The organism is Acidovorax sp. sic0104, assembly GCF_019219095.1.
Classification (GTDB): Bacteria; Pseudomonadota; Gammaproteobacteria; order Burkholderiales; family Burkholderiaceae_C; genus Acidovorax.
Genome location: NZ_JAHUWH010000002.1, coordinates 397,670 through 504,012, shown reverse-complemented (window position 1 = coordinate 504,012; position 106,343 = coordinate 397,670). Strand labels below are relative to the sequence as shown.

Sequence of the window (106,343 nt, the reverse complement as noted above, 5' to 3'; positions counted from 1 at the left end):
TGCAGATCTACAACCACGAACGACCCCATCTGTCGCTCAAAATGCAAACGCCCGATGCTGTGCACCGGGCGTCCCTGGCCGGCTGAACGCCGGCTGTTTGAGTGTCAACGTAATTCAGGACGGGTCACTTTCTTTCTGCGAGTCTTTGCGCGCCGCCGTCAGGCAGTCACTTCCCGGCGGTGGGTGCGCCCTTGCGTCCACGGGGTCCCTTGGGGTTCACCCAGGTCCCAGAACAGGCCGGCCATCACAGCCAGCCCTTCGCGCGCCACGGGCGCCAGCAGGTGCTCGTTGGGCGCATGCTGGGCGCAGGCGGGGTATGAGTGGGGTACCCACAGCGTGGGCAGGCCCAGCTGGTCGGCAAAGATGTCGTTGGGCAGCGATCCCGCCAGATTGGGCAGCAGCGTGGCGGGCTGGCCGGCGCTGGCCTGCAGCGAGGCCATTGTCCAATCCACCCAGGGGTTGTGCAGGTCCAGACGCGTGGCGCCGCAGTGCATGCCCATGGCGATCTCGACCTGGCCGAAGCCATGCGCGTCCAGGTGTTCGCGCAGCGTGGCCTGCATGTTCTGCCAATCGGTGCCCACCACAAAACGCAGCTGGCAGTGCGCCACGGCCTGCGAGGGAATGGCGTTGATGGGCCGCTGCGCGTTGCCCGCGCCCAGCGCCAGCACCTCCAGCGTGTTCCAGCCCACCAGCCGCTCCGCGGGGCTGAGCCCGGGCTCGCCCCAGCCGGGCGTGAGCGTGGGGTCATCGGCGCCTGCGCCAATCACCACGTCCTTGAGCGCCGTGCGCAGCTTGTCGGGTACCGCAGGCGGCAGCAGGCCTTTGATGAGGATGCGGCCCTTCGCGTCCACCAGCGTGGCCAGCGCATGGGTGAGCACCGTCGCCGGGTTGGCCAACACGCCGCCCCAGTTGCCCGAGTGGTAGGCCTTGTCGCGGCTGCGCACGGTGAGCGAGAAATTGATCGCGCCGCGCGAGCCCAGAAAGAGGGTGGGGTGGCCCGCATTCACGCGCGGGCCGTCGCTGGCCAGGAAGAGGTCGGCCTTCAGCGCCTCGCGGTGAGCTTCGCAGAATGCAGCCAGGCCGGGGGATCCCGCCTCTTCGCCCATCTCCATGAGCAGCGTCACGTTGTAGCCCAGGCGTCCCGCGCGGGCGTCGATGGCGTGCGCCAGGGCCGCCAGGCTCACTGTGTGCTGGCCCTTGTTGTCGGCGGTGCCACGGCCGAACCAGCGGTCGCCCTCGATGGTCAGCTCCCAGGGCGAAAGGCCCTCGCGCCACTGGCTCTCCTGGCCGTTGACCACGTCGCCATGGCCGTAGGTGAGCACGGTGGGGAGGGCTGGGTCTTCCACGCGCCGGGCGATCAGGAAGGGCCCCCCCTGGGGCGAGGGGTTCTCCAGCACCTGGCATTCGAAGCCCAGGGGGCTGAGCCACGGAACCATCTCGTCGGTGAGGTAGGTGCGCAGCTCGGGCGGCAGCTTGCCGGTGTCGCTCTCGGTGCGCCGGGCCACTCGGCGGCGCAGGTCGCCCTCGAAACGGCCGTCATCGAAGTAACGCTGGACGCTGCCGATCAGTTGTTCACGGGTCATCGTTTTCATCCTTGTGGTGATGTGCTCATGCCAGCCGTCACTCCACGACGATCTTGGCGCGGTGGACCAGTGCGCGGTAGCGGCCGATCTCGTTGTCCATGGCGGCGTGCATGGCCTTGGGGCCGATGAACACGGGCTCCATGCCCTGGGCACGGATCTGCTCCTGCAGGTGGGGGTCGCGCAGGGCGGCCTCCACGTCCTTGAGCAGCTTGTCCACCACGGCCGTCGGGGTGCGCGACGGGGCGGCCACGGCGTACCAGCCGTCGAAGGCGGCGTCAGGCAGCTTGAGCTCCTGCACGGTGGGCACCGTCGGCAGGGCGCGGGCGCGCTCGTTGCCGGCGATGGCCAGGGCGCGCAGCTTGCCCGAGCGCACGTGCGGCGCGGCGCTGGCCACGGTGTCCACGGCCATCTGGATCTCGCCGCCGATGAGGCCCATCATGGCCTGCGCGCTGCCGCGGTAGGGTACGTCCTGCAGCCGCACATCGGCGGCCTGCTCGATCAGTGCGCCCACCAGATGCGGCGCGGAGCCCGAGCCGAAAGTGGCGTAGTTGATCGTCTTGGGTGCGGCCTTGGCGGCGGCCAGCAGGGCGGCCAGGTCCTTGTAGGGCGAGTTGGCGTTGACCACCACGACCAGCGGCGCGCGCGCCACGATGGCCACCGGCGCCAGGTCCTTCAGCGGGTCGTACGGCAGCCTGGGGCGCAGCGCGGCATTGACGGTGTAACTGGTGGAGCCTGATACCAGCAGCGTGTAGCCGTCCGGGTCTGCCTTCACCACGCTGTCGGTGCCGATGATGGTGGAGGCGCCAGGCTTGTTGTCGATGACGACCGGCTGGCCCAGGCGGGTGGCGAGCTTCTGGCCCAGCGCGCGGGCCACGGCGTCGGTGCCGCCGCCGGGCGGAAAGGGCACCACCAGGCGCACGGGGCGCTGGGGCCAGGCCTCAGGCTGCGCGGCCGTTTGGGCCATGGATGGGTTGCCCATGCTGGCAAGCACTGCCAAGGCAGCGGACAACAGCGAGGCTCGTACAAAGCGATTTTTCATGCGGACTCCGGTGGTGAGGCCCGGGCGGCAGGCGCCGCCGCAACAGGACGGCATGGCGGATGCACACGGGCATGGATCAATTGGAGCCTCAAGCCATGCAAGATGGAAGCCGGTTTACCATTGCTTTGAATAGAGATTTAGCAATTGACTATTGCCTTTTTGTGGATGGAGATACCGTGCCTGTTTCATTGCTCAGCCTGCCCTTGCGCTACTTTCTGGAGGTGGCGCGCACCGGCTCCGTCAACCAGGCGGCGCAGCGCCTGCATGTGGCGGCCTCTGCCGTGAGCCGCCAGCTGGGCAAGCTGGAAGACAGCCTGGGCGTGGTGCTCTTCGAGCGCCAGGCACGTGGCATGGCCTTGACCGAGGCCGGCACGCGATTGCTGGCCCATGCCAATGCGCACGATGCGCAGGCCGCCGAGCTGGTGGACCAGCTCCAGGGGTTGTCGGCCCAGGGCGCGCTGCGTGTACGGGTGGCGTGCACCGAAGGATTTGCCGCGACCTTCATGCCGCTGGTGATGTCCGGCTTTCGGCTGGCTCACCCCCAGGTGCAGCTGCAGCTGCAGGTGGCCGTGCCGCAGGAGGTGTCGGCGCTGCTGCTGCGTGGCGAGGTGGATCTGGCGTTGAAGTACAGCGTGGCGCCCGAGAAGGGGCTGCAGGTGCTGCACTCTGCCATCGCCCCGATCTACGCCATCATGCCCGCGCAGCACCCGCTGGCCCGCCAGCGCAGCGTGACGGTGGCCGACGTGGTGCGCTACCCGCTGCTCATGGGCGCAAGCAGCATCACAGGGCGCCAGCTGTTCGACCTGAGCTGCGCGGTGCAGGGGCTGCGCTATGTGCCCGCGGTGGAGAGCAACTTCTCGTCCGCGCTGCTGCCGCTGCTCAGTGGCCAGGACGTGGCGCTGGCCAGCTACCTGACGGCGGCGCGCTGGGTGGAGGCAGGCCTGCTGGCGGCCCGGCCTTTCGACGAAGCGCAACTGCAGCAGCGCCGCCTGCAGGTGCTGGCGGGCGACGGGCGGGTGCCGTCGGCGCTGGTGCAGCAGTTCACCGACGCGCTGGTAGCGGCCATTGAGCAGTACGGCAAACGCAAGGTCGGGAGGCGCAAGGCACGGGTCGCCGCGCAGGCCGCGTGGCCGTGACGGCGCGGGCGGCACTGGCGTCGCACGGCGGGCGGGCGCTGCTGCAAGTGGCTACCATTCGCTTCCTACCCAGACCGCACCATGGCCAAGAAAGAACACGTCTCCGAAACCCAAGCCACCCAGTTGCTCAAGGCGAACAAGGTGGCCTTCACCGAGCATCCGTACGAGTACCTGGAGCACGGCGGCGCGCTGCACAGTGCCGAGGTGCTGGGGCTCGATCCTTTCACCGTCGTCAAGACGCTGGTGATGCAGGACCAGGACGCCAAGCCGCTCCTGGTGCTGATGCACGGCAACCGCAAGGTCTCCACCAAGAACCTGGCACGCCAGATCGGCGCCAAGTCGGTCGAGCCCTGCGCGCCGGAAGTCGCCAACCGGCACAGCGGCTACCTGGTCGGAGGCACTTCGCCCTTCGGCACGCGGCGCGCGATGCCCGTGTACATCGAGGAGACCATTCTTGCGCTTCCCCGCATCGCCATCAACGGCGGGCGGCGGGGCTTTCTGGTGCAGCTGGACCCGCAGGTGTGCGTGCAGTTGCTGGGTGCGAAGCCGGTGCACTGCGCGCTGGCAGAATAGGCCGCCCCGACCACAGCCCGCCAGAAGGCTGATCCACCGACCAACGAGGAATTGCTTTGACCGCCGTCTATCCCCTGCTTGCCACCGTGGCCGCCTACCTGCTGGGCTCGCTGTCGTTCGCCGTCATCGTGACGCGCGTCATGGGTCTGAGCGACCCGCGCACCTACGGCAGCAAGAACCCCGGCGCCACCAATGTGCTGCGCTCGGGCTCCAAGGCCGCGGCCATCATCACGCTGCTGCTCGACGCGCTGAAGGGCTGGCTGCCCGTGGCGCTGGTGATGTGGTTCGGCCACCCCTATGGGCTGGAAGACGGCACCGTGGCCATGGTGGGCCTGGCGGCGTTCCTGGGCCATTTGTGGCCCGTGTTCTTTCGCTTCGAGGGAGGCAAGGGCGTGGCCACGGCCCTGGGCGTGCTGATGGGCATCAGCCCGTGGCTGGGCCTGGCCACGGCGCTCACGTGGATCATCATTGCGTTCTTTTTTCGCTACTCGTCGCTGGCCTCGCTGGTGGCTGCCGCGTTTGCGCCCGTGTACTACCTGCTGGTCGACGGCGTGGTCTGGTATGCCGAAGGCACCATCGCTGCGTCCATCGTGGCGATGGCATTGCTGCTGGCCTGGCGGCACAAGGAGAACATCCAGCGCCTGATCGCGGGCAAGGAATCGCGCCTGGGCAGCAAGAAGGCGCAGGCCGGTGCGCAGGCTGCTGGCAAATCAGCCAAGTAGGGTGTCTTCTGGTCATGGCGGCGTGGTGGTTGTGCTCGCCGCGCGTGGTATCGCTTGGTGCCAGTGTCTGCGGGCCGTGCCGGCGTACCGTCTCTAGAGCGACCCCGGCCCCGTGATCAGGCCCCGGAGCCCGGCACTGTGCTGGGCGGCATACAGGCCGAGCCGCATCATCGTGCGGTGGTTGAGTTCCAGGCTCACTGCAGAGCGCGCCAGGGCTGACTGGATGCGCGGCTTGCCGCTTGCCGTCTGATAGAGGCTGGGCTGGGCATGGTGGTGGCCGCTGCGGTCCAGCAGGCTGGCCACCAGCGGGTGGTTGGCCTTCTCGCTGCGGCGCAGCACGATGGCGGTGTCGCCGTTGTCCAATTTGACGAAGGTGCCCGGCGGGCACAGGCCTATGGAGCGCACCAGCGTGTAGCTCACCTCGTCGCGCTGGTCGATCTCCTGCCCCACGATGGCACGTACCGAGTCGGTCGCACTGCGTCCGGCGCGGGATTTGCGCGGGCTGATCATGGCCGCATAGCGGTCGATGGTGCCCAGGATGCGTGTGAGCCTGTCTTCGGGCGCCTGTTGGGCCAGCGGTACGCGGTCGGCAATGCTGGCGTGGTGCTGCCCGACGACGTCGAGCCAGAGCGCATCGTTGATGAACAGACGCTCCAGCAGCATCATGCTTTCTTCGGGGTGGCCCTTGATGGCCTCCTGCTGCGCCGCGGTGGGGCGCTCGCGCTGCTCGGCCAGTTCGTCCTGCAACGCGGTCATGCCGATGTTCATCGTCAGCGCCGCGCGCACCAGACTGTCGCGCTCGCGCGGGGACAGCTGCAGCTCCAGCGCCATGATGTGGCACAGCGTGCCGCACACCAGCGCGTGCGATGCGCTGTAGCCCACGGTGGAGGTGGAGGCCAGCTGGAACATCAGGTACAGCGCCGCGTCGATGTCGTGCGCCACCAGGTCCTGGAGCCAACCGTCGAACTGGCGCACCTTGGCCGGGAAATCCTGCACGTGCATCGGGCGCGAGAGCATGACCGAGAGCGCCGCCTCCAGGTCGGACCACAGGCTGAGCAGGTCTTCGTACTCGCCTTCCGCGTGCGGGTTGCCGTTGGGGTGGTGAACTGACATGGCCGGTGTGTCTGGAAAGTACGGGCTTGAGCGTGGTCAGTGGCGTTTTTCCAGCACCATCTCGTTGTTCATGCGTGTCATCTGGAACTCGTTGAGGAAGCTGTTGCCCAGCAGCACGTAGGGCATGGGCTGGGGGGTGATCACGGCTTCGACGCCGAAAACCTCCACATCACCGATCCGCACCGAGTCGAGCTTCATGCGCCAGCCCTGCGATACGCCATTGGCCGTGCTCATGCGCACGGGCTGCCCGCCCTGGTAGTTCAGCCCCATGCGCTCTGCATCTGTGCGGCCGATGGCCACGGAAGTCGCGCCCGTGTCCACCATGTACTGCATCACCCGTCCATTGATGGTGCCGCTGTTCACGAAGTGGCCACGGCTGTCGGCCACCAGCACCACGCGCCGGCCGCTGCCGCCCTTTCTGCCCACGCTCACGGGGGCTTCGCCCAGTCGCAGCACGCGCTGCCCGCCCTTGATCTCGACGGTGGCTTCGTCCTTGCCCACGGCAATGACCTTCACCCCCTGAAACTCGTCCCCCGCGCCCAGCGCCCGCGGTGGATGTGCATCCACCACCAGCAGCGCCTTGCTGCCCAGCATGCCCGCAATGCCCACCGACTGGGCGTGTGCCCAGGCAGGCGCCAGGCACAGGGCGGCGAGGGCTGCAGCCACGCGCAACTGAAGGTGCGCAGCGCCCAGCATCGAGCACATTGCTCGTAACTGGCGCGGGCGCAGCCGGCGGACGCCGTGGAACTGGCTTTGCCAGGCCACAGGCGTCGTCCTCCCCGGGGAGGGCGGCGCGAAGCGACTCAGGGGGGGCATTTCTAGTCCCTGAAGTTGTCGAACGACAGCGGCGTGTCCGTCACGTCCTTGCGGATCAGTGCCATGGCGGCCTGCAGGTCGTCGCGCTTGGCGCCCGTCACGCGCACCTTGTCCTCCTGGATGGCGCCTTGCACCTTGAGCTTGCTTTCCTTGAGCAGCTTCTGGATCTTCTTGGCCAGCTCGCTCTCGATGCCGTTCTTCACCTTGATGACCTGCTTGACCTTGTCGCCGCCGATCTTCTGCACGTCGCCCATGTCCAGGAAGCGCACATCCACGTTGCGCTTGGTGAGTTTGTTGCGCAGCACGTCCTCGATCTGGGTGAGCTGGAAGTCGGCATCGCCGACCAGGGTGATGTCCTTGTCCTTGATCTCGATGCTGGCCGACGTGCCCTTGAAGTCGAAACGGGTGGCGATTTCCTTGGCGGTGTTCTCGACCGCGTTCTTCACTTCGACCAGGTTGGCTTCGCAGACGGTGTCAAAAGATGGCATGGTGACTACTCTCAATCAATCTCGGGGAAACAGGGGGTGTGGGCAGGGGGCACGCAAGGCCCGATGCGACAATCGGGCCAATGGTAGTCGAGAAAAACGCCCCTTTGCAGCCCTGCAACACCTTTGGCATCGCCGCGCGCGCACAGACGCTGGTGCGTGTGCACTCCGTGGAAGACGTGCTGGCCGTGCTGGCCGATCCTGCGCTCTCATCGGCCCCCAAGTTCGTGCTGGGTGGCGGCAGCAACATCATTCTGACCGGTGATGTGAAGCCTGTCGTGCTCAAGATGGAGATCAAGGGCCTGCGCCTGGTGCAGGAAACCGCCAAGGCCTGGATCGTGGAAGCCGGCGCCGGCGAGGTGTGGCACGACTGCGTGGCCTGGACATTGGCGCAGGGCTTTGCGGGCCTTGAGAACCTCGCGCTGATTCCCGGCACCGTGGGGGCATCGCCCGTGCAGAACATCGGCGCCTATGGCGTGGAGTTGCAGGACCGCTTCGATTCGCTGGACGCCATCGACCTGTCGACGGGCCGCACGTTCACTCTGGATGCGGCGCAGTGCGGATTTGGCTACCGGGACTCGGTGTTCAAGCACGGCGCGCCCTCGGACGCCGTGGGCGCGGATGGCCTGCCCCGCGGCATGGGCCTGGAGGGGCGGGCCGTCATCACCCATGTGCGGTTTCACCTGCCCAAGCCCTGGAAGCCTGTGCTGGGCTACGTGGATCTGGAGCGGCGCATGGCCGACGAAGGCGTGCAGCAGCCTACCGCACAGCAGATATTCGACTGGATCTGCGAGATCCGCCGCGCCAAGCTGCCCGACCCCGCGGTGGTGGGCAACGCCGGCAGCTTCTTCAAGAACCCCACGGTCTCGCCCGACCAGTGCGCCGACATCATCGCCCGCGAGCCGCGCATCGTGCACTACCCCATGCCGGACGGGAGCATCAAGCTGGCAGCCGGCTGGCTCATCGACGCTTGCGGCTGGAAGGGCAAGTCCATCGGCAAGGCGGGCGTGTACGAGAAGCAGGCCCTGGTCCTGGTGAATCGGGGGCGGGGCGCCGACAGTGTGACGGGCGGCGAGGTGATGACCCTGGCCAAGGCCATCCAGACCAGCGTGTACGAGCGCTTCGGCATCCGGCTGGAGCCTGAGCCGGTGGTGGTGTAGCGCGTTCGGCCTGGCGATGCCCCAGCCGGGTGGGTCGCACAGAGCCCCGCACCATGAAAAAAGCCACCGGATCGATGATCGGTGGCTTAGCTATTTATTTGATAGCTGCTAGCGCTTGTCTATCAAGCGGTAGGGGCTATTTTAATGCCTATTCAACACTGGTACAGCTAGGGAGCCGTGCTCTGTGCCGCCGTTGCAGGCGGGGTGGGGTGGGGCGGGGTGGGGCGGGGTGGGGCGGCCGGGATTGCTCTCCGGTGCCGCACCCACCTGGACCTCACTTGCGGTCGTTTTCCAGCTGGGCCAGGGCCGCGTTGCCGCCCAGCGACAACAGGCCTGACTTGGCGTACACGCCCAGCTTGTTGCGCGTGTCCGAGATGTCCAGGTTGCGCATGGTCAGCTGGCCGATGCGGTCCAGCGGGCTGAACGGCGCGTCTTCCACCTTCTCCATCGACAGGCGCTCGGGCGCGTAGGTCAGATTGGGCGATTCGGTGTTCAGCAGCGAGTAGTCATTGCCGCGGCGCAGTTCCAGCGTGACCGTGCCGGTGACGGCGCGGGCCACCCAGCGCTGGGCGGTTTCGCGCAGCATGATGGCCTGGGGGTCGAACCAGCGGCCCTGGTACAGCAGGCGGCCGAGTTTCAGGCCGTTCATGCGGTACTGCTCGATGGTGTCTTCGTTGTGGATGCCGGTCACCAGGCGTTCGTAGGCGATGTGCAGCAGCGCCAGGCCCGGGGCTTCGTAGATGCCGCGGCTCTTGGCTTCGATGATGCGGTTCTCGATCTGGTCGCTCATGCCCAGGCCGTGGCGGCCGCCGATGCGGTTGGCTTCCAGGATCAGCTCGACCGGGTCGTTGAATTCCTTGCCGTTCAGGGCGACGGGCTGGCCTTCGTGGAAGGTCACCGAGACTTCCTCGGCCTTGACCGCCACATCGTCCTTCCAGAACGCGACGCCCATGATGGGGTTCACGATGCGGATGCCGCTGCTGAGGAACTCCAGGTCCTTGGCCTCGTGCGTGGCGCCCAGCATGTTGCTGTCGGTGCTGTAGGCCTTCTCGGCGCTCATCTTGTAGCCGAAGCCGGCTTGCGTCATGAATGCCGACATCTCGGCACGGCCGCCCAGTTCGTCGATGAACAGCTGGTCCAGCCAGGGCTTGTAGATCTTGAGCGACGGGTTGGTCAGCAGGCCGTAGCGGTAAAAGCGCTCGATGTCGTTGCCCTTGAAGGTCGAGCCGTCGCCCCAGATGTTGACGTCGTCTTCCTTCATGGCCGCCACGAGCATGGTGCCGGTCACGGCGCGGCCCAGGGGCGTGGTGTTGAAGTAGGTCAGGCCGCCGGTGGAGATGTGGAAGGCGCCGGCCTGCAGGGCGGCGATGCCTTCGTGGGCCAGCTGCACGCGGCAGTCGATCAGGCGGGCCTTCTCGGCGCCGTATTCCATCGCCTTGCGCGGGATGGCGTCGTAGTCGGGCTCGTCGGGCTGGCCCAGATTGGCAGTGTAGGCATAGGGAACGGCGCCCTTGAGCTTCATCCAGTGCAAGGCTGCGCTGGTGTCGAGGCCGCCGGAGAAGGCGATGCCGACCTTCTGGCCGGTGGGCAGGTTTTGGAGGATGGTGGCCATTGCGGTGTCCGTGGTCGTCGTCGAAGGGGAGGGCAGGATCAGCCGAAGTGGCAGATGTAGTGATAGGCCTCGGCCACGCGAATGTCGAACTTGGAGTTGCCTGGCACGCTGAACTTCTCGCCCGCCGAGGACTTCACCCAGCTGTCGGTGCCGTCGAGCTTGTACTCGCACGAGCCCGCCACGCATTCCATGATCTCCGGCGCGCCGGTGTTGAACGTCAGCGTTGCGGGCAGCACCACGCCCACCGACTTCTTCGTGCCATCAGGGAAGGTGATGCCGTGGCTCACGCACTTGCCGTCAAAGTACACATTGGCCTGGGTGGTGACGGACACGCCGTCGATTTTTTCGGTGGTCATGGATGCGCTGGTTTGGGTTGGAGGAAACCCGCGATTTTAGGGCAGGGGACGCGGCCCTCCCGCCAACGCATGCTGGAAGAAGGGCCACACCCGTTCAACAGCGCCCGGGCGGCACCCCAATGAAAAGAGCCCCGAAGGGCTCTTTGTCGTCGCGGCTGCACGGGGCCCGGGGGCTCAGCGCCAGTACGGGTTGCGGTGGTGGTGGTAGGGGCGGTCGTAGCCGTATTCGATCACGGTGACGGGAGGCGTCACATACGTGGGCTGCTGGTACACGGGCTGCACCGGGTAGGTCGATGTGACCACGCCGGGCTGGCTGTACACGCCCTGGGACGCATATGGATCCGGCTGCGTGGAGTAGGTCTGGCCGGGCTGCACGCTCACAGGGATCCAGCGGCCCGGATCATGCTGCGTGCGGGTGGTGTACTGGCGGCCTGCGTATTCGTAAACCACGTCATAGCCCACGGTGCGGTTCTGGTAGTACGTCTCGGTCGTGCAGCGCTGCACATTCTGGTACTGCGGCTGGCCGCCTTCGATCTGGTTGCCGATCACGGCCCCACCGATCAGGCCGATGGCCGTGGCTGCGGCGCGGCCGCTGCCCTTGCCGATGGCATTGCCGGCGGCACCGCCAGCAATGGCGCCCACCACGGCGCCGGCACCTGTGGTGCGGTTGCCGCTGTAAACGGTTTCATTGCCGCAGACCTGCTGGGGCGTGGCGATTTGCTGCACGACCGGCGTGGCCGACAGCACGCGGCCCTGTTCCTGTGCGCTGGCCACCGTGGCAACTGCTGCGATGGCGGAAAAAACGATGATCTTTTTCATGGAGAAACTCCTTTCGGGTCGGTACATAACGCACCAGACTGTGGAAAAGTTTAGGCCTGCAAGGTCAATCGCGGGCCGGGGAGCCGTAAATCTGCGTAAAGATTTGTGCAATTTCTCCGCTCTTTACGTGTGGGTTCAAGTGTTTTCTTCCTTGCTGCGCCAGGCGAGCCATTGATCAGGGGTGAAACCCACTGAGACATGGGTCTTGCCGCCCTCGTGCCACTCCACCACCGGACGCTTGACCACGCTCGGCTGCGCCTGCAGCAGAGCCCTGGCGCTGGCTTCATCCTTGACGGCGGACTGGCTGTCAGAGTCCAGCTTGCGCCAGGTGGTTCCCTGGCGGTTGACCAGTTTCTCCCAGCCCACGGCGGCTATCCAGCTGGGCAACCGGTCGGCGGGCACGCCCTGCTTCTTGAAATCGTGGAAGTCAACGTCGATGCCCTGATCCGCAAACCAGACGCGGGACTTCTTGACGGTGTCGCAGTTGGGGATGCCGTAGAGAGTGATGTGTGAGGTTGTCATGCCGCGCATCATCCACCCATTGCGGCCTGGGCGACAATCCCGCCCTGTATGCACACCACCCACCACACCCTGGAAGACTGGCTGCGCCACTGCGAGCAGCTTCACCCCCGCAATATCGACATGGGTCTGGCCCGCGTGCGCGAGGTCGCAAGCCGCATGGCCCTGCGTTTCGACTGCCCCGTGATCACCGTCGCCGGCACCAACGGCAAGGGTTCCACGTGCGCCATGCTGGAGGCCGTGGCGCTGCAGTCGGGCTACCGCACGGGGGTTTACACATCGCCGCATCTCGTGCATTTCGAGGAACGCTGCCGCATCCACGGTGAGATTGTGGTTGCTTCTGATTTGATAGCGCACTTCGACGCAGTGGAGAGCGCCAGAGTCCAAAATGGCGATGAGGTTTCGCTGACGTATTTCGAGTTCACCACGCTGGCGATCCTGCGCCTGATGAGCCAGTCCCGGCTTGACCTGGCGATCCTGGAGGTGGGCCTGGGCGGGCGGCTCGACGCCACCAACGTGATCGACGCCGACTGTGCTGTGATCACCAGCATCGACATCGACCACACCGAGTTCCTGGGCCCTGACCGGGAGAGCATCGGCCGGGAAAAGGCCGGCATCATGCGCACGGGCCGCCCTGTGATCGTCAGCGACCCCATGGCCCCGCAAAGTGTGGTGGACCATGCGCGGGAGATCGGTGCGGACCTGTGGCAGTTCGGCAAGGATTTCAACTTCTCGGGCGACAAGCAGCAGTGGAACTGGGCGGGGCGCGGCCGCCGCTACGCCGGCATGGCCTACCCGTCGCTGCGTGGTGCCAACCAACTCGTCAATGCCTCCGGGGTGCTGGCGGCGCTCGAAGCCTTGCGAGACCGCATTCCTGTCACCGCGCAGGCAGTGCGCAATGGGCTGTCCATGGTGGAGTTGCCCGGCCGCTTCCAGATCGTGCCAGGGCAGCCGACGCTGGTGTTGGACGTGGCGCACAACCCACACTCGGTGGCGGCGCTGACGGCCAATCTGGATGCCATGGGGTTCTTTCCCACCACGCACGCAATCTTTGGCGCCATGGCCGACAAGGACCTGGCACCCATGCTCGCCAAGGTGGGTCCGCTGATCGACCGCTGGTATTTCACCAACCTGCCTACGCCGCGCGCCGAGACGGCGGCGGCGCTGCAGCAGAAGTGGAATGCGGTGCACATGGTGGCCGGGGGGCGTCGCGACGTGGCATCGAGCCTGCATGCCGACCCTTTGGCAGCGCTTGATGCGGCCGTCGCGGCGGCAGACCCCGCTGATAGAATCGTGGTCTTTGGCTCGTTTTTCACGGTAGGTGGGGTGCTGATCCACGGAACGCCCCGCCTGCACGCCAAACATCTGGGCCAATAGGGGCGCATCCGAGGTCCGAACGAGTCGTTACTCCATGGCATTTTTCAAGTTTCGCTGGCCCGGTCAGAGTGAGCAGGCGCCGGCCGAAAAGCCCGCCAAGCGCCCGCGCACCCCGCAGGCCGAAAGCATCGAAGTGATGCGGCGGCGTGCCCGCCACCGGCTGATCGGTGCTGCCGTGCTGGTGCTGGTGGGTGTCATCGGTTTCCCCATGCTGTTCGACACCCAGCCCAGGCCGATCCCCGTCGATATACCCATCGAGATTCCTGACCGCAACAAGGTGGCACCCCTGGTGGTGCCCGGACCGGTGGCCCAGGCGCCAGACACCAAACCCGCCGTGCAGCCCGAGCCGAATGCTGTGGCCGCGCGTCCTGCCCCCGCCACGACACCCGCGCGCAGCGCTGCCGCCAGCAATGGCCTGACAGACGGTGAAGAGCTGGTGCAGAGCCCGCGCGCCGCGGCATCCAAACCCGCAGCCGCCGCGCCTGCCAAGCCTGAAGCCAGGGCCGAAACCCGGCCTGAACCCAAGCCTGAACCCAAGCCCGAGCCCAAGCCTGCACCCGAGCACAAGCCCGCGACCCGCACGGACGATGCGGCGCGTGCCCGCGCGCTGCTGGAAGGCCGGCCGGCGGAGCCAGTGGCCTTGGCGGCCAGCAAGGCCGAAGAAAGCCGCTTCATCGTTCAGGTCGGCGCATTCGCTGATGCGGACAAGGCACGGGAGGCGCGCGCCAAGGTCGAGCGCTCTGGCATGAAGACCTATACCCAGGTGGTGGACACCAAGGACGGCAAGCGCACGCGGGTTCGTGTGGGGCCGTTCTCGGACCGTGCGGAGGCCGACAAGGCGGCGGCCCGCATCAAGGCGCTGGACCTGTCGGCGTCCGTGCTGACGCTGTAGGCCCACGCCCCGGTTGAACTGAGCGTGTCCGTGGCGGCTCTGGACTGGATTTTTGCAGCGGTGCTGCTGGCGTCGATGCTGATCGGCGCCTGGCGTGGACTGGTGTTCGAGGTGCTTTCGCTGCTCGCGTGGGTGGTGTCGTTTTTTGTGGCGCAATGGTTCGCCGAAGACATGGCGGCCCTGCTGCCAATGGGCGAGTCGGCCGGGTCGCTGCGCTATGCCGCAGGATTTGCGGTGGTGTTTGTGGCGTCGGTGTTCGCGTGCGGTTTTCTGACCTGGCTGGCCAAGAAGCTGATCGAAGCCATCGGGTTGCGGCCGGCGGACCGCACCCTGGGCGCGGTATTCGGGGTGTTCCGTGGGCTGGTGCTGCTGCTGGCTGTGGCCGTGGTGGCGGGCCTTACGCCCATGCGCGAAGCGCCCTGGTGGCAGGAGTCCTGGGCTGGGCCGGTACTGGGAGAGGTCCTCAAGGGCTTGAAACCGGCGTTACCGGAAGAATTTGGTAGGCATCTGCCTTCCTGACTGAGACGGATATCGATGTGGCGGCGGCCAGAAGCTGCCGCTGTGTGATTGCCGCGGGGCTTTTCCCGCAAACGGATGGAAACTTACTATGTGTGGAATCGTCGGCGTCGTCAGCACAACGCCCGTCAATCAGCTGATCTATGACGCGCTGCTGCTTTTGCAGCACCGCGGCCAGGACGCAGCGGGCATCGTCACCCAGCAGGGCCGCAAATTCTTCATGCACAAGGCCAAGGGCATGGTGCGCGACGTGTTCCGCACCCGCAACATGCGGGCGTTGCCGGGCAATGTGGGGCTGGGGCAGGTGCGCTATCCCACGGCGGGCAACGCCTACAGCGAAGAAGAAGCGCAGCCTTTCTACGTCAACGCGCCGTTCGGCATCGTGCTGGTGCACAACGGCAACCTCACCAACGCCCGTGAACTGCGCACCGAGCTCTTCCAGACGGACCACCGCCACACCAACACCGAAAGCGACTCCGAAGTCCTGCTGAACGTGTTCGCCCATGAACTGGAGCGCTCCACACGGGGTGTGCCGCTGCAGGTCGAGGACGTCTTCGCGGCCGTGCGTGCCGTGCACAAGCGCGTGAAGGGCTCCTACGCCGTGATCGCGCTGATTGCAGGCCACGGTTTGCTGGCCTTCCGCGACCCCCACGGCATCCGTCCGCTGGCCCTGGGCCGCAGCCAGGACGGCACCGTGATGGTGGGCAGCGAATCGGTGGCGCTGGAGGGCACGTCCCATGTGTTCGAGCGCAATGTGGAGCCGGGCGAAGCCGTCTTCATCACGCTCGACGGTACGGTCCATGCGAGCCAGTGCGCCGAGAAGCCGCAGCTCAACCCCTGCATCTTCGAGTTTGTCTACCTGGCGCGCCCTGACTCGGTGCTGGACGGCATCTCTGTCTACCAGGCGCGACTGAATCTGGGCGAGGCCCTGGCCAAGCGGGTGATCTCCACCGTGCCACCCAACGAGATCGACGTGATCATCCCCATTCCGGAATCCAGCCGCCCCAGCGCCACGCAACTGGCGCACCTGCTGGGCATTCCGTACCGCGAAGGTTTCGTCAAGAACCGCTACGTTGGCCGCACCTTCATCATGCCTGGCCAGGGCGTGCGCAAGAAGTCCGTGCGCCAGAAGCTCAATGTGATCGGCAGCGAATTCAAGGGCCGCAACGTGCTGCTGGTGGACGACTCCATCGTGCGGGGCACCACCAGCCGCGAGATCGTGCAGATGGCGCGCGACGCCGGTGCCCGCAAGGTGTACCTGGCCAGCGCGGCGCCTCCGGTGCGCTATCCGAACGTGTACGGCATCGACATGCCCACCAGCAGCGAGCTCGTCGCGCACAACCGCACGGTCGAAGAGATCCGCCAGGCCATCGGCTGCGACGCGCTGATCTACCAGGACGTGGACGGCATGAAGAAAGCGGTTGGTGCGCTCAACAGCGCGATCGCCGGGTTCGATGCGTCCTGCTTCGATGGCGTGTATGTGACCGGAGACATCACTGCCGAAGGCATCGCCAGCTTGAACGAAGGCCGCGTGGGGACGGAAGAGGGTGAGGAAGATACCTCCCGCCTGGCGCTGCCCAACGCGCAGGAAGCCTGAAGGCCGACTGCGCCCGGCTTTTCTGCTTGGTGCGCGCAGGCTCGAATGCCCGAGCTGCGCGTTGTAACGTGCTCTGATGGGTGGAGCGCCAGGCGCCAGGCGTCTGCCGGTCCAGCTGATTGATTCCGGAAACTGGCCCCGCGAGGGGCCAGAATTTATTGACATGACTGAAACCACTGCTTCCAGCGCGGGCCGCGTGCGCACCCGCTTTGCTCCGTCTCCCACGGGCTTCATTCACCTGGGCAACATCCGCTCGGCCCTGTATCCGTGGGCCTTTGCGCGCGCCATGGGTGGAGACTTCATCCTGCGCATCGAAGACACCGATGTGGAGCGCTCCAGCCAGGTCGCTGTGGACGTCATTCTCGAGAGCATGCAGTGGTTGAGCATGCAGCCCGATGAAGGGCCGTTCTACCAGATGCAGCGCATGGACCGCTACCGCGCGGTGCTCGAAGATCTCAAGGCGACCGGCCTGGTCTACCCCTGCTACATGAGCATCGCCGAGCTTGACGCACTGCGTGAAAAACAGATGGCCGCCAAGGAAAAGCCCCGCTACGACGGCACCTGGCGCCCAGAGCCTGGCAAGACCCTGCCGCCGATTCCTGAAGGCGTGCAACCCGTGTTGCGCTTCAAGAACCCGCAAGGCGGCGTGGTGGCCTGGGACGACAAGGTCAAGGGCCGCATCGAGATCAGCAATGACGAGCTCGACGATCTGGTGATCGCGCGGCCCGACGGCACACCCACCTACAACTTCTGCGTGGTCGTGGACGATATCGACATGGAGATCACCCACGTGATCCGTGGCGACGACCATGTGAACAACACGCCGCGCCAGATCAACATCTTCCGTGCGCTGGGCAAGGAACCGCCGGTGTACGCCCACCTGCCCACCGTGCTGAACGAGCAGGGCGAGAAGATGAGCAAGCGCAACGGCGCCAAGCCCGTCACGCAGTACCGCGACGAAGGCTACCTGCCCGACGCCATGGTCAACTACCTGGCGCGCCTGGGCTGGAGCCACGGTGACGACGAAATCTTCAGCCGCGAGCAATTCTTGGCATGGTTCAACCTGGACCACCTGGGCCGCAGCGCCGCCCAGTTCGACGAAGCCAAGCTGCGCTGGGTGAACGCCCAGCACATCAAGGCGTCTGCCGACGATGCGCTGGCTGCCCTGGTGGCGCCGCAACTGCAGCAACGCGGCATTGCCGCGGATGCCCTGGCCGACGGCCGGCTGGTGCGCATTTGCAGGTTGTTCAAGGACCGCTGCGACACGACGGTGGCACTTGCCAACTGGGCCCAGGTCTTTTACGGCAACGTCACGCCCGTGGACGCCGAGCGTGCGCAGCATGTGACCGACGCCATCGCCCCTGCGCTCGACGCGCTGGCAGACGCGCTGTCCGCCTGCGAATGGGACAAGGCATCAATTGCCGCAGCCTTCAAGCAAGTGCTCGCCAGCCAGGGCCTGAAGATGCCGCAATTGGCCATGCCTGCGCGGGTGCTCACCGTGGGAACGGCCCACACGCCTTCGGTCGATGCGGTGCTGGAATTGGTCGGACGCGAAAAAGTTGTAGCGCGTTTGCGAAACCGCTAAAAATCTGTCTATAATTCAAGGCTCAGATGATGACAACAAACACTAAGTGTTTAGCGTCATTAAGTGGGGGTATAGCTCAGCTGGGAGAGCGCTTGCATGGCATGCAAGAGGTCATCGGTTCGATCCCGTTTACCTCCACCAAAGTTTGATATCGGTTAGTTCCAAGGTTTTGACCCTATCGTCTAGAGGCCTAGGACATCACCCTTTCACGGTGAGTACCGGGGTTCGAATCCCCGTAGGGTCGCCAAGTTGTAGCGCTTGGCTTGTGTTGATAGACGCAAGCGAAAAGCTGCCTGCCAGGAGTGGTAGTTCAGTTGGTTAGAATACCGGCCTGTCACGCCGGGGGTCGCGGGTTCGAGTCCCGTCCACTCCGCCAGTCAAAAGCCCTTGCAGGTCTTTGATATGCAAGGGTTTTTCTTTGGAGTCATCCAGAGATCCGTGGGGGTATAGCTCAGCTGGGAGAGCGCTTGCATGGCATGCAAGAGGTCATCGGTTCGATCCCGTTTACCTCCACCAAAGTTTGATATCGGTTAGTTCCAAGGTTTTGACCCTATCGTCTAGAGGCCTAGGACATCACCCTTTCACGGTGAGTACCGGGGTTCGAATCCCCGTAGGGTCGCCAAGTTTGTAGCACTTGGCTTGTGTTGATAGACGCAAGCGAAAAGCTGCCTGCCAGGAGTGGTAGTTCAGTTGGTTAGAATACCGGCCTGTCACGCCGGGGGTCGCGGGTTCGAGTCCCGTCCACTCCGCCAGATTTTTGTGGCACAGCAAACCCAGGGTTTAGGGTGTCATGAGGAAAACAGTCAACGGACTGCAGTAGCGATTACTGCAGTCCGTTTTTCTTTGTCTGGCTGCTGGACGCAAAGTGTCGGTGTGCGCTGCCTTTCCTGAACTCTGGTGCGGGCAGCGCAGACGGTAGAGGGCTGGCGGGGCTGGTTGGGCCGCAGGGTTTACCATGCCTTCGCCATGCAGATTGCCGCCACGCGGCGCGCATCAGCCATTTCTGGAGGTAGGCAGCTGCTTGTTCCGAAGCCCCGTCACCTGCGAAGCGCCTGCAAGGCCGCCACAGTCTCGCGCAGTCCCCGGTGCAGCCGTTTGTCCTTGCGCAGAACGATCGCGAGCGTGCGGCGCAGGGGTGGCGACAGCGGCCGCACTTCCAGCGTGCTGCCGTGTCCGTCCTGCACCGCCATGCCGGGCAGCACCGCGCAGCCCAGGCCGGCGGCGACCAGTTCCTTGATGGCCTCCACGCTGCCCAGCGACATGGCCGGCTGCAGCGCCACGCCAGCGCGGGCGAACCACGCGTCTGCCAGGCGCCGGGTCTGGCCGCCGGGCTCGTAGAGCAGCACAGGGTGGCGTGCCAACTCCTTGGCGCCCACGCGTTTTGGCAACCCTTTGCCCTCGGGAGCGATGGCCACGAATGCATCGTCCAGCAGTGGCGTGACATGCAGCATGCGCCCGCTGGCGGGTAGCGTGACCAGGCCCAGGTCCAGCGTGTTGTCTTCGACCGACTGCACGATGTCGGCGGTGTTGCCCGTGCTGACCGTGATGTCGAGACCAGCAAACTGCTGCCGCAATGCGCGCAGCACGGGTGGCAGCAGGAAGATGCAGGCTGTGGCGCCCGTCCCCAGCCGCACGCGGCCTGCCGTACCGTCGGCGTGCCGGGCAACCGCTTCCAGCGCGCTGTTGACTGCGGCATTGATGTGGCCGATATGGGCGAGCAGTTCGGCGCCGGCCGCGGTGGGCCGCAGCACCCGTCCTGCGCGCTCTACCAAGGGCGTTCCCAGGCGCTTTTCCAGTTGGCGGACCTGCAGGCTTACGGCGGGCTGGGTCAGGTCCAGGCGCTGTGCTGCAGCCGAAAAACTTCCCAGCTCAAGGGCGGTGGCGAAGCCGTGCAATTGGTCGAGATTGATGCGTTCCATGACAAAGAATTTCTCATGATCTGCATAAAAAGACAAAGCTTCTTTTATGGATGAAGGCTTGCCAAACTGTCGTCCATGAACACTTCTTACCACTCTCCGCACAGCGGCCGCCCCCACCACGCGGCAGCCTCGCCTCCTTTTGCCACCCCCTCTGCCGAGGGACGGGCCACCACTGCAGCCACCGTACGCGCCCTGCGTGAAGAGGACCTGGTCGCCGTTCAGGCGCTGTATGCGCACCACGTGCTCCACGGTCTGGCGTCGTTCGAGGAGGTGCCGCCCGATGTGGGCGAGCTGCGTGTCCGGCACGCTGCCGTACGGGCCTCGGGACTGCCCTATCTGGTGGCGCAGCGGGATGGGCAGGTTGTCGGTTTTGCCTACGCCACGGTGTACAGGGCGCGCTCGGCCTATCGTCACACGGTGGAGGATTCCGTCTACGTTGCGCCCGGGTGGGCTGGCCTCGGCATTGGGGCGGCATTGCTGGGTGAGGTGATCCGGTTGTGCGAGGCGGGGCCTTGGCGCCAGATGCTCGCAGTCATCGGACAGGGCGACGAGAACACCGGCTCGATGGCTTTGCATGCGCGCCTGGGATTCGAGCGCATTGGTGCGCTGCGGTCGGTAGGGTTCAAGAAGGAGCGCTGGCTGGACACAGTCCTGATGCAGCGGTCTCTCGGCGCCGGAAACGAGGCGCAACCCGGCGGCATGCCGGACAGCAGTCCGCCTGCGCGGAGCCGGGCGGGGGCGTAGTGGCTGGTCCTTCAGGGTCAGCAGATCCGGCTGTCGCGGCTTCCTCGCCGCCTGGCCAGTGCATTGCTGGCCACGTGGTGTTTTACCTGGGCGTTGCGCAGTTCGTTGCATGGGGTATCTCGTACTATCTGCTCGGTGCGCTGGGAGACGCCATGTCGGTCGGGCTCGGCTGGAGCCGCACCGTGGTCCATGGCGGGTTTGCGGCGGCGCTGCTCATGATGGGTATCGTTTCCGGTGCGGCAGGGCGATGGGTGGACCGGTGGGGTGGCAGGAATGTGATGGCGGCCGGGTCGCTCTTGCTGACAGCGGGATGCCTCGCGCTGGCCGCTGCCGACGGTATCGTGGCCCACTACGCTGCGTGGTTGGTGATGGGCATCGCCATGCGCCTGACGCTGTACGACGCCGCTTTTGCGGCCCTGGCGCAGTGGCTGGGGCCGCAGGCGCGCCGGCCCATGGCGCAGATCACCTTGCTCGGCGGCTTGGCATCCAGCGCCTTCTGGCCACTGGGGCATGCGCTGGCGGGCGCATGGGGATGGCGCGGTGCCCTGGTCGTGTACGCGGCCCTGGCCTTGTTGACGGCGCCACTGCACCTGGCGCTGCCACGGCGCGATGCGCTGGCGCAAGGGGTGGCACACGGTGTCGGAGGTGTGGAGGCCACGTGGCCGATCGGCGGGGAGCCGCTGGCCGCAGCAGGGTCACCGCGCATCCTGGCTGGCGCGCTGTTTGCGGCCATGACCACGCTCTTGAATTTTCTGAACGCGGGCATGTCGGCGCACACCGTGGGGCTGCTCGCGGGCCTGGGGCTTGCACTGCCGTGGGCTGTGGGCCTGGCCTCGCTGCGGGGCGTGGGCCAGTCGTGTGCGCGGCTGGCCGACGTGCTGTGGGGTGGTCGGTGCCACCCTCTGGCGCTGGGCGCCGGTGCCGCCTTGCTGTTGCCCCTTGCCTGCCTGGCGGGGCTGTGGTCGGGCCAGGCGCTGGCCGCTGCGCTGGTGTTCGTGCTGGCCTACGGCTCCGGCAATGGGCTCTTGACCATCACACGCGGTACCGCGCCGTTGGTGCTCTTCGATCACCGCACCTATGGCGCTCAGCTGGGGAGGATGGTGGCTCCAGGTTTTGTGCTGTCGGCCTGCGCGCCGGTGGCGTACGCGGCCGTCATCGACCATGCAGGAGCGGCCGCTGCCCTGGGGCTGTCGGTGGGGGTGGCGGCGCTGGCGTTTGCTGCGGCGCTGGCGTTGTGGATTGGCTTTGCGCCGGGTGCCTGCCGGGCGAGCACAAAGCAATGAAGCCCGGCGCAACCGGGCTTCATTTCATGGCCCCTGGATGGGCTTGGCGCTTGATTCACGAGCGCTGGTAGCTATCTTTCTAATAGCAAACGCTTTTTTAGCGTGGCGCCAGGCGGATGGCGCCGTCCAGGCGGATGACCTCGCCGTTGAGCATGTCGTTCTCGAAGATGTGCTGCACCAGCTTGGCGTAGTCCTGCGGCGTGCCCAGGCGGCTGGGGAAGGGGACGCCGGCTGCCAGGGCGTCCTGCACCTCCTGCGGCATGCCGAACAGCATGGGCGTGCCGAAGATGCCGGGGGCGATGGTCATGTTGCGGATGCCGTTGCGGGCCAGGTCGCGGGCGATGGGCAGGGTCATGCCGACCACGCCGCCCTTGGATGCGGAGTACGCCGCCTGGCCGATCTGGCCGTCGTACGCTGCCACGCTGGCCGTGGAGATCAGCGCGCCGCGCTCACCGGTGGCTTCGGGCTCGTTCCTGCTCATGGCCTCGGCCGCCAGGCGGATCATGTTGAAGCTGCCGATCAGGTTGACCGTGACGGTCTTGCTGAACAGCGCCAGTGCGTGGGCGCCGTTCTTGCCCACGGTCTTCTCTGCGGGCGCAATGCCGGCGCAGTTGACCAGGCCCATCAGCTTGCCCAGCGAGACGGCCTTGGCCACCACGGTCTGGCCGTCGGCCTCGTTGCTCACGTCGCACTTCACGAAGGCGCCACCAATGTCGCGGGCCACGGCCTCGCCCTTGTCCGCCTGCATGTCGGCGATGACGACCGTGCCGCCCTGTGCGGCCAGCATGCGTGCCGTGCCTTCTCCCAGGCCCGATGCGCCGCCAGTGACGATGAATACCTTGCCCTTGATGTCCATGGGATGTCTCCAGTAAGTGACGTTAACGTAAACGTCAATTATGGCCGATGTGCGTTCGCGGACACAAAAAAACAGCCCGGCGGGACCGGGCTGCTTGAGGCCGTGCGCATGCCGCCGAAGCGGCTGCGGGCAGGGGCAACTTACTGGAAGCCCACGCGGTCCAGCATCTGCTGCACCTTGGTCACGTTGGCGCCCACCGCGCTGATCGGGATGGTTTCGCTCTTGAAGGGCTTGCTGTTGGTCATGGCCTTGAGCGCGGGGTTGTCCAGCGCCACACCCTTGGCTGCGGGCCATTCGTTGTTGCCGTTGGCGAAGTAGTTTTGCGCTTCGGGGCTGGCCAGGTACTCCAGGAACTTGACGGCGTTGGCCTGGTTCTTGGAGTGCTTGGCCACCGCGCCGCCCGCGATGTTCAGGTGGGTGCCCCAGGATTCCTGGTTGGGGAACACCACGCCCACCTTGTTGACCACGGCCACATCCTCGGGCTTGTTGGAGCGCATCATGCGGGCCAGGTAGTAGCTGTTGGTGACGGCGATGTCGCACTCGCCAGCGGCCACGGCCTTGATCTGGTCGGTGTCACCACCTTTGGGAGGACGTGCCAGGTTGGCCACCATGCCCTTGAGCCAGGCCTCGGCCTTCTGCTCGCCCAGGTGCTCGGTCACGGCGCCGAACAGGCTCAGGTTATAGGGGTGCGAGCCGGAGCGGATGCACAGCTTGCCCTTGTTCTTGGGGTCGCCCAGTTCTTCGTAGGTGTCGACGTCGTCCTTGTTCATCTTGATCTTGTTGTAGACGATGACGCGGGCGCGGGTGGACAGGCCGTACCAGGCAATGGAGCCGTCTGCCGTGGGAGCGCTGCGCAGGTTGGCCGGGATGGCGTCGTTCAGGACTTGCGACTTGATCGGCTGGAAGAGGCCGTCGACTTCGCCTTTGTAAAGGCGGGCGGCATCGACCAGCAGGATCACGTCGGCGGGGGAGGCCGTGCCCTCGGCCTTCAGGCGGGCCAGGATGCCCGCGTCGTCCGCATCCACGCGGTTGATCTTGATCCCTGTGGCCTTGGTGAAGCCTGTGTACAGCGCCTCGTCCGTGGAGTAGTGGCGGGCCGAGTAGAGGTTCACGACCTGCTCCTGGGCAGAAACGGAGCCGGCGGCGGCGGCCATCGCGCAGGCGCAGAGCAGGGCTTTCACGGTCTTCGACATGGATGCGTCTTTCGGGGGTTGTAACAGCCGCCAATGATAAAACCAAACGCGAATTATTCTTAATAAACGCATGGGTTTCTGTGGATATCGCTGCGCCGGTTGACCCCGGTCAAGACGGCCAGCGCAAAAAAAAGCCCGGCAGAACCGGGCTTTGAAGGGATCCTTGAAACGGGGGTTTCGAGAGGATCCAAGGAGACAACTCGCGCGCTGCAGGCAAGGCTGCAGCGCATGGGGGGATTATCAGGGTAAGCCCTGAAAACGGCCTAGAGTTTGCACTCCAGACCGCATGGCCAAGGGCTTAGCGCTTGCGGGGAGTCGCCGTCTTGGCGGCGTTGACTGCAGTGCTGGCCACGGCGTTGAAGTTGGCTTCGGCCACATCGGACGCTTGCTTGACGGCCTTTTGGACCGATTCGAAAGCATTGTTGGCGGCAGAGACGGCGCTCTTCATCACGGCAACGGCGGTTTCGGAACCGGCGGGGGCGTTCTTGGCGGCGCTGTCGACCAGGCCGGTGAAGGCGCGTTGTGCGTCAGCGGCTTGGCTTTCAAAGGCCTTGCCGAATTCGGCGCCGGTGCCCGAAGCGATGTCGTACAGGTGGCGGCTGTATGCAGCGGTCTTTTCAGCCAGGGGCTGGAACAGGCCGGCTTGCAGCGCCAGCAGTTCTTGCGCGTCCTTCACGCCCAGCACAGCCTGGCTGTGGTTGGCGGCTTCGGTCAGGGCGGCGCGCGAGGCGGTCACGTTCAACTCGACCAGCTTTTCGACGCCTTCGAAGGCCTTGGTGGTCAGGCCGAACAGGGTTTCGATGTTGGCTTTGTGGGAAGCGAGGATTTGTTCAGCGGTCAGCGACATGTCATATCTCCTGAAAATGCGGCCTGGCAGGCCATGGTGGTTCAAAGACATCTGCGCTGGCCCTGACTCATTAGTCATGTTGCAGTGCAGCATGGGTCGAATTTTAGGGACTTGGCGCTGGTTTGCAAGAGGTATTTGTTGCGCTGCAGCAAATTAGGGCGGATCACCCAGAAATCCGCCTCTTGCCACAATCGCGTCATGCATGCCTATTACGCGGACCAGTTCGTGCTGCCACTGCCTGAAGGGCATCGTTTCCCCATGGCCAAGTACCGCCTGCTGCGCGACAGGATCGCCCGGCATCTGCCCGGCGTGTCGCTGCAGGTGGCCCTGCCTGCGACAGACAGTGAGTTGGCATTGGCGCACGATGCCGGCTACATCGATGCGATTGCGGACGGCACGCTGCCCGCGCCCGCGCAGCGAGAGATCGGCTTTCCGTGGAGCCCCGCGATGGCTGAACGCGCCCGTCGTTCGGTGGGCGCGACGGTGGCTGCCAGCCGCATCGCCATGAAGGACGGCATCGCAGGCAATCTGGCCGGGGGGACGCACCATTCCTACGCCCACAAGGGCAGCGGCTTTTGTGTGTTCAACGATGTGGCGGTGGCCGCACGGCTGATGCAGGTGGAGTGGGCGAGGGCGCGCGGCCGTCCGGTGGCACCGCTCAAGGTTGCGGTGATCGATCTGGACGTTCACCAGGGCAACGGCACGGCGCATATCTTTCGCGAGGACCACAGCGTGTTCACCCTGTCGCTGCACGGCGCACGCAATTTCCCGTTCCGCAAGGAGGCGAGCGATCTCGATGTCGAGTTGCCAGACGGTTGCACCGACGACGCCTACCTTGAGGCGCTTTCGCAAGCGCTGGATGCGCTGGAGCAGCGCTTCACGCCGCAGCTGTTGTTCTACCTGGCGGGCGCCGACCCGCACGAGGGTGACCGCCTGGGCCGCCTGGCCATCACGCACGACGGCCTGGAAGCCCGCGACCGGCGCGTTTTCGACTGGGCTTGGCAGCGGCGCCTGCCGCTCGTGTTCGCGATGGCGGGCGGGTACGGGCGCGACATGGAAGACACGCTCACCGCACAGCTCAACACCTGGCGCGTAGCCCTCGAGTACCACCAGCGCTGGCAGAATGTGCGGCCATGACGACCCCCGCCAGCCCTGCCTCTGACATTCCCGCCGCACCGGCGCGTCCCGCGCCCCAGCCGCGCAGCGCCTACCGCGCGTTTCGCCCCATCACCACGCGCTGGGCCGACAATGATGTATACGGCCACGTGAACAACGTCGTCTATTACAGCTGGTTCGATACCGCCGTGAATGCGCACCTGATCGAGCAGGGCGTTTTAGACATCCACTCCGGCGGCACCATCGGGCTCGTGATCGAGACGCAATGCAATTACTTCGCGCCGCTCGCGTTCCCGCAGACCATCGAGGCGGGTATCCGTGTGGCCCGGCTGGGCGGCTCCAGCGTGCGCTACGAGGTGGGCCTGTTCGCGCAGGGCGAGCCGCTCACTGCGGCCGCCGGGCATTTCATCCACGTGTACGTGGACCGCGAGACTCGCCGTCCCGTAGCAGTGCCAGAGGGACTGCGCAAGGTGCTACAGGACCTGCTGGCAACCACCTGAGCGCCGCTGAGCGCGCCGCTTCATTTTTGATAGCTGGAGGCGCTCGTCGGATAAGCTTTGGCAGTCCGATTGGCTCAATAAATGCCCTGCCGGTGGCCAACCCGTGCTGCCGGCAGGGCGGGGCGCCATGGCCTACACTTTGCGGCTTTGCTGCACGGCCTTCGCGTCCCCGGCCTCCTCTTGCGCCCGCAACGTCCATGATCATCACCAGCCTGCTCGACACCGACCTGTACAAGTTCACCATGATGCAGGTGGTGCTGCACCAGTTTCCGGGTGCGCAGGTCGAGTACAAGTTCAAGTGCCGCAACCCCGGTGTGCAGCTGGCGCCGTTCGCCAACGAGATCCGCGACGAAATCCGGTCGCTGTGCAGTCTGCAATTCCAGGACGCCGAACTGGCCTATCTTCGGTCCATGCGCTTCATCAAGAGCGATTTCGTGGACTTCCTCGGGCTGTTCCAGCTCAACGAAAAGTACATCACCGTCACGCCGTTGCACAACGGCGAGATCGACATCGCCATCCGCGGCCCCTGGCTGCACACCATCCTCTTCGAGATACCGGTGCTGGCCATCATCAACGAGGTGTATTTCCGCAACACCCAGAAGGTGCCCGATTTTCCCGAAGGCCGCCGGCGCCTGGATACCAAGATCGCGCAGCTGCAGGCCGACGGCCTGTCGGAGCTCAAGATCGCCGATTACGGCACGCGCCGGCGCTTTTCCCGTGCATGGCACGAAGAGGTGCTGCGCGTGCTGGTGGCCCGCCTGGGCACCGGCGACCGCCGCCCCGGCGCCCCCGCTGGCCCGGGCCAGTTCGCCGGCACCAGCAACGTGCTCTACGCCATGAAGCTGGGCGTGACGCCGCTCGGCACCATGGCGCACGAATACCTGCAGGCCTGCCAGGCCCTGGGGCCGCGCCTGCGCGACAGCCAGGTCTTCGGTTTCGAGATGTGGGCCAAGGAGTACCGTGGCGACCTGGGCATCGCGCTGTCGGACGTGTACGGCATGAGCGCTTTCCTGCGCGACTTCGACCTGTACTTCTGCAAGCTCTTTGACGGTGCGCGCCACGACAGCGGCGACCCGTTCGCCTGGGGCGAGCGCCTCTTGGAGCACTACCGCAAGAACCGCGTGGACCCGCTGACCAAGACGCTGATCTTCAGCGACGCGCTCACCGTGCCGCGCACCATCGAGCTATACCAGCAGTTCCGCGGGCGCTGCCAGCTGGCTTTCGGTATCGGCACCAACCTGACCAACGACCTGGGCAGCCCGCCCGCGCACGAGCCCTTGCAGGTTGTCATCAAGATGACCCGCTGCAACGACCAGCCCGTCGCCAAGCTGTCGGACACGCCCGGCAAGGGCATGTGCGACGACGAGAAGTACCTGGCCTACCTGCGCCAGGTGTTCGATATTCCCCAGACCGCCTGAGTCCGCCGCGGGCTGGTTCGGCAGGCCTTCGGGCCATCTTCTTTTGGAGCGACATGAAGACGAGAAAAAACCTGCAACTGGCTCGCGTGCTGCCGTTTGCCGCCGCGCTGATGTTCGCGGGTCTGCCCGGTGTATCGGCCGCCGCCGATCTGGACGGCAGCACCCTGTCTGTCCTCTGGGGCGTGCCGTTCGCCGGCATCCTGCTGTCCATCGCGCTGATGCCGTTGCTCGCACCCATCTTCTGGCACCACCACTTCGGCAAGGTGGCTGCGGCCTGGGGGCTTGCCTTCCTGCTCCCGTTTGCCGTGGCCTTTGGCCCGGCAGTGGCCGGCGCGAACCTTGTGCACGCGTTGCTGGCCGAGTACATCCCCTTCGTCATCCTGCTCACCGCGCTGTACACCGTGGCTGGCGGCATCTACATCCGGGGCAACCTGCACGGCAGCCCGGGTCTGAACACGGGGCTGCTGGCACTGGGTGCGGTGCTGGCCAGCTTCATGGGCACCACGGGTGCGTCCATGCTGCTCATCCGCCCGCTCATCCGTGCCAACGACAACCGCAAGCATGTGGTGCACGTGGTGGTGTTCTTCATCTTCATCGTCTCCAACGCTGGCGGTTCGCTCACGCCGCTGGGCGATCCGCCGCTGTTCCTGGGCTTTCTGAAGGGCGTGGACTTCTTCTGGACGGTGGGCCACATCTTTCCGGAGACGCTGTTCCTCGTCGGCACGCTGCTCGTGCTGTTCTTCGCGCTTGACAGCTGGTTCTACCGCCACCGCGAAGAGATGCTGCCGCGCGACCCCACCCCCGACAGCCGGGGTGCACGTGCCTTCGGCTTCGACGGCAAGCTCAACTTCGCGCTCCTCGGCGTCGCCGTGGCGCTGGTGCTTCTCAGCGGCTTCTGGAAGTCGCCGATCGCGTTCGACATCGCAGGCACCGTGGTGGGCCTGCCAGGCATCGTTCGCGACGCCGGGTTGGTGCTGGTCACGCTGGCGTCGCTGTGGCTCACCCCGCGCAAGGTGCATGAAGACAACCAGTTCGGCTGGGCGCCGATGCAGGAGGTGGCCAAGCTGTTCGCGGGCATTTTCCTCACCATCATCCCGGTCATCGCCATGCTGAAGGCGGGCGTGGACGGGCCCTTTGGCGCCGTCGTGCGCGCAGTCACCCGCCCCGACGGATCGCCCGACCCGGCCATGTACTTCTGGGCCACCGGCGTGCTCAGCTCGTTCCTCGACAACGCACCCACCTACCTCGTGTTCTTCAACACCGCAGGCGGCGACCCGGCGGCGCTGATGACCACGATGGCCCCCACGCTCGCAGCCATCTCGGCCGGCGCCGTGTTCATGGGCGCCAACACCTACATCGGCAACGCCCCCAACATGATGGTCAAGGCCATCGCCGAAGACCGGGGCGTGAAGATGCCCAGCTTCTTCGGCTACATGCTGTGGTCGGGAGGCATCCTGGTGCCGCTGTTTTTGGCCATGACATTCATCTGGTTCAGGTGATCTGGAGACCTCTTTCTATGAGCAAGCCCCGCATCCTCGTCGCGCGTGCGATCTTCCCTGACATCGTGGACCGCCTGCGCCAGCATTTCGACGTGCAGGACAACCCCGACGACACCATCTGGGCCCCGGCCGAGCTGGCCGAGCGCCTGGCCGACAAGGACGGCGCCTTCACCACCGGCAGCCAGCGCATCGACGCCGCGCTGCTGGCCGCGGCACCGCGCCTCAAGATCGTGGCCAACATGGCCGTGGGCTACAACAACTTCGATGTGCAGGCCATGACCGCGGCCGGGGTGCAGGGCACCAACACGCCCGACGTGCTGACCGAGACCACGGCCGACTTCGGCTTTGCGCTCTTGATGGCCACTGCCCGCCGCATGGCGGAGTCCGAGCACTACCTGCGCGCAGGCCGGTGGACCAAGTGGAGCTACGACATGTTCGCCGGCAGCGACATCCACGGCAGCACGCTGGGCATCATCGGCATGGGACGCATCGGCCAGGGCATCGCCCGGCGCGGTGCGCATGGTTTCGGCATGAAGGTGATCTACCACAACCGCTCGCGCCTGCCGTCCGGGCTGGAAGCCGAATGCAAGGCCACGTACGTGGGCAAGAATGAGCTGCTCGCCGCGGCCGACCACGTGGTGCTGGTGGTGCCTTACACGGCCGCATCGCACCACACCATCGGCGCTGCCGAACTGGCACATATGAAGCCCACGGCCACGCTGGTCAATATTGCGCGGGGCGGTATCGTGGATGACGCCGCGCTGGCCGCGGCGCTGCGTGAAGGCCGCATTGCGGCGGCGGGCCTGGACGTGTTCGAAGGCGAGCCCAGCGTACACCCCGACCTGCTCACCGTGCCCAACGTAGTGCTCACGCCGCACATCGCCAGCGCCACCGTGCCCACGCGCCGCGCCATGGCCGACCTCGCGGCCGACAACCTGATCGCGTTCTTCGATGGACGCGGAGCGCTCACGCCGGTGAATGCGCCGGTGGCTAGGGCCTGAGCACTCAAAATCAGATGAAAAAGCCTTCTACCGCTTGGTGGATAAGCGGCGAAAGCTATCAAAACAATAGTAGAGAACTTTGACTACCGATACCCTCGTGCTGCTGGCCGCGCTGGCCATCGTGGCGGTGCTTCTTGTCATCGTGTTGCTGCGCCGCCCGCGCGTGGACCTGCCGCCCGAATGGCTGACCCGGCTGCAGGCGCTGGAGAACACGGCCCAGGCCACGCAACTGGCTGTGGCGCGCAACGATGGTGCCATGGAGTCGCTGGCTCAGCAGATCTCAGGCTTCACGCAGGCCACCCAGCGACAGCTCGAGACGCTGCGTGGCGCGGTTGACGAACGGCTGGCCCAGGCCGTGGGCGAATCGCGCACCGGCCGGACCGAATTGCTGGCCGCATTCGGCGCCTTTGAGGCCAAGCTGGAGCAGCGCCTGGCGCAGGGCCAGGCAGAGGCAGCACTGGCGCGCAAGGAGCTGTCCGATACCTTGCTCGCGTTTCGCACGGAACTCACGCAGACCGCGCAGTCGCTGGCGTCCGACAGCGTGCGCTCGCGCGAAGCCATGGCGGAGAGCACCAAGCTTTTCGAGCAGCGCATCCAGGAGCGCTTCGAGGCGCTGACGGCCGCCACGCGCGGCACGCTCGACTCGCTCAAGGGCGACATCCACACGCAGCTGGGCGCGGTGTCCACGGCGCTCAAGGACCAGCTCGAAGCCAACGGGCAGCAGATCCGCAACCAGTTCGCCGTGTTGCAGGACGCTGTCTCGCAGCAACTGTCGGGCATGGCGCAGGGCAGCCAGCACAACGCCGAGGCGCTGCGCGGCGCGCTCAACGAGCGGCTGCAGGCCATCCAGGCGGACAACACCGCCAAACTCGAGGAGATGCGCCGTACGGTGGACGAAAAGCTGCACGCCACTTTGGAGCAGCGCCTGGGCGAGTCTTTCAAGCTGGTGAGCGACCGACTGGAGCAGGTGCACAAAGGCCTGGGCGAGATGCAGACGCTGGCCGGCAGCGTGGGCGACTTGAAGCGCGTGATGACCAATGTGAAGTCGCGCGGCACCTGGGGCGAAATGCAGCTTGGGGCCATCATCGAGAACGTGCTCACGCCCGATCAGTTCGCGCGCAACGTCAAGGCCGTGCCGGGCAGCGACGAGCTGGTGGAGTTCGCCATCCGCCTGCCCGGGCGCGGCGACGACAAGCCCGTGTGGCTGCCCATCGACTCCAAGTATCCGGTGGAGCAGTACCAGCGCCTGCTCGACGCACAGGACGCTGCCGACAAGGCCGCCATCCTGTCGGCGGGCAATGCGTTCGAGACCTCGATCAAGCTTGAAGCGAAGAAGATCTTCAGCAAGTACGTCTCGCCGCCGCACACCACCGACTTTGCGGTGCTGTACCTGCCCACCGAGGGCTTGTTCGCCGAAGTCATCCGCCGCCCCGGTCTGGTCGAGGCGGTGCAGAACGACTGCCGCGTGATGATCACCGGCCCCGCCAACCTGGCCGCCATGCTCAGCAGCCTGCAGATGGGCTTCAAGACGCTGGCCATCGAGAAGCGCTCGTCCGAAGTGTGGGGCGTGCTCGGCTCGGTGAAGACCGAGTTCTCCAAGTTCGGCGAGATCGTCGAGTCGGCCAGGAAGTCCATCGACGCAGCGGCCAAGAAGTTCGACGACGTGGGCGTGCGCACGCGCGCCATCCAGCGCAAGCTGCGCGACGTGCAGGAGCTGCCCGCGCCGGACGCGCCCGTGGCCACGCTGGCGCAAGGCCGGTCCGCCGCGCTGCCCGGGCTGGACCTGGAGGACGATCAGCCATGAACCAAGAGCTGGCGCGCCTGATCGCCGGGCAGGTCTTCATTCATGCCAGCATGTCGGGCATGCGCCTGGCCGCGCCGCTGCTGGCGCTGCGCGAGGGCCATGGCGCCGTGGCGGTGGGTTTGCTGGTGGCGCTGTTCGCGCTCACCCAGGTGTTCCTGGGCCTGCACGTGGGCCGCTTCGTGGACCGGCATGGGCTCAAGCGCCCCATGGGCTTCGCGGTGGCCGTGGCCGCTGTGGGCGCGGGCCTGGCGGTGGTGCTGCCGGTGTTCCCCGTGCTGTGCCTGGCCGCGCTCATGACAGGCGGCGCCTCGGGCGTGGCCGTCATCGCGGTGCAGCGCCACGCAGGCCGCGCGGTGCACGACACCACGCAGCTCAAGCAGGTGTTCAGCTGGCTGGCCATCGGGCCGGCCGTGTCCAACTTCATCGGGCCTTTTCTCGCGGGCCTGCTCATCGACCATGCGGGGGGCGTGGCGGGCAGCACCACCGGCTACCGCGCGGCCTTCGCGCTGCTTGCGCTGATGCCGCTGCTGTCGTGGTTGTGCGTGCGCGCCACTGTGGAGCTGGCCCCGGTGGTGGCCGCAGACGCCGGCACGCCGCGGCGCGCCTGGGACCTGCTGGGCGACCCGCCGTTCCGGCGCCTGCTCACCGTCAACTGGCTGATGTCGTGCTGCTGGGACGTGCACGCCTTCGTGGTCCCGTTGCTGGGGCACGAGCGCGGTTTGTCGGCCTCGGTCATCGGCACCATCCTGGGCTCGTTCGCGATTGCCGCCACGGTCATTCGCGTGCTCATGCCCCTGGTGGCGGCGCGGCTGAGCGAGCGGGTGGTGCTGGCGGGCGCGATGGTGTCCACCACGGCTCTCTTTTGCATCTACCCGCTGTTGAACAGCGCCCTGGGCATGGGCCTGTGCTCGGTGCTGCTGGGTTTTGCGCTGGGCTCGGCCCAGCCCATGGTGATGAGCCTGCTGCACCAGATCACGCCGTCCCACCGCCACGGTGAGGCCCTGGGCCTGCGATTGATGGCCATCAACGCCTCGAGCGTGATCATGCCGCTGCTGTTCGGGTCAGCCGGTGCGCTGATCGGCGTGGGCGGCCTGTTCTGGGGCGTGGGGGCCATCGTGGCGGGCGGCACGCGCCTGGCGTGGCTGCTCACGGTGGCGCCGCCGGGCGCGCCGCCGGACTCCCGCCACGGCCCGTGACGTGCTGCGCACGCACAGCCAGGCCTGTGCGGCCATCAGGGCTTGAGGGGCTGAGCAAGCGCGGCAAAACGTAGTAGATTGCCCTCATTCGACCGAGGGGGCTGACATGAGCGTTCCAAACTGGTTCCGGCGCGCGCGCAGCCTGGCCGTGCTCTCATTCCTGGTGGGGGCTCCCGGGGCATTTCTTCACGCGGACGACCTGCTCGCCCAGGCGCGGGCTTTGTTGCAGCAGGGCGACGCCCGGCGAGCCTTCGACATGCTGGATGCCCAGGAGGCCCAGCGCGCCGGCGACCCTGCCTTCGACACCGCCATGGGCAGTGCCGCCCACGCCGCAGGCCAGTACAGCCGGGCCGTGATGGCCTGGGAGCGCGTGGTGGCCGCCCAGCCGGACAATGTGCAGGCGCAGTGGGAACTGGGCCGCGCGCTGCACGCGGTGGGCGACAAGAAAGGGGCTCAGGCCGTCTCCGAACGCGTGCGCGCAGCGGGCATCCCGGTGGATGCGGCTCTCAGCATCGACCAGTTCCTCGTCTCGTACGACCGCATGGGCCACGAAGGCCGCTCCACCTGGAAGGGCCATGTCGAGCTCACCGTGGGCCGCGACTCCAACGCCAACGCGGGCCCGGGCATCGATGCGCCCGCGCTGTCGCCGCCGGGCACCCCGGCCTGGTCGCTGGCCCCCGGGGCCGAGGCACAGCGTGCCTCGTATGCCGCCGTGCTGGGCAACATTCGCGGGCGGCATGTGCTGGATTCGCGCTGGTCACTGATCGGTGCCGCCACCGCCGAGGCGCGCGGGTACTCCGATGCGGGCAAGCCTTACGACAGCACCCAGCTGGATGCCAGCGCCGGCGTGGCCTATCGCGTGGAGCGCAACGAATGGATGCTGAGCGCGCAGGGCGCCACCTACCGGCTGGACGGCGACACGCTGCGCAATACCAGTGGGGTGCTGGGTGAATGGATCTACCGGCTCGACGGCTTCCGGCAATGGGACACCTTCCTGCAGGTTCAGGACTTGCGCTATCCCACACAGTCGCTGCGCAATGCGCGCCGCACTGTGGGCGGCACGTCGTATGTCCACATCCTGCGCAACGGCAGCCTGTACTACGCCGGGGCCTATGCCGGGCAGGAAGACCCCCGTGCCAGCGACGTCGCCCACCTGGGGCACCACGTGGTGGGGCTGCGGGGCGGCGTGCAGTGGGCCATCAGCGCCGACTGGGCGGCCTTCGCGCACCTGAACCATGAGCGGCGCCGCTACGACGCCGCCGACCCCTTCTTCGGTGTGACTCGGCGTGACCGCCAGAGCTACGCGGTGGTGGGGCTGTCATGGGTGCCCGCCCCCGGCTGGCGCATCACGCCGCAGTGGGCGGTCACGCGCAACGCGTCCACGCTGCCGATCACCGACTACGACCGGCGCGTGTTGTCCGTCACCGTACGGCGCGAGTTCTGAGGGGGTCCCAGATGCAGTCCAAATTTCCTTCTTCCCGGCTGGCGCTGTGGGTGGCCGTTGCGGCCGCATGGCCTCTGCAGGGTTTGGCCGCAGCGGGGCTCGTGCAGTTCGTCACGGGTGAAGTGCAATTGCGCAGGGGCGCTGCCGAGCAGGCGGCCACCAAGGGCGCTGAGGTGGAGAGTGGCGATGTGATCGTCACCGGTCCCGCGGGCCGCGCGCAGATCCGTTTCTCCGATGGCGGGCTGGTGGCGTTGTACCCGGACTCCCAGTTCACGGTCACGCGCTATGCGGATGCAGGCAATGCTGCCGGCGCAGGCACGGCTGCCATCAACGCCAGCACCGCAACTGCCGCAGTTGCAGCCAACGCAGGCGCGGCGCCCGAAGACCACTTCGCGGTGAGCCTGCTGCGCGGTGGCATGCGCGCGGTCACGGGACTCATCGGCAAGCGCGATCCACGCAACTACAAGGTCACCACGCCGACGGCGGTCGTGGGGATCCGCGGCTCTGCATTCCTCATCGCCTTCAATGCGGACGGCGAACTGGTGGTGTCGGGTGAGCAGGACGAGATCGAGGTCTGCACCGACGCTGGCTGCGTGGGCGTCAAGGCGGGTGAATCGGTGCGCGTGGTGTCCGGCAGCCAGTTGCCGCTATACACGCACACCCGAGCGGTGCTGCCCCTGCCGCCGCCGCCCGTGCCGTTTGTCATGGGTGAAACGCTGGGTGACCGGCTGTCGACGGCGCCCGCCGTCCCCGTGCCGCCACCTATCGGCAGCCCGGCGCCGTCGGTGCCGCCACCCGGCCCTGCAGCGCCGCCTCCGCCCGCCACGACCGTACCGGCCCCGGACCCGTCCGTTCCCCCAGTGCCGCCGCCGCCGGTCACGGGCACGCCCGGGCAGCCGCCCTCCACAAGACCCCCCGGAACCACCGCACCGCCAGCAACGCCTCCGACGCGACCTCCCATCGTGGTCCTGCCACCCATCGTGCGGCCCGTCATCGTGCTGCCGCCGATCAGGCTGCCCCCGCCACCGCCTCCCGTCATCCGCTGACGGTGCGGCCCAGGCCGCAGGTCCGCCCGGGGGGACGGGCCAAGGGGCGAAAGGGCGACTGTCCGCCTGGAGTGGTGCTTCAGTGCGGCGTCACCCGTTCAAAGCTGGTAGAACGACTTGATCAGGCCCCAGGCTTCCTGCGGGTCGTCGGTGTAGTGGAACAGGCCCAGGTCCTGCGCCGAGATGGTGCCTTCCTCGACCAGCACCTCGAAGTTGATGAGGCGCTTCCAGTAGTCCGTGCCGAACAGCACAATGGGCACGGGCTTGGCCTTCTTGGTCTGTACGAGCGTAAGCACCTCGAACAGCTCGTCCAGCGTGCCGAAGCCGCCAGGGAAGGCCACCAGCGCCTTCGCCCGCATCATGAAGTGCATCTTGCGCAGCGCGAAGTAATGGAACTTGAAGGAAAGCGTGGGCGAGATGAAGCGGTTGCCGCTTTGCTCGTGGGGCAGGGCGATGTTCAGGCCCACGTTCAGGGCGCCTGCATCGTGCGCGCCGCGGTTGGCCGCCTCCATGATGCCGGGGCCGCCGCCGGTGCAGATGTAGATGCGGTCGGCAGGCTGCTGGCGCTCGCTGTGCTCGGCCACCAGGCGCGCGAACTGGCGTGCGAGGTCGTAGTACCGGGCGTTGCGCACCGCCAGGCGGGCACGTTGCAAGCGCACTTCGTCGCCACTGGCCTCGGCTTCCAGCAACTGGGCGTCGGCTTCATCGGGGGCGATGAAGCGCGCGCTGCCGTAGACGACGATGGTGTTCTCGATGCCTTGCTCCATCTGGCCCAGGTCGGGCTTGAGCATCTCCAGCTGGAACCGGATGCCGCGCGTCTCGCGGCGGAACAGGAATTCGGGGTCGGCAAAGGCCAAGCGGTAGGCATCGGCGTGCAGCGGGTTGCCGTTGGCGGCATGGCTTTGCAGCTCCGCCCAGGCATCGGCCAGGCGGCGTTCGTTGAGTTGGGTGTTGGCGTCCATGGGGCGGTTCCGGAAAACAAACGCGGCGACCCCGTGCGTGGCCTTTGTCGGCCGGGGCAAAGCGGTGATAGGGCCGCCGTAGCGCCGATTATCACGCAGGATCAGGCGCGTGATGCTATCAATAGCGTAGCGGTGTGCATGCCCAGTACGGTGAGTGTCAGCGATCCGAACAGATGCACCGCCGTGGTGCCCAGCGCCAGCAGATAGCGCTGCTGCACCAGCATGCCCACCACCTCGGCAGAGAAGCTGGAGAACGTGGTGAGCCCGCCCAGGAAGCCCGTGACCAGCGCGAGCCGCCACACCGGGTCGAGCTGCGGCATGGCCTGGAACACGGCTACGCACACCCCCACCAGATACCCCCCGATCAGGTTCGCTGCCAGCGTGCCCCAGGGCAGAAGCGCCCCTGCCGTGTTGAGCCACATCCCCAGCCGCCAGCGCGCCAGCGCGCCCACGCTGGCTCCAATACAGATGGCGACCACTGCGAGCATGCAAAGACTCCTGAAAACTCGATGGGCGCCATTGTCGGCGATGGCGTGCCTGTGCAGAGGCGCTGATGCGTGCACCGCAGGCGACTTCGGCGAGGGCGCGAAGCGCCTCAGGGGGCTACTTCTCCGCGCCCATGACAAGGTCAGGAAGGACGGTCACGATCTGCGGAAAGATCGTGATGATCGCGATGCACACCACCAGGCACAGGAAGAACGGGATCGCAGCGCGCGCAATCGTGTTGCTGTCCTTGCCCGTCATGTTCTGCAGCACGAAGAGGTTGAAGCCCACAGGCGGCGTGACCTCGGCGATCTCCACCAGCAGCACGATGAAGATGCCGAACCAGATCAGGTCGAACCCGGCCTGCTGGATCATGGGCAGCACCACGGCGCTGGTCAGCACGATCATGCTGATGCCGTCGAGCGCCGTGCCCAGCACGAGGTACACGATGACCAGCACGCTGATGAGCGCGAACGGCGACAGGTGCATCGCGTTGACCCATTCGGCCAGCTCGCGCGGGATGCCGGTGAAGGCCATGGTCTTGGTGAGAAACGCCGCGCCCGCCAGGATGAACATGATCATGCAGCTGGTGCGCGTGGTGCCCATCAGCCCATCCTTGAAGTTCTGCCAGGTGAGCGAGCGGCTCCACAGCGCCAGGCCCAGCGAGCCCACCACACCGTACGCCGCGCACTCAGTGGCCGTGGCATAGCCCGTGACCAGCACCGCCACGATGAACACGATGAGCACACCCACGGGTATCAGGTTGCCCGACTTGCGGATCTTCTCGCGCAGCGTGCTGGGCGGGTCGGCCGCAGGCACCTTGTCGGGGTTGCGCAGGCTCCACCAGCCGATGTAGCCCGAGAACAGCAGCATCAGCAAGATGCCGGGCAGGAAGCCCGCGAGAAAGATGCGGATGATCGACGCATCGGCCGCCACCGCATACACCACCATGGTGATCGACGGCGGGATCAGGATGCCCAGCGTGCCGGCCGTGGCCAGTGAGCCAAGGGCCAGTTTCTCGTCGTAGCCGCGCTTCATCAGCTCGGGCAGGGCCACCTTGCTGATGGTGGCGCAGGTCGCGGCCGACGAGCCCGATACCGAGCCGAAGATGCCGCAGCCCAGGATGGTGGTGTGCATCAGCCGCCCCGGCACGCGGTTGAGCCACGGGCGCAGACCTTCGAACATCTCTTCGCTGAGCTTGGTGCGAAACAGAATCTCGCCCATCCAGATGAACAGCGGCAGGGCGGCCAGCTCCCAGCTCGCATTGCTTTCCCAGAACGCCGAGAACAAGTTCTTGGCCGGCTGCGTGGACGTGAAGAACGCCTGCCCCACCCACCCGCAGATCGCCAGCGTCATTGCAATCCACACGCCGCCGGACAGCAGCACCAGCATGAGCAGCAGCAACACGCCACCCACCATCAAGATATCCATATCGAACTTTCTGGGCCGCAAGGACGGACGTCCCACGCGACCTGTTGTTATCGGTATTCACTCACTGCGGCACGCTTTCCCACCCACCGCAAAAATCGGCGCACCCCCATACCAGCGCACCCGTGGAACTGGCTCCGCCAGGCCACCGGGTGCGTCCCCCCTCAGGGGGGAAGGCGCGCAGCGCCTCAGGGGGGCTTCCTAGATATCAGAGGAGAAGTCGCCCTTGGCGTGGCGCTCTTCCACCGCCCGCACGAAGGTCGGCACACCGCCGCGCAGCACGATGATGAATTCGTCCACCACCGCCACCCACAGCAGCACCGAGCCGATCGCAAAGCTCAGTTGCGGGATCCACATTGGCACCGGCAGCAGGCCCTGGGCCATGTCGTTGAACTCCCAGCTCTCATAGGTGTAGCTGCAGGCCGCCCACATCAGGTAGCCCACGGCGACCGATGCGATGGCGAGCGACACCACTTCGAGCTGGCGGCAGCGGCGGGGGGGCAGCTTCTCCAGCAGCAGCGTCACCCGCACGAAGTCGCCGTGCTTGAAGGCATGGGCCATCGCGAAGAAGGCCGCCGCCGCGCAAAACCAGGCGACGATGTCATTGATGGCGCCGGTGCGCAGGCCCACCTCGCGCATGATGCTCTGGGCAATCATGAGGATGCAGATCAGCGCGATGAACGCGGCGCCCAGGGCGCCAGCGGCGAGGTAGATGCGGTCGAGCCAGCGGCGCAGCATGGTGGTCTTGCCGGCCTGTTTACTTCTTGGCCTGCGTGGCGGTGGCGGCGGGGCTGCTCTTGCGGTAGCTCGCGATGATGGCCTCGCCGTCGGGGCCGGCCTTCTTGAGCCAGTCGGCCAGCATGATCTCGCCGACCTGGCGCATGTCGGCCATGAGCTTGGGCGCGGGCGTGACGATCTTCATGCCCTTTTCGGTGAGTGCCTTCTTGTACCACTCGGTCTTTTCCTCGCTGAGCTTCCAGCCGCGCGACTCGGCCTCGGCCGAGGCCTTGAGCAGCGCGTCCTGGCTGGGCTTGTCCAGCGCATCGAAAGCTTTCTTGTTCACGATGACCGCGTTCTTGGGCAGCCAGGCCTGGGTGTCGTGAAAGAGCTTGATGCTCTCGTAGATCTTGCTGTCGTAGCCTGTGGAGCCCGATGTCATGGTCGCTTCGACCACGCCCGTGGCCAGCGCCTGCGACAGCTCGGCCGCCTGGATGGTGACGGGCTGCGCGCCGATCAGCTCGGCGATCTTGGCGGTGGCGGGGCTGTAGGCGCGCCACTTGATGCCGCGCAGGTCAGCCACCGAGGCCAGCTCCTTCTTCGAATAGATGCCTTGCGGCGGCCAGGCCACCGCGTACAAGAGCTTCATGCCTTGCGTGCCCAGAAGCTTGTCGAGGTAGGGCTTTTGCGCGTCGTACAGGCGCTTGGAGTCGCCGTACGAAGTGGCCAGGAAGGGGATGCCGTCGACGCCGTACAGCGCGTTCTCGTTCTCGAAGTTGCCCAGCAGGACTTCGCCGGCCGGTGCCTGCCCGCCCTGCACGGCGCGCTTGATCTCGTTGGCCTTGAACAGCGCCGCATTGGCGTGCACGGTGATCTTGAGCTTGCCGCCGGAGGCCGCGTCCACGTCCTTGGCGAACTGCATCAGGTTCTCGGTGTGGAAGTTGCTCACCGGGTAGGCGGCGGCCAGGTCCCACTTGGTCTGGGCCATCACCGAAGGGGCGGTGAGACTGGAGGCCAGGGCCAGGCCGAGCGCAGTGGCAGAGAAAATTCGACGCTTCATGAGGGAACTCCGCAGGTAAGAACGTGGGGGTGGGAACTGTCGGCGACTGTATAGAAATCAACCCGTGGCGACATAGGTGTTTTGCCTAAACGCTGACAAATTGCCAACAAATCATTGTCATGGTGCCTACAATGGCTTGCATATCCCGTGCCAGTTTTTCCATCTCCTGAAGGTTTGCTGTCCATCATGAAATCCGGCTCCAAGGCCAAGGGCGATTCCGGCCCCATCGTGTCGTCTGCGCACCTCGTGTCGGCGCAGAGTGCGGAGATGAGCGAGTTCGAATTCGGGCTCATCGTGGCGGGCAATGCCTTTCACCGCTGGGTGGTGCACTGCATGGCGGCGGCGGGCCTGAAGGACCTCACGCCCCTGGATGTACTGGTGCTGCACCACGTCACGCACCGCGCGCGCGACAAGCGGCTGGCCGACATCTGCTTCATCATGAACGTGGAGGACACGCACCTGGTGAACTACTCACTCAAGAAGCTGCAGAACCTGGGCGTGGTCGCATCGCAGAAGAACGGCAAGGACGTAACCTACGCCGCCACCGATGTGGGCCGTGCCTATGTGCAGCGCTACCGCGAGATCCGCGAGAGCTGCCTCATCGATGCGCTGCACGCCGACGACTCCTTGAACCGCGACATCGGCGAACTGGCCCGCTTGCTGCGTGTGCTCTCGGGCATGTACGACCAGGCAGCTCGCTCGGCGGCGTCGCTGTAGCGGCGCTTGGTACAAGGCAAGGCAGAGCAAAGCACGGCGCAGGTCCGCCAATTTTTTCTTCATGAAATCATGCCCTGGCGCTTGATGGCTGAGCGCGAGAAGCTACCAAAACAATAGCAACCATGTCCAATCAACCCTCCCCACTCTCCCGCTGGCAGTTCTGGATCGACCGGGGCGGCACCTTCACCGACATCGTGGGCAAGCGGCCGGACGGCACGCTGGTCACGCACAAGCTGCTGTCCGAAAATCCCGAGCAATACAAGGACGCGGCGGTGGCCGGCATCCGCCACCTGTTGGGTTTGAAGGCCGGTGAGCCGGTGACGCCGGCACTGGTCGAGTGCGTGAAGATGGGCACCACGGTGGCGACCAACGCACTGCTGGAGCGCAAGGGCGAGCCTACGCTGCTGGTGACCACGCGGGGCTTCAAGGATGCGCTGCGCATTGCGTACCAGAACCGGCCTCGTCTGTTCGACCGCCACATCGTGCTGCCCGAGCTGCTCTACAGCCGCGTGATCGAGGCGCAGGAGCGCGTGGGCGCGCAGGGCGACATCATCGAACCGTTGGACGAGGCCCACCTCAAGGAGCGGCTGTGGGCCGCGTATGACGCCGGGCTGCGCAGCGTGGCCATCGTGTTCATGCACGGCTACCGCTATACCGCGCACGAGCAGGCCGCAGCGCGTCTCGCGCGGGAAGCGGGCTTCACGCAGGTGAGCGCCTCGCACCAGACCAGTCCCATGATGAAGTTCGTGAGCCGCGGCGACACCACGGTGGTGGACGCCTACCTCTCGCCCATCCTGCGGCGCTATGTGGAGCAGGTAGCCAGCGAGATGCCGGGGGTTGCGCTGTTCTTCATGCAGTCATCGGGCGGCCTCACGGATGCGAACACCTTCCAGGGGAAAGACGCGATCCTGTCCGGGCCGGCCGGCGGCATCGTGGGCATGGCCCGGACGGCGGGGCTGGCGGGGCACGCGAAAGTCATCGGCTTTGACATGGGCGGCACCTCCACCGACGTGAGCCACTACGCGGGGGAATTCGAGCGCGAGTTCGAGACGCAAGTGGCCGGCGTGCGCATGCGCGCGCCGATGATGAGCATCCACACGGTGGCCGCCGGCGGTGGCTCCATCCTGGGATTCGACGGGGCGCGCTTTCGTGTCGGCCCCGAGAGCGCTGGCGCCAACCCCGGCCCGGCCAGCTACCGCCGTGGCGGCCCGCTGGCTGTAACGGATGCGAACGTGATGGTCGGAAAGATCCAGCCCGCGCACTTCCCCCACGTGTTCGGTCATGCGGCCAACGAGGCGCTCGACGGCGACGTGGTGGCGCAGAAGTTTGCGCAGCTGGCGGTGCAAAGCGGCCGCTCGCAGGAGGACGTGGCCCACGGCTTCATCCAGATCGCCGTGCAGCAGATGGCCAACGCCATCAAGAAGATCAGCGTGGCACGCGGCTACGACGTCACGCGCTACACGCTGCAGTGCTTTGGTGGTGCGGGCGGCCAGCACGCCTGCCTGGTGGCCGATGCCCTGGGCATGACGCGGGTGTTCGTGCACTCGCTGGCGGGCGTGCTCAGCGCCTACGGCATGGGCCTGGCCGACCAGAACGTGATCCGTGAAGAGGCGGTGGAAATCAAGCTGGCGCCGGACGCATTGCCGGGTATCGAGGCCACGCTGGACGCACTGGCCGCCACCGCGCGCACCGAACTGGAGCGCCAGCAGGCCGGCAGCAGCACGGCCGTGGTGCACCGACGGGTGCATGTGCGCTACGAGGGCAGCGACTCGGCGCTCATCGTCCCCTTCGGTTCGCAGGCCGAGATCACCGCGGCGTTTGAAAGCGCCTACCGCCAGCGCTTTGCTTTCCTCATGCAAGGCAAGGGCTTGGTGGTGGAAGCCGCGTCGGTCGAGGCCGTGGTCGCTGGCGACGCGCCCGTAGAGCCACGCCACGCGCTGCAGCCACCGCGTGAGACGCCGCACCGCGGCATGGTGCGCATGTACACCGGCGGCGTCGATGGTGTGCCGACGTGGCACAGCGCCCTGCTGGTGGTGCGCGAGGACTTGCGCCCGGGCGATGTGGTCCCCGGCCCGGCCATCATTGCCGAGAAGAACGCCACCACCATCGTCGAACCCGGCTGGCAGGCGCAACTGACCGACCTGGACCACCTGCTGCTGGACCGCACCGTGGCGCGCGCAGTGCAGCACGCCGTGGGCACCACGGTGGACCCGGTGCTGCTGGAAGTCTTCAACAACCTGTTCATGAACATCGCCGAGCAGATGGGGCTGCAGCTGCAGAACACGGCGTACTCGGTGAACATCAAGGAGCGGCTGGATTTCAGCTGCGCGCTGTTCGATGCCCAGGGCAACCTGATCGCCAACGCGCCGCACATGCCGGTGCACCTTGGCTCCATGGGCGAGAGCATCAAGACAGTGATTCGGGACAACGTCGGCCGCATGCAGCCGGGCGATGTGTTCGTGCTGAACGACCCCTACCACGGCGGCACTCACCTGCCGGACATCACCGTCATCACGCCGGTCTACATCGAAGGCGACGCCGAGCCCACCTTCTACGTTGGCAGCCGGGGCCACCATGCCGATGTGGGCGGCACCACGCCGGGCTCCATGCCGCCGTTCTCCACGCGCATCGAGGAAGAGGGCGTGCAGATCAACAACGTGAAGCTGGTCGAGCGCGGCGTGCTGCGCGAGGTCGAGATGGTCGCGCTGCTGGAAAGCGGTGAATACCCCTCGCGCAACCCGCAGCAGAACATGGCCGACCTGCGCGCGCAGATCGCCGCGAATGAAAAGGGCCAGCAGGAGCTGCGCCGCATGGTGGGCGAGTTCGGCCTGCCCGTCGTGCAGGCCTACATGCGCCACGTGCAGGACAACGCCGAAGAGTCCGTGCGCCGTGTGATCACGCGGCTCAAGGACGGGCAGTTCACGCTGCCGCTGGACAACGGTGCGCAGATCACGGTGGCCGTGCGCGTGGATGCGGCGAGCCGCAGCGCCGAGATCGACTTCACCGGCACCAGTGCGCAGCAGGTGAACAACTTCAACGCGCCCACGGCGGTGTGCATGGCCGCAGTGCTGTACGTGTTCCGCACGCTGGTGCAGGACGACATTCCGCTCAATGCGGGGTGCCTCAAACCGCTCAAGGTCATCATCCCGCAGGGCTGCATGCTCAACCCCAACCCGCCGGCCTCGGTGGTGGCGGGCAATGTGGAAACCTCCACCTGCATCACCAATGCGCTCTATGGCGCTCTGGGTCTGATGGCGGCGGGGCAGTGCACCATGAACAACTTCACCTTCGGCAGTGCGAAGTACCAGTACTACGAGACCATCTCCGGCGGCAGCGGTGCGGGCGGCGTGTGGGATGCGGCGGGCCAGCTCACGGGCGGCTTTGCGGGCACGAGCGTGGTGCAGTGCCACATGACCAATTCGCGCCTGACGGACCCGGAAATCCTGGAGTTCCGCTTTCCGGTGCGGCTGGAGGGCTACGAGATCCGCAAGGGCTCGGGCGGCGCCGGGCAGTACAAGGGCGGCGATGGTGGCATTCGCCGGGTGCGCTTCCTCGAGCCGATGACGGCCAGCATCCTCTCCAACGGCCGCCATCACGGCGCGTTCGGCATGGCCGGCGGCGGCGCGGGCGCGGTGGGCATCAACAAGGTGGTGCGCAGCAACGGCAAGACCGAGCTGCTGGACCATATCGGCCAGGCCGAGATGCAGCCGGGCGATGTGTTCGAGATCCACACGCCGGGCGGCGGCGGGTTCGGGGCTACCGGCTCGAGGTAAGGGACAAGCTCCCTGATGAGCGGGCCTCGGGCGTCGTATTCCCTGGTCCGTTCGGGCTGAGCTTGTCGAAGCCTTGCGCGATCGGGGGGCCGGCCCCGGCGTCGACAAGCTCAGCCCGAACGGGTGGAGGCGCGAGGCCCGTAGCCGAACCGGTCCAACTGGCCCTCAGGCCCTCAAGCCCTCAAGCCCTCAAGCCCTCAAGCCCAACAGGTTCTACCGCCGGATCCGCAAGCGCCAGCAGCTACTAAATCAGGAGCGTCAGACGCGCACGTCCTCGGGCGACGCCGATGCCGGATCGGGCTCCGGCCTGGGCTGGCTCAGCGTGGGCGGCACCGGTGGGTGGCCCATCTGCCGCGCGCGGAACAGCGCCGCGCGCATCAGGAAGATGGACATGATGGGCACCGAGATCGCAACGAACACGGCGATCAGGAGCGCATGCAGCGCCAGGCTGCGGTCGGCCACGGAGAAGTACAGCACCGTGCCGTGCATGATCAGCCAGCATCCCAGCGTGGCGATGATGGACGGCGCGTGTACGCGCTCGAAGAACGTGGGCAGGCGCAGCAGGCCCGAGGAGCCCAGCAGGGCCAGTGCGGCACCTGCGAGCACCAGCACGGCCACGATGATCTCCAGCCACAGGGGCAGGGTGGCGGTGGCGGCGTCCGTCATTCGATCACCTCGCCGCGCAGCAGAAACTTGGCCATGGCCATCGAGCCCACGAAGCTGAACAGCGCCAGCAGCAGCGCGGCCTCGAAGTAGTTCTTGCTGCCGTACAGCAGGCCCAGCACCAGCATCACGAGCATGCCGCTCAGGTACATGCAGTCGAGCGCCAGCACGCGGTCTTGCGCCGAGGGGCCCTTGAGCAAACGGATCAGCGCGCAGCCCATGGCCAGCGCCAGCATGAAGAGCGCCACGGGCAGGGCCCAGCTCAGGACGGGTGTGGTCATTCGAAAATCTCCATCAACGGGGCTTCGTAGCGCTGCTTGACCTCGGCGATCACGGTGGCCGGGTCGTCTAGCTCCAGCACATGCAGCAGCAACACGCTGCGGTCCAGCGACAGCTCGGCCCAGGCGGTGCCGGGGGTGATGCAGACGATCATGGCCAGCACGGCCAGCGCGTTGGGGTCGCGCACATCAAGGGGGATGTGCACAAAGCCCGACGGGTGCCGCCGGCGGCCCGGCGCCAGCAGCAGCCGCGCCACGGCCAGGTTGGAGCGCGTGGTGTCTGCCACCACGGTGAACGCCAGGCGCAGCACCGCGCCGGGCTTGCGGATGCGCACCGGCAGCGGGCGCAGCCCGGCCGTGAGCAGCGGAATGGCGAGCCCGAGCACGCCGCCCAGCACGACGTGCCCGGCGCTCAGGCTGCGGTTGAGCAGCAGCCACAGGCCCAGCAGCGCCAGCGAGAGCAGCGGTGCGGGCACCAGCCGCTTGAACGGGCGTGGGGAGATAGGCGTCGGCTTCATGGCGTGGTGCTCCCGGGTGCTGTGGCAGGCTTGGGCGGGTTGGGCACGGGCTCTGCCGCCATCACGGCGCGCACGTAGCCGGCGGGCGCGTGCAGCGCATCGGCGGTGGCCTGGGTGTACCGCATCACCGCGCCGGCCTGCCACACCAGCACCGCACAGGCGGTGAGCAGCAGGGCGATGGGCAGGCCCTCCAGCACCATGAGCTTGGGGGCCGAGCGGTCATGCGCGGCCCAGAAGTGGCGGATGCCGGCACGCGTCAAGGCCAGCAGCGCCAGCAGGCCTGTGGCAACGAGCAGCGCCACCAGCGCCCATCCCGCCGTCCCGAGCTGAAAGCCTTGAGAAGCGGCGAGGCCCAGCGGGTTGAACAGGGCATGGATCATGGCGAACTTTCCCACGAAGCCCGGCAGGGGCGGCAGCCCCGCGATGACCAGCGTGCAGGCCATGAAAGCGAGGCCCAGGAAGGCAACGGCGGCCGGGATCACCTGGCCGATGAGCGCCTCTTCGCGGTCGTCGAGATTGATGCCTTCGGTGGGTACGAGGTCGGCCGAAAGAAAAGGCGCGTCGTCGGTCTGCTCGTAGGCGGCGAGGTTGGAGCCGTCGTTGCGCCAGCGGTCGATCAGGTCGGTCAGCAGGAACAGCGCACTCACGGCCAGCGTCGAGCTGAGCAGGTAGTACAGCAGCCCTGCGGTGAGCAGGTTCTGCCCGAAGCCCACCGCCGCCAGCAGCGTGCCCGACGACAGGATGGCCGCGAACCCCGCCAGGTTGCCCAGCCGCTGCGAGCCCAGCATGCCGATGGCGCCGAACGCCATGGTGAGCATGCCGCCGACGATGAGCCACTGGCTGCCGAACTGGGCCGATTCGCCGGCCTCGGCGCCAAAGAGCAGCGTCCACAGCCGCAGCACGCTGTACACGCCCACCTTGGTCATGAGCGCGAACAGTGCGCCTACCGGCGCCGTGGCGGCGCTGTAGGCTGGCACCAGCCAGAAGTTGAGCGGCCACACGGCGGCCTTGATGAGGAACGCCACCGCCAGGATGGCCGCCGCCGCATGCAGCAGACCGCGATCGGACGCCGCCACGCCCGCGATGCTGCGCGCCAGGTCCGCCATGTTCAGCGTGCCGGTGATGCCGTACAGCATCGACACGCCGATGAGGAACAGCGACGAGGCCGCGAGGTTGATGGCGATGTAGTGCAGCCCCGCCGACACGCGCGGGCGGCCCGAGCCGTGCAGCAGCAGCCCGTAGGAGGCCGCCAGCATGATCTCGAAGAACACGAACAGGTTGAACAGGTCGGCCGTGAGGAACGCACCCGCCAGCCCCATGAGCTGGAACTGGAACAGAGGATGAAAGTGCACCCCCGCCCGGTGCCAGCGGGCCGCCGAGAACAGCACGGTGGCCAGCGCCACGGTGCTGCACAGCACCAGCATCATGGTCGAGAGCCGGTCGATGGCCAGCACGATGCCAAACGGCGCAGGCCAGTTGCCCGGCAGGTACACGCCCAGGCTGCCCGGCAGCCCGGGGTCCTTGGCCTGCACCAGCAGCAGCACCGCGATCACGAGGCCCAGCACAGTGGAGGCGATGTTGAGCGTCACCTTGGTGCGCTGGCGCTCCTCGCGCAGCAGCAGCATCAGCCCGGCAGTGAGCATGGGCAGGGCGATGGGCGCGAGGATCAGGTGCGGCATCAGCGATGCCGCGAGCGTGGCGGTGAAACCTGTCCCCGTCATGGCATCTCCTGCGCATCCTTGGCGCGGCTGCCATCCACATGGTCGGTGCCTGCCATGCCGCGCGATGCGAGCAGCACCACCAGGAACAGCGCGGTCATGGCAAAGCCGATCACGATGGCCGTGAGCGTGAGTGCCTGGGGCATGGGGTCGGCGTAGTGGGCCAGGTCCTTGGGCAGGCCGGGCTGGAGCACGGGTTCCTTGTCGATGGCCAGGCCCAGGCGGCCCATGCTGAAGATGAACAGGTTGACAGCGTACGACAGCAGCGACAGCCCCATGATGATCTGGAAGGTGCGGGGCCGCAGCAGCAGCCACACGCCCGAGCCGGTGAGCACGCCGATGGCGAGGGCCAGTATCAGTTCCATGGGCCTTCTCCTTGCGTTGCGATGGCGGGGGGCTCTGCGGCCTGGGCCTCTTCGGTCGGGCGCGCATTGTTGTAGCGGTGGCTGCGCACCGATTGGTGGGCGATGCCGGTGAGGATGAGCATGGTCGAGCCCACCACCAGGGTGAACACGCCGATGTCGAAGAACAGCGCGCTGGCCACATGCACCTCGCCCACGACGGGCAGGTGCAGGTGGGCCGTGTGGCTGGTCAGGAACGGGTAGCCCCAGGCCCAGGCGCCCAGGCCCGTGGCCAGCGCGGCCAGCAGGCCCACGCCGATCCAGCGGCGCGGGTACAGCGGCAGGTGCGCCTCTACCCAAGACGTACCCGAGACGATGTACTGCAGCAGCAGCGCCACCGAGAACACCAGCCCCGCCACGAAGCCGCCGCCGGGCTCGTTGTGGCCGCGCATGAAGAGGTACATGGACACCAGGGTCGCAAAAGGCAGCATCAGGCGCACCAGCACTGCGGGCACCATGAGGTAGCCCACGGCGGTGTCGGCGGTCTGGCGCGGGTTGGACAGGTCGGTGTCCACATCGGCCGGCAGCGCGCGCTGCTGGGGCGGCAGGTCCATCACCTCGCGGGCCGGGCGGAAGCGCCGCAGCAGCGCATACACGGTGAGCGCCACGATGCCCAGCACGACGATCTCGCCGAAGGTGTCGAAGCCCCGGAAGTCCACCAGCATGACGTTGACCACGTTGGTCCCGCCGCCTTCATTGAGCGCGTGTTCGAGGAAGAAGGTCGAGGTGCTGCCGGGGAAGGGGCGGCTCATCATCGCGAAGGACAGCAGCGCCATGCCCGCGCCGGCGGTCAGTGCCAGCGCCATGTCGCGGTAGCGGCGCAACTGAGTGCGGCGCTCTTCGGCCAGCGTGGGCTTGCGCAGCGCCTCGTCGCGACGCGGCAGCCAGCGCAGGCCCAGCAGGATGAGGATGGTGGTGACGATCTCCACCACGATCTGCGTGAGGGCCAGGTCGGGCGCCGAGAACCACAGGAAGGTCAGGCATACGCACAGGCCGGAGCCGCCCAGCAGCGTGAGGGCCGCCAGCCGGTGGTACTTGGCCTGCCAGGCCGCCGCCATGGCGCACACGCCGCCCAGCAGCCACAGCATGGCGAAGGCGGGTGACAGCGGCAATTGCGCGCGGTCGCCGATGGGCAGGCCGCGCGACCACAGCGGAAGCACGCAGGCCAGCAGCGCGGCGCTGACCAGCCACAGCATCATCCACTGCAGCCGCCCGGTGCCCAGCAGCCTGCGGCCGTGGCGGCCCGCCTGGCTGACCAGGGCCAGGGTGTGCTCAAAGATGCGCTGCCCGTTGATGCGGTACATGAGCGGTGGTGCGTCCACCGTGCCGTTCTCGCGCTGGCGGCGCAGCAGCATGTACAGCGCAATGCCGCCACCCAGCGCGATGAGACTCATCACGAACGGTGTGTTGAAGCCATGCCAAACGGCCAGGCTGTACACGGGCAGCTCGCCGCCCACCACGGGCCGTGCAGCGGCAGCCAGGTATTCGCCCACGGACCAGGCGGGCAGCACGCCCACCACCAGGCAGGCCAGCACCAGCAGCTCGACCGGCACGCGCATCCAGTGCGGGGGCTCATGCGGGTCGTGGGGCAGGTCGGTGGCCGCAGGGCCCCAGAAAACGTCCACCGTGAAACGCAGCGAATAGGCCACGCTGAAAACGCCAGCCATGGTGGCCGCCACAGGCAGCAGCCATTCGAGCAGCGGCGTGGTGTTCACGTACACGGTTTCGGCAAAGAACATTTCCTTGGACAGAAAACCGTTGAGCAGTGGCACACCTGCCATGGCCGCGCTCGCCACCATGGCCAGCGTGGCGGTGATGGGCATCATGCGGCGCAGGCCAGAGAGCCGCCGGATGTCGCGCGTGCCGCTTTCGTGGTCGACGATGCCCACTGCCATGAAGAGCGACGCCTTGAAGGTGGCGTGGTTCATGATGTGAAAGACAGCGGCTACGGCTGCCAGCGGGCTGTTCAGGCCCAGCAGCAGCGTGATAAGGCCCAGGTGCGAAATGGTGGAGTAGGCCAGCAGCCCCTTGAGGTCGTTCTGGAACATGGCCGCGTAGCCGCCCACGAGCAGTGTGCACAGCCCCGCGCCGCCCACCAGCCAGAACCACTGCTCCGTGCCCGCCAGCGCGGGCCACAGGCGTGCCAGCAAGAACACGCCGGCCTTGACCATGGTGGCCGAATGCAGATATGCCGACACGGGCGTGGGCGCGGCCATGGCGTTGGGCAGCCAGAAGTGGAAGGGGAACTGCGCGCTCTTGGTGAGCGCGCCCAGCAGGATCAGCACCAGCGCAGTGGTGTACAGCGGGTGGTTCTGGATGAGCTGGCCCGCCGCCAGGACGTGGTCGAGGTCGTAGCTGCCCACGATGTGGCCCAGCACCAGCATGCCCGCCAGCATGGCCAGACCGCCGGTGCCGGTCACGGTGAGCGCCATGCGAGCGCCCCGCCGCGCGTCCTTGCGGTGGTGCCAGTAGCCGATCAGCAGGAACGAGAACAGGCTGGTCAGCTCCCAGAAGAACGCGATCTGGACGATGTTGCCCGACAGCACCACGCCCACCATGGCCCCCATGAACGCAAGAAAGAACGAGAAGAAGCGCGGCACCGGGTCCGCCGCCGACATGTAATAGCGCGCATACAGCACCACCAGGCTGCCCACGCCCAGCACCAGCATGCAGAACATCCACGCAAAGCCGTCCATGCGGATGACGAGGTTCAGGCCCAGCGCGGGCAGCCACTCGATGTCTTGCCGAAGCACGCCGCCGTCCGCAATCTGCGGAAAACACAGCGCCACCTGCACGGTGCAGAACACGGCGATGAGGCCGGCCAGCGTGGACTCGGTGTTGCGTGCGTTGGCGGGCAGCACTGCCGCAAGCAGGCTGCCGATGAAGGGAAGAAGGATGAGGGTGATCAGGGGCATGCCCGAACGATTTTAGGGGCATGTTTCAAAGACCCTGCCTGGGTCCGGCCGTTGCGCCGCCGATAGTGCAGCAAAAACGAGCCCGCGCTGGCGGGCTTGCAGCTTGGAGAGTGTGCTTAGTTTTTGCTAGCGCTGGCGGCTGCGGCCGGCGCGCCTGCGGCTTCAGGCGGGACCACAGGGGTCTGCGACTGCTTGCGCTCGTGCGCAGTGCCCGCCGTCTTCTTGGAATGCGCGCTGTGGCTGGCTTGGGACTTGGCTTGCGCCTTGGCGGCTGCGGCGGCGCTGTACTTCTTGCCGTTGACCGTCAGGCCTTCCCTTGAAAAATTGACCGCGCTCTTGTTGCCGACGCCGCCCACGCGGCCGATGAAGTCGCTCCAGTCCTTGAAGGGCGCGCTTTTGCGTTCTTCAAGGATGCGGCCGGACAGGCCCGGGCCGATGCCCTTGATGCCATCGAGATCGGCCTCGGTCGCGGTGTTCACATCCACGGCCGCGAACGTGGCGGTGGCGCACAGGGTGGCGATGAGCAGCAGCAGTTTCTTGAGCATGGAGGTTTCCTGTGGGCGGTGCGCCGTGGGCTCTGGGGTGAGCGCGCGTCAGAGTTCTTCGACGCGGCGCGCCGGGTAGCTGTCCCAGGTCTGGCAGCCGGGGCACTGCCAGAAGTGCTGGCGCGCCTCGAAGCCGCAGGCTGCGCAGCGGTAGCGCGTGAGCGGCTTGACCGCATGCTCGAGCGCACGCTGTACCTGGGGGTGGAATTCCTCGTGTTCCAGCTTCTCGCCGGCCAGCCACTTGGCGGCGGCCACCAGCGAGCGCTCTTTGTCCAGATGTTGCACATAGCGTTGCCGCGCCGTGCTGCGAGTGGCTTCGTCGGCTGTTTCCAGGGCAACAATGGCTTCCAGTACGTCCAGCGAAGGGGCCTGTGTGTAGTGCGCCTGCAGCAGCGCCTGCACTTCGGGCACGCGCCGTGCGGTGGTGGCAGCCTCCACCATCATGGGTGCCGCCAGGGGGATGGCAGCGGGGTTGCGCTCGCCCAGGGTGCGCAGCGTGGCCAGCACGTCGGCGGGGCGGCCCATCATGCGCTGCAGCCGTGCCAGCTCGATGCGGGCGCGGGCAGCTTGCGGTGCTGCGGCGACAGCCTGTTCCAGCAGGGTTTGCGCCCCCGCGAGGTCGCCCTGACCGCTCAAGGCGAGCGCCTGCTCGCACAGGTAGTGGGCTTGGCGGGTGCTGAAGTCGCCCTGGTCGGCGTCGTGCATCTTGCGGGCAATGGTGGCGGCATGGGGCCAGTCGCGTGATCTTTCGTAGATGGCCAGCAGTGCCATGCGGGCCTGCGCCTCGAAAGGCGTGCTCTCCAGACGCTGCAGCGCATCTTCCGCGCGGTCCAGCAGGCCCGCCTTGAGGAAGTCGAGCGCCAGTGCATGCTGGGCGCGCTCGCGGTCGGTGCGGGAGAGGTCGCCGCGGGACAGCAGGTGTTCATGCACGCGCACTGCGCGGTCGTATTCGCCGCGGCGGCGAAACAGGTTGCCCAGGGCGAAGTGCAGCTCCGAGGTGTCGGGGTCGTTCTGCACGGCCTCGATGAAGGCGTCGATGGCCTGGTCCTGCTGCTCGTTCAGCAGGAAATTCAGACCCTTGAAATAGGCCTTGGGCGCGCGGCGGTTTTCGGCCCGCAGCTGGCGCAGGTCGAAGCGCGAGGCCAGCCAGCCCAGCACGAAGGCGACGGGCAGGCCCAGCAGGATCCAGGTCAGGTCAAATTCCATGGACGGAGGGCAGGTCAGGCGGTGGAGGAGGCGCGGGCGGCGTGCTGGTGGCAGCCGCAGCCGTGGCTAGGGCCGAGGGCGCGGCACTGGCGGCGATGGCCTGTGCGCGCCGTGCTGCCGCACGATGGCGCCACCAGCGCGGCACCATGCCCAGCACCCCGACCGCAAGTCCGGCGGAGAAGGCGGTCAGCACCACCAGCACGAGCGGGGCTCGCCATTGGGTGCCAAAGAAGAAATGCACGGTCGCATCCTGCTGGTTGTTCAGCGCGAAGGCGAAGAGCGTAAAAAAAATGGCTGCCTTGAGCAGCCACAGGAGGTATTTCATCGGTCTCCCCAGTGGTGGGGCGATTCTAAGAGGGTGTCCAAGGTCTTCCCGGGACATCGTGCCGCAGCGTCGAGCCAAAACTTCGGGTGCATTGGCACCTTGGCGTGTTGCCGGTGGTGCGGCTGGTGAAACCATGCCGGCAACTGGCGGCATGCCCAATGGATTTTGTGTGTCCAACAGGCAGATACCGCTTACCTGGCAAGCGGTATCTGCTATCAATCTTGATTATTTGCCGGGGCGGCGATTTCTTCCAGCTCGGCCGTGCGTTTGTCGACGGCTTCGCGCAGGGCCTTGCCCGGCTTGAAGTGCGGCACGCGCTTTTCGGGGATGGCGACGGCCTCGCCGCTGCGGGGGTTGCGGCCCATGCGGGGCGGACGGTGGTTGACCGAGAAGCTGCCAAAGCCCCGGATCTCGATGCGGTGCCCGCGCACCAGCGCGTCGCCCACGGCGTCCAGGATCGTCTTGACGGCGAATTCGGCATCGCGGTGGGTGAGTTGGCCAAATCGTGCGGCCAGTTCTTCAACCAGGTCTGAGCGGGTCATGGAGTCTTGGGACATAGGCGCGAGTGCCGGTGGGCAAAGGGTTGTCTCTTCTTCTTGAAAAAAGAGCGGGCGCCGAGGCGCCCGCTGTCTGACCTTCAGGAAAGTCCTGTGCGAATCACGGCATGGCCCGATTCGCGCAGATCCTTCCCGCTGGGGTCAGCGCTTTACTTTTCCGAGTTGTCCAGCTTGGCGCGCAGCAGGGCGCCCAGGCTGGTCGTGCCGGCGCTTTCGCGGGCCGACTGTTGCGACAGGTTCGACATGGCTTCTTGCTGGTCGGCCATGTCCTTGGCCTTGATCGACAGCTGGATGTTGCGGGTCTTGCGATCCACGTTGACCACCACGGCCGTGACTTCGTCGCCTTCCTTGAGCACGTTGCGGGCATCTTCCACGCGGTCGCGGGAGATTTCCGAAGCGCGCAGGTAGCCCACGATGTCTTCGCCGAGGTCGATTTCAGCGCCACGGGCGTCCACGGTCTTGACCTTGCCGGTCACCGTCTGGCCCTTGTCGTTCACGGTCACGAAGGTCGTGAATGGGTCGCCATCAAGCTGCTTGATGCCCAGCGAGATGCGCTCGCGGTCCACGTCCACGGCCAGCACGATGGCTTCCACTTCCTGGCCCTTCTTGTAGTTGCGAACAGCGGCTTCGCCGGGTTCGTTCCACGAGAGGTCGGACAGGTGCACCAGGCCGTCGATACCGGCAGCCAGGCCCACGAACACGCCGAAGTCGGTGATCGACTTGATAGGACCCTTGACGCGGTCGCCGCGCTTGGTGTCCTGTGCGAATTCCTGCCATGGGTTGGCCTTGCACTGCTTCATGCCCAGGCTGATGCGGCGCTTGTCTTCGTCGATTTCCAGGACCATGACTTCGACTTCGTCGCCCAGCGAAACCAGCTTGGCGGGAGCGATGTTCTTGTTGGTCCAGTCCATTTCGGAGACGTGCACCAGGCCTTCGATGCCGGGTTCGAGTTCGACGAACGCGCCGTAGTCGGCGATGTTCGTGATCTTGCCGAACAGGCGGGTGCCTTGTGGGTAGCGGCGGTTCACGCCCATCCATGGGTCGTCGCCCATTTGCTTCAGACCCAGCGAGACACGGTTCTTCTCGGTGTCGAACTTCAGGATCTTGGCGGTGATTTCCTGGCCAGCCGTCACCACTTCAGAGGGGTGACGCACGCGGCGCCATGCCATGTCGGTGATGTGCAGCAGGCCGTCGATGCCGCCCAGGTCCACGAACGCACCGTATTCGGTGATGTTCTTGACCACGCCCTGCACGATGGAGCCTTCCTTGAGGGTTTCCATCAGCTTGGCGCGCTCTTCGCCCATGGAGGCTTCCACCACGGCGCGGCGGCTCAGCACCACGTTGTTGCGCTTGCGGTCGAGCTTGATGACCTTGAATTCCATGGTCTTGTTTTCGTACGGCGTCAGATCCTTGATCGGACGCGTATCGATCAGCGAACCGGGCAGGAATGCGCGGATGCCGTTGACCAGGACCGTGAGGCCGCCCTTGACCTTGCCGGACGTGGTGCCGGTGACGAATTCGCCAGATTCCAGGGCCTTTTCCAGGCTCATCCAGGAAGCCAGGCGCTTGGCGGTGTCGCGCGACAGGATGGTGTCGCCGTAGCCGTTTTCGATGGAGCCAATGGCCACCGACACGAAGTCACCCACTTGGACTTCGACTTCGCCCTTGTCGTTCTTGAACTCTTCCAGCGGCACGTAGGCTTCGGACTTGAGGCCGGCGTTGACCACGACGAAGTTGTGCTCGACGCGCACGACTTCAGCGGTGATCACTTCGCCTGGGCGCATTTCCGTACGCTGCAGGGATTCTTCAAAAAGGGCGGCAAAAGATTCGGACATGTGTTTCCTTGCCACAAACAGGATTCCGGCAGCACCATTGCTACCGTTTTTATAGCTGCTTGCGGTGGTTTTTTGCGGCTGAGCCGCGGGTTAGGTTAACGATCCACACAACCTGTGCGCTGGCGCGCGGGAGGGGCTGCGTGGGCCTGTGGCAAGGCCTTGCGGCACTGCCTGCGGGGCCTGGTTCGACCCAGGGCCCTGCACGTTTCAGCCTTGCGCAGCAGCTGCTACTGCTGCAAAAGGCTGGCGCTCCTGCCACCAGGCCAACACCTGATCGACGGCTTCATCAATCGTCAAGGTGGAGTTGTCCAGGACCAGAGCATCCTGCGCGGGCTTGAGCGGTGCGACCGGGCGGGAGCTGTCCCGCAGGTCGCGCGCCTCCAGGTCCGCGCGAAGGTCTTCGATACTAGCTGAAAAACCCTTTGAAATCAACTGTTTATGGCGGCGTTCCGCGCGGCAGGCTGCGCTGGCTGTCAGATACACCTTCAAAGGGGCTCCTGGGAAGATCACGGTGCCCATGTCGCGTCCGTCGGCCACCAGCCCGGGCAGGCGCCGAAAGCTGTGCTGCAGATCCACCAGCGCCTCGCGCACCGAGGGCAGGGCGGACACGCGGGAGGCGTTCATGCCCGCTTCTTCGGTGCGGATCGCCTCGGTCACATCGTCGTCGCCCAGCCACACCTTGCCGCCTTCAAACCGCACGGGCAGCGTCTGGGCCATGGCGGCGATGCGGGGCTCGTGGGCGGTGTCGATGGCAAAGCCTGCGCGCAGTGCCGCGAGCGCGGTGATGCGGTACATGGCGCCCGAATCCAGGAAGCGGTAGCCGAGCCTTCGGGCGACGGCGGCGGCCACGGTGCCCTTGCCCGAGGCGGTGGGCCCGTCGATGCAGATCACCGGGATGTCTTCAGCAGGGGCTTGCGACACCGAGAACAGCGTCTCGAAATAGTCGGGGAAGGTCTTGGCCACGCATTTGGGGTCTTCGATGCGCACCGGCAGCCGGGCGGGGTTGAAGGCCGCGAGCGAGAAGCACATGGCCACCCGGTGGTCGTCGTAGGTGTGGATGCTGGCGGCTTTCCAGTCCTGCCCGTGCGCGGGCGGCGTCACGCGGATGAAGTCGGCGCCTTCTTCGACCGTGGCGCCGAGCTTGCGCAGCTCGTTGGCCATGGCGGCGATACGGTCGGTTTCCTTCACGCGCCAACTGGCGATGTTGGTCAATGTGGTCGTGCCCTCGGCATACAACGCCATCACCGCCAGCGTCATGGCGGCGTCGGGGATGTGGTTGCAGTCCAGCGCGATGGCTTTGAGCGGCCATGCTCCGCGCTCGATGTGCAGCCAGTTGGGCCCGCCGGTGACCACCGCGCCCATGCCCCGGGCCGCTTCGACAAAGCGGATGTCACCCTGGATCGAGTCCAGCCCCACGCCGCGGATCTTGATGCCCTTGGGGTCGCTGGGGCCGCTGCCGCAAGGTGCTATTGCGCCAAGTGCTATGAAATAGCTAGCAGAGGAGGCGTCTGCCTCGACGTGGATGCTGCCGGGCGACTGGTACCGGCTGCCGGCCGGGATGGTGAAGCGCTGCCAGTTCTGGTGCTCCACCACGATGCCGAAGCGCGCCAGCAGCTGCAGGGTGATGGCGATGTAGGGCTTGGAGATGAGCTCGCCCACCACCTCGATGGTGATGGGCTGCGTGGCCGCCGCCAGGGGCAGCGCCATGAGCAAGGCAGTGAGGAATTGGCTCGAAACATCCCCGCGCACGCGGATCGGCGCGGCCAGCGCCAGCGCAGGCACTCCGTCGGCGTGGGCAATGCGCAGCGGCGGGTAGCCATCGTTGCCCAGGTAGTCGATGCGGCAACCCAACTGGCGCAGCGCGTCGACCAGATCGCCAATCGGCCGCTCGTGCATGCGGGGCACGCCAGACAGCTCGAACTCGCCCCCCAGCAGCGCCAGTGCCGCCGTCAGCGGCCGCATGGCCGTGCCCGCATTGCCCATGAACAGCTTGGCAGGCGACTGCGGCGCGCGGCCGCCCAGCCCGGTGATGTGCACGGTGCTGCCGCTCTCGTCGACGGCGCACCCGATCTGGCGCAGCGCGTCCAGCATCACACGCGTATCGTCCGACGCCAGCAGGTCGTGCACAGCGGTGGTGCCATTGCTCAGCGCCGCCAGCAGCAGCACTCGGTTGGAAATGCTCTTGGAGCCCGGCAGATGGACTTCGCCCGTAGCGGCTTGCAGGGGAGGCAGGTCTAGGAAAACAGTGCTGTACATCAGTGTGATTCGTCCATCGCTCAAAAGAGCATTAACCAGCCCGGTGAATTGAGCCAGAGCACGAGGGCCGCAGGCCAAGTCAGTGGCGGTCATCCGCCAAACCCTGCGCACCCGTCACGCCCTACGAAACCGGCGCGCCCCAGGCGAGTGCACCCGTGGAACTGGCTCCGCCAGGCCACCGGGTGCGTCCCCCTTGGGGGAAGGCGCCGCAGGCGACTCAGGGGGCTACCAGGCCGGGGGCTACTTCCTCTTCGCGCCCATGCGCCAATGCGCCCGCGTTTCGCTGGCCAGCGTCAGCATGTCTTCCAGCGACTGACTGTCGCTTTTTTCCATGGCCTGTTCGATGTTGAGCAGCGCTTGCCGGAACAGCTTGGACTGCGCGAGCAACTCTTCGCGGTTGGACAGCAGAATGTCGCGCCAGACCTTGGGGTCGCTGGCGGCAATGCGGGTGAAGTCGCGAAAGCCCGGGCCGGCCAGCGACAGGAATTCGTCGCCTTCGTTCTGGCCGGTGATGCTGTTCATCATGGCGAACGCCAGCACGTGGGGCAGGTGGCTCACGGCCGCGAAAGCGGCATCGTGCGATTCGGGCGACATGCTGCTCACGCGGCAGCCCAGGGCCGTCCAGATCTCGTCGGCCTTTTGCAACTGCACGGTGAGCGTGCGTTCGGTGGGCGTCAGGATGACCTGGCGGCCGCTGTACAGGTCGGCCTCGGCATGCTCCACGCCCGACACTTCGCGCCCCGTGATCGGGTGCGCGGGCACGAACGAGCCCACCTGGTCGCGCAGTGCGCGGCGCGCAGCCTGCACCACGTCGGCCTTGGTGGAACCCACGTCCATGATCAGCATCTGGGGGGTGACCAGGTGCTTGATGGCCTTGAGCGTGGCCTCGGTGGCGGCCACGGGCACGGCCAGCAGCACGATGTCCGCGCCCGCCACGGCCAGCAGCGCGGAGGGGGCTTCCACGTCGATCACGCCCATCTGGCGGGCGCGGTCGGTGGTGGAGGGCGACTTGCTGTAGCCCACCACGCGCTTGACGAGCCCGGCTTTCTTCATCGCCAGGGCAAACGAGCCTCCCATGAGCCCGCAGCCGATCAGTCCCAATTGTTCAAACATGGCGGCTGTTCCTTACGACGAGACAGGGTAGGTTCCCAGGACCTTGTAGAACGCGCACAGGCTGCGCAGCTCTTCCAGGGCTCGTGCCACGTGGGGTTGGGCTGGGTGGCCGTCCAGGTCGATGTAGAAGTAGTACTCCCACTGGCCCGTGCGTGCCGGGCGCGATTCGAAGCGCGTCATGGACACGCCGTGGGTCTTGAGCGGGACCAGCAGGTCGTGCACCGCGCCGGGCCGGTTGGGCACCGACACCACGAGGCTGGTGCAGTCCTTGCCAGAGGGCGGCGGCGTCTGCAGCGTGTGTGGCAGGCAGATGATGGCGAAGCGGGTGCGGTTGTAGGCGTCGTCCTGGATCGCGTGCGCCACGATGTGCAGGCCGAACTGGGTGGCAGCTCGCTCGCTGGACAGCCCCGCCCAGGCGGGGTTGGTGGTGGCCAGGCGTGCGCCTTCGGCGTTGCTCGACACAGGGCGGCGCTCGGCATGTGGCAGGTGCTTGGACAACCAGGCCTGGCACTGCGCCAGTGCCTGCGGGTGCGCGAGCACTACCTCGATGCCGTCCAGCGAGTTGGTGGTGCGCAGCAGGTTGTGGCGCACCAGCAGGCTCACTTCGCCCACCACGTGGGTGGGGGTATGCAGGAACAGGTCGAGCGAGCGGGTGACCACGCCTTCGGTGGAGTTCTCCACGCCCACCACGCCGTACTGGGCGCTGCCGGCGGCTGTGGCGTGGAACACCTCGTCGAAGTTGGCGCAGTACATCAGGTCGGCCGCGCCGCCGAAGAATTCGATGGCCGCCTGTTCGCAGAAGGTGCCTTCAGGGCCGAGCACGGCCACGCGCTGGGGTGACTCGAGTGCCAGACAGGCGGACATGATCTCGCGCCAGATGGCCGCCACATGGGGACCCTTGAGCGGGCCGGGGTTGGCCGTCTGGATCTTCTCGATGACCTGCGCCACGCGGTCGGGGCGGAAGAACGGCGTGCCTTCGCGCTTCTTGACTTCGCCCACCTGTTCGGCCACCAGAGCCCGCTGGTTGAGCAGCGTGAGCAGTTGCTGGTCGATGGAGTCGATCTGCACGCGCAGGCTGGCGAGGTCGGGTGAGGCTTGCGGAGTATTCATGAATGGGGTGTCAGTGCGCTTTCGCGAGAACAGGTGTCGGTGGAGGTTCCGGTTCAGGCGTGTTTTTGTTCAAATTCTCGCATGTAGTCCACCAGCGCCTGCACTCCAGCCAGCGGCATGGCGTTGTAGACGCTGGCGCGCATGCCACCCACGGACTTGTGGCCCTTGAGCTGCAGCAGGCCGCGTTCCTTGGCCCCTGCCAGGAACGCGTCGTTGCGGCTTTCGTCGCGCAGGAAGAACGGTATGTTCATGCGCGAGCGGCAGTTGGCGGCCACCTTGTTCACGTACAGCTGCGAGCTGTCGATGGCGTTGTAAAGCAGTTCAGCCTTGCCGATGTTGCGACGCTCCATGGCGGCCACGCCGGTAAGGCCACCTTCGGTCTGGCGCAGGAGCCACTGGAAGGTGAGGCCGGCAATGTAGATGCCCCAGGTCGGCGGGGTGTTGTACATGGACTGGTTGTCAGCCACTGTCTTGTAGTCAAAGGCGCTGGGACAGGCGGGCAGGGCGTGGCCGAGCAGGTCTTCGCGCACCACGACGAGGGTCAGCCCGGCGGGGCCGAGGTTCTTCTGGGCGCCGCCGAAGGCCAGGCCCACGCGCGACCAGTCCACGGGGCGCGACGCCACATGCGACGAGAAATCGATGACCAGGGGGGCATCGCTGCCCAGGGCCTGGATGTCCGGCAGTTGGTGGAATTCGATGCCGTTGATGGTCTCGTTGCTGCAGATGTGCAGGTAGCTGGCGCCACGGCTCAGCGTCCAGGTGGCGGGGTCGGGCAGGGTGGTGAAGCCCGTGTCCTCGGCCGAGCCGACGATGTTCACCTCGGAGGCGTACTTGCGGGCTTCCTTCTGGGACTTCTGGCTCCAGCTGCCGGTCAGCACGAAATCGACCACACCGGCGCGGGAGAGGTTCAGCGGCACGATGGCGTTTTCGGCCAGGCCGCCGCCCTGCATGAACAAAATCTTGAAGTTGGAAGGCACGGCCAGCAGTGCACGCAGGTCGGCTTCAGCCTGTTCATAGATGGAGAGGAATTCCTTGCCGCGGTGGCTCATCTCCATCACGCCCATGCCGCTGCCATGCCAGTCGAGCATTTCGGCAGCGGCTTGCTCCAGCACCTCGGCGGGAATGGCGGCCGGGCCGGCCGAGAAGTTATAGGGACGGTTCATGATCAATCCATCAAAAACACTGCCAGCGCTTGATGGGTAAGCGCTGGCAGCTTCACTTTTCATAGCAATGGCGCGGTCTGTGTACGGCGCCTCGCGGCAAGGGTCAGGCGTCGGGCGTGGGCGGCGTTCCGGAGTCTGGGGGGCTGCCGCCGTCCGAGCTGCCTTCGCCGTCCGACTCGGGGTCGGCCACGTTGGCGTCGTTTTCCACGATGCGCTGCAGGCCGCTGAGCTTGGAGCCTTCGTCCAGCGCGATCAGTGTCACGCCCTGCGTGGCCCGGCCGAGTTCACGGATCTCGGACACGCGGGTGCGCACCAGCACGCCCTTGTCGGTGATCAGCATGATCTCGTCGTCGGCATGCACCAGCGTGGCGGCCACGACCTTGCCGTTGCGCTCGCTCTGCTGGATGGCGATCATGCCCTTGGTGCCGCGGCCGTGGCGCGTGTATTCGACGATGCTGGTGCGCTTGCCGTAGCCGTTTTCGGTGGCGGTGAGCACGCTTTGCGTTTCGTCTTCGGCCACCAGCATCGCGATCACGCTCTGGCCGTCTTCCAGCGTCATACCGCGCACGCCGCGGGCCTGGCGGCCCAGCGGGCGCACGTCGTTCTCGTCGAAGCGCACGGCCTTGCCGCCGTCGCTGAACAGCATCACGTCGTGCTTGCCATCGGTCAGCGCGGCGCCGATCAGATAGTCGCCATCGTCCAGGTTCACGGCGATGATGCCGCCCTTGCGCGGGTTGCTGAATTCATCGAGCGCCGTCTTCTTGACCGTGCCCATGCTCGTGCCCATGAACACATAGCGGTCGGCCGGGAAGGTGCGCATGTCGCCGGTCAGCGGCAGCACCACGTTGACCTTCTCGCCGTCCTGCAGCGGGAACATGTTGACGATGGGGCGGCCCCGCGAGCCACGCGAGCCGGCGGGCACTTCCCAGACCTTGAGCCAGTACAGGCGTCCGCGGTTGGAGAAGCACAGGATGTAGTCGTGCGTGTTGGCGATGAAGAGCTGGTCGATCCAGTCGTCTTCCTTGGTCGCCGTGGCCTGCTTGCCCCGCCCGCCGCGCTTTTGCGCGCGGTACTCGGACAGGGGCTGGCTCTTGATGTAGCCGGTGTGGCTGAGCGTCACCACCATGTCGGTGGGGGTGATCAGGTCTTCGGTGGAGAGGTCTTGCGCGCTGTACTCGACGATGCTGCGGCGCGCGCCCAGCTTGTGCTGGCCGAATTCCGTCTTGATGGAGGTGAGCTCTTCGCCAATGATGGTGGAGACGCGCTCGGGCTTGGCGAGGATGTCCAGCAGGTCTTCGATGACCGCCATGACTTCCTTGTACTCGGCGACGATCTTGTCCTGCTCCAGGCCAGTCAGGCGCTGCAGGCGCATCTGCAGGATTTCCTGGGCCTGGGTTTCAGACAGGCGGTACAGGCCGTCCTGGCCCATGCCGAATTCCTTTTCCAGGCCGTCGGGACGGTAGTCGTCGGCATTGATCACGCCGCCGTCTTCGCGGGTGCGGGTGAGCATCTCGCGCACCAGCTTGCTGTCCCATGAGCGGGCCATCAGCTCGGACTTGGCCACCGGCGGCGTGGGGGCGTTGCGGATGATGGCAATGAAGTCGTCGATGTTGGCCAGGGCCACGGCCAGGCCTTCGAGCACGTGTCCGCGGTCGCGCGCCTTGCGCAGCTCGAATACCGTGCGGCGCGTCACCACTTCGCGGCGATGCTGCAGGAAGACGACGATCAGGTCCTTCAGGTTGCACAAACGCGGCTGGCCGTCGATCAGCGCCACCATGTTCATGCCGAAGGTGTCCTGCAGCTGCGTCTGCTTGTACAGGTTGTTCAGCACCACCTCGGGCACTTCGCCGCGTTTGAGCTCGATCACCAGCCGCATGCCCGACTTGTCGGACTCGTCCTGGATGTGGCTGATGCCTTCGATCTTTTTCTCGTGGACCAGCTCTGCCATGCGCTCCTGCAGCGTCTTCTTGTTGACCTGGTAGGGCAGCTCGTCAACGATGATCGCCTGGCGCTGGCCCCGGTCGATGTCCTCGAAGTGGCACTTGGCGCGCATGATCACGCGGCCGCGGCCCGTGCGATAGCCGTCCTTCACTCCATTGATGCCGTAGATGATGCCCGCGGTGGGGAAGTCGGGCGCCGGAATGATCTCCATCAGCTCGTCGATGGAGGCCTCGGGGTGGCGCAGCATGTGCAGGCAGGCGTCCACCACTTCGTTGAGATTGTGGGGTGGAATATTGGTGGCCATGCCCACGGCAATCCCGGCCGAACCGTTGACCAGCAGGTTGGGCAATTTGCTGGGCAATACCAGCGGCTCCTTTTCACTGCCGTCGTAATTGGGGCCGAAATCGACAGTCTCCTTGTCGATATCGCCCAACATTTCGTGAGCGATCTTGGCCAGACGGATTTCGGTATACCGCATGGCCGCAGCGTTGTCTCCGTCCACCGAACCGAAATTGCCCTGACCGTCCACCAGCATATGTCGCAGCGAGAAATCCTGCGCCATCCGCACGATGGTGTCATACACCGCCGAATCACCGTGGGGGTGGTACTTACCAATCACGTCGCCCACGATACGGGCCGACTTCTTGTAAGGCCGGTTCCAGTCGTTGTTGAGCTCGTGCATCGCGAACAACACGCGGCGGTGCACAGGCTTCAGGCCGTCGCGGGCGTCGGGCAGGGCCCGGCCCACAATCACGCTCATCGCGTAGTCGAGATAACTGCGCCGCATCTCCTCTTCGAGGCTGATGGGCAAGGTTTCTTTGGCAAACTGGGTCATTGGGGGCGGCGGCGGTGGCAAAGGAGATTCATTTTAGAGGTAAGAGCGTGTAGCGCTTCAGCAACATATCGTGGCAATTCCGGTTTTGTCCTACGGAGCGCGCACCGGCGCCCCCGCTTTTGCCCTGTTACGTATGGCACAATCGTTTGAACGCTTTGGGTGGTGGTCACCCCAAGCGTCCTGATTCGCAGCGCGGCTGCGGCTTTTTCCCCAAGAGGAGAACCATGAAGAAACTGAACAAAGTGGCGATGTTGTTTGCCTCTGCAGCGCTCGCAACCGCCGCTGGCGCACAAACCGTTGACAACTGGCGTGATGCTTCTGGCCAACTGGTCTGGAAGAACGGTACCAACGAATACTGCTGGCGCAACGCCAACTGGACGCCTGCTACGGCTGCTCCTGGCTGCGACGGCGCTATCGCTGCTCCCGCTCCTGCCGCTGCTCCTGCTCCTGCCGCCACTCCAGCAGCACCAGCACCTGCACCAGCTCCAGCACCAGCACCAGCTGTCGCCACCAAGGTAACCTACGCTGCTGACGCTTTCTTCGACTTCGACAAGTCCGTGCTGAAGCCAGAAGGCAAGGCCAAGCTGGACGACCTGGTCTCCAAGGTCAAGGGCATCAACCTGGAAGTGATCATCGCCGTGGGTCACACTGACTCCGTGGGTTCCGATGCTTACAACCAGAAGCTGTCGGTCCGCCGTTCCGAAGCCGTGAAGGCTTATCTGGTGTCCAAGGGCATCGAAAAGAACCGCGTCTACACCGAAGGCAAGGGCGAAAAGCAACCTGTGGCTGACAACAAGACTGCCGAAGGCCGCGCCAAGAATCGCCGCGTGGAAATCGAAGTGGTCGGTACCCGCGCTGCTCAGTAATCCCCTGGATTGCTGTTATGCACAAAAAAGCCCCGGTAACGGGGCTTTTTTGCGTTTTGGGGCTTTTCGTATCCATGTCCGTCATCGTGGAAAATCACAAGCATGAGTGATAACGTCAATGCAGATCCGGCCGAATTGGCCAAATTCTCCGAACTCGCCCACCGCTGGTGGGACCCCGAAAGCGAATTCAAACCATTGCACCAGATCAACCCCCTGCGGCTTGAATGGATCAACGGTATTTGCCCGCTTTCAGGTAAACGCGTGTTGGATGTGGGCTGCGGGGGCGGCATTCTGGCGGATTCCATGGCTCGGAAAGGAGCCGATGTGTTGGGCATCGACCTGGCCACCAAGGCGCTGCGCGTGGCGCAGTTGCATGCCATGGAGGCCCAGACCAGCAACATCCAGTATCGTGAGATCAGCGTGGAAATCCTGGCGCAAGAACAGCCTGCCAGCTTCGATGCGGTCACTTGCATGGAAATGCTGGAGCACGTGCCGGATCCTGCTTCTGTGGTGCAGGCTTGCGCTCGTCTTGTCAAGCCGGGTGGATCGGTGTTTTTCTCCACCATCAACCGCAATGCGAAAGCCTTCATGCTGGCCATCGTCGGCGCCGAGTACGTGCTGAACATGCTGCCGCGTGGCACTCACGAATATGCAAAGATGATCAAGCCCAGTGAACTGGCCCTGAGCTGCCGCAATGCGGGGCTCGACATTGAGGCCACTCGAGGTCTTGAATACAACCCGCTGACCAAGCGCTACTGGATGAGCGACGACACCAGTGTCAACTACCTGTTTGCCACCCGGCGCAACGCTTGATGCCTTATCCGACACTCCTATTTACTGACCCATGTTTCAGAACATTCGCGCCGTGCTGTTCGACCTCGATGGCACGCTGATCGACAGCGCACCCGACCTGGGCGCTGCCGCCGACAAAATGCGCACGGACCGAGGCATGTCATCCCTTCCCCTGGAGCGATACCGGTCGATGGCAGGAGCTGGAGCGCGCGGAATGCTCGGCGAGGCTTTTGGAATGACACCCGAGCATCCCGACTTCCTGGCCTTTCGGGAGGAGTTCTTCGTGAACTACGAATCCCGGATGACCGAGCTCACGAGCATTTTTGACGGAGTGGCAGAAATGGTCGCGCAGATCGTCGAGCGCGAACTCGTGTGGGGCGTGGTTACCAACAAGGCTTCCCGATTCACCGACCCCCTGACCCGCGCCATTCCTCTGTTCGCAAGCGCCGGGGCGGTTGTCAGCGGTGACACGACGCCGCACTCCAAGCCCCATCCCGCTCCGTTGCTCGAGGCTGCGGCGCGCTTGAACGTTGCGCCTGCGCAGTGCATCTATGTAGGAGATGATGAGCGTGACATAGTGGCAGGGCTGGCCGCAGGCATGGGAACGGTCGCTGCGACCTACGGTTACTTGGGGGTCAAGAACAACCCTCTCGACTGGGGGGCGCATGCTGCAATTAAATGTCCCGGGGACCTCTTGCAATTGCTCGATGGCGCCTAAAATAGAAGGCCTGGGGCTGTCCTGGTTTCGACGTGGGTTCGGAATCGGTGTGGTGCATGTCGAGCTTGAGTCACGCTCGTAAATCTCGATTTAACAAACTAACTGCAAACGACGAACGTTTCGCACTCGCTGCTTAATTGCCAGTGAGCCTTGCAACAGTTGGCCGATGGGCTGGGCAAGGGGGTTCTGAGCAATCAGCGCCTCCCGGCTGCAAGGATAATTACATGGGCTGGCTTTGATCCGGGTACCTTGGGTTGAAGCGAGAAAATAGGGTGCTGGCCGCCGTTGTAGCGTGCGACTGCGCGACAACGGTAGCGAGATTTAAATCAGACCGCTAAACATGTAGATCTGCCCGATAAAGGCTTGCGGACGCGGGTTCAATTCCCGCCAGCTCCACCATACAAGACACCGCCACACCCTGGAGAACCCAGGCTGTGGCGGTTTTTCTTTGCCTGGAGGTGTCTGGTGCTGTCGGTGAATTCACACGGAATTCACACCGATCAGTAATTTCCCACAATGCGCAATTCGGGCTTCGGCTTCTGGAAATCCTCCCGGATGAACCGCCCGTACGAGCGAAAGACCATTTCCACATCCTCGTGGCAGAGCTGGGGGGGGCACATGCCAAGGGTTCTGACCTGCGGTGAGGAGCGTCGAGGCGTTGGTATGCCGGACTTCATGCGGGTTGCGGCACTCTACCCCCAGAGCTCGCACAGACCGGTACCCGGAAAGTCTTTCGCTTCTGCGCATCCGGGGACCAGGGCTTTGTCATCGCGAGAATTGAGTCAGATGCGGACGCCCCTGACTTCTGAAACTGGGCGTTGAGCTCTCAGGGCCGCAACGGTGCTTGCGTCGAGTTCCACCTCGCGGATGCCGGCCGCTGTCTTTGGCTCCTTGATGACGTCGTTATCCCGGTTTTAAGCCAGCCCCGCAGCGATGAGGTGCGGCTTCCATGCTGCATGCACAAGCTTTTTGATTCCGCTTGCGCTTGGATGAAGCTCGTTCGCCCAGTCGCCGTCCATGCCGATCCGCAGCGCACACTTGGCCACTCGATTCGTGCAGAGGATCCCTAGAAGAACCATTGCCAGCAGCACAGCCATTGCATCCGGCCCCAAGGAGAGCCGCGAAGCAGCAGGGTCCACATAGCCGCAATGCCGAGACGGTGATGAGAATCGTCCAAATGATGACTTTCGGTGACGAGGATTGCATATCGGGCGGTGGTCGAGATCGGCGTTTCCGTTCCGTCTACAGCAGTCGTCAATTGCGAGCAGTTGGCCCTCCATGGGAGTCATGCCCAGAGCCTGGCGTTGCGGCTCAAGGCAGAGCGGCCACCGTGAATTGTGCGAGGATGGCCAATGTTCTTGTGATGTGCGCAAGAGGTATGGCGTTCAACCGTGAGGAGCCCCAAGGATCATGAAGGACTCAGTTCGCTCTCGGGTTGTGGCACCCAGCACGGTCACTCGCATGGGGCTTGGGCTCATCAATCTTTTGGGTCTCTGGCTGTGCGCGGGGGTGGTTGCCTTGCTGCGGACTCCCTGGCACACGCCCGCCATGCTGGCAAATCTCCTGGCGGCAGCCGCCTTCGCCCTGGCTCTCTGTGCGGCGGTGCGCGGCGGTATTTCTGGGCGACTGGTTGCCTTGGCTGGTGGCGTGAATGTCCTGGCGATACTGGCAGTGCTTGCGTTGGCCGCGTGGGAGTTGGCTTCTGGAGTACCCTGGCAGTCGGCTGCGGGGATGGTCAGCGTGGGAGGCGCAGTCCCAGCCATCAACGCTGCTTGGTGGTTGGTTTCTCAGCATCGAACAAGCTGAACGGATCGGATCCGACGTTGCCAAGGTCATCCTCGTGAAGTTGCGCAGCGATCACATCGCGTTGGGTGACGTGCGCCGCAACTGGGGCTGAAGTCGCGAATGTGAGCTGCTTGCGGCGATCTGGCCCATCGCTGATCACAGCCCGGCGATTGCTGCAGCCAATGCGACCGCGACAAGCTGTACTCCGAAGAAGATCACAAGAATCGGCATGGGGCCCCCTGGTTGCGAACCGGCCCATGCTAAAGATGCTGTCATTTGGCGAAAGTCCTCGCGCTGCTTGCAAGCGTGTCAGCCTGGTCCTACGGTTGCGCATCAACGGCAGCAGCCCTGGCGCACATGTAGGCAAAAGCTGTGCTGACGGTATGGCTTTGAAGGTTGGCGTTCCGGACGTTCGGTATGCGCGCGTCATTGGGCGAAAACCAGATCGCGCCCCGATGTTGTAGCGGCGTGTATCAGTTCTTGAAGCGCGCGGGGCAGCGCCACACAATCAACTTTCATCCACGCCGGAGGCCCGCCATGCCAATGGAGTATTTGAGAGCGCTGGAGCGCGATTCCCTGCCTGTTGTCGAGTCGGATGTGGGCAACATCGACAAACTTCGCGTTCTGCATGCGGCAGGAATGGTAGAGGTGCAACTCCCGCCCGTAGACTCACCCTGCCAGCGCGCGCAGATCCTCTATGTCACGGGTCTGGGCTGCGCGACGCTCCGCGCATACGGCGCAAGGCTGCGCATTCCCCACCGGGGTGAAGCCTTTCGCGATTTGGAAGCTTCGTTCGAATGACCTTGTCACGATGGGCCGCGCAGCGACAAATGGTTGCTCCCAGGTCGGTGTGAAAGCTCATACGCCAGAGAGACTGTCCTACAGATTGATGCGGTGCACAAGAAGGCCGCTCAAGAAGGTGCCGTCCATACGATGTGCCATCCACAACACTGGCATGGCCAGGCGAAAGGCACCTCATGAGCAGCACTTGGCACAAGTTGGCCCTCGGGAATGACGAACAGGCTTTCGAGCCCACTCTGCGCATTCAGCAGATGTTCATGTCCAGGTTTCTGATGTGTCGCCCGGGGTCGGGGCGTGCGCTTTTTTCCTGCTACGACAAGGCCAATGACAATCTTTGGCTGTACTTTTCGCCAGCAGCCCAGGACATCGCGTTGCGGGTTTATGCAGAGCCGTGTGATCCGCCGACTGCACTGGACTGCATCGGCCTGCTGGCCGGGGAGGGCGATGCCCTGGGCATCGAGCCGCCAGAGCTCGCAAAGGCGGCTTGAAGCGAGCGGTACCACCGTCGGATCGCACTGCGGCGTGCCTCGGCGCACAGGGTAAATGGTGCGTAAGTCGCATCCTACGATTGACCGCAAGACGATCCGACACGACGCCTCAGCGCCTGGTGCGCCAATGTTCCGCTCAAGCTCAATCCTGCATTGACGCGTCCGCAAAGTTTCGCCGCGAGGAAGCCCCATGTCATTCTCTGCCTGCTCCGATCACTCGTCGTTCCACCACATCGAGGCCTTGCCTGAGGCGCCATCTTTCCAGATGGGCCAGCCTTCCGAGGCACTCCGCCAGCGCCAGCAGGCTGACGACCTCCCTGCCTATCAAGGCGATGGAGATGGCCATGGCGTGGAGCGCGAATTGCAATTCTCCGATCCGGGATGTCGCCAGATCCAGGCCCTGGGGTGACCGCGCCAGCGTCGGGCGAGCCGCGCGGACATCGGGTTGCAGCGCCCGCATTGCTCCCCACACTCCATATCCGCGCGCACGGCCCGGTGCAATACCAAGCCAGGGTATTCCAGGGCAAGACACTGGTCGGTGAGCCAACACTGCATTCGAGTGTGGAAGAGGCTATATGTGCCTATGGGCAGGGCGGTGCGGCACAGGCCGGATACTGCATCTGGTATGAAGGCTGCACGATAGGCGCCCTGCCGCTGGCTCGAATGCGCGACGATGCAGCCAGTCTTGCCGAGAGACTCATCGTGCTTGCCGCTGTCATGCGATAGGCGACCGCCTGGGCCAAGCGCCCCATTGGGGGGCTCTTCTCCTTCCCGGCCGCCCGTCTTGTGCACCGATACAAAGCGAAATAAACCGAAACTGCGCCGAGACCACCCGACTGGGCTGCGCGGGCACCATCAGGGTCATGTTCAACACCGTCCGTGAAAGGACTGCATCATGAAATCCTGGATCAAGAGAACCCTGGTGGGATTGTTCGGCGCTTCGATCATGGTGGGTGGTCTCACTGCTTGCTCCGGTGGCTACCACCACCGACATGGCGCCATGACGCCGGAGAAGATGGCCGAGATGCGCGGCAAGGTGGTCGAGCGCGTGAGCAGCAAGCTCGATCTCACGGACGCACAGAAGCAAAAACTCAATACGCTGGCGGACAAGCTGCAGGCCCAGCGCACTGCTCTGGTCGGCCAGACGGCGGATCCGCGCGCAGAGGTCCAGGCCATCGTGGCTGGCGACAAGTTCGACCGCACACGTGCCCAGGCCCTGCTGGATGAAAAGACCCGGGCCGTGCAGGCCAACAGCCCTGAGGTGATCACGGCGCTGGCAGATTTCTATGACAGCCTCAATCCGGGTCAGCAGCAGAAAGTGCGCGAGCTGATGCAGCGGCGCAAGGGCTGGCTGGCGCGCACCTGAGGCAGGGAGCGTCAACATGTCACCTTTGCTCCAACCCATTCACCAACTGGCCACGCAACTGCGCGAGCATGGGCCGGTGCTGCTGGCGGGCATGCCCGAGCCACATGATGAGCTGATGTCCCTGGTGTGGGGCCCGCGTTTTGACCGCGAGCATGCGCTGGGCCTGGTTGCGCGCCAGCCCGTTCAGGCGGCCCTGGCGGCGCTGCCCGCGTTGCTGGCCGCTGCAGATGCCTTCGATGCCCTGCACATCCCCGCGCAACGGCGCTTGCGAGACCTGATCCGCAGACACCGTGCATTGTGTGCGGTATCTGCTGACGCACACGGCGATGGCGCCTGGCACGGCAGCGGCGCCGAGCCGGCAGTGCGCGCCATCCATACCCGTGGGCAGGATTGGGGCATGGCCGAAGAAGCAGGGCAGGCCTGGGGCATTGCGCCCGGCCAGCGCGCCATGCCGGAATACAGCCTGTCAGTGTAAGAATTGCACATGCACCGCATCCTTCTCATCGACGACGACGAACAACTGGGGCCCCCGCTCACGGTGTACTTCCAGCGCTTCGAGCTGGAACTGACCCATGCGCTTCGGCCCAGCGACGGGCTGGCCCGGCTTGCTGCGGGCGGATTTGATGCCGCCATCCTCGACGTCATGCTGCCCGAGATGGACGGGTTCGAGTTGTGCCGAACCATCCGCAAGCAAGGCGACCTGCCCGTGGTGATGCTCACGGCCCGCGGGGAGGTGATGGACCGCGTGGTCGGGCTGGAGCTGGGTGCGGACGATTACCTGCCCAAGCCGTTCGAGCCGCGCGAACTCGTGGCCCGTCTGCAGACCGTGTTGCGACGCCGCCGGACGCCGGGGGCGGGCGGGGGGACGGGGGTGCTGGAGTTCGATGGGCTGAGCATCGATGCGGCGCGGCGCAGCGTTCAGCGCCACGGGGCTGACATCGAGCTCACGGGGACGGAGTTTGACCTGCTGCATCTGCTGGCACGCGAGCCTGGCAAGGTCTTCAGCCGTGACGACATCCTGAACCAGTTGCGCGGACATGAGGCCGAGCTGTACACCCGCGCGGTGGACATCGTGGTCAGCCGCCTGCGCAAGAAGCTCGAGCCGCTCGACTGCATCAAGACGCTGCGCAACGCGGGCTACTCGCTCGCGCTGCGGCGCGGCCCAGCGCCATGAGGTGGTGGAGTAGCCGCCAACGGGCGCGCCACGACATCCCGGGCCTCGAACACGACTGCCCATGGCACCGCCGTGCAAGCAGGACCGTCGGCTACTCGCTGCGCATACGGTTGGTGCTGGTCTTCATGGCCCTGGCGATCACGGTGGCCATTGCCTTCATGGGCGGCGTGCAGAAGGCCGTGTCCGTGGGCTGGCGCGAGGCGGCGCGACCGTTGCTGATGGACTACGTGGACCGCCTGGCTGCGGAGATCGGCTCCCCCCCCAGCGTCGAGCGCGCACAGGCCATTGCCAAGCGGCTGCCCGTGACGCTGCGCATCGACGGGCCGTCGGTCCACTGGGAGTCGCACCCCGACCAACCGCGCCCTGACTGGATGAGCGACAAGTTCCAGCGCGAGGACCACTGGAACGGCCATGGCAGCGACGACCAGGGCCGGCGGCTCTTGCAGCGCATCACGGCCGACGGGCACAGCATCGAGTTTGGCCTCAACGCGCTGTCGTGGGACAAGCGGCCGCGCATCGCGTGGGGCACGCTCACCGTGCTGCTGCTGCTCACGGCGTTGGCGTATGTGTACGTGCGTCACCTTCTGCGGCCGCTGGACGACATCCGCATGGGCGCCCAGCGCTTCGGTGAAGGCAATTTCGCCCAGGCCATCCCCGTGCGGCACGCCCACCGGCCTGATGAACTGGGCCAGCTGGCGGCCACCATCAACACCATGGGCGACGACATCCACCAGATGCTGGAGGCTAAGCGCGCACTGTTGCTGGCCATGAGCCACGAGTTGCGAAGCCCGCTCACGCGGGCACGCCTGAACACCGAACTGCTGCCCGAAAGCACCGACGTGCAGACCCAGCGGTTGGCGCTGATGCGCGACCTGGGCGAGATGGCGGGCCTCATCACCGACCTGCTGGAAAGCGAGCGCCTGGCCGGGCGCCACGCAGCCCTGCACCGCGAGCCCACCGATCTTGCTGCGCTGGCGCGCGAGGTGATCGGCGAGTTGGGCACGCGCCACGCCAGCGCGGCGTCCATCGTGCTGCATGCGGACGTGAGCGGGGCACCGCAGGCACTGGCGGCGCTGTCGCTCGACCGCTCACGGCTTCGGCTGCTGCTGCGCAACCTGCTGGACAACAGCCTTCGGCACAGCGACCCGGCCGCTCCACCGCCTGAGCTGCATCTGCGGCGCGTGGATGGTTCCATCGTGATCGAGGTCCGCGATCACGGCCCGGGCGTTCCTGCGGAGCATCTGCCGCACCTGGCCCAGGCCTTCTACCGGCCTGACACGGCCCGCCAGCGCACCACGGGCGGAGTGGGGCTGGGCCTGTACCTGTGCCGCCTGGTGGCGCAGGCGCACGGTGGCACGCTGGACATGCGCAATGCAGAGCCCGGCCTGTCGGTCACGGTGCGCCTGCCCCTGGTGGACTGAGCGGCGACCTTGCCCGGTATTGGTGCACGGCAGGGCTGGGCACCATTCAGACCGCTTGCCCTGGCACTGCTGCAAGCTCTTGAGTCGATGTGCCGAATGGGGTCGGCTGGCATTGGGTTGAATGCTATTATTTATATAGCAATGGCCGAATAATCGCGCCAGCGCCCCCCCGACCCTCCGGCCTGGCCCCGTTCTTGCAAACCCAGATCACCCCGCGATTCTTGAGGCGCAGTGCTAGCGTTTACCCTGTATATACAGGTATGCTCGGACTGTCATCATGGCGGCTGGAAGCGGGTGCGACCCGGCCGGAGTGGGCAAAGGTACTTTCTTCAAACAGGAGCAGATGATGACTCGATCGGTTGTGAAATGGACGTCGCTGGCAGCGGCAGCGGCCTGCGTGATGGCAATGGCCGCACCGGCCCAGGCGCAAGAGACCAAGATTGTGCTGGGCATGTCCGGCTGGACGGGTTTTGCGCCGCTGACGCTGGCCGACAAGGCGGGCATCTTCAAGAAGAACGGCCTGGATGTGGAGATCAAGATGATCCCGCAGAAGGATCGCCACCTCGCACTGGCTTCCAAGTCCATCCAGTGCGCCGCCACCACGGTCGAGACGCACGTGGCCTGGAACGCCAACGGCGTGCCCATCGTGCAGATCTTCCAGATGGACAAGTCCTACGGCGCCGACGGCATTGCGGTGCGTGGCGACATCAAGGGCTTTGCGGACCTCAAGGGCAAGACCATCGGCGTGGATGCGCCCGGCACCGCCCCGTATTTCGGTCTGGCCTGGATGCTCAGTAAGAACGGCATGAGCCTCAAGGACGTGAAGACCACCACGCTGTCGCCTCAGGCCGCTGCCCAGGCCTTCGTGGCGGGGCAGAACGACGCCGCCATGACGTACGAGCCGTACCTGTCTACCGTGCGCGACAACCCTGCTGCGGGCAAGATCTTGGCCACCACGCTCGATTACCCCATGGTGATGGACACCGTGGGTTGCGACCCCACCTGGCTCAAGGCCAACGGCAAGGCCGCACAGGCCCTGGCCAACTCGTACTTCCAGGCACTCGACATGATCAAGGCCGACCCGGCCAAGTCCAACGAGATCATGGGCGCGGCGGTCAAGCAGACGGGCGAGCAGTTTGCCAAGTCGTCGTCCTTCCTGCGCTGGCAGGACAAGGCCGCCAACCAGAAGTTCTTTGCGGGCGAGCTGACCGCGTTCATGAAGGACGCCACGGCCATCCTTCTCGAGGCCGGCATCATCCGCAAGGGGCCCGAGGATCTGAACGTCACTTTCGACGCGAGCTTCATCAAGTAAATCGTTCCTGGAAGAAGAACGCGCCATGTCTGCTGTGCAACCTCTGCCCGTGACCACGCCCCAAGCCCCCGTGCGCCGGCGCTCGCTCGCTCCCCTGGAGCCTGTGAGTGCCCGTGCCCGCTGGCTGCTGGGCTTCGGTTTTTTTGTGTTGTTCGTGCTGGTGTGGGCGTTCTTCACACTGGGCGGCTTCGTGTCGCCTACCTTCCTGGCCAGCCCTGTCACCATGGCCAAGGAAGGCTGGCTGTTGTTCAGCGAGTACGGCTTTCACAAGGACATCGGCATGACGGTGTGGCGCGTGTTCGGCGGCTTCATCCTGGCCGCCGTCATCGCCGTGCCCCTGGGCATCGCGATGGGCGCGTACAAGGGCATCGAGGCATTCTTCGAGCCCTTCGTCTCGTTCTGCCGCTACCTGCCCGCGTCGGCCTTCATCCCGCTGCTCATCCTGTGGGCCGGCATCGGAGAGACGCAGAAGATCCTCGTCATCTTCATCGGCTCGGTCTTCCAGATCACGCTGATGGTGGCCGTCACCGTGGGCGGCGCGCGGCGCGACCTGGTGGAGGCTGCCTACACGCTGGGTGCGGGCCACAAGGGCATCGTCACGCGGGTGCTGATCCCCGGCGCTGCGCCCGAGATCGCCGAGACACTGCGCCTGGTGCTGGGCTGGGCCTGGACCTATGTGATCGTGGCGGAGCTGATCGGCTCGTCGAGCGGCATCGGCCACATGATCACCGACAGCCAGTCGCTGCTCAATACCGGCCAGATCATCTTCGGCATCATCATCATCGGCCTCATCGGGCTGGTGTCCGACTTCGCCTTCAAGGCGCTCAACCACCGCCTGTTTGCCTGGAGCTTTGTGCGATGAGCAGCGTATCCATCCAAGCCGTCTCGCGCGTCTTCGAGACCGCCAAGGGCCAGCGCACACAGGCGCTGCAGCCTGTCGACTTCGAGGTGCAGGACAACGACTTCGTGACCATCCTCGGCCCCTCGGGCTGCGGTAAATCCACCCTGCTGCGCATCGTGGCGGGGCTGGACCACGCCACCAGCGGCCGCGTGCTGCTCGACGGTGCGCCGGTGGACGGCCCGGGCGCCGACCGCGGCATGGTGTTCCAGAGCTACACGCTCTTCCCCTGGCTCACCATCGAGCAGAACATCCGCTTTGGCCTGCGCGAGCGCGGCATGCCCGAATCGCAGCAAAAGGAACGCGCCGCGTACTTCATCGCCAAGGTGGGCCTGCGTGGCTTCGAGCAGCACTTTCCCAAGCAGCTGTCGGGCGGCATGCAGCAACGCACCGCCATTGCGCGCGCGCTGGCCAACGACCCCAAGATCTTGCTGATGGACGAGCCCTTCGGCGCGCTGGACAACCAGACCCGCGTGCTCATGCAGGAGCTGCTGCTCGGCATCTGGGAGTCCGAGCGCAAGACGGTGCTGTTTGTCACCCACGACATCGATGAAGCCATCTTCATGGCCAACCGCGTGGCCGTGTTCAGCGCCCGGCCCGGCCGCATCAAGACCGAGCTGGCGGTGGACCTGCCGCACCCGCGCCACTACACGATCAAGACCAGCCCCGAGTTCATGGACCTCAAGGCGCGCCTCACCGAAGAGATCCGCGCTGAATCCATGGCGGCGGACCTGCACTGATCTGAACCCGCACCAGCCCATGAGCGCCCGCCCATCCCGCCGCACCGCAGCCACTGCACCGCGCAGCGCCACGCCTGCCAGGGCCGTGGTCGCCGTGGCTGCGCCCGCGCAGGCCATGGCGCTGTACGAGCAGGTCAAGGACCATATCTCGCGCAAGATCCAGGAAGGCATCTGGCGTGCGGGCGACCGCCTGCCGTCCGAGAACGAACTGGTCACCCAGTTCGGCATCTCGCGCATGACGGTCAACCGCGCGCTGCGTGAGCTGGTGGAGCAGGGCCGCATCGTGCGCGTGGCCGGTGTAGGCAGCTTCGTGGCGGAAGACAAGCCCCAGTCCACGCTGCTGCAGATCGCCAACCTGGCTGGCGAGATCCGCCAGCGCGGGCACGACTATCGCTGCGACGTGCTGGCGGTGGAGCGCATCTCGGCCACGCTCGAAGTGGCCGCTGCGCTGGACCTGCGCACGGGCGAGTCGGTGTTCCACTCGCTGTGCATCCACCGCGAGGACGGCCTGCCCGTGCAGCTTGAAGACCGCCATGTGAACCCGCGCCAGGTGCCCCAGTTCGCCGCGCAGGACTTCACGCAACTGCAACCTTCCGAATACCTTGTGCGCAACGTGCCCTTCGACCAGATCGAGCATGTGGTCGATGCCGTCATGCCCACCGCCGAACAGGCGACGCTGCTGGAAATGTCGCCTCAGGAGCCATGCCTGCTGCTCACCCGCCGCACCTGGTCGCGCGGGGTGCCGATCACCGTGGTGCGGTGTTTGCACCCTGCCACCCGCTACCGTTTGGGCAGCCGCTTCCGAGCCGACGGCAATCCCGTCGCCGGTTGAATATGAAGCACCCCCTGAGTCGCTTCGCGCCTTCCCCCTCAAGGGGGACGACGCCCTCGCTGCGGGGCGGCTCTTGCTCGGCGTCTCTCGCGGGTGCCGTGGCAGTTTCACCCGTTGCGGGATTGGCTGACAGGATTTGAAGAACAAATTAACGCTGCTTATTTTTCGCTTGTACCTACTTGTATATACAGGATCAACGCCATGACACAGAACACATCACCCATCACTCTGCACCCCGGCCGCGTCACGCTGGCCGAGCTGCGCCGCATCCACGCGGGCCCTGTGCAACTGGTGCTCGATGCGTCGGCACGCGCAGGTTTGCACAAATCCCTGGCCACGGTGCAGCGCATCGTCGATGAAGACCAGGTGGTCTATGGCATCAACACCGGCTTTGGCAAGCTGGCCAGCACCAAGATCGCGCACGACCGCCTGGCCGAGCTGCAGCGCAACCTGGTGCTGTCGCACAGCGTGGGCACGGGCGATCCGCTGCCCGACGACGTGGTGCGCCTCATCCTGGCCACCAAGGCCGTGAGCCTGTCGCGTGGCCATTCGGGCGTGCGGCCCGAGCTGGTGGATGCATTGCTGGCCCTGGCCAATGCCAATGTGCTGCCGGTGATCCCGGCCAAGGGCTCTGTGGGTGCATCGGGCGACCTGGCGCCGCTGGCGCACATGGCCTGCGTGCTGATTGGGGAAGGGCAGGCCAAGGTAGATGGCAAGGTGGTGCCCGGTGCCGAGGCCATGCGTTCCATCGGCCTGCAGCCCTTTGTGCTGGGCCCCAAGGAAGGGCTGGCGCTGCTCAACGGCACACAGGTGTCCACCGCGCTCGCACTGGCCGGTTTGTTTGGCGCCGAGAGCGTGTTCGCGGCCGCGCTGGTGGCGGGCTGCCTTTCGCTTGAAGCCATCAAGGGCTCGGTCAAGCCCTTTGACGCGCGCATCCACGAAGCACGTGGCCAGGCCGGGCAGATCGCCGTGGCCGCCGCCGTGCGCGCGCTGCTCGACGGCAGCGCCATCGACCCCTCGCACCCGAACTGCGGTCGTGTGCAAGACCCATACTCCATCCGCTGCGTTCCGCAGGTGATGGGCGCATGCCTGGACAACCTGCACCACGCTGCCCGTGTGCTCACCATCGAGGCGAATGCGGCGTCCGATAACCCCTTGGTCTTCGACAACGGCGACGTGATCTCCGGCGGCAACTTCCACGCCGAGCCCGTGGCCTTTGTGGCCGACATCATCGCGCTCGCAGTTGCCGAGATCGGCGCGATTTCCGAGCGCCGCCTGTCGCTGCTGCTGGACCCCGGCCTCTCGGGCCTGCCCGCGTTCCTGATCCGCGACAGCGGCGTGAATTCGGGTTTCATGATCGCCCAGGTCACTGCCGCAGCGCTGGCCGCTGAAAACCAGTGCCTGGCCAACCCCAGCAGCGTGACCAGCCTGCCGACATCGGCCAACCAGGAAGACCATGTTTCCATGGCCACCTACGGCGCGCGCCGCCTGGGTGACATGGTGCGCAATGCGGCAGTGATGGTCGGCATCGAGGCCATGGCAGCCGCGCAGGGCATGGAGTTCGACCGCAGTCTCAAGTCTTCACCTTTGGTGGAGGAGCAATTCGCCGCCATCCGCGAGCGCGTGGCCTACCTGGAGCAGGACCGCTACCTCGCCCCCGACATCGAAGCCATGCGCGCCTGGGCCCAGCAGGCCACCTGGCCCGCAGCGCTCACGCAATGCCTGCCCAGCTTTGCCTGATTTTTTCCACGCACACCCACTGATTCACAGGAGCCCACCATGAACGCCAACGACGCCATCATTGCCGCCGCCTCCAACACCGACCCCCGCCACGACGCCAGCCGCGTGATCCGCGCGCCGCGCGGCAGCCAGCTCACCTGCAAGAGCTGGCTCACCGAGGCCGCCTACCGCATGCTTCAGAACAACCTCGACCCCGAAGTGGCCGAGCGCCCGCAGGACCTGGTGGTGTACGGCGGCATTGGCCGCGCTGCGCGCAACTGGGAGTGTTTTGACCAGATCCTTGCTTCGCTCAAGGACCTGAACGAGGACGAGTCGCTACTCATCCAGTCCGGCAAGCCCGTGGGCGTGTTCAAGACCCACGCCAACGCACCGCGCGTGCTGCTGGCCAACTCCAACCTGGTGCCCAAGTGGGCCAACTGGGAACACTTCAGCGAGCTGGACCAGAAGGGCCTGTTCATGTATGGCCAGATGACGGCGGGCAGCTGGATCTACATCGGCACGCAAGGCATCGTGCAGGGCACCTACGAGACCTTTGCCGAAGCCGGCCGCCAGCACTACGGCGGCTCGCTGGCGGGCAAATGGATTCTCACGGCCGGCCTGGGCGGCATGGGGGGCGCGCAGCCGCTGGCCGCCACGTTTGCGGGTGCGGTGTCGCTCAACATCGAATGCCAGCAAAGCAGCATCGACTTCCGCCTGCGCACACGTTACGTGGACAAGCAGGCGCGCGACATTGATCACGCGATCGAACTCATCGAGCAGCACACGGCCGCCAAGGAGGCCATCTCCATCGCCTTGTTGGGCAATGCGGCCGAGGTCTTGCCGGAACTCGTCAGGCGTGCCAAGGCCGGTGGCCTCAAGCCCGATTTGGTCACCGACCAGACCTCGGCCCACGACCTCGTCAACGGCTACCTGCCCGCCGGCTGGACGGTGGCGCAGTGGCGTGCCGCCCAGCAGGATGTGACCCAGCACGACGTGCTGAAGAAGGCAGCCGCCAAGTCCTGTGCCGTGCACGTGCAGGCCATGCTCGACTTCCAGGCCATGGGCATACCCACCGTGGACTATGGCAACAACATCCGCCAGGTGGCGTTCGACGAAGGTGTGAAGAACGCGTTCGACTTCCCGGGCTTTGTGCCGGCCTACATCCGCCCGCTGTTCTGCGAAGGCAAGGGCCCGTTCCGCTGGGTGGCGCTCTCGGGCGACCCGGAAGACATCCGCAAGACCGACGCCAAGATCAAGGAGCTTTTCCCCGAGAACAAACACGTGCACCGCTGGCTCGACATGGCGGGCGAGCGCATCGCCTTCCAGGGGCTGCCCGCACGCATCTGCTGGCTGGGCCTGGGCGAGCGCCACATCGCGGGCCTGGCCTTCAACGAGATGGTGAAAAACGGCGAGCTGAAGGCGCCCATCGTCATTGGCCGCGACCACCTGGACACCGGCAGCGTGTCCAGCCCCAACCGCGAGACCGAAGCCATGAAGGACGGCACCGACGCCGTGAGCGACTGGCCGCTGCTCAATGCGCTGCTCAACACCGCAGGTGGCGCCACCTGGGTCAGCCTGCACCATGGCGGCGGCGTGGGCATGGGCTACTCGCAGCACTCGGGCATGGTCATCGTGGCCGATGGCACGGACGCAGCAGCCGAGCGCCTGGCGCGCGTGCTGGTGAATGACTGCGGCAGCGGCGTGATGCGCCATGCCGACGCGGGCTACGAACTGGCCGTGGAAACAGCCAAGAAGCAGGGCCTGAAGCTGCCGATGATCAAGTAAGCCCGCCGATACTTGCGGGATCTGTGTGTCAATTTGATCTGGAGGTGAGGTGCCATGTCCGATGTTTCGTCTGGGGATTTGCAGCAGCCATGGCAAGCGCGCCTGCGTGAGCGGCTGAGCGACCAGCAGGTGGCAGACTTCGCCCGCGACGGTGCCATCTGCATCAGGCAACTGCTCTCGCCCGATGAGGTCGCGCTGCTGCGCGATGGCATCGACGCCAACCTCGCCGCGCCCAGCCCGCGCGCCAAGGTGGCCAGCCGTCCGGATGACCCGGGCCGGTTCTTCGAGGACTTCTGCAACTGGCGGGACATCCCGCAGTTCAGCCGCTTTGTGCGCGATACACCGCTGGCCCTGGCCGCGCAGCGCCTGATGCAGTCGCGCACCGTGCGGCTGTACCACGACCATGTGCTGGTCAAGGAGCCGGGCACGCGCCAGCGCACGCCCTGGCACCAGGACCAGCCCTACTACAACATCGACGGCATGCAGAACGTCAGCATGTGGATTCCGGTCGATCCGGTATCTCGCGCTGCGACGCTGGAGTTTGTGGCCGGTTCGCACAAGGGGCCGTGGCTCATGCCGCGCACGTTCATGGACAACCAGGCCAAGTGGTTCCCCGAAGGCAGCCTGCAGGACCTGCCCAACGTCGAGGCCGACCGCGATGCCTTCCCCATCGTGGGCTGGGAGATCGAGCCCGGCGACGTGGTGTGTTTCCACATGCTCACGCTGCATGCGGCGGGTGGGGTGGAGGGCACCCGCCGCCGCCGCGTGTTTTCGGTGCGCTTTCTGGGCGACGACACGCGCCATGCGCCCCGGCCGTGGAAGACCTCGCCCGAGTTTCCCGGCCTGGCCGACGAGCTGCCCGCCGGGGCCGAGATGGACCACCCGCTGTTCCCGCTGCTGGTTTCGGGTGCCGGGCAGGCCACCGCAACATCCTGATGGACACGACGACAACAACGATGGCGATGCATTTTTTTGACCTGGCCACCACGCCCAGCATGCCCTGGAAAAACGGCGGCGGCAGCACGCAGGAGCTGGCCTGCTGGCCCCCCGGCGCGGACATGAACAGCTTTGAGTGGCGCGTGAGCCTGGCCACGGTGGACCGGCCTGGTCCGTTCTCGGTCTTCCCGGCCATTGACCGGCAGATCATGCTGCTCTCTGGAGATGGCCTGCAATTGCGCAGCCCTGGCTGGGAGCATCGCCTGGAGCAGCGCTGGCAGCCGTTCGCGTTCTCGGGCGATGACGCGGTGGACGGCGCCATGCTGGGCGGCGCGTCCAGGGACTTCAATCTCATGCTGCGGCGGGGCCTTTGGCACGGGCCGCTTCAGGTGGTGGGCGGTGCGCAGTCGCCCGGCGCCACGCCCGCAGGCCTGTGCCTGGTGCTGAAGGGCGATTGGCATTGGGTGGTGCCAGGCGCCGGGCCGCACGCACTGGCCGCAGGGCAAGGCTTTTGGTGGGCGGGCGAGGGCGGTGCAACGCCGGGTCGGCTGGAGCCTGTGGATGCCGCCGCCAGCGCGCCCGCGCTGGTCTGGATTGCCTTGCAGCGCGCCGCAGCCCCCAAAAATTGAATAAGAATGGCCGCTAACGCTTGATGGATAAGCGCTGGTAGCTATTATTTGTATAGCATTCAACACGGAGCCCGTGGGTGGGCAGGCAGATGCAACACATGGACAACCACGGCCACCCGAGCGGGTCGGCCGCCAGCCAGAACGCCGACGGCGTGTGGCAAAACCTGAAACCCGCGCCCGGCCTGTGGGTGGCCGATGTGCCCGTGCCGGAGGGCCAGCACGCCTGCGTGGTAGTGCAGCAAGGCCAGATGGCCTGGGTAGGCCCCGAGGCGCAGTTGCCCGCCGCTTACCAGGCATTGCCGCGCCACGATGCGCGGGGCGCGCTTGCCACGCCCGGGCTGGTGGATTGCCACACACATCTGGTCTACGGCGGCCAGCGTGCCAACGAGTTCGCCATGCGCCTGGCCGGTGCCACCTATGAAGAAGTAGCCCAGGCGGGTGGGGGCATTGTGTCGTCGGTGAAGGCCACGCGCGTTGCGTCGGAAGACGAGCTCTTTGCCCAGGCCGCGCCGCGCCTGCAAGCCTTGCTCGCAGAAGGCGTGTGCGCCATCGAGATCAAGTCCGGCTATGGCCTGGCACTGGAACATGAGCGCAAGCAACTGCGCGTGGCCCGCCGCCTGGGCGAAGCCTTCGGCGTCACGGTGCGTACCACCTTCCTCGGCGCGCATGCGCTGCCGCCGGAGTACGCAGGCCGCAGCCAGGACTACACCGACTTGGTCTGCAACGAGATGCTGCCTGCGCTCGCGGCCGAAGGCCTGGTGGATGCCGTCGATGTGTTCTGCGAACGCATCGCCTTCACGCTGGCCCAAACGGAGCAGGTGTTCCGGGCCGCACGCAAGAGCGGCATCCCCGTCAAGCTGCACGCCGAGCAGCTGTCTGACATGGGTGGATCGGCCCTGGCAGCACGGTATGGCGCGCTGTCGTGCGACCACATCGAACACCTGTCTGCGGATGGCATTGCTGCGATGAAAGCCGCAGGTACCGTGGCCGTGCTGCTGCCCGGCGCCTACTACACGCTGCGCGACACGCACCTGCCGCCCATCGCGCAACTGCGTGAAGCGGGCGTGGCCATGGCGGTGTCCACCGACCACAACCCCGGCACTTCGCCGGCGCTGAGCCTGCTGCTCATGGCCAACATGGCGTGCACGCTGTTCCGCCTGACGGTGCCCGAGGCGCTGGCGGGCATCACCACCCATGCCGCGCGCGCGCTGGGCCTGCAAGACTCCCATGGCCTCATCGCGTCCGGCCGACCCGCCAACTTCGTGCTGTGGCCCGTGGGTGAGGCGGCCGAGCTGGCCTACTGGTTTGGCCACAAGCCAGCTTGCACCATCGTTCGGCAGGGGCGCATTCATGGAGGCCAGGCATGAGCCAGATTTTTGCTGCCAACGCGCTGCTGCCCACCGGCTGGGCGCGCGACGTGCTCATCGCCTGGGACGGGACAGGGCGCATTACCGCCGTCACGCCCGGTGCGCAGCGGCCTGAGGGCGCAGCCATTGCGCCGGGCCCGGTGATCCCCGGCATGCCCAACCTGCACTCGCACGCCTTTCAGCGCGCGTTTGCGGGCCTGACCGAGTACCGCGCTGAAAGCCAGGACAGCTTCTGGAGCTGGCGCAACCTGATGTACCGCTTTGCCGCACGCATTACGCCCGAATCGCTGGAGGCCATCGCCACCTGGCTGTATGTGGAGATGCTGGAGGCGGGCTACACCAGCGTGTGCGAGTTCCACTACGTGCACCACGACCAGGATGGCACGCCGTATGCCGACGACGCCACGCTCTCGCTGGCGCTGCTGCGCGCGGCAGGAAATGCAGGCATTGGCATCACGCTGCTGCCGGTGCTGTACCAGACCAGCGGTTTTGGTGCCAAGCCGCCGCGCGCCGACCAGGCGCGCTTCATTCGCAGCACCGACAACATGCTCTCCTTGTTGGAGCGCATTGCGCCCGCCGCACAGGCGCTGGGTGGCATTGTGGGCCTGGCCCCGCATTCGCTGCGCGCCGTGCCGCCCGACAGCCTGGCCGCCGCCGTGCAAGGCCTCACGGCACTGAGCGCGCAGGCCCCCATCCACATCCACATTGCCGAGCAGACACAGGAGGTGGAGGACTGCATCGCCTGGAGCGGCCAGCGCCCCGTGCAGTGGCTGCTCGACCATGCGCCGGTGGATGAGCGCTGGTGCCTGGTGCATGCCACGCACATGACGCCGCTGGAGTACCAGGACGCAGCGCGCACGGGCGCGGTGGCAGGCATCTGCCCCACCACGGAGGCCAACCTGGGTGACGGCATCTTCGACATGCCGCTGTGGCTGCAGCACGGCGGGCGCTGGGGCGTGGGCTCGGACAGCCACGCCTGCGTGAATGCGGCCGAGGAGCTGCTGATGCTCGAATACGGCCAGCGCCTGTCGCTGCGCCAGCGCAACGTGCTGGCCAGCCGCAGCCAGACCGACGTGGCCACTGCCATGATGCTGCAGGCGGTGCAGGGCGGGGCGCAAGCGTCTGGCCGAACGGTCGGTGGCCCTGCGGGTCCGGCAGGCCTTGCAGTGGGCCAGCAGGCCGACATGGTCGCGCTGGATGCGCAGCATGTGGCGCTGGCGGGCCTGCCCGCCCCCAGCATGTTGTCATCCCATGTGTTCGGCAGCCACCGCACCTCGGCCATCGACAGTCTGTGGGTGGCGGGTGTGCAGCGCGTGGCGCAAGGCCGCCATGCCCTGCACGACGCGGCCGCGCTGGCCTTTGTGGCGGCGCGCTCCACCACCATCGCGGCGGGCTGAAACCCCGGGTTCTTCCACTCCAACCACGTGCCCCCTCATGACCACGACGCCCCCACCCTTCAACTTCCACCAGGGTACCGTGCCCTTGCTGGTCTCCATGCCCCATGCGGGCACCTACGTGCCGCCCGCGCTGGCAGCGCGCTTCACCGACGAGGCCCGCCAGGTGCCCGACACCGACTGGCACATGGAGCGGCTGTATGCGTTTGCCAAAGATATGGGCGCCTCCATCCTGGTGGCGACCCATTCACGGTATGTGGTCGATCTGAACCGTCCTCCGGATGGCGCCAGTCTGTACCCCGGCCAGAGCGTCACCGGCCTGTGCCCCGTGGACACCTTCGACGACACGCCCATCTATGCGCAGGGCGATGTGCCCGATGACGCCGAGGTGGCCGCGCGCCGCGACGCCGTCTGGGCGCCTTACCACGCGCAACTGCGTGCCGAGCTGGACCGCATCCGCGCGCAGCATGGCGTGGCGGTGCTGTGGGATGCGCATTCCATCCGTTCGGTGTTGCCGCGTTTTTTTGAGGGCAAGCTGCCCGACCTGAACCTGGGCACGGCCGATGGAGCCAGCTGCGACCCGGCGCTGGCGCAGTCGCTGCTGGCCATCGCCCAGTCTGCGCCCGGCTACACCGGCGTGCTCAATGGCCGCTTCAAGGGCGGGCACATCACGCGCCACTACGGCCAGCCCGCGCAGAACATCCACGCGGTGCAGTTGGAGATGACGCAGTGCAGCTACATGCAGGAGGCACTGCCGTTCGACTACCTGCCCGAGGTGGCCGCCGGTGTGCAGCCGCACCTGCAGCGCATGCTGCAGGCCGCCTTGGCGTTTGCGCGTCGCCAGGACCGTCGCTGAGCCGGGCCATCTTTACCTGTCTGCCAGGTCGCGCCGCCAACGATCGGTGCTAGTATGGGCCGAGCGGTCCTCCACGGCCCGCGTGGTGCGCCACCTGGCCACCCTTGCGGAAGGAGCCGCATCCTGATGGAATCCGCGGCCTATTACTACATGCCCCTGTTCAAACCCGGTGCGGTCGTCCACGTAGGGCACACCCGCGAGACGGTGAGCCACGTGCTGGTGCGCCGCGGTGGGCTGATGGTGCACCTGGTAGGTCACGAGGCCCCGGTGCATCCGGACACCCTTCGACTTCAGCCCAGCGTGTTCCATCTGGGCCGCGTTCCGGAGTGAAGGCCCTTGCTGCACCATGGTGCAGCCTTGCGGTGCCGAGGACAATAAATCAGTGCTGGGCTGGTCAGGCCTGCACCCGCTGCGCCATGGCCTCGCCCAGTTGAATGGGCCTGGCAGGCGCCCATTGCGGGTTGAACTGCAGTGGCCCCTGGGGAAACAGCATCACTACCGTGGAGCCCAGCAAAAACCGACCCATCTCCTCGCCCTTTTGCAGGCTGACCTGGCCCGCAGCGTAGTCCCACTGGCGCAGGGTGCCGGGGCGCGGCGGATTCACCTGGCCGTGCCACGCGGTGGCCATGCTGCCCACGATGGTGGCGCCCACCAGCACCAGAACGAACGGGCCGTGCGCCGACTCGAACACGCAGACCACACGTTCATTGCGAGCGAACAGACCGGGCACGCCGCGCGCGGTGGTGGGGTTGACGGAGAACAGATCGCCGGGCACATGGATCATGCGCGTCAGCTCACCCGCGCAGGGCATGTGGATGCGGTGATAGTCGCGCGGGCTCAGGTACAGCGTGGCGAAGTGGCCGTTCTCGAAGCGAGCACCCAGTGCGGCATCGCCGCCCACCAGCGCAGTGGTGGAATACGAATGGCCCTTGGCCTGGAAGACCTGGTCCTTGGCAATGGGGCCGAACTGGCTGATGGCGCCGTCCACGGGGCAGATCAGGTCGGCATCGGCGAGCGGGCGCGCACCGTCTTTCAGTGCCCGCGTGAAGAAGTCGTTGAAGCTGGCGTAGCTCGTGATGTCGGGGTTGGCCGCTTCGCCCATGTTCACGTTGTAGCGTCCCACAAACCAGCGGATCACCGAGGTGGTCAGGCCTCCCAGCCGGGCCGATGCGAACCTGCCGGCCAGGGTGGTCAGTGCCTGCTTGGGCAGGAGGTATTGCGGCAGAACTGCCAGGCGATCGGACACGGGCGAACCCCTCGAAGACGAAAGCGGATGATTCTATCGGCGCGGGCGTGCATCGCACGCACGGTCAAACCCCGAGGTACTGGTCCAGCAGAGTGGGCTGCGCGTGCAGCGCATCCGAGCTGCCTTCGAAAACGACCTGGCCCTTGACCAGGATGATGTTGCGGTCGGTGATCTGTGTGACGTGTTTCCAGTTCTTGTCCACGATCACGCTGCTGATGCCGCTGTCCTTGATGAGGCTGCAGATGCGCCAGATCTCGCGTGCGATCAGCGGCGCCAGGCCTTCCGTGGCTTCGTCGAGGATGAGCACGTCGGGATTGGTCATGAGCGCGCGGCCGATGGTCAGCATCTGCTGCTCGCCGCCGCTGAGCTGCTGGCCGCCATGACCGAGGCGCTCTTTCAGGCGGGGGAAGGTCTCCAGCACGCGCTCGTAGGTCCAGTCGCGCTGGCCGCGCGTGCCCGGGCGGGCGGCCATCTGCAGGTTTTCCACCACGCTCAGGTTGCCGAAGATGCCCCGGCCCTCTGGCACGTAGGCAATGCCCAGCCGGGCCACCTCGTAGGGCGGTTTGCCCGTCATGTCGCGGCCCGCCACGGTCACGCTGCCTGAGCGGGGTTTCACCAGGCCCATCAGCGATTTGAGCAGGGTGCTTTTACCCATGCCGTTGCGGCCCATGAGGCCAATGGTCTCGCCCTGGCCCACGGTGAAGTCAATGCCGTGCAGGATGTGGCTGCTGCCGTAGAAGGTGTGGATGCCTTTGGCATCAATCCATGGAGTGGTCATCTCAGTGGTCCTCCCCGAGGTAGGCCGACTGCACGGTGGCATCGGCACGCACCTCGGGCGGTGTGCCATGCGCAATCACCTCGCCGTTGACCATCACTGTGAGGCGGTCGGCCAGTGCGAACACGGCATCCATGTCGTGCTCCACCAGCATGATGGCGTGCGCGGGCTTGAGGCGCTGCAGCAACTCCACCATGCGTTCGGCCTCGGCTACGCCCATGCCTGCCAGTGGCTCGTCGAGCAGCAGCACCCGGGGCTCGGTGGCCAGGGTCATGGCGATCTCCAGCTGGCGCTGCTCTCCATGGCTCATGGCTCCGGCAATCGCAGTGCGCCTGTCTTTGAGGCCTGACAGCTCGATAGCGCCCTCCAGACGGGCGTTGGTAGCTCTGTTTTTTATAGTACTGGCGCGCGTGTCCTGCCACCAGCGCAGCGGGTTCCAGGGCTGCTGCGCATCGCGCGATTGGGCGGCCAGGCGCACGTTTTCATGCACTGTGAGCGGCAGGAAGATGTTGGTCTTTTGGTAGCTGCGGCCCAGGCCCTGGCGCGAGATGCGCTCGGGAGCCCAGCCCGTCACGTCGGCGCCACCGAGCAGCACGGTGCCTTCGGTAGGGGGCAGGTCGCCCGAGAGCAGGTTGGTCAGCGTGGACTTGCCTGCGCCGTTGGGGCCGATCACGGCGTGGATCTGGCCGCGCCAGAGGTCCACAGAGACGCCATTGACGGCCGCCAGGCCGCCAAAGCGCTTGGTGAGCTGGCGGGCAGAAAGCAGGGCGTCAGCCATGGTGAGAGTCCTCCTGTGCCTTGCCGCTCCGGCGCTGTCCCAGCATGCCCAGCAGCCCGCGCGGCGCGGCCACCACCACCAGCACGATGAAGCCGCCCATCAGCAGCTGCCAGTGTTTGGTGATGTCCTTGAACACATGCAGCAGGACCTCGAAGGCAAACGCGCCGACGATGGCCCCCGCGAAGTTACCCATGCCCCCCAGGATGACCATCATGATGGCGTGGGCGCTCATGTGAAAACCCATCAGCTCGGGATTGACGTAGCCGGTCTGGGCACCCCACAGGTACCCTGCCAGGCCTGCCAGCGCGCCCGCCACGGTGAACGCCGTGAGCTTGTAGCCCTGCGTGCCAAAACCCATGGCGCGCATGCGGTGCTCGTTGATGCGGATGCCCGCGAGCGCCCGGCCCAGCGGGCTCCAGAGCAGGCGGCGCAGCAGCACATAGACGATGACCACCAGCGCCAGCGTGAAGTAATAGAAGGTCTTGCGGCCTTCGAGGTCGAACGGCAGCCAGCCAAAAAGGGAGGCATCGGGCCGGAAGTTGATGTACAGCCCGTCCGAGCCGCCCAGCACCTTGTTGTCGAAGAACAGGTAGAACACCATCTGCGCGAACGCCATGGTGACCATGATGAAGTAGATGCCGTGGGTGCGTACCACGAAGAAGCCGATGACCAGGGCCGCCAGCGCGGCGCCCGCCACCGCCAGCGGCAGCGTCCACCACAGACTCACGGGCGCGTCCGCCGGTGTGAGGAAGGCCAGCGCATAGCCCGCCACGCCAAAGTAGGCGGCGTGGCCGAGCGACACGAGGCCAGTCACGCCCTGCAGCAGATCCAGGCTCATCGCAAAGATGGCCATGATCATCATGCGCGTGACCATCTGCACGTAGAAGTCGCTGCCGACCACGGGGAACATCAGCAGTGCCGCCAGCCCCAGCGCAAGGGCAAACTGCACGCTGCGCGGCAGCACTTCGATATTGGCGCGGGGGGTGCTCATGAGCTGCCGCCGGGCCGCCCCAAGGCAGCGAAGGCCCCCTTGAGGGGCAGGGAGATGCACGAAGTGATGAGCGTGGGGGTAATCATTGCTTAAAGAGGCCTTCAGGTTTCCACAGCAGCACCGCCGCCATCAGCATGTAGACCAGCATCCCGGCCACCTGCGGCAGGAGCACCTTGCCAAAGGTATCGACAAAGCCCACCAGCAGCGCCGAGATGAGCGCGCCGCGCACCGAGCCGATGCCACCGATCACCACCACCACGAAACACATGATGAGCACCGACGAGCCCATGTTGGGGTAGACGCTGGAGACCGGTGCGGCCACCATGCCGGCGACGGCGGCCAGACCGACGCCGAGTGCCAACACGATGGCATGGATGAGCTTGATGTTCACGCCCAGCGACTCGGCCATGTCACGGTTGAATGCGCCCGCGCGGATCTTCATGCCCAGCCGGGTCTTGGAGATCAAGAGGTACAGGCCCAGTGCGAGCACGATGCAGACGCCCGAGATGAAGAGGCGATACACGGGGTAGGAGAGGGTGTCCGTGAGCGGAATGGACCAGTCCAGCATTGACGGTATGGCCACGCCGTGAACGTCGTCGCCCCACAGGATGGAGCGCAGCTCTTCGAAGATGTAGATGAGGCCGAACGTCAGCAACACCTGGTCGAGGTGGTCGCGGTGGTAGAAGTGGCGAAACAGCAGCCACTCCAGCGCCAGGCCGAACGCCACGGCGAGCAGCGCACCGCCGATGATCGCGAGGGCCAGGCTGCCGAAGAGCCCTGACAGCGAATACCCCAGGTACGCCCCCAGCATGTAGAAGCTGCCGTGCGCCAGGTTGACCACGCCCATGATCCCGAAGATCAGAGTGAGCCCGGCCGCCAGCATGAACAGCAGCAGGCCGTACTGCACGCTGTTGAGCAACTGGATCAGGAAGGTTGCGAAGTCCATCGGATGCCGTTGAGGGGGTGCAGAAGATCAGGCCGCACGGCGCGAAGCCGGCAGCAGGGCACCCGGCATGGTGGCCGGGCGGGTGGGAGCGCAGGGCTTGGTGCGCAGCGGGCAGAGGGGTAGCTCAGCCCATCCTGCAACCGGCGCCGCTGTCGGCCAGGGCCTTGGCGGCCACGCCGATCACCTTGTTTTCCTTGTTCTCGACGCGGCGCAGGTAGATGTCCTGCACGGGATTGTGAGACTTGCTCATCGTCCACTTGCCGCGTGGGCTGTCGATGGTGGCGCTCTCCATGGCCTTGATGACGGCCGGCTTGGCAGACAGGTCGCCCTTGACCGCATTGGCGCCCTGAACCAGCAGAAGGCCGGTGTCGTAGCCCTGCACGGCGTACACATCGGGCTGGCTGCGGAAGGCCTTGGCGTACTCCAGGCGGAACTGCTTGTTGCGCGGCGTGTCCAGCGAGTCGCTGTAGTGCATGGTGGTGATGATGCCGTCGGCGGCGGGGCCGGCCGCATCGAGCACCCCTTCGGTCAGGAAGCCCGAGCCGTACAGCGGGATCTTGTCCTTGAGACCCGCAGCCGCATAGTCGCGGATGAACTTGGCCGCGCCGCCGCCCGCGAAGAAGCAGGCCACGGCATCGGGCTTGAGCGCGGCGATTTCGGTCAGCAGCGCCTGAAATTCGACGTTGGGGAAGGGCAGGCCCAGTTCCTTGACAATGGTGCCGCCCGCAGCGGTGTAGCTTTGCTTGAAGCCTTCGAAGGCTTCGTCGCCGGCCGCGTACTTCCAGGTGATCCACACGGCCTTCTTGTGGCCCTTCTCGACCATGGCCTTGCCCAGTGCGAGCGTTGGCTGCGAATTGCTGAACGAGGTGCGGAACACGTTGGGCGCGCACAGAGCGCGCGTGGCGGCATGCACGCCCGCGTTGGGAATCAGGTTGAGCACGCCGGTGTCGCGTGCCACTTTCTGGATGCCCATCTGCACGCCGGAGTGCACGGTACCGATCAGAACATCCACCTTGTCGCGCTGCACCAGCTTGCTGGCGTTTTCCACGCCCTTGCTGGGCTCGGACTCGTCGTCCACCTTGAACCACTCGATCTCGCGGCCGCCCAGCTTGCCGCCTTGCTGGTCGATGGCCAGGCGCACGCCGTTCTCGATGGCCACGCCCAGTTGGGCAAATGTGCCGGTGTAGGGCAGCATGAAGCCGACCCGCACCTTGCCGCTTTGCGCCCGCACGATGGAGGGCAGCAAAAGGCCGGTGGATGCCGCGCCCACGAGGGCTGCGCTGCGGCTGAGGATGAGTCGGCGAGAGGTCATGGGGCGTGTCTCCTTTGTTTAGGCTTAAAGTAATTTAACCCCAAGCCCCCGAGGTAAGAACCTATGGCTTTCCCGTATCGGGCACGGCATGCGGGTGCGATCCGCAATTCCAAGGCACCTTTTCTTTGCGGGGCGGGCAGGCGGGAGGTATTGAACTAAACTGCAAATTTCCTTTGACGCATGCAGTATAGAGCATGTTATTGCCGATGTTTCATGCACCCGCGCCTGGAAGGTAAGTACTTTCGAGCATAGTCCTGACCGCTGGTGTCCCTGGTGCTATCGCCGGGTTTGCTCGCGGACGGTGCGTGCGATTCAGGTAGGCGTCAGAATGGCATGCATTCATTCAGCATGGCAAGCGACCACGCGCCGCCCAGGGCGGCCCCCATGCTCGTGAGCAAGCTTCGCCCTTTATGTCAGCACCGCCGCAGCCGCCCCTTGCCCCTTCTTCCGCCACGGAGTCCGATTCATCCCCTTTGCCGGCGCAACGCGCCGTGGTTCCCGTCCTGCCTGCTCGGGTGAGGATCGTGCGCTGGATACGCCGCTTCTGGCCGGCGCCGTTGGGGATCAACGGCAAGGAGCGGTTGAGATTCATCGTCGGGGCCATGCTCGGCATCTTCCTCACTGCCATGCTCAGCCGCTGGTGGGTGGGCGGTGGCCATGCCCATGGGCCCTGGATGCTGGGGGCGCTGGGGGCCAGTGCAGTGCTGGTGTTCGGCATGCCGTCGAGCCCGCTGGCCCAGCCATGGCCGGTACTGGGTGGCAGCACCTTGTCCGCGTTGGTCGGGGCCGTATGTGCGGCCCTTGTGCCAGACCCCGCGCTCGCCGGAGCGCTTGCCGTTGGCCTGGCCATCGCACTCATGGTGCCGCTGCGCTGCCTGCACCCGCCCGGCGGTTCCATGGCGTTGTATGTGGTGCTTACGGCCAGCGATGGGCTGCATCTTGCGGCATTTCCGGTTCTCTTCAATGTGCTGGTGCTGCTGCTGGCGGGCGTGGTCTACAACAGCCTCACGGGGCGCAGCTATCCGCACCCCCAGCAGTCGCCCGCGCGGACTGCGTCGGACAAAAGCGCCTTTGCCGCGTCCGACGTGGATGCGGCGCTGGCCCACTACAACCAGGTGCTGGACGTGAGCCGGGCCGATCTGGAGGGCCTGCTGTACCTTGCCGGGCGCGCGGCATTTCAGCGGACGCTGGGCGAGGTGCGCTGTGCGGACATCATGTCCCGCCCGCCTTTTGCAGTGGAGGCCGGTGTTTCGCTCAAGCAGGCATGGGCCTTGATGCGTGCGCAGAAGATCAAGGCGCTGCCCGTTGTCGATGGCCGGCGCAGGGTGGCGGGAATCGTCACGGTGGCGGATTTCATGCGGCTGGCCAATCTGGACGTCCACGAGGGACTGGGCCAGCGCCTGCGGGCGCTGGTGATGGGGCGGGGCGGCCAGCCGGGCACTGTCGGGGAGATCATGTCGCATCCGGTGCAGGTCGCCCGCGTGGACCAGCACGCGATGGACCTGGTACCGCTTTTTTCACATGGCGGCCATCACCACATTCCCATCGTCGACCACCAGCAGTGCCTGGTCGGCGTGATCACGCAGACAGATCTGGTGCGGACCCTGGCTGTTGTGGTGCAAGGGCGCGACGAGGAGGAGGGTGGCGGACCCGGTGCCGTGCGCCAGTCCGCTCCGCCGCCGGGCGAGGGCTCGCCCACGGCACCCACATAGGCAAAACTGGGTATACGCGGTACAATTGACAGGCTTTGCACAGCGCTTTGCCTGTCCATCGACGCCGTCTCCCGCGGCTTTCTGCCCGTATCTGCGCCCTGGGTGCAGCGACTCCCACCGCCCGCAATGCCCCGTGTGCCGAGTACAACCGGCCACGCGTAGCTGCCATGGTGGATGCACAAGTGCCAGGCGCCGACCACAGAATATTTGTTTTGAAGAGATAGAACATGGCCAAAGAAGAACTCATTGAAATGCAGGGCTCCGTGACGGAAGTCCTGCCCGACTCGCGGTTTCGCGTCACGCTGGACAACGGCCATCAACTGATCGCCTACACGGGCGGCAAGATGCGCAAGCACCACATCCGCATCCTGGCCGGCGACAAGGTCTCGCTGGAAATGTCACCTTACGACCTGACCAAGGGCCGCATCACATTCCGTCACCTGGCAGGTCGCGGCCCCGGCCCTGGCTCGACCGGCAATCGTTAATCAACGGCCGTTGGCGGTTTTTGAAAAAAATCTCAAAAAATCGGCAACGAACCAAAAACAGCTGGATTGCCGCGTTAGAATACTAGCTGTCGGAGCGTAGCGCAGCCTGGTAGCGCATCTGCTTTGGGAGCAGAGGGTCGCGAGTTCGAATCCCGCCGCTCCGACCAATATTGACAAGGCCTGCAGGGGTTTCCTCTGCGGGCCTTTTGTCTAACTGCATCGCCATTGTCTACTCTGCGGCGACATTGAGCGCACTTCACGCCTGCGTTCGACCGGGCGGCGGTTTGCGCTCAGCACCCTGCGGTCATCCTGATCGCCTTCTTTCTTCTTTCTTCGTGTGTCCCGCGTCTTCGGCCGTCTGCCGCTGCTTCGTGCTGGCACCCCATCCGCTGGGCTGCCGTGACTGACCCTGCGAGCCTTGTGTTCCGCTTGCAGACAACGCACATCACTTGCACTTCGGGGTGATCAGCAGGGGCTCACATGCTTCTTGTGCCGCTGGTCGCTCGCCCTGGCCAGCGCGTGATCAGTCATCGGCGGCAAGCCTGTAAGTGCCGGTGAGTTCCGTTGCGAGAGCGTAAGTTGCCTTGACCGAATGCAGCAGAAATTTACCTAATGCCTGCTCATCAATTCGGAGGAGTCCGCGTGAGCATTCATAGTTCTTTGCCCCGTCGCTCGATTTTGAAAGTTGCAGCTGCGGCAGTCAGCGCCATGGCTTTGCCAATGGTTGCGAGGGCCCAGGGCGCGCCCGTTATCGCCAGGAAGATCGCCGTCTACACCGATTCGTTCGGAGACGGAGGTAACCCGCTCGGACGGCCCAAGCGCACTGTGTCCGGTGGGTTCGGCTTCAACTCGCAGTACTCCACCTGGGAGTCGTACGGCAATGCGTCCAACCAGTTCAACATGGCTCGCCGCATCAGCGCAGCCGTCCCTGGTTCCAGCTACGACGCCCAGCAGTTCGGCGGCTCCACCCTGGTGGGCATGACGGACGGTTACAGGCCGGACCTGAATACGAATGCCCTGGTCCCAGCCTTTGGCGGACTGACGCTGGTGCAGCACGCCATCGCCATCCAGGCTGACCAAGTGGTGATCCACCTGGGTGGCAACGACGCGCTGAGCCCCGCAGACCGCACTGCGGTCAGCGCCTACTGGTTCTCGCAGCTGATCGGCAAGCCCCTGGCGCAGAACGGCACCCGCCTGGCCATCGTGGAAGCACCGTACCCTGTACCCGAGGACACGTTCGGCCCGACCGACCCGACGACCGGCGCTTACGCGGACTTCGTCGGCCGCCGCGACTCATTGAACTCGGGCATTGACGCCGCCGTGGCGGAAATCAATGCTCACTACCCAGGCTTTGCAACCCGCGTTCGCTACTGGAGCAACGGCGCCGTGGCGATGAACCCCGGCACGACCCATGAGGGTCTGCACCCGACCTTGGTAACGCACATGGCTATCGCTTCGGCGGTGGCTGCGCAGGTGAGGGCGTTCCGGGGCTGGTAAGCATGGTGAGGGCTTCGGCCCTCGTTGAGCGAGCCGTCGGTCGGTTTCTCGCGAGGCTGATCGGTAAGGGCTGTTTTGTGTGGCCTGGTGAAGCAGGCGATAAAACAGCGAGCCGCGAGAGTTCGAGGTTCGCCGATGGGGGTGGAAGATGCACCTGTTGAAGCAAGCATCAAGATGCGCGGGCCGTTCTTCCTGGGTAAAAAGGTTCTGCTCGATGCGTTCAATGCTGCATCCAGCGCGGTGGGCCTCGAGGGCTTGCATAGGCACGGGGGCGAGTTGCACCTGCATCACCTCGAAAGATTCCCGAACCCCTGGCCGTACGGCCTGAAGGACCGTGTACGGTGCTGCTTCGGGAGCAGAGGGTCGCGAGTTCGAATTCCGCCGCTCCGGCCAATGTTTGAAGGCCTTGCAGCAATTGCTGCGGGGCCTTTCTGCTTTGCGGCGTTCCTTCTGATCATGGCGACCCGTTGCGGCCATGCTGTCTGGGGGGAGAATGTCGGCGCGCATGCCTTCAAGCCATGCCGGTGCTCTGGCAGGTTTACCGGCGCTGGCAAGCGCCGTGCCGAGCCGACCTACCAGGAAACCAATGACCGGACCCGCGTCTTCTTCTCCCTTTTCCTTCGCACCGCGACCAGCCCGCTACGACAGCGTGGATGCGCTGCGCGGGCTGGCCATGGTGTGGATGACGGTGTTCCACTTCTGCTTCGACCTGAGCCATCTCGGGTTCTGGCCGCAGAACTTTCGCATGGACCCTTTCTGGACCACGCAGCGCACGGTCATCGTGAGCCTCTTCCTCTTTTGCGCCGGGCTGGGGCAGGCCATTGCGCTGCACCAGGGGCAGGGCTGGGCGCGGTTCGGGCGCCGCTGGTTGCAGATCGCGGGGTGTGCTTTGTTGGTGACGGCGGGCTCGGTGGTGATGTTCCCGCAGAGCTTCATCTATTTCGGCGTGCTGCACGGCATGGCGGTGATGCTGATCGTGGCCCGGCTCACGGCGGGCTGGGGCCGGTGGCTGTCGGTGGCAGGTGGCGTGGCCATCGCGCTGCCCCCGTTGGCACATGTGCTGCTCACGGGGCCCTGGCACGAGGCCGCGCCCTGGTTCAACAGCCGCTGGCTCAACTGGCTGGGGTTGGTGGGGCGCAAGCCCTTCACGGAAGACTATGTGCCGGTGCTGCCGTGGCTTGGCTTGATGTGGGTGGGGCTTGCATCAGGCCAGTGGTTGCTGCGGAGCCGCACTGAGTTGCTTCAAGCGCGACTGCCTGGATTCCTGGCGCCGTTGGCCTTGCTGGGGCGCTGGAGCCTGAGCTATTACATGGTGCACCAGCCGGTGTTGATCGGGGCGTTGATGGTGGCTGCCTGGCTGGGCCGTTGATCCGGTCCGCAAGCGGGCGGATAGACTTCGGCGGCGCCGACTGCCCGCGCGCCATGTTCAACGCCTTTGCTGGCACGTACCCCATCGCAGCCCGTCATGGGCTTGTCGAGCGCCCATGAAAAAACGCGGCCTGGGCCGCGTTTTTTTTGGAAGAGAGACCGGTTGCCCGGGCTGCCCTTCGAGGTGTGCATCGGCAAGAAGCCGACTACTCGACCTTGGCCTTGGTACGCAGGTCTTCCTGGAACTTGGCCAGTTTTTGCTGCTGCAACTGCTGTGCGACCTGGGGCTTCACTTCGTCCAGCTTGGGCAGCTCGGCCTGGCGCACATCGTCCAGGCGAATGATGTGGTAGCCGAACTGGCTCTTGACGGGCGTGTCGGTCATCTTGCCCTTTTCGAGCTTGACCAGCGCGTCGCTGAACTCGCCCACGTAGCTCGACGGGTTGGCCCAATCCAGATCGCCACCCTTGGCGCCGGAGCCTGGGTCCTTGGACTGCTTCTTGGCGATGTCTTCGAACTTGCCGCCCTTCTTGATGGACGCGATGATGGCCTTGGCCTCGGATTCCTTCTCGACCAGGATGTGGCTGGCCTTGTATTCCTTGCCGGAGTTGGCGGCCACGAACTTGTCGTACTCGGCCTTGATCTCGGCGTCGGTCACGGGGTTGTTCTTCTGGTAGTCGGCAAACAGTTCGCGGATCAGGATGGTCTGGCGGGCCAGTTCCATCTGCAGCTTGTAGTCTGCGGAGCCTTCCAGGCCGCGCTTTTGCGCTTCCTGCATGAAGATTTCTCGGGCGATCACTTCTTCCTTGATCTGGCCTTCGATGTCGGGCGTCACGGGGCGACCCGATCGCTCCACCTGCTGCTTGAGGGCCTCAACGCGCTCTTTCGGCACGGCCTTGCCGTTGACGACGGCGACGTTCTGGGCGGAAGCCGGCAGGGCCATCGTGCCCAGCACGGCAGCGGCCACGAGGCCGGACAGGAGCTGTTTCTTCATGCGGAATCCAAAAAATGAAAGTTTGTTTTGTGCCAGCTGAAATCCGGCGACTGATAGCTGCGGCCGGTTCACAGAACTTCAATGGCAAGGGCGTGTACGCCTTGGTCAATAAATTCTTGCAGCGCATCATACACAAGGCGGTGCTTGGCAACCCGGGCCTTGCCTGTAAACAAAGGTGACGAAATGCGGACGCGGAAATGGGTGCCGAAACCCGTGCCATTGGCCCCGGCGTGGCCTGCGTGGGCGGCACTTTCGTCCAGCACTTCAAGCACCGTGGGTGCCAGTCGCTCAACCAGCGTCTGATGCATCTGCCGCGCCAGGGGGGTCGTCGTCATGGGCTCCATCCTTCAGGCCACAGGCTCGTCGTTTTTCAGGTGCGGAGCGATGTAGATGCCCTGGCCTATCAGGAAGACCAGCGGAAAGGCATAGCCCCACAGCTTGAAATCAACCCATGCCTCGGTGCTGAAGTTCAGGACCACATACGCATTGACTGCCGACATGAAGGCGCAGTAGATGATCCAGGCCACGTTCAAACGCGTCCACACGGCATCTGGCAGCGCCAGCTGGCCGCCGAGCAGCATCTTGAGAAAATTCTTCTTCAGGATCCACAAGGCGACTGCCAGCGCGACGGACATGGCGCCGTAGAGCACCGTGGGCTTCCACTTGATGAACCGGTCGTCCTGCAGCACCAGGGTGAGGGTGCCGAACAGCAGGATGAGCACCAGCGTCACCTTGTGCATCGTCTGCAGCCGCCGCTCCATGGCGTAGATCAGGCCCATTTGCACCACGGTGGCCGCCATGAGCACTGCCGTGCCCACATAGATGCCGTACAGCTTGTAGGCCCCGAAGAACAGCAGGATGGGGAAAAAGTCGATCAGGATTTTCATGGAATCAGGCGGGAGTCTCTGCGGTCAGCGCTTGTCGGTTTCGAAGTCCAGCGATGCGGAATTCATGCAGTAGCGCAGGCCTGTGGGCGCCGGGCCGTCTTCGAACACATGGCCCAGGTGGGCACCGCATTGTGCACACACCGTTTCAGTGCGGACCATGCCGTGGCTGCGGTCCACGATTTCCGTGATCGCGCCGGGGATGGCTTCGGAGAAGCTCGGCCAGCCGCACCCCGCGTCGAACTTGGTCACCGAATCGAACAATTTGGCGCCGCAGCAGATGCAGTGGTAGCTGCCATCGGCCCAGTGGGCTTCGTACTTGCCGGTGAACGGCCGCTCGGTGGCCGCGTGGCGCGTGACCTGAAAGGCCACGGGTTCTGCGCCCTTGTCGCGCAGCAAGGCTTGCCATTCGGCATCGGTTTTCTGTACGGGGTGGGTCATGATGAACAGCTGATCTCGATGGAAGACGCCCAGTCGGGCGGGAAGGCTGCGTAGGCGTCGTGCCCGGGGTGCTCGTCGAAGGGGCGCTCCAGCAGCCGCTGAAGGGTTTGGACTTCGCTGAAGTCGCCAAGTTTCGCAGCGCGGATGGCCTGCTCGCCCAGGTGGTTGCGCAGCACGAACTTGGGATTGGTCTTGAGCATCAAATCGGCCGCTGGCGCCCTGTCAATATGCGCCAAAAGCTCTGAATATGATAGCAACCAGGCGTCGAAGGATTGGCGGTCCGCGAACAGGTCGCGCACCGGCTCGAACTCGCTCGCGCCCATGGCGTGGGACAGGCGCCGCCAGAAGATGGTGTAGTCCACACCGTTTTTCGCCAGCAATTGCAGGATCCCGTCGATCAGGGCGCCGTCCTGCTCGCGCTCGGACGCCAGGCCCAGCTTGGCACGCATGCGGGCCATGAACTCGTCGGGGAATACGCTCTTGTACGACTCCAGGGCCTGCTTGGCCAGTTCTTCGTCACCGATCAGCGGCAGCAAGGCCTGCGCCAGGCAGAACATGTTCCAGTACGCCACGTTGGGCTGGCGGTTGTAGGCGTACCGCCCCTGCGTGTCGCTGTGGTTGCACACATGGCCGGGGATGAAAGCGTCCAGGAACTGAAACGGCCCGTAGTCGATGGTCAGGCCCAGGATGCTCATGTTGTCGGTGTTCATCACCCCGTGGCAGAAACCCACGGCCTGCCATTGGGCCATGAGGCGCGCGGTGCGCTCGCTCACGGCCTGCAGCAGCGCGGCATAGGCGTTGCCGCCGAACTCGGTGGTGTCCCTGCATGCCGGGTAGTAGCGGTCGATGACGTAGTCGGCCAGCGCCCGCAACTGAGGCTCCAGCCCGTTGGCCGCAAAGTGCTCGAAGTGCCCGAACCGCACGAAGCTGGGCGCCACGCGCGTGACCACTGCGGCGGTTTCGACTTCTTCGCGCCGCACCGGGCCGGGCGATCCGGTGATGCACAGGGCCCGCGAGGTCGGCACGCCCAGGCCGTGCATGGCTTCGCTGCACAGAAACTCGCGGATGCTCGAGCGCAGCACGGCGCGCCCGTCGCCCATGCGGGAATACGGAGTGCGGCCGGCGCCCTTGAGCTGCACCTCGTGGCCGCTGGCCGTCTCGCCCAGCAAGATGGCGCGGCCGTCGCCCAACTGGCCGGCCCAGACGCCAAACTGGTGGCCGCTGTAGACGCTGGCCAGGGGGCGCGATCCCGCCAGCAGCGTGTTGCCGGTCAACGCCTGCAGCGCTTCGTCGCTGTGGAGCCAGGCCGCATCCAGTCCGATGAGCTGGGCGACTGACGCACTGGTGCCCACCCAGTGGGGCGCTGGCAGCGCAGTGGGGCGCAGTTCGGTGAAGAAGTCCGGGCCCAGGGCGGCAAAACCGTGGTTCCAGGCCAGTCCGATGTTGGCGAAGGTGTCGCTGTCAGCGCGCTGATTCATGGGCTGATTGTCTCGCACCGCCGATGCCCCCGGGCCGACAGGGCCATGGGTCGCAGGCCGCTTCAGGACGCGGCTTCAGGCTCTGCCTGCAGCACCTGGGCCCGATACTGGCCGGGCGGCATGCCGAACCAGCGCTTGCAAGCGCGAAACAGGTTGCTCTGGTCGGCAAAGCCCAGCAGGTCGGCGATCTCGGCCAGGCTGCGCCGCACGTCCATCAGGTGCTGGCGGGCGAGCTCGCGGCGGGTGTCGTCCAGCAGTTGCTGGTAGCTCACGGATTCGGCCTGCAGGCGCCGCTGCAAGGTGCGGTCGGTCAGATGCAGACGCGCTGCGATGTCTTCGCGCCGGGGCTCGCCCAGGTGCAGCACGCGGGCGATCTCGGTGCGCACCCGGGTGCTTGCCAGGGTCTGGCCGAGCTGGTCCAGCTCTGCGTCCACCATGCGCTCGTGCAGTGCCCACAGGCTGGGGTTGTGGGTGGGGATGGGGGCCAGCAGGTCGGCTTCGGCCAGCAAGAAGCGGTTGGCGGGCTGCCCGAACCGCGGAAGCAGGCCGAAGGCTGCACGGTAGCGGGCCTCGTCCTGCGGCGGGGGGGTGGTCAGCTCCACCGCCTGCGGCACCAGGTCGCGCCGCGTCAGCCAGCAGCACAGCGTGAACAAGGTGAGCACCGCGAATTCGATGCGCTGGCGCGGAATGGGCCGGGTGGCGCCGATGTGGCTGAGCGCCAGCCAGTAGCCTTGGCCGCGCGGGTCGCTCCGCATCTCGAACGTGGTGGCGTCCGAGATCAGCGCCATCTGCCGCTGCAGGTGCTCGAACCCCACCAGCAGGTTGGGCCCGGAGGCCAGCGCGTAGCCCACCAGGTCCACATTGCCGTAGCGCGCCGCCAGGTTCCGCTCCAGGCCCAGGCCGGGCTGGCCATGCCGCGCCGCTGCAGCCTCCCACAGGCGGCTCACTCGGTCCACGTCCACACGCGTGTGCGGCTGCTGCAGCGCCGGCAGGTCGATGCCGGCCTCGGTGCACAGGTCGGCCGCCGGCAGGCCTTCTGCCGCAAACATGTCCGCGATGCCGCGCACCCACGCGGCGGAACTGGTGCGCGGTGTCATGGCCGGGCTGCCGGGTCAGGGTTAACGCGAGGGTGGTGTTCTGAAGTCACTGTTTTGGCGCGGTTGCGATAGTGGGCCGATGGCGATGCGTTCACACAATCGTCGCTGAGGTCTGGCCCTGCCGCAAGTGTGACGCTTCAGAGAGGCCCGACCCATTCCTGAAAACCCCCAAGGAGACAAGACATGGCTGATTTTCAACGCCGCGTGCGCTTTGGCGCCGCCGTGCTGGCAGCATTGATGGGTACGGCCTGCGGCGGCTCCAGCGGCACGCCGCCCGAGCTGCGCGAGACCCGCTACGGCGCGGTGCGTGGAACGGACGACAGCGCCACCACCGGCACCTACGCCTGGAAAGGCCTGCCTTTTGCCAAGCCCCCGGTCGGCGATCTGCGCTGGCAGCCACCCGCAGAGCCCGCAGCCTGGACGGGCGAGCGCGACGCCACCCGCTTTGGCAATGCCTGCCTGCAGATGGGCCGCCTGTACGGCCCCGGTGCCAACAACCGCTTTGACGACACCATCGGCCAGACGCTGGGCACGCCCGTGGGCAACGAAGACTGCCTGACCCTGAATATCTGGCGCCCGGCGAACGCGCAGGACAACCTGCCCGTGCTGCTGTTCCTGCACGGCGGCAGCGGCATCTCGGGCTACACGGCCGACCCGGTGTACGACGGCGCCGCACTGGCGCGCAGGGCCAATGCGGTGGTGGTCACGGCCAACTACCGGCTCGATGTCCTGGGGTTCTTCCAGTTGCCAGCGCTGCATGCGGGCGGCAAGGCATACACCGGCAACTACGCGCTGCTGGACAACATCCAGGCGCTGCGTTTCATCGAAGCCAACATCGGCCGCTTTGGCGGCGACCCGCGCAACGTGACGCTGATGGGCCAGTCAGCCGGTGCGACCAATGTGCTGGCACTGCTCGCCGCGCCGCCGGCCGCAGGCCTGTTCCACAAGGCTCTGCCGATCAGCGCGGGCATTTCGCTGCCCACCAACCTGCCCACCGGCGCGATCCCCACGCTCAACCCAGCCGGCAAGTATGCAGCGCAGGCGGGCGCTCTGCTCGCGGCCCTGGCGCTGGCCGATGGCCTGGCGCCCGATGCCGCAGCGGCGGCCGCGCTGGTGGCCGGCTGGACGCCGGCGCAAACCGCCAGCTACCTGCGCGGCAAGGACGGCCGCGTCCTGTTGCAGACCGTGCTCAAGAACGGCCTCACCGGGTCGGGGCCCATTCCCGATGGAGTGGTGGTTCCGGTCGATCCCATTGCGGAGATCGGGGCAGGGCGCTACCACAAGGTGCCCGTGCTGTCGGGCTACACGCTGGACGAGGCCAAGCTGTTTGCGCCGTTTCTCGCACTGCTGGGCGGCAAGCCCGGCATGAAGATCACCGATGCAGAGCGATTTGCGCTGACGCAGGGCTTCAACCCTGACGCCCCCACCACGCTCACGCCGGCAGACGTCATCGACGCGTCCTACCTGCCCGTCACCGCACCGGTCACCGGCTACAACGCCCGCATGAAGCTGCTGGGCGCCGCCTTCATCGACCCGAGCCGCGACAACCTGCTCAACACGCTGCGCACCCAGCAGGCCAACGTCTGGAGCTACCAGTTCAACTGGGCCCAGCAGCCCGCGCCCTGGAACGATGTGTACGGCGCGGCCCACGGTTTCGATCTGCCGTTCGTGTTCGGCAACTTCGGCCCTTCGCTGCTGGCCAAGGCGGCCAACAGCACCGCCAACCAGCCGGGACGCCTGGCCCTGTCGGGCGTGATGATGGACAGCGTGCGCGCCTTCGTGCACACCGGCAACCCCAACCACACCGGCCTGGGGCAGGAGTGGCAGGCCTGGCCGCGCAGGTTCATCTTCGACGCGGACCTGAAGGCTGCGCGCCTCAGCGTTCAATAAGCGTGTTCAGTCAGCCTGCCCGGTGATGTCCAAGCCCATGTCCGTTCACGATGCCACCGTGGCGGCAAGGTATGCACTCAGTGCGTCGTCATCCACGATGGCCACCTTGCCGAAGTCCAGAGACACGATGCCCAGCCCTTCCAGCGTTTGCAGCACGCGGTTCACCGTCTGGCGCGACAGGCCCACCAACTGGCCCAGCTCGTCCTGCGTGAGGTTGAGCCGGCGCGTGCTGCGCCAGAACAGCCGGCTCAGGTACAGCGCCACGCGGTGCTCGGTGGACTGCGTGCGGCCCGCTTCGATGATGGTCATGGCCTGGCCCAGGCGCATGTTCAGGTGCAGCACCAGGAACTGGTTGAAGGCCAGGTGCGTGTCGCGCAGCACGTCGAACAGTGGCAGGGGCAGGCACAGCAGGGTGGTGGGTCGCAGTGCGACCACGTTGTACTTGCGCGGCTCCGGCTTCATGGCCGAGCCTTCGCCAAACCACTCGCCGTCGGGCACGCCGATGAAGGCCGACGAACGGCCCTTGCTGGCGGGGCTTTGCAGCATCACCAGCCCCGACAGCACGGCGTGCCAGCCTTGCACCGCGCTGCCGGCGGGCATCATCACCGTGCCCTTGACGCCCTGGGTCGCAAACACCTCGGCGCGCAGGCGCTCCTGCAGGGCTGCAGGCACGCTGCCGAACCACGGCTGGGCTTCGATGAATCGCTGGGCGGTGGGCGCAAAGCAGAGCATGCGGCGCATTGTCCCTGCTCCTGGGGGCATGCAGGGTAATCCCTGTGCGTTTGTCAACGGGACGACAGGTGTTGGCAAGGCCGCACGGGCGGCGCACACTGCCGTGCGAACGATGGCGGCTGCACTCCAGGGCTCGGGTTTTCACAACCAGCGTGACATCCCGGGGCCGTGCGCCGCGCTACGATGATCTCTCCATTCACCACTACATCCAAGGAGCACCCATGCTGGGTCTGATGCAGAGCCAACCGCTCTTGATTTCGTCGCTGATCGAGTTCGCCGAGCGCCACCATGGCGACGCCGAAATCGTCTCGCGCCGGGTCGAAGGCGACATCCATCGCTACACGTACCGCGACCTGGGGGCACGTGCGCGCCGCCTGGCCAATGCGCTGGATGCCCTGAAGCTGCAGTTCAGCGACCGCGTGGCCACGCTGGCCTGGAACGGCTACCGGCACATGGAGATGTACTTCGGCGTGTCCGGTTCGGGCCGCGTGCTGCACACCGTCAACCCGCGCCTGCACCCCGATCAGATCGCCTGGATCGTCAACCACGCCGAAGACCAGGTGCTGTGCTTTGACCTGACCTTCCTGCCTCTGGTGCAGGCCGTGCACGCCAAGTGCCCCACGGTGAAGAAATGGGTGGCGCTGTGCGATGCCGACAAGTTGCCAGCCGACTCCGGCGTGCCGGGCCTGGCCAGCTACGAAGAGTGGATCGGCGCCTATGCCCCCGACTACGCTTGGCCCGAGTTCGACGAGAACTCCGCATCCAGCATGTGCTACACCAGCGGCACCACGGGCAACCCCAAGGCTGCGCTGTACAGCCACCGGTCCACCACGCTGCACGCCTACGCCGCTGCGCTGCCCGATGTGATGTGCCTGTCGGCGCGCGACTCGGTGCTGCCGGTGGTGCCCATGTTCCACGTCAACGCCTGGGGCATCCCATATTCCGCCGCGCTGACGGGCTGCAAGCTCGTGTTCCCGGGTCCCGCCATGGACGGCAAGTCCATCTATGAACTCATCGAAGCCGAGAAGGTGACCTACGCGGCCGGTGTGCCCACCGTGTGGCAGATGATGCTCGGCCACATGAAGCCCGCGGGCCTGAAGTTCTCCACGCTCAAGCGCACTGTGATCGGCGGCTCGGCCTGCCCGCCCGCCATGATCCATGCGTTCAAGGAAGACTACGGCGTCGAGGTGCTGCACGCCTGGGGCATGACAGAGATGAGCCCGCTGGGCACGCTGTGCACCCTGAAGAACAAGCACCTGGCAATGAGCAAGGACGAGCAGATGAAGGTCCTGCAAAAGCAGGGCCGTGCGATCTACGGCGTGGACATGAAGATCGTGGGCGGGGACGGCGGCGAGTTGCCATGGGACGGCAAGACTTACGGTGACCTGCTGGTCAAGGGCCCGTGGATCGTGGACAGCTACTTCAAGGGAGAGGGCGGCAACCCGCTCGTCAAGGACGCGCAGGGCCGGGGCTGGTTCCCCACGGGCGACGTGGCCACCATCGACGCCGACGGCTTCATGCAGATCACCGACCGCAGCAAGGACGTGATCAAGTC

At 65.8% G+C, this 106,343-nt stretch carries 97 protein-coding genes, 7 tRNA genes, 1 other RNA gene and 1 pseudogene (1 of these 106 cut by a window edge); 59 read left to right on the top strand and 47 right to left on the bottom strand.

The window, feature by feature from the left end:
- Window positions 1-158: 158 nt before the first annotated feature.
- Together KW835_RS06515 and KW835_RS06510 are read right to left on the bottom strand one after the other, a co-directional pair.
- Entirely contained in the window at window positions 159-1,583 is a 1,425-nt protein-coding gene (locus KW835_RS06515; protein ID WP_218381515.1) for a M20 family metallopeptidase, read from the bottom strand.
- Window positions 1,584-1,620: 37 nt separating this feature from the next.
- Window positions 1,621-2,622 (bottom strand): tripartite tricarboxylate transporter substrate binding protein, encoded by a 1,002-nt coding sequence (locus KW835_RS06510; protein ID WP_218381513.1) that lies wholly within the window; start codon window positions 2,620-2,622, stop codon window positions 1,621-1,623.
- Window positions 2,623-2,798: 176 nt separating this feature from the next.
- Between KW835_RS06510 and KW835_RS06505 the strand changes: the two genes are divergently transcribed.
- The 3 genes from KW835_RS06505 to plsY all read left to right on the top strand — a co-directional run bounded on the left by KW835_RS06505 (window position 2,799) and on the right by plsY (window position 5,053).
- Complete coding sequence (locus KW835_RS06505) at window positions 2,799-3,758, top strand: LysR family transcriptional regulator (protein ID WP_218381511.1); 960 nt, start codon at window positions 2,799-2,801, stop codon at window positions 3,756-3,758.
- A gap of 81 nt (window positions 3,759-3,839) precedes the next feature.
- A complete protein-coding gene (locus KW835_RS06500) occupies window positions 3,840-4,331 on the top strand; it encodes an aminoacyl-tRNA deacylase (protein WP_218381509.1) in 492 nt (163 codons plus the stop codon).
- A gap of 56 nt (window positions 4,332-4,387) precedes the next feature.
- Entirely contained in the window at window positions 4,388-5,053 is a 666-nt protein-coding gene (gene plsY / locus KW835_RS06495) for a glycerol-3-phosphate 1-O-acyltransferase PlsY (RefSeq protein ID WP_218381507.1), read from the top strand.
- A 93-nt stretch (window positions 5,054-5,146) separates the two neighbouring features.
- On the opposite strand, the gene KW835_RS06490 is transcribed toward plsY, so the two are convergent.
- The 3 genes from KW835_RS06490 to KW835_RS06480 all read right to left on the bottom strand — a co-directional run bounded on the left by KW835_RS06490 (window position 5,147) and on the right by KW835_RS06480 (window position 7,470).
- Window positions 5,147-6,166, bottom strand: coding sequence for an HD-GYP domain-containing protein (locus tag KW835_RS06490; protein WP_218381505.1), 1,020 nt, complete (start codon window positions 6,164-6,166; stop codon window positions 5,147-5,149).
- Window positions 6,167-6,202: 36 nt separating this feature from the next.
- Window positions 6,203-6,862 (bottom strand): TIGR02281 family clan AA aspartic protease, encoded by a 660-nt coding sequence (locus KW835_RS06485; protein WP_218381555.1) that lies wholly within the window; start codon window positions 6,860-6,862, stop codon window positions 6,203-6,205.
- Between the two features lie 122 nt (window positions 6,863-6,984).
- The gene (locus tag KW835_RS06480; protein ID WP_218381503.1) at window positions 6,985-7,470 is read right to left on the bottom strand and encodes a YajQ family cyclic di-GMP-binding protein; all 486 of its coding nucleotides are present in this window, start codon (window positions 7,468-7,470) and stop codon (window positions 6,985-6,987) included.
- 80 nt (window positions 7,471-7,550) lie between these two features.
- On the opposite strand from KW835_RS06480, the gene murB reads away from it, so the two are divergent.
- Window positions 7,551-8,627 (top strand): UDP-N-acetylmuramate dehydrogenase, encoded by a 1,077-nt coding sequence (gene murB / locus KW835_RS06475; RefSeq protein WP_218381502.1) that lies wholly within the window; start codon window positions 7,551-7,553, stop codon window positions 8,625-8,627.
- Between the two features lie 274 nt (window positions 8,628-8,901).
- Here murB and argG read toward each other — a convergent pair whose 3' ends face one another.
- The 4 genes from argG to KW835_RS06455 form a co-directional block, all read right to left on the bottom strand.
- Complete coding sequence (gene argG / locus KW835_RS06470; RefSeq protein WP_218381500.1) at window positions 8,902-10,239, bottom strand: argininosuccinate synthase; 1,338 nt, start codon at window positions 10,237-10,239, stop codon at window positions 8,902-8,904.
- A gap of 38 nt (window positions 10,240-10,277) precedes the next feature.
- Entirely contained in the window at window positions 10,278-10,595 is a 318-nt protein-coding gene (locus KW835_RS06465; protein WP_218381498.1) for a pyrimidine/purine nucleoside phosphorylase, read from the bottom strand.
- 174 nt (window positions 10,596-10,769) lie between these two features.
- Window positions 10,770-11,414 (bottom strand): glycine zipper 2TM domain-containing protein, encoded by a 645-nt coding sequence (locus KW835_RS06460; RefSeq protein WP_218381496.1) that lies wholly within the window; start codon window positions 11,412-11,414, stop codon window positions 10,770-10,772.
- Between the two features lie 135 nt (window positions 11,415-11,549).
- The gene (locus tag KW835_RS06455; protein ID WP_218381495.1) at window positions 11,550-11,936 is read right to left on the bottom strand and encodes an arsenate reductase; all 387 of its coding nucleotides are present in this window, start codon (window positions 11,934-11,936) and stop codon (window positions 11,550-11,552) included.
- A 48-nt stretch (window positions 11,937-11,984) separates the two neighbouring features.
- Between KW835_RS06455 and folC the strand changes: the two genes are divergently transcribed.
- The 11 genes from folC to KW835_RS06400 all read left to right on the top strand — a co-directional run bounded on the left by folC (window position 11,985) and on the right by KW835_RS06400 (window position 18,652).
- Window positions 11,985-13,310, top strand: coding sequence for a bifunctional tetrahydrofolate synthase/dihydrofolate synthase (gene folC, locus KW835_RS06450; RefSeq protein WP_218381493.1), 1,326 nt, complete (start codon window positions 11,985-11,987; stop codon window positions 13,308-13,310).
- A 34-nt stretch (window positions 13,311-13,344) separates the two neighbouring features.
- Window positions 13,345-14,202: an SPOR domain-containing protein gene (locus KW835_RS06445; protein ID WP_218381491.1), complete on the top strand. Its 858-nt coding sequence runs from the start codon at window positions 13,345-13,347 to the stop codon at window positions 14,200-14,202.
- Window positions 14,203-14,232: 30 nt separating this feature from the next.
- Window positions 14,233-14,721, top strand: a complete 489-nt coding sequence (locus KW835_RS06440) for a CvpA family protein (RefSeq protein ID WP_218381489.1) — start codon at window positions 14,233-14,235, stop codon at window positions 14,719-14,721.
- An 88-nt stretch (window positions 14,722-14,809) separates the two neighbouring features.
- Window positions 14,810-16,315, top strand: coding sequence for an amidophosphoribosyltransferase (gene purF / locus KW835_RS06435; protein ID WP_218381487.1), 1,506 nt, complete (start codon window positions 14,810-14,812; stop codon window positions 16,313-16,315).
- 163 nt (window positions 16,316-16,478) lie between these two features.
- Window positions 16,479-17,900 carry a glutamate--tRNA ligase gene (gene gltX / locus KW835_RS06430; protein ID WP_218381486.1) on the top strand — a complete coding sequence of 474 codons (1,422 nt, stop codon included), beginning with the start codon at window positions 16,479-16,481 and terminating at the stop codon, window positions 17,898-17,900.
- A gap of 65 nt (window positions 17,901-17,965) precedes the next feature.
- Window positions 17,966-18,041: transfer RNA gene (locus tag KW835_RS06425), tRNA-Ala, on the top strand.
- Window positions 18,042-18,071: 30 nt separating this feature from the next.
- Window positions 18,072-18,147, top strand: a tRNA-Glu gene (locus KW835_RS06420).
- 52 nt (window positions 18,148-18,199) lie between these two features.
- Window positions 18,200-18,276, top strand: a tRNA-Asp gene (locus KW835_RS06415).
- 64 nt (window positions 18,277-18,340) lie between these two features.
- Window positions 18,341-18,416 (top strand) — tRNA-Ala (locus KW835_RS06410).
- 30 nt (window positions 18,417-18,446) lie between these two features.
- Window positions 18,447-18,522, top strand: a tRNA-Glu gene (locus KW835_RS06405).
- A gap of 53 nt (window positions 18,523-18,575) precedes the next feature.
- Window positions 18,576-18,652 (top strand) — tRNA-Asp (locus KW835_RS06400).
- A gap of 285 nt (window positions 18,653-18,937) precedes the next feature.
- On the opposite strand, the gene KW835_RS06395 is transcribed toward KW835_RS06400, so the two are convergent.
- Window positions 18,938-19,819, bottom strand: coding sequence for a LysR family transcriptional regulator (locus tag KW835_RS06395; RefSeq protein ID WP_218381485.1), 882 nt, complete (start codon window positions 19,817-19,819; stop codon window positions 18,938-18,940).
- A gap of 75 nt (window positions 19,820-19,894) precedes the next feature.
- Between KW835_RS06395 and KW835_RS06390 the strand changes: the two genes are divergently transcribed.
- Together KW835_RS06390 and KW835_RS06385 are read left to right on the top strand one after the other, a co-directional pair.
- The gene (locus KW835_RS06390) at window positions 19,895-20,563 is read left to right on the top strand and encodes a GNAT family N-acetyltransferase (RefSeq protein WP_218381483.1); all 669 of its coding nucleotides are present in this window, start codon (window positions 19,895-19,897) and stop codon (window positions 20,561-20,563) included.
- Window positions 20,564-20,637: 74 nt separating this feature from the next.
- On the top strand, window positions 20,638-21,846 hold the full coding sequence (locus tag KW835_RS06385; RefSeq protein ID WP_339385506.1) for an MFS transporter: 1,209 nt from the start codon (window positions 20,638-20,640) through the stop codon (window positions 21,844-21,846).
- 97 nt (window positions 21,847-21,943) lie between these two features.
- On the opposite strand, the gene KW835_RS06380 is transcribed toward KW835_RS06385, so the two are convergent.
- The 3 genes from KW835_RS06380 to KW835_RS06370 form a co-directional block, all read right to left on the bottom strand.
- Window positions 21,944-22,702, bottom strand: a complete 759-nt coding sequence (locus KW835_RS06380) for a 3-hydroxyacyl-CoA dehydrogenase (protein ID WP_218381481.1) — start codon at window positions 22,700-22,702, stop codon at window positions 21,944-21,946.
- A 140-nt stretch (window positions 22,703-22,842) separates the two neighbouring features.
- A complete protein-coding gene (locus KW835_RS06375) occupies window positions 22,843-23,895 on the bottom strand; it encodes an extracellular solute-binding protein (protein WP_218381479.1) in 1,053 nt (350 codons plus the stop codon).
- A 298-nt stretch (window positions 23,896-24,193) separates the two neighbouring features.
- Complete coding sequence (locus KW835_RS06370) at window positions 24,194-24,742, bottom strand: phasin family protein (RefSeq protein ID WP_218381478.1); 549 nt, start codon at window positions 24,740-24,742, stop codon at window positions 24,194-24,196.
- Between the two features lie 198 nt (window positions 24,743-24,940).
- Here KW835_RS06370 and KW835_RS06365 point away from each other — a divergent pair, with 198 nt between their 5' ends.
- The 9 genes from KW835_RS06365 to KW835_RS06325 all read left to right on the top strand — a co-directional run bounded on the left by KW835_RS06365 (window position 24,941) and on the right by KW835_RS06325 (window position 35,766).
- On the top strand, window positions 24,941-25,879 hold the full coding sequence (locus tag KW835_RS06365) for a histone deacetylase (RefSeq protein ID WP_218381476.1): 939 nt from the start codon (window positions 24,941-24,943) through the stop codon (window positions 25,877-25,879).
- Window positions 25,876-26,358 carry a thioesterase family protein gene (locus KW835_RS06360; RefSeq protein WP_218381474.1) on the top strand — a complete coding sequence of 161 codons (483 nt, stop codon included), beginning with the start codon at window positions 25,876-25,878 and terminating at the stop codon, window positions 26,356-26,358. The genes KW835_RS06365 and KW835_RS06360 overlap by 4 nt, the downstream gene beginning before the upstream one ends.
- Window positions 26,359-26,555: 197 nt before the next feature.
- Window positions 26,556-27,776, top strand: coding sequence for a nicotinate phosphoribosyltransferase (gene pncB, locus KW835_RS06355; RefSeq protein WP_218381473.1), 1,221 nt, complete (start codon window positions 26,556-26,558; stop codon window positions 27,774-27,776).
- Between the two features lie 110 nt (window positions 27,777-27,886).
- On the top strand, window positions 27,887-29,275 hold the full coding sequence (locus tag KW835_RS06350) for a sodium:proton antiporter (protein WP_218381553.1): 1,389 nt from the start codon (window positions 27,887-27,889) through the stop codon (window positions 29,273-29,275).
- A gap of 17 nt (window positions 29,276-29,292) precedes the next feature.
- Entirely contained in the window at window positions 29,293-30,276 is a 984-nt protein-coding gene (locus tag KW835_RS06345) for a D-glycerate dehydrogenase (protein WP_218381471.1), read from the top strand.
- Window positions 30,277-30,355: 79 nt separating this feature from the next.
- On the top strand, window positions 30,356-32,080 hold the full coding sequence (gene rmuC / locus KW835_RS06340) for a DNA recombination protein RmuC (RefSeq protein ID WP_218381470.1): 1,725 nt from the start codon (window positions 30,356-30,358) through the stop codon (window positions 32,078-32,080).
- On the top strand, window positions 32,077-33,276 hold the full coding sequence (locus KW835_RS06335; protein WP_218381469.1) for an MFS transporter: 1,200 nt from the start codon (window positions 32,077-32,079) through the stop codon (window positions 33,274-33,276). Before rmuC ends, KW835_RS06335 begins: the two co-directional genes overlap by 4 nt.
- A 106-nt stretch (window positions 33,277-33,382) precedes the next feature.
- The gene (locus KW835_RS06330) at window positions 33,383-34,720 is read left to right on the top strand and encodes a surface lipoprotein assembly modifier (protein ID WP_218381467.1); all 1,338 of its coding nucleotides are present in this window, start codon (window positions 33,383-33,385) and stop codon (window positions 34,718-34,720) included.
- 11 nt (window positions 34,721-34,731) lie between these two features.
- Window positions 34,732-35,766: a FecR domain-containing protein gene (locus KW835_RS06325; RefSeq protein WP_218381466.1), complete on the top strand. Its 1,035-nt coding sequence runs from the start codon at window positions 34,732-34,734 to the stop codon at window positions 35,764-35,766.
- Between the two features lie 98 nt (window positions 35,767-35,864).
- Here KW835_RS06325 and KW835_RS06320 read toward each other — a convergent pair whose 3' ends face one another.
- The 5 genes from KW835_RS06320 to KW835_RS06300 all read right to left on the bottom strand — a co-directional run bounded on the left by KW835_RS06320 (window position 35,865) and on the right by KW835_RS06300 (window position 40,416).
- The gene (locus KW835_RS06320; RefSeq protein WP_218381464.1) at window positions 35,865-36,728 is read right to left on the bottom strand and encodes a TIGR00730 family Rossman fold protein; all 864 of its coding nucleotides are present in this window, start codon (window positions 36,726-36,728) and stop codon (window positions 35,865-35,867) included.
- Window positions 36,729-36,829: 101 nt separating this feature from the next.
- On the bottom strand, window positions 36,830-37,216 hold the full coding sequence (crcB, locus tag KW835_RS06315; protein WP_218381462.1) for a fluoride efflux transporter CrcB: 387 nt from the start codon (window positions 37,214-37,216) through the stop codon (window positions 36,830-36,832).
- 115 nt (window positions 37,217-37,331) lie between these two features.
- Window positions 37,332-38,642 carry a TRAP transporter large permease gene (locus tag KW835_RS06310; protein WP_218381461.1) on the bottom strand — a complete coding sequence of 437 codons (1,311 nt, stop codon included), beginning with the start codon at window positions 38,640-38,642 and terminating at the stop codon, window positions 37,332-37,334.
- A gap of 198 nt (window positions 38,643-38,840) precedes the next feature.
- Window positions 38,841-39,377 (bottom strand): TRAP transporter small permease, encoded by a 537-nt coding sequence (locus KW835_RS06305; RefSeq protein WP_218381460.1) that lies wholly within the window; start codon window positions 39,375-39,377, stop codon window positions 38,841-38,843.
- Window positions 39,378-39,396: 19 nt separating this feature from the next.
- Window positions 39,397-40,416, bottom strand: coding sequence for a TRAP transporter substrate-binding protein (locus KW835_RS06300; protein WP_218381458.1), 1,020 nt, complete (start codon window positions 40,414-40,416; stop codon window positions 39,397-39,399).
- A gap of 186 nt (window positions 40,417-40,602) precedes the next feature.
- On the opposite strand from KW835_RS06300, the gene KW835_RS06295 reads away from it, so the two are divergent.
- Entirely contained in the window at window positions 40,603-41,133 is a 531-nt protein-coding gene (locus KW835_RS06295; RefSeq protein WP_218381457.1) for a winged helix DNA-binding protein, read from the top strand.
- 122 nt (window positions 41,134-41,255) lie between these two features.
- The gene (locus tag KW835_RS06290) at window positions 41,256-44,906 is read left to right on the top strand and encodes a hydantoinase B/oxoprolinase family protein (RefSeq protein ID WP_218381456.1); all 3,651 of its coding nucleotides are present in this window, start codon (window positions 41,256-41,258) and stop codon (window positions 44,904-44,906) included.
- A 258-nt stretch (window positions 44,907-45,164) separates the two neighbouring features.
- On the opposite strand, the gene mnhG is transcribed toward KW835_RS06290, so the two are convergent.
- The 16 genes from mnhG to gyrA form a co-directional block, all read right to left on the bottom strand.
- Complete coding sequence (mnhG, locus tag KW835_RS06285; RefSeq protein WP_218381454.1) at window positions 45,165-45,572, bottom strand: monovalent cation/H(+) antiporter subunit G; 408 nt, start codon at window positions 45,570-45,572, stop codon at window positions 45,165-45,167.
- A complete protein-coding gene (locus KW835_RS06280) occupies window positions 45,569-45,850 on the bottom strand; it encodes a K+/H+ antiporter subunit F (RefSeq protein ID WP_218381453.1) in 282 nt (93 codons plus the stop codon). The genes mnhG and KW835_RS06280 overlap by 4 nt, the downstream gene beginning before the upstream one ends.
- Window positions 45,847-46,365 (bottom strand): Na+/H+ antiporter subunit E, encoded by a 519-nt coding sequence (locus KW835_RS06275; RefSeq protein WP_218381452.1) that lies wholly within the window; start codon window positions 46,363-46,365, stop codon window positions 45,847-45,849. Before KW835_RS06275 ends, KW835_RS06280 begins: the two co-directional genes overlap by 4 nt.
- On the bottom strand, window positions 46,362-48,086 hold the full coding sequence (locus KW835_RS06270; protein WP_255593310.1) for a monovalent cation/H+ antiporter subunit D: 1,725 nt from the start codon (window positions 48,084-48,086) through the stop codon (window positions 46,362-46,364). The genes KW835_RS06275 and KW835_RS06270 overlap by 4 nt, the downstream gene beginning before the upstream one ends.
- Window positions 48,083-48,448, bottom strand: coding sequence for a Na+/H+ antiporter subunit C (locus tag KW835_RS06265; protein ID WP_218381451.1), 366 nt, complete (start codon window positions 48,446-48,448; stop codon window positions 48,083-48,085). The genes KW835_RS06270 and KW835_RS06265 overlap by 4 nt, the downstream gene beginning before the upstream one ends.
- Window positions 48,439-51,399 (bottom strand): monovalent cation/H+ antiporter subunit A, encoded by a 2,961-nt coding sequence (locus tag KW835_RS06260; RefSeq protein WP_218381449.1) that lies wholly within the window; start codon window positions 51,397-51,399, stop codon window positions 48,439-48,441. Before KW835_RS06260 ends, KW835_RS06265 begins: the two co-directional genes overlap by 10 nt.
- A 116-nt stretch (window positions 51,400-51,515) precedes the next feature.
- Window positions 51,516-51,944 carry a helix-hairpin-helix domain-containing protein gene (locus KW835_RS06255; protein ID WP_218381448.1) on the bottom strand — a complete coding sequence of 143 codons (429 nt, stop codon included), beginning with the start codon at window positions 51,942-51,944 and terminating at the stop codon, window positions 51,516-51,518.
- Window positions 51,945-51,992: 48 nt separating this feature from the next.
- The gene (gene lapB / locus KW835_RS06250) at window positions 51,993-53,150 is read right to left on the bottom strand and encodes a lipopolysaccharide assembly protein LapB (protein ID WP_218381446.1); all 1,158 of its coding nucleotides are present in this window, start codon (window positions 53,148-53,150) and stop codon (window positions 51,993-51,995) included.
- Window positions 53,140-53,475: a lipopolysaccharide assembly LapA domain-containing protein gene (locus KW835_RS06245; RefSeq protein ID WP_218381444.1), complete on the bottom strand. Its 336-nt coding sequence runs from the start codon at window positions 53,473-53,475 to the stop codon at window positions 53,140-53,142. The genes lapB and KW835_RS06245 overlap by 11 nt, the downstream gene beginning before the upstream one ends.
- 215 nt (window positions 53,476-53,690) lie before the next feature.
- Window positions 53,691-54,017: an integration host factor subunit beta gene (locus tag KW835_RS06240; RefSeq protein WP_218381443.1), complete on the bottom strand. Its 327-nt coding sequence runs from the start codon at window positions 54,015-54,017 to the stop codon at window positions 53,691-53,693.
- A 164-nt stretch (window positions 54,018-54,181) separates the two neighbouring features.
- Window positions 54,182-55,867, bottom strand: a complete 1,686-nt coding sequence (gene rpsA, locus KW835_RS06235; RefSeq protein WP_218381442.1) for a 30S ribosomal protein S1 — start codon at window positions 55,865-55,867, stop codon at window positions 54,182-54,184.
- A 207-nt stretch (window positions 55,868-56,074) separates the two neighbouring features.
- Window positions 56,075-58,123: a bifunctional 3-phosphoshikimate 1-carboxyvinyltransferase/cytidylate kinase gene (locus tag KW835_RS06230; protein WP_218381441.1), complete on the bottom strand. Its 2,049-nt coding sequence runs from the start codon at window positions 58,121-58,123 to the stop codon at window positions 56,075-56,077.
- Window positions 58,124-58,363: 240 nt separating this feature from the next.
- A complete protein-coding gene (locus tag KW835_RS06225) occupies window positions 58,364-59,236 on the bottom strand; it encodes a prephenate dehydrogenase/arogenate dehydrogenase family protein (RefSeq protein WP_218381439.1) in 873 nt (290 codons plus the stop codon).
- Between the two features lie 12 nt (window positions 59,237-59,248).
- A complete protein-coding gene (gene pheA, locus KW835_RS06220; RefSeq protein ID WP_218381438.1) occupies window positions 59,249-60,346 on the bottom strand; it encodes a prephenate dehydratase in 1,098 nt (365 codons plus the stop codon).
- 53 nt (window positions 60,347-60,399) lie between these two features.
- Window positions 60,400-61,509 carry a 3-phosphoserine/phosphohydroxythreonine transaminase gene (gene serC / locus KW835_RS06215; RefSeq protein WP_218381437.1) on the bottom strand — a complete coding sequence of 370 codons (1,110 nt, stop codon included), beginning with the start codon at window positions 61,507-61,509 and terminating at the stop codon, window positions 60,400-60,402.
- Between the two features lie 103 nt (window positions 61,510-61,612).
- Window positions 61,613-64,285, bottom strand: coding sequence for a DNA gyrase subunit A (gene gyrA, locus KW835_RS06210; RefSeq protein WP_218381435.1), 2,673 nt, complete (start codon window positions 64,283-64,285; stop codon window positions 61,613-61,615).
- A gap of 224 nt (window positions 64,286-64,509) precedes the next feature.
- Between gyrA and ompA the strand changes: the two genes are divergently transcribed.
- From ompA to KW835_RS06090, 24 genes and pseudogenes are all read left to right on the top strand, one after another.
- Window positions 64,510-65,151: an outer membrane protein OmpA gene (gene ompA / locus KW835_RS06205; protein WP_218381434.1), complete on the top strand. Its 642-nt coding sequence runs from the start codon at window positions 64,510-64,512 to the stop codon at window positions 65,149-65,151.
- A gap of 102 nt (window positions 65,152-65,253) precedes the next feature.
- The gene (gene ubiG / locus KW835_RS06200) at window positions 65,254-65,964 is read left to right on the top strand and encodes a bifunctional 2-polyprenyl-6-hydroxyphenol methylase/3-demethylubiquinol 3-O-methyltransferase UbiG (RefSeq protein ID WP_218381432.1); all 711 of its coding nucleotides are present in this window, start codon (window positions 65,254-65,256) and stop codon (window positions 65,962-65,964) included.
- Window positions 65,965-65,995: 31 nt separating this feature from the next.
- Entirely contained in the window at window positions 65,996-66,661 is a 666-nt protein-coding gene (locus KW835_RS06195; RefSeq protein WP_218381431.1) for an HAD family hydrolase, read from the top strand.
- A 12-nt stretch (window positions 66,662-66,673) separates the two neighbouring features.
- Window positions 66,674-67,060, top strand: a transfer-messenger RNA (tmRNA) gene (gene ssrA, locus KW835_RS06190).
- A gap of 1,923 nt (window positions 67,061-68,983) precedes the next feature.
- Window positions 68,984-69,247, top strand: a complete 264-nt coding sequence (locus KW835_RS06185) for a hypothetical protein (RefSeq protein WP_218381430.1) — start codon at window positions 68,984-68,986, stop codon at window positions 69,245-69,247.
- Window positions 69,248-69,423: 176 nt separating this feature from the next.
- A complete protein-coding gene (locus tag KW835_RS06180) occupies window positions 69,424-69,735 on the top strand; it encodes a hypothetical protein (RefSeq protein WP_218381429.1) in 312 nt (103 codons plus the stop codon).
- Between the two features lie 190 nt (window positions 69,736-69,925).
- On the top strand, window positions 69,926-70,144 hold the full coding sequence (locus KW835_RS06175; protein WP_218381428.1) for a hypothetical protein: 219 nt from the start codon (window positions 69,926-69,928) through the stop codon (window positions 70,142-70,144).
- A 148-nt stretch (window positions 70,145-70,292) separates the two neighbouring features.
- Window positions 70,293-70,364: pseudogene (locus KW835_RS27105) on the top strand (hypothetical protein); the annotation flags it as partial.
- Window positions 70,365-70,630: 266 nt separating this feature from the next.
- Window positions 70,631-71,101 carry a Spy/CpxP family protein refolding chaperone gene (locus KW835_RS06165; protein ID WP_218381427.1) on the top strand — a complete coding sequence of 157 codons (471 nt, stop codon included), beginning with the start codon at window positions 70,631-70,633 and terminating at the stop codon, window positions 71,099-71,101.
- Window positions 71,102-71,117: 16 nt separating this feature from the next.
- On the top strand, window positions 71,118-71,576 hold the full coding sequence (locus tag KW835_RS26785; RefSeq protein WP_255593308.1) for a hypothetical protein: 459 nt from the start codon (window positions 71,118-71,120) through the stop codon (window positions 71,574-71,576).
- Between the two features lie 9 nt (window positions 71,577-71,585).
- A complete protein-coding gene (locus tag KW835_RS06155; RefSeq protein WP_218381426.1) occupies window positions 71,586-72,275 on the top strand; it encodes a response regulator transcription factor in 690 nt (229 codons plus the stop codon).
- Window positions 72,272-73,696, top strand: a complete 1,425-nt coding sequence (locus KW835_RS06150) for a cell wall metabolism sensor histidine kinase WalK (protein WP_218381425.1) — start codon at window positions 72,272-72,274, stop codon at window positions 73,694-73,696. Before KW835_RS06155 ends, KW835_RS06150 begins: the two co-directional genes overlap by 4 nt.
- Before the next feature lie 346 nt (window positions 73,697-74,042).
- On the top strand, window positions 74,043-75,008 hold the full coding sequence (locus KW835_RS06145) for an ABC transporter substrate-binding protein (RefSeq protein ID WP_218381424.1): 966 nt from the start codon (window positions 74,043-74,045) through the stop codon (window positions 75,006-75,008).
- Window positions 75,009-75,033: 25 nt separating this feature from the next.
- Window positions 75,034-75,870 carry an ABC transporter permease gene (locus tag KW835_RS06140; RefSeq protein ID WP_218381423.1) on the top strand — a complete coding sequence of 279 codons (837 nt, stop codon included), beginning with the start codon at window positions 75,034-75,036 and terminating at the stop codon, window positions 75,868-75,870.
- Window positions 75,867-76,646, top strand: a complete 780-nt coding sequence (locus tag KW835_RS06135) for an ABC transporter ATP-binding protein (RefSeq protein WP_218381422.1) — start codon at window positions 75,867-75,869, stop codon at window positions 76,644-76,646. The genes KW835_RS06140 and KW835_RS06135 overlap by 4 nt, the downstream gene beginning before the upstream one ends.
- A gap of 19 nt (window positions 76,647-76,665) precedes the next feature.
- Window positions 76,666-77,478 (top strand): histidine utilization repressor, encoded by an 813-nt coding sequence (gene hutC, locus KW835_RS06130; RefSeq protein WP_218381421.1) that lies wholly within the window; start codon window positions 76,666-76,668, stop codon window positions 77,476-77,478.
- A gap of 201 nt (window positions 77,479-77,679) precedes the next feature.
- The gene (gene hutH, locus KW835_RS06125) at window positions 77,680-79,218 is read left to right on the top strand and encodes a histidine ammonia-lyase (protein WP_218381420.1); all 1,539 of its coding nucleotides are present in this window, start codon (window positions 77,680-77,682) and stop codon (window positions 79,216-79,218) included.
- Window positions 79,219-79,257: 39 nt separating this feature from the next.
- A complete protein-coding gene (gene hutU / locus KW835_RS06120; RefSeq protein ID WP_218381419.1) occupies window positions 79,258-80,982 on the top strand; it encodes a urocanate hydratase in 1,725 nt (574 codons plus the stop codon).
- A gap of 54 nt (window positions 80,983-81,036) precedes the next feature.
- Complete coding sequence (locus KW835_RS06115) at window positions 81,037-81,918, top strand: phytanoyl-CoA dioxygenase family protein (protein WP_218381418.1); 882 nt, start codon at window positions 81,037-81,039, stop codon at window positions 81,916-81,918.
- 20 nt (window positions 81,919-81,938) lie between these two features.
- Complete coding sequence (locus tag KW835_RS06110; RefSeq protein WP_218381417.1) at window positions 81,939-82,547, top strand: HutD family protein; 609 nt, start codon at window positions 81,939-81,941, stop codon at window positions 82,545-82,547.
- 98 nt (window positions 82,548-82,645) lie between these two features.
- Entirely contained in the window at window positions 82,646-83,914 is a 1,269-nt protein-coding gene (hutI, locus tag KW835_RS06105) for an imidazolonepropionase (RefSeq protein WP_218381415.1), read from the top strand.
- Window positions 83,911-85,311: a formimidoylglutamate deiminase gene (locus KW835_RS06100; RefSeq protein ID WP_218381414.1), complete on the top strand. Its 1,401-nt coding sequence runs from the start codon at window positions 83,911-83,913 to the stop codon at window positions 85,309-85,311. Before hutI ends, KW835_RS06100 begins: the two co-directional genes overlap by 4 nt.
- Window positions 85,312-85,348: 37 nt before the next feature.
- The gene (gene hutG / locus KW835_RS06095; protein WP_218381413.1) at window positions 85,349-86,164 is read left to right on the top strand and encodes an N-formylglutamate deformylase; all 816 of its coding nucleotides are present in this window, start codon (window positions 85,349-85,351) and stop codon (window positions 86,162-86,164) included.
- 126 nt (window positions 86,165-86,290) lie between these two features.
- Window positions 86,291-86,494, top strand: a complete 204-nt coding sequence (locus tag KW835_RS06090; RefSeq protein WP_218381412.1) for a hypothetical protein — start codon at window positions 86,291-86,293, stop codon at window positions 86,492-86,494.
- 64 nt (window positions 86,495-86,558) lie between these two features.
- Here KW835_RS06090 and asd read toward each other — a convergent pair whose 3' ends face one another.
- The 6 genes from asd to KW835_RS06060 all read right to left on the bottom strand — a co-directional run bounded on the left by asd (window position 86,559) and on the right by KW835_RS06060 (window position 92,212).
- On the bottom strand, window positions 86,559-87,410 hold the full coding sequence (gene asd / locus KW835_RS06085; RefSeq protein WP_218381411.1) for an archaetidylserine decarboxylase: 852 nt from the start codon (window positions 87,408-87,410) through the stop codon (window positions 86,559-86,561).
- Window positions 87,411-87,474: 64 nt separating this feature from the next.
- A complete protein-coding gene (locus KW835_RS06080; protein WP_218381410.1) occupies window positions 87,475-88,188 on the bottom strand; it encodes an ABC transporter ATP-binding protein in 714 nt (237 codons plus the stop codon).
- A 1-nt stretch (window position 88,189) separates the two neighbouring features.
- The gene (locus tag KW835_RS06075) at window positions 88,190-88,963 is read right to left on the bottom strand and encodes an ABC transporter ATP-binding protein (protein ID WP_218381409.1); all 774 of its coding nucleotides are present in this window, start codon (window positions 88,961-88,963) and stop codon (window positions 88,190-88,192) included.
- The gene (locus KW835_RS06070; protein ID WP_218381408.1) at window positions 88,956-89,954 is read right to left on the bottom strand and encodes a branched-chain amino acid ABC transporter permease; all 999 of its coding nucleotides are present in this window, start codon (window positions 89,952-89,954) and stop codon (window positions 88,956-88,958) included. Before KW835_RS06070 ends, KW835_RS06075 begins: the two co-directional genes overlap by 8 nt.
- A gap of 82 nt (window positions 89,955-90,036) precedes the next feature.
- Window positions 90,037-90,900 (bottom strand): branched-chain amino acid ABC transporter permease, encoded by an 864-nt coding sequence (locus tag KW835_RS06065; RefSeq protein ID WP_218381407.1) that lies wholly within the window; start codon window positions 90,898-90,900, stop codon window positions 90,037-90,039.
- A 124-nt stretch (window positions 90,901-91,024) separates the two neighbouring features.
- The gene (locus tag KW835_RS06060; protein WP_218381405.1) at window positions 91,025-92,212 is read right to left on the bottom strand and encodes an ABC transporter substrate-binding protein; all 1,188 of its coding nucleotides are present in this window, start codon (window positions 92,210-92,212) and stop codon (window positions 91,025-91,027) included.
- A gap of 674 nt (window positions 92,213-92,886) precedes the next feature.
- On the opposite strand from KW835_RS06060, the gene KW835_RS06055 reads away from it, so the two are divergent.
- The 5 genes from KW835_RS06055 (at window position 92,887) to KW835_RS06035 (ending at window position 97,275) form a co-directional block, all read left to right on the top strand.
- Entirely contained in the window at window positions 92,887-93,924 is a 1,038-nt protein-coding gene (locus tag KW835_RS06055; protein ID WP_370633593.1) for an HPP family protein, read from the top strand.
- 227 nt (window positions 93,925-94,151) lie between these two features.
- On the top strand, window positions 94,152-94,409 hold the full coding sequence (infA, locus tag KW835_RS06050; RefSeq protein WP_218381403.1) for a translation initiation factor IF-1: 258 nt from the start codon (window positions 94,152-94,154) through the stop codon (window positions 94,407-94,409).
- 90 nt (window positions 94,410-94,499) lie between these two features.
- Window positions 94,500-94,576, top strand: a tRNA-Pro gene (locus KW835_RS06045).
- Window positions 94,577-95,117: 541 nt separating this feature from the next.
- Window positions 95,118-95,906: an SGNH/GDSL hydrolase family protein gene (locus KW835_RS06040; RefSeq protein WP_218381402.1), complete on the top strand. Its 789-nt coding sequence runs from the start codon at window positions 95,118-95,120 to the stop codon at window positions 95,904-95,906.
- A gap of 586 nt (window positions 95,907-96,492) precedes the next feature.
- Complete coding sequence (locus KW835_RS06035) at window positions 96,493-97,275, top strand: DUF1624 domain-containing protein (RefSeq protein WP_218381401.1); 783 nt, start codon at window positions 96,493-96,495, stop codon at window positions 97,273-97,275.
- A gap of 205 nt (window positions 97,276-97,480) precedes the next feature.
- Here KW835_RS06035 and KW835_RS06030 read toward each other — a convergent pair whose 3' ends face one another.
- The 6 genes from KW835_RS06030 to KW835_RS06005 all read right to left on the bottom strand — a co-directional run bounded on the left by KW835_RS06030 (window position 97,481) and on the right by KW835_RS06005 (window position 102,166).
- Window positions 97,481-98,266 (bottom strand): peptidylprolyl isomerase, encoded by a 786-nt coding sequence (locus KW835_RS06030; RefSeq protein ID WP_218381400.1) that lies wholly within the window; start codon window positions 98,264-98,266, stop codon window positions 97,481-97,483.
- 68 nt (window positions 98,267-98,334) lie between these two features.
- Entirely contained in the window at window positions 98,335-98,601 is a 267-nt protein-coding gene (locus KW835_RS06025; RefSeq protein WP_218381399.1) for a BolA family transcriptional regulator, read from the bottom strand.
- A gap of 12 nt (window positions 98,602-98,613) precedes the next feature.
- Window positions 98,614-99,153, bottom strand: coding sequence for a septation protein A (locus KW835_RS06020; protein WP_218381398.1), 540 nt, complete (start codon window positions 99,151-99,153; stop codon window positions 98,614-98,616).
- A 24-nt stretch (window positions 99,154-99,177) separates the two neighbouring features.
- Window positions 99,178-99,591 (bottom strand): peptide-methionine (R)-S-oxide reductase MsrB, encoded by a 414-nt coding sequence (msrB, locus tag KW835_RS06015; protein WP_218381396.1) that lies wholly within the window; start codon window positions 99,589-99,591, stop codon window positions 99,178-99,180.
- Complete coding sequence (locus KW835_RS06010; RefSeq protein ID WP_218381395.1) at window positions 99,588-101,069, bottom strand: YdiU family protein; 1,482 nt, start codon at window positions 101,067-101,069, stop codon at window positions 99,588-99,590. The genes msrB and KW835_RS06010 overlap by 4 nt, the downstream gene beginning before the upstream one ends.
- Before the next feature lie 62 nt (window positions 101,070-101,131).
- On the bottom strand, window positions 101,132-102,166 hold the full coding sequence (locus KW835_RS06005; RefSeq protein ID WP_218381393.1) for an AraC family transcriptional regulator: 1,035 nt from the start codon (window positions 102,164-102,166) through the stop codon (window positions 101,132-101,134).
- A 183-nt stretch (window positions 102,167-102,349) separates the two neighbouring features.
- Here KW835_RS06005 and KW835_RS06000 point away from each other — a divergent pair, with 183 nt between their 5' ends.
- Window positions 102,350-104,056, top strand: a complete 1,707-nt coding sequence (locus KW835_RS06000; protein ID WP_218381392.1) for a carboxylesterase/lipase family protein — start codon at window positions 102,350-102,352, stop codon at window positions 104,054-104,056.
- Between the two features lie 45 nt (window positions 104,057-104,101).
- Here the strand turns inward: KW835_RS06000 and KW835_RS05995 are convergent, their stop codons facing one another.
- Window positions 104,102-104,788, bottom strand: a complete 687-nt coding sequence (locus KW835_RS05995; protein WP_218381551.1) for a Crp/Fnr family transcriptional regulator — start codon at window positions 104,786-104,788, stop codon at window positions 104,102-104,104.
- Window positions 104,789-105,009: 221 nt separating this feature from the next.
- On the opposite strand from KW835_RS05995, the gene KW835_RS05990 reads away from it, so the two are divergent.
- Window positions 105,010-106,343: the 5' portion of a 3-(methylthio)propionyl-CoA ligase gene (locus tag KW835_RS05990; protein ID WP_218381391.1), read on the top strand. It continues 310 nt past the right edge of the window; 1,334 of the gene's 1,644 nt are visible here — the first part of the coding sequence; the start codon lies at window positions 105,010-105,012; the stop codon falls past the right edge of the window.

Coding starts and splice junctions, on each gene's coding strand:
- KW835_RS06515 (WP_218381515.1), bottom strand. CDS start 1,583: ATGACCCGTGAACAACTGATCGGCAGCGTCCAGCGTTACTTCGATGAC.
- KW835_RS06510 (WP_218381513.1), bottom strand. CDS start 2,622: ATGAAAAATCGCTTTGTACGAGCCTCGCTGTTGTCCGCTGCCTTGGCA.
- KW835_RS06500 (WP_218381509.1), top strand. CDS start 3,840: ATGGCCAAGAAAGAACACGTCTCCGAAACCCAAGCCACCCAGTTGCTC.
- KW835_RS06490 (WP_218381505.1), bottom strand. CDS start 6,166: ATGTCAGTTCACCACCCCAACGGCAACCCGCACGCGGAAGGCGAGTAC.
- KW835_RS06485 (WP_218381555.1), bottom strand. CDS start 6,862: ATGCTGGGCGCTGCGCACCTTCAGTTGCGCGTGGCTGCAGCCCTCGCC.
- KW835_RS06480 (WP_218381503.1), bottom strand. CDS start 7,470: ATGCCATCTTTTGACACCGTCTGCGAAGCCAACCTGGTCGAAGTGAAG.
- murB (WP_218381502.1), top strand. CDS start 7,551: ATGGTAGTCGAGAAAAACGCCCCTTTGCAGCCCTGCAACACCTTTGGC.
- argG (WP_218381500.1), bottom strand. CDS start 10,239: ATGGCCACCATCCTCCAAAACCTGCCCACCGGCCAGAAGGTCGGCATC.
- KW835_RS06465 (WP_218381498.1), bottom strand. CDS start 10,595: ATGACCACCGAAAAAATCGACGGCGTGTCCGTCACCACCCAGGCCAAT.
- KW835_RS06460 (WP_218381496.1), bottom strand. CDS start 11,414: ATGAAAAAGATCATCGTTTTTTCCGCCATCGCAGCAGTTGCCACGGTG.
- KW835_RS06455 (WP_218381495.1), bottom strand. CDS start 11,936: ATGACAACCTCACACATCACTCTCTACGGCATCCCCAACTGCGACACC.
- folC (WP_218381493.1), top strand. CDS start 11,985: ATGCACACCACCCACCACACCCTGGAAGACTGGCTGCGCCACTGCGAG.
- KW835_RS06445 (WP_218381491.1), top strand. CDS start 13,345: ATGGCATTTTTCAAGTTTCGCTGGCCCGGTCAGAGTGAGCAGGCGCCG.
- purF (WP_218381487.1), top strand. CDS start 14,810: ATGTGTGGAATCGTCGGCGTCGTCAGCACAACGCCCGTCAATCAGCTG.
- gltX (WP_218381486.1), top strand. CDS start 16,479: ATGACTGAAACCACTGCTTCCAGCGCGGGCCGCGTGCGCACCCGCTTT.
- KW835_RS06395 (WP_218381485.1), bottom strand. CDS start 19,819: ATGGAACGCATCAATCTCGACCAATTGCACGGCTTCGCCACCGCCCTT.
- KW835_RS06390 (WP_218381483.1), top strand. CDS start 19,895: ATGAACACTTCTTACCACTCTCCGCACAGCGGCCGCCCCCACCACGCG.
- KW835_RS06380 (WP_218381481.1), bottom strand. CDS start 22,702: ATGGACATCAAGGGCAAGGTATTCATCGTCACTGGCGGCGCATCGGGC.
- KW835_RS06375 (WP_218381479.1), bottom strand. CDS start 23,895: ATGTCGAAGACCGTGAAAGCCCTGCTCTGCGCCTGCGCGATGGCCGCC.
- KW835_RS06370 (WP_218381478.1), bottom strand. CDS start 24,742: ATGTCGCTGACCGCTGAACAAATCCTCGCTTCCCACAAAGCCAACATC.
- KW835_RS06365 (WP_218381476.1), top strand. CDS start 24,941: ATGCATGCCTATTACGCGGACCAGTTCGTGCTGCCACTGCCTGAAGGG.
- KW835_RS06360 (WP_218381474.1), top strand. CDS start 25,876: ATGACGACCCCCGCCAGCCCTGCCTCTGACATTCCCGCCGCACCGGCG.
- pncB (WP_218381473.1), top strand. CDS start 26,556: ATGATCATCACCAGCCTGCTCGACACCGACCTGTACAAGTTCACCATG.
- KW835_RS06350 (WP_218381553.1), top strand. CDS start 27,887: ATGTTCGCGGGTCTGCCCGGTGTATCGGCCGCCGCCGATCTGGACGGC.
- KW835_RS06345 (WP_218381471.1), top strand. CDS start 29,293: ATGAGCAAGCCCCGCATCCTCGTCGCGCGTGCGATCTTCCCTGACATC.
- KW835_RS06335 (WP_218381469.1), top strand. CDS start 32,077: ATGAACCAAGAGCTGGCGCGCCTGATCGCCGGGCAGGTCTTCATTCAT.
- KW835_RS06330 (WP_218381467.1), top strand. CDS start 33,383: ATGAGCGTTCCAAACTGGTTCCGGCGCGCGCGCAGCCTGGCCGTGCTC.
- KW835_RS06325 (WP_218381466.1), top strand. CDS start 34,732: ATGCAGTCCAAATTTCCTTCTTCCCGGCTGGCGCTGTGGGTGGCCGTT.
- KW835_RS06320 (WP_218381464.1), bottom strand. CDS start 36,728: ATGGACGCCAACACCCAACTCAACGAACGCCGCCTGGCCGATGCCTGG.
- crcB (WP_218381462.1), bottom strand. CDS start 37,216: ATGCTCGCAGTGGTCGCCATCTGTATTGGAGCCAGCGTGGGCGCGCTG.
- KW835_RS06310 (WP_218381461.1), bottom strand. CDS start 38,642: ATGGATATCTTGATGGTGGGTGGCGTGTTGCTGCTGCTCATGCTGGTG.
- KW835_RS06305 (WP_218381460.1), bottom strand. CDS start 39,377: ATGCTGCGCCGCTGGCTCGACCGCATCTACCTCGCCGCTGGCGCCCTG.
- KW835_RS06300 (WP_218381458.1), bottom strand. CDS start 40,416: ATGAAGCGTCGAATTTTCTCTGCCACTGCGCTCGGCCTGGCCCTGGCC.
- KW835_RS06295 (WP_218381457.1), top strand. CDS start 40,603: ATGAAATCCGGCTCCAAGGCCAAGGGCGATTCCGGCCCCATCGTGTCG.
- KW835_RS06290 (WP_218381456.1), top strand. CDS start 41,256: ATGTCCAATCAACCCTCCCCACTCTCCCGCTGGCAGTTCTGGATCGAC.
- mnhG (WP_218381454.1), bottom strand. CDS start 45,572: ATGACGGACGCCGCCACCGCCACCCTGCCCCTGTGGCTGGAGATCATC.
- KW835_RS06280 (WP_218381453.1), bottom strand. CDS start 45,850: ATGACCACACCCGTCCTGAGCTGGGCCCTGCCCGTGGCGCTCTTCATG.
- KW835_RS06275 (WP_218381452.1), bottom strand. CDS start 46,365: ATGAAGCCGACGCCTATCTCCCCACGCCCGTTCAAGCGGCTGGTGCCC.
- KW835_RS06270 (WP_255593310.1), bottom strand. CDS start 48,086: ATGACGGGGACAGGTTTCACCGCCACGCTCGCGGCATCGCTGATGCCG.
- KW835_RS06265 (WP_218381451.1), bottom strand. CDS start 48,448: ATGGAACTGATACTGGCCCTCGCCATCGGCGTGCTCACCGGCTCGGGC.
- KW835_RS06260 (WP_218381449.1), bottom strand. CDS start 51,399: ATGCCCCTGATCACCCTCATCCTTCTTCCCTTCATCGGCAGCCTGCTT.
- KW835_RS06255 (WP_218381448.1), bottom strand. CDS start 51,944: ATGCTCAAGAAACTGCTGCTGCTCATCGCCACCCTGTGCGCCACCGCC.
- lapB (WP_218381446.1), bottom strand. CDS start 53,150: ATGGAATTTGACCTGACCTGGATCCTGCTGGGCCTGCCCGTCGCCTTC.
- KW835_RS06245 (WP_218381444.1), bottom strand. CDS start 53,475: ATGAAATACCTCCTGTGGCTGCTCAAGGCAGCCATTTTTTTTACGCTC.
- KW835_RS06240 (WP_218381443.1), bottom strand. CDS start 54,017: ATGACCCGCTCAGACCTGGTTGAAGAACTGGCCGCACGATTTGGCCAA.
- rpsA (WP_218381442.1), bottom strand. CDS start 55,867: ATGTCCGAATCTTTTGCCGCCCTTTTTGAAGAATCCCTGCAGCGTACG.
- KW835_RS06230 (WP_218381441.1), bottom strand. CDS start 58,123: ATGTACAGCACTGTTTTCCTAGACCTGCCTCCCCTGCAAGCCGCTACG.
- KW835_RS06225 (WP_218381439.1), bottom strand. CDS start 59,236: ATGTTTGAACAATTGGGACTGATCGGCTGCGGGCTCATGGGAGGCTCG.
- pheA (WP_218381438.1), bottom strand. CDS start 60,346: ATGAATACTCCGCAAGCCTCACCCGACCTCGCCAGCCTGCGCGTGCAG.
- serC (WP_218381437.1), bottom strand. CDS start 61,509: ATGAACCGTCCCTATAACTTCTCGGCCGGCCCGGCCGCCATTCCCGCC.
- gyrA (WP_218381435.1), bottom strand. CDS start 64,285: ATGACCCAGTTTGCCAAAGAAACCTTGCCCATCAGCCTCGAAGAGGAG.
- ompA (WP_218381434.1), top strand. CDS start 64,510: ATGAAGAAACTGAACAAAGTGGCGATGTTGTTTGCCTCTGCAGCGCTC.
- ubiG (WP_218381432.1), top strand. CDS start 65,254: ATGAGTGATAACGTCAATGCAGATCCGGCCGAATTGGCCAAATTCTCC.
- KW835_RS06195 (WP_218381431.1), top strand. CDS start 65,996: ATGTTTCAGAACATTCGCGCCGTGCTGTTCGACCTCGATGGCACGCTG.
- KW835_RS06185 (WP_218381430.1), top strand. CDS start 68,984: ATGCCAATGGAGTATTTGAGAGCGCTGGAGCGCGATTCCCTGCCTGTT.
- KW835_RS06180 (WP_218381429.1), top strand. CDS start 69,424: ATGAGCAGCACTTGGCACAAGTTGGCCCTCGGGAATGACGAACAGGCT.
- KW835_RS06175 (WP_218381428.1), top strand. CDS start 69,926: ATGTCATTCTCTGCCTGCTCCGATCACTCGTCGTTCCACCACATCGAG.
- KW835_RS06165 (WP_218381427.1), top strand. CDS start 70,631: ATGAAATCCTGGATCAAGAGAACCCTGGTGGGATTGTTCGGCGCTTCG.
- KW835_RS26785 (WP_255593308.1), top strand. CDS start 71,118: ATGTCACCTTTGCTCCAACCCATTCACCAACTGGCCACGCAACTGCGC.
- KW835_RS06155 (WP_218381426.1), top strand. CDS start 71,586: ATGCACCGCATCCTTCTCATCGACGACGACGAACAACTGGGGCCCCCG.
- KW835_RS06150 (WP_218381425.1), top strand. CDS start 72,272: ATGAGGTGGTGGAGTAGCCGCCAACGGGCGCGCCACGACATCCCGGGC.
- KW835_RS06145 (WP_218381424.1), top strand. CDS start 74,043: ATGACTCGATCGGTTGTGAAATGGACGTCGCTGGCAGCGGCAGCGGCC.
- KW835_RS06140 (WP_218381423.1), top strand. CDS start 75,034: ATGTCTGCTGTGCAACCTCTGCCCGTGACCACGCCCCAAGCCCCCGTG.
- KW835_RS06135 (WP_218381422.1), top strand. CDS start 75,867: ATGAGCAGCGTATCCATCCAAGCCGTCTCGCGCGTCTTCGAGACCGCC.
- hutC (WP_218381421.1), top strand. CDS start 76,666: ATGAGCGCCCGCCCATCCCGCCGCACCGCAGCCACTGCACCGCGCAGC.
- hutH (WP_218381420.1), top strand. CDS start 77,680: ATGACACAGAACACATCACCCATCACTCTGCACCCCGGCCGCGTCACG.
- hutU (WP_218381419.1), top strand. CDS start 79,258: ATGAACGCCAACGACGCCATCATTGCCGCCGCCTCCAACACCGACCCC.
- KW835_RS06115 (WP_218381418.1), top strand. CDS start 81,037: ATGTCCGATGTTTCGTCTGGGGATTTGCAGCAGCCATGGCAAGCGCGC.
- KW835_RS06110 (WP_218381417.1), top strand. CDS start 81,939: ATGGCGATGCATTTTTTTGACCTGGCCACCACGCCCAGCATGCCCTGG.
- hutI (WP_218381415.1), top strand. CDS start 82,646: ATGGACAACCACGGCCACCCGAGCGGGTCGGCCGCCAGCCAGAACGCC.
- KW835_RS06100 (WP_218381414.1), top strand. CDS start 83,911: ATGAGCCAGATTTTTGCTGCCAACGCGCTGCTGCCCACCGGCTGGGCG.
- hutG (WP_218381413.1), top strand. CDS start 85,349: ATGACCACGACGCCCCCACCCTTCAACTTCCACCAGGGTACCGTGCCC.
- KW835_RS06090 (WP_218381412.1), top strand. CDS start 86,291: ATGGAATCCGCGGCCTATTACTACATGCCCCTGTTCAAACCCGGTGCG.
- KW835_RS06080 (WP_218381410.1), bottom strand. CDS start 88,188: ATGACCACTCCATGGATTGATGCCAAAGGCATCCACACCTTCTACGGC.
- KW835_RS06075 (WP_218381409.1), bottom strand. CDS start 88,963: ATGGCTGACGCCCTGCTTTCTGCCCGCCAGCTCACCAAGCGCTTTGGC.
- KW835_RS06070 (WP_218381408.1), bottom strand. CDS start 89,954: ATGAGCACCCCCCGCGCCAATATCGAAGTGCTGCCGCGCAGCGTGCAG.
- KW835_RS06065 (WP_218381407.1), bottom strand. CDS start 90,900: ATGGACTTCGCAACCTTCCTGATCCAGTTGCTCAACAGCGTGCAGTAC.
- KW835_RS06060 (WP_218381405.1), bottom strand. CDS start 92,212: ATGACCTCTCGCCGACTCATCCTCAGCCGCAGCGCAGCCCTCGTGGGC.
- KW835_RS06055 (WP_370633593.1), top strand. CDS start 92,887: ATGCTGGGGGCGCTGGGGGCCAGTGCAGTGCTGGTGTTCGGCATGCCG.
- infA (WP_218381403.1), top strand. CDS start 94,152: ATGGCCAAAGAAGAACTCATTGAAATGCAGGGCTCCGTGACGGAAGTC.
- KW835_RS06040 (WP_218381402.1), top strand. CDS start 95,118: ATGGCTTTGCCAATGGTTGCGAGGGCCCAGGGCGCGCCCGTTATCGCC.
- KW835_RS06035 (WP_218381401.1), top strand. CDS start 96,493: ATGACCGGACCCGCGTCTTCTTCTCCCTTTTCCTTCGCACCGCGACCA.
- KW835_RS06030 (WP_218381400.1), bottom strand. CDS start 98,266: ATGAAGAAACAGCTCCTGTCCGGCCTCGTGGCCGCTGCCGTGCTGGGC.
- KW835_RS06025 (WP_218381399.1), bottom strand. CDS start 98,601: ATGACGACGACCCCCCTGGCGCGGCAGATGCATCAGACGCTGGTTGAG.
- KW835_RS06020 (WP_218381398.1), bottom strand. CDS start 99,153: ATGAAAATCCTGATCGACTTTTTCCCCATCCTGCTGTTCTTCGGGGCC.
- msrB (WP_218381396.1), bottom strand. CDS start 99,591: ATGACCCACCCCGTACAGAAAACCGATGCCGAATGGCAAGCCTTGCTG.
- KW835_RS06010 (WP_218381395.1), bottom strand. CDS start 101,069: ATGAATCAGCGCGCTGACAGCGACACCTTCGCCAACATCGGACTGGCC.
- KW835_RS06005 (WP_218381393.1), bottom strand. CDS start 102,166: ATGACACCGCGCACCAGTTCCGCCGCGTGGGTGCGCGGCATCGCGGAC.
- KW835_RS06000 (WP_218381392.1), top strand. CDS start 102,350: ATGGCTGATTTTCAACGCCGCGTGCGCTTTGGCGCCGCCGTGCTGGCA.
- KW835_RS05995 (WP_218381551.1), bottom strand. CDS start 104,788: ATGCTCTGCTTTGCGCCCACCGCCCAGCGATTCATCGAAGCCCAGCCG.